The 115343-nt window shown below is 71.6% G+C and carries 100 protein-coding genes and 5 tRNA genes (1 of these 105 cut by a window edge); 69 read left to right on the forward strand and 36 right to left on the reverse strand.

The window, feature by feature from the left end; genetic code table 11:
• Positions 1–716: 716 nt before the first annotated feature.
• From ACIRL2_RS07335 to cimA, 9 genes are all read left to right on the forward strand, one after another.
• Positions 717–1232, forward strand: a complete 516-nt coding sequence (locus tag ACIRL2_RS07335) for a SigE family RNA polymerase sigma factor (protein ID WP_395872565.1) — start codon at positions 717–719, stop codon at positions 1230–1232.
• A 174-nt stretch (positions 1233–1406) separates the two neighbouring features.
• Positions 1407–3059: a PP2C family protein-serine/threonine phosphatase gene (locus tag ACIRL2_RS07340; protein ID WP_402230748.1), complete on the forward strand. Its 1653-nt coding sequence runs from the start codon at positions 1407–1409 to the stop codon at positions 3057–3059.
• Positions 3060–3114: 55 nt separating this feature from the next.
• Positions 3115–3945, forward strand: a complete 831-nt coding sequence (locus ACIRL2_RS07345; RefSeq protein WP_161354475.1) for a hypothetical protein — start codon at positions 3115–3117, stop codon at positions 3943–3945.
• 31 nt (positions 3946–3976) lie between these two features.
• Complete coding sequence (locus tag ACIRL2_RS07350; RefSeq protein ID WP_395872569.1) at positions 3977–4798, forward strand: hypothetical protein; 822 nt, start codon at positions 3977–3979, stop codon at positions 4796–4798.
• A gap of 86 nt (positions 4799–4884) precedes the next feature.
• Entirely contained in the window at positions 4885–5277 is a 393-nt protein-coding gene (locus tag ACIRL2_RS07355; protein ID WP_395872571.1) for a hypothetical protein, read from the forward strand.
• 199 nt (positions 5278–5476) lie between these two features.
• Complete coding sequence (gene serA, locus ACIRL2_RS07360) at positions 5477–7066, forward strand: phosphoglycerate dehydrogenase (protein ID WP_395872573.1); 1590 nt, start codon at positions 5477–5479, stop codon at positions 7064–7066.
• A gap of 493 nt (positions 7067–7559) precedes the next feature.
• The gene (locus tag ACIRL2_RS07365) at positions 7560–8603 is read left to right on the forward strand and encodes a 3-isopropylmalate dehydrogenase (protein WP_395872575.1); all 1044 of its coding nucleotides are present in this window, start codon (positions 7560–7562) and stop codon (positions 8601–8603) included.
• Between the two features lie 245 nt (positions 8604–8848).
• Entirely contained in the window at positions 8849–9976 is a 1128-nt protein-coding gene (locus ACIRL2_RS07370; protein ID WP_395872577.1) for a branched-chain amino acid aminotransferase, read from the forward strand.
• A 608-nt stretch (positions 9977–10584) separates the two neighbouring features.
• A complete protein-coding gene (cimA, locus tag ACIRL2_RS07375; RefSeq protein ID WP_402230753.1) occupies positions 10585–12213 on the forward strand; it encodes a citramalate synthase in 1629 nt (542 codons plus the stop codon).
• Between the two features lie 19 nt (positions 12214–12232).
• Here cimA and ACIRL2_RS07380 read toward each other — a convergent pair whose 3' ends face one another.
• The 5 genes from ACIRL2_RS07380 to ACIRL2_RS07400 all read right to left on the reverse strand — a co-directional run bounded on the left by ACIRL2_RS07380 (position 12233) and on the right by ACIRL2_RS07400 (position 18478).
• A complete protein-coding gene (locus ACIRL2_RS07380; RefSeq protein ID WP_395872581.1) occupies positions 12233–12703 on the reverse strand; it encodes a hypothetical protein in 471 nt (156 codons plus the stop codon).
• Between the two features lie 322 nt (positions 12704–13025).
• Entirely contained in the window at positions 13026–13616 is a 591-nt protein-coding gene (locus tag ACIRL2_RS07385; protein WP_078975288.1) for an ATP/GTP-binding protein, read from the reverse strand.
• Positions 13597–14076, reverse strand: a complete 480-nt coding sequence (locus tag ACIRL2_RS07390) for a DUF742 domain-containing protein (protein WP_395872583.1) — start codon at positions 14074–14076, stop codon at positions 13597–13599. Before ACIRL2_RS07390 ends, ACIRL2_RS07385 begins: the two co-directional genes overlap by 20 nt.
• Positions 13968–14396 carry a roadblock/LC7 domain-containing protein gene (locus tag ACIRL2_RS07395; RefSeq protein WP_020553297.1) on the reverse strand — a complete coding sequence of 143 codons (429 nt, stop codon included), beginning with the start codon at positions 14394–14396 and terminating at the stop codon, positions 13968–13970. The genes ACIRL2_RS07390 and ACIRL2_RS07395 overlap by 109 nt, the downstream gene beginning before the upstream one ends.
• The gene (locus tag ACIRL2_RS07400) at positions 14393–18478 is read right to left on the reverse strand and encodes a nitrate- and nitrite sensing domain-containing protein (protein WP_402230758.1); all 4086 of its coding nucleotides are present in this window, start codon (positions 18476–18478) and stop codon (positions 14393–14395) included. Before ACIRL2_RS07400 ends, ACIRL2_RS07395 begins: the two co-directional genes overlap by 4 nt.
• Positions 18479–18998: 520 nt before the next feature.
• Here ACIRL2_RS07400 and ACIRL2_RS07405 point away from each other — a divergent pair.
• The 5 genes from ACIRL2_RS07405 (at position 18999) to ACIRL2_RS07425 (ending at position 20566) form a co-directional block, all read left to right on the forward strand.
• The gene (locus ACIRL2_RS07405) at positions 18999–19169 is read left to right on the forward strand and encodes a hypothetical protein (RefSeq protein ID WP_395872587.1); all 171 of its coding nucleotides are present in this window, start codon (positions 18999–19001) and stop codon (positions 19167–19169) included.
• 87 nt (positions 19170–19256) lie between these two features.
• Complete coding sequence (locus ACIRL2_RS07410) at positions 19257–20057, forward strand: fumarylacetoacetate hydrolase family protein (RefSeq protein ID WP_395872589.1); 801 nt, start codon at positions 19257–19259, stop codon at positions 20055–20057.
• 184 nt (positions 20058–20241) lie between these two features.
• Positions 20242–20313, forward strand: a tRNA-Gln gene (locus tag ACIRL2_RS07415).
• Positions 20314–20368: 55 nt separating this feature from the next.
• Positions 20369–20444, forward strand: a tRNA-Glu gene (locus ACIRL2_RS07420).
• 49 nt (positions 20445–20493) lie between these two features.
• Positions 20494–20566: transfer RNA gene (locus ACIRL2_RS07425), tRNA-Glu, on the forward strand.
• Positions 20567–20741: 175 nt separating this feature from the next.
• Here the strand turns inward: ACIRL2_RS07425 and ACIRL2_RS07430 are convergent.
• Positions 20742–21467 carry an IclR family transcriptional regulator gene (locus ACIRL2_RS07430; protein WP_026218813.1) on the reverse strand — a complete coding sequence of 242 codons (726 nt, stop codon included), beginning with the start codon at positions 21465–21467 and terminating at the stop codon, positions 20742–20744.
• 219 nt (positions 21468–21686) lie between these two features.
• On the opposite strand from ACIRL2_RS07430, the gene leuC reads away from it, so the two are divergent.
• From leuC to ACIRL2_RS07450, 4 genes are all read left to right on the forward strand, one after another.
• Entirely contained in the window at positions 21687–23099 is a 1413-nt protein-coding gene (leuC, locus tag ACIRL2_RS07435; protein ID WP_395872591.1) for a 3-isopropylmalate dehydratase large subunit, read from the forward strand.
• A gap of 3 nt (positions 23100–23102) precedes the next feature.
• Entirely contained in the window at positions 23103–23699 is a 597-nt protein-coding gene (leuD, locus tag ACIRL2_RS07440) for a 3-isopropylmalate dehydratase small subunit (RefSeq protein WP_402230761.1), read from the forward strand.
• A gap of 142 nt (positions 23700–23841) precedes the next feature.
• Positions 23842–24102, forward strand: a complete 261-nt coding sequence (locus ACIRL2_RS07445; RefSeq protein ID WP_379992908.1) for a hypothetical protein — start codon at positions 23842–23844, stop codon at positions 24100–24102.
• Between the two features lie 116 nt (positions 24103–24218).
• A complete protein-coding gene (locus tag ACIRL2_RS07450) occupies positions 24219–25016 on the forward strand; it encodes an HU family DNA-binding protein (RefSeq protein ID WP_395872595.1) in 798 nt (265 codons plus the stop codon).
• A gap of 105 nt (positions 25017–25121) precedes the next feature.
• Here the strand turns inward: ACIRL2_RS07450 and ACIRL2_RS07455 are convergent, their stop codons facing one another.
• Positions 25122–25334: a hypothetical protein gene (locus ACIRL2_RS07455; protein WP_360310697.1), complete on the reverse strand. Its 213-nt coding sequence runs from the start codon at positions 25332–25334 to the stop codon at positions 25122–25124.
• A gap of 78 nt (positions 25335–25412) precedes the next feature.
• Positions 25413–26132 (reverse strand): 2-phospho-L-lactate guanylyltransferase, encoded by a 720-nt coding sequence (gene cofC, locus ACIRL2_RS07460; RefSeq protein WP_402230765.1) that lies wholly within the window; start codon positions 26130–26132, stop codon positions 25413–25415.
• Between the two features lie 253 nt (positions 26133–26385).
• Here cofC and ACIRL2_RS07465 point away from each other — a divergent pair, with 253 nt between their 5' ends.
• The 3 genes from ACIRL2_RS07465 (at position 26386) to ACIRL2_RS07475 (ending at position 29786) form a co-directional block, all read left to right on the forward strand.
• Positions 26386–27354: a lysophospholipid acyltransferase family protein gene (locus ACIRL2_RS07465; protein ID WP_402230767.1), complete on the forward strand. Its 969-nt coding sequence runs from the start codon at positions 26386–26388 to the stop codon at positions 27352–27354.
• Positions 27351–28355 carry an NAD(P)H-dependent glycerol-3-phosphate dehydrogenase gene (locus ACIRL2_RS07470; RefSeq protein ID WP_395872600.1) on the forward strand — a complete coding sequence of 335 codons (1005 nt, stop codon included), beginning with the start codon at positions 27351–27353 and terminating at the stop codon, positions 28353–28355. The genes ACIRL2_RS07465 and ACIRL2_RS07470 overlap by 4 nt, the downstream gene beginning before the upstream one ends.
• Positions 28356–28643: 288 nt before the next feature.
• Positions 28644–29786: a D-alanine--D-alanine ligase family protein gene (locus ACIRL2_RS07475; RefSeq protein WP_395872602.1), complete on the forward strand. Its 1143-nt coding sequence runs from the start codon at positions 28644–28646 to the stop codon at positions 29784–29786.
• A 43-nt stretch (positions 29787–29829) separates the two neighbouring features.
• On the opposite strand, the gene ACIRL2_RS07480 is transcribed toward ACIRL2_RS07475, so the two are convergent.
• Positions 29830–30339 carry a DUF3515 domain-containing protein gene (locus ACIRL2_RS07480; protein WP_395872604.1) on the reverse strand — a complete coding sequence of 170 codons (510 nt, stop codon included), beginning with the start codon at positions 30337–30339 and terminating at the stop codon, positions 29830–29832.
• A gap of 45 nt (positions 30340–30384) precedes the next feature.
• Complete coding sequence (locus tag ACIRL2_RS07485; protein WP_395872755.1) at positions 30385–30621, reverse strand: Lrp/AsnC family transcriptional regulator; 237 nt, start codon at positions 30619–30621, stop codon at positions 30385–30387.
• Between the two features lie 175 nt (positions 30622–30796).
• On the opposite strand from ACIRL2_RS07485, the gene ACIRL2_RS07490 reads away from it, so the two are divergent.
• On the forward strand, positions 30797–31750 hold the full coding sequence (locus ACIRL2_RS07490; RefSeq protein WP_395872606.1) for a thiamine-phosphate kinase: 954 nt from the start codon (positions 30797–30799) through the stop codon (positions 31748–31750).
• 31 nt (positions 31751–31781) lie between these two features.
• Entirely contained in the window at positions 31782–32582 is an 801-nt protein-coding gene (gene thiD, locus ACIRL2_RS07495) for a bifunctional hydroxymethylpyrimidine kinase/phosphomethylpyrimidine kinase (protein ID WP_395872608.1), read from the forward strand.
• A gap of 139 nt (positions 32583–32721) precedes the next feature.
• Here thiD and rpmB read toward each other — a convergent pair whose 3' ends face one another.
• The gene (rpmB, locus tag ACIRL2_RS07500; protein WP_079026714.1) at positions 32722–32907 is read right to left on the reverse strand and encodes a 50S ribosomal protein L28; all 186 of its coding nucleotides are present in this window, start codon (positions 32905–32907) and stop codon (positions 32722–32724) included.
• 243 nt (positions 32908–33150) lie between these two features.
• On the opposite strand from rpmB, the gene ACIRL2_RS07505 reads away from it, so the two are divergent.
• From ACIRL2_RS07505 to ACIRL2_RS07520, 4 genes are all read left to right on the forward strand, one after another.
• Positions 33151–34815, forward strand: coding sequence for a DAK2 domain-containing protein (locus tag ACIRL2_RS07505; protein ID WP_402230868.1), 1665 nt, complete (start codon positions 33151–33153; stop codon positions 34813–34815).
• A 59-nt stretch (positions 34816–34874) separates the two neighbouring features.
• Positions 34875–37136, forward strand: a complete 2262-nt coding sequence (recG, locus tag ACIRL2_RS07510) for an ATP-dependent DNA helicase RecG (protein WP_402230774.1) — start codon at positions 34875–34877, stop codon at positions 37134–37136.
• An 87-nt stretch (positions 37137–37223) separates the two neighbouring features.
• Complete coding sequence (locus ACIRL2_RS07515; protein ID WP_395872612.1) at positions 37224–37769, forward strand: RNA polymerase sigma factor; 546 nt, start codon at positions 37224–37226, stop codon at positions 37767–37769.
• Positions 37766–38347, forward strand: a complete 582-nt coding sequence (locus ACIRL2_RS07520; protein ID WP_395872614.1) for a hypothetical protein — start codon at positions 37766–37768, stop codon at positions 38345–38347. The genes ACIRL2_RS07515 and ACIRL2_RS07520 overlap by 4 nt, the downstream gene beginning before the upstream one ends.
• A 127-nt stretch (positions 38348–38474) precedes the next feature.
• Here ACIRL2_RS07520 and ACIRL2_RS07525 read toward each other — a convergent pair whose 3' ends face one another.
• The gene (locus tag ACIRL2_RS07525; protein WP_395872616.1) at positions 38475–38846 is read right to left on the reverse strand and encodes a hypothetical protein; all 372 of its coding nucleotides are present in this window, start codon (positions 38844–38846) and stop codon (positions 38475–38477) included.
• Between the two features lie 275 nt (positions 38847–39121).
• Here ACIRL2_RS07525 and rsmD point away from each other — a divergent pair, with 275 nt between their 5' ends.
• The 8 genes from rsmD (at position 39122) to ACIRL2_RS07565 (ending at position 44741) form a co-directional block, all read left to right on the forward strand.
• Positions 39122–39691, forward strand: coding sequence for a 16S rRNA (guanine(966)-N(2))-methyltransferase RsmD (rsmD, locus tag ACIRL2_RS07530; protein ID WP_395872618.1), 570 nt, complete (start codon positions 39122–39124; stop codon positions 39689–39691).
• A 60-nt stretch (positions 39692–39751) separates the two neighbouring features.
• Positions 39752–40234 carry a pantetheine-phosphate adenylyltransferase gene (gene coaD, locus ACIRL2_RS07535; RefSeq protein ID WP_395872620.1) on the forward strand — a complete coding sequence of 161 codons (483 nt, stop codon included), beginning with the start codon at positions 39752–39754 and terminating at the stop codon, positions 40232–40234.
• Positions 40235–40342: 108 nt separating this feature from the next.
• Entirely contained in the window at positions 40343–41272 is a 930-nt protein-coding gene (locus ACIRL2_RS07540) for a cell division initiation protein (protein WP_402230778.1), read from the forward strand.
• Between the two features lie 319 nt (positions 41273–41591).
• The gene (locus ACIRL2_RS07545; protein ID WP_395872624.1) at positions 41592–42107 is read left to right on the forward strand and encodes a YceD family protein; all 516 of its coding nucleotides are present in this window, start codon (positions 41592–41594) and stop codon (positions 42105–42107) included.
• 2 nt (positions 42108–42109) lie between these two features.
• Positions 42110–42283, forward strand: coding sequence for a 50S ribosomal protein L32 (gene rpmF, locus ACIRL2_RS07550; protein ID WP_026218805.1), 174 nt, complete (start codon positions 42110–42112; stop codon positions 42281–42283).
• 8 nt (positions 42284–42291) lie between these two features.
• Positions 42292–43035 (forward strand): ribonuclease III, encoded by a 744-nt coding sequence (gene rnc, locus ACIRL2_RS07555; RefSeq protein ID WP_395872626.1) that lies wholly within the window; start codon positions 42292–42294, stop codon positions 43033–43035.
• Positions 43036–43233: 198 nt separating this feature from the next.
• Positions 43234–44112: a bifunctional DNA-formamidopyrimidine glycosylase/DNA-(apurinic or apyrimidinic site) lyase gene (gene mutM, locus ACIRL2_RS07560; protein ID WP_402230781.1), complete on the forward strand. Its 879-nt coding sequence runs from the start codon at positions 43234–43236 to the stop codon at positions 44110–44112.
• Between the two features lie 26 nt (positions 44113–44138).
• Positions 44139–44741, forward strand: coding sequence for a hypothetical protein (locus tag ACIRL2_RS07565; RefSeq protein ID WP_395872630.1), 603 nt, complete (start codon positions 44139–44141; stop codon positions 44739–44741).
• A gap of 64 nt (positions 44742–44805) precedes the next feature.
• Here the strand turns inward: ACIRL2_RS07565 and ACIRL2_RS07570 are convergent, their stop codons facing one another.
• Complete coding sequence (locus ACIRL2_RS07570) at positions 44806–45636, reverse strand: CAP domain-containing protein (RefSeq protein WP_395872632.1); 831 nt, start codon at positions 45634–45636, stop codon at positions 44806–44808.
• Positions 45637–45988: 352 nt separating this feature from the next.
• Here ACIRL2_RS07570 and ACIRL2_RS07575 point away from each other — a divergent pair, with 352 nt between their 5' ends.
• Positions 45989–46198, forward strand: a complete 210-nt coding sequence (locus tag ACIRL2_RS07575) for a hypothetical protein (protein ID WP_395872634.1) — start codon at positions 45989–45991, stop codon at positions 46196–46198.
• Between the two features lie 346 nt (positions 46199–46544).
• Positions 46545–50201 carry a chromosome segregation protein SMC gene (gene smc, locus ACIRL2_RS07580; protein WP_402230785.1) on the forward strand — a complete coding sequence of 1219 codons (3657 nt, stop codon included), beginning with the start codon at positions 46545–46547 and terminating at the stop codon, positions 50199–50201.
• 66 nt (positions 50202–50267) lie between these two features.
• Here smc and ACIRL2_RS07585 read toward each other — a convergent pair whose 3' ends face one another.
• Entirely contained in the window at positions 50268–51263 is a 996-nt protein-coding gene (locus ACIRL2_RS07585) for an LLM class flavin-dependent oxidoreductase (protein ID WP_395872638.1), read from the reverse strand.
• A gap of 201 nt (positions 51264–51464) precedes the next feature.
• On the opposite strand from ACIRL2_RS07585, the gene ftsY reads away from it, so the two are divergent.
• Complete coding sequence (ftsY, locus tag ACIRL2_RS07590) at positions 51465–52649, forward strand: signal recognition particle-docking protein FtsY (protein WP_395872640.1); 1185 nt, start codon at positions 51465–51467, stop codon at positions 52647–52649.
• 73 nt (positions 52650–52722) lie between these two features.
• Here ftsY and ACIRL2_RS07595 read toward each other — a convergent pair whose 3' ends face one another.
• Positions 52723–53415 carry a bifunctional DNA primase/polymerase gene (locus ACIRL2_RS07595; protein ID WP_395872642.1) on the reverse strand — a complete coding sequence of 231 codons (693 nt, stop codon included), beginning with the start codon at positions 53413–53415 and terminating at the stop codon, positions 52723–52725.
• Positions 53416–53703: 288 nt separating this feature from the next.
• Here ACIRL2_RS07595 and ACIRL2_RS07600 point away from each other — a divergent pair, with 288 nt between their 5' ends.
• Complete coding sequence (locus ACIRL2_RS07600) at positions 53704–55200, forward strand: hypothetical protein (RefSeq protein ID WP_402230789.1); 1497 nt, start codon at positions 53704–53706, stop codon at positions 55198–55200.
• 58 nt (positions 55201–55258) lie between these two features.
• On the opposite strand, the gene ACIRL2_RS07605 is transcribed toward ACIRL2_RS07600, so the two are convergent.
• The 9 genes from ACIRL2_RS07605 to ACIRL2_RS07645 all read right to left on the reverse strand — a co-directional run bounded on the left by ACIRL2_RS07605 (position 55259) and on the right by ACIRL2_RS07645 (position 68846).
• Positions 55259–56848, reverse strand: a complete 1590-nt coding sequence (locus tag ACIRL2_RS07605; RefSeq protein WP_395872646.1) for an ABC transporter substrate-binding protein — start codon at positions 56846–56848, stop codon at positions 55259–55261.
• 301 nt (positions 56849–57149) lie between these two features.
• Positions 57150–58736, reverse strand: coding sequence for an ABC transporter substrate-binding protein (locus tag ACIRL2_RS07610; RefSeq protein ID WP_395872648.1), 1587 nt, complete (start codon positions 58734–58736; stop codon positions 57150–57152).
• A 148-nt stretch (positions 58737–58884) separates the two neighbouring features.
• Positions 58885–60465 (reverse strand): ABC transporter substrate-binding protein, encoded by a 1581-nt coding sequence (locus ACIRL2_RS07615; RefSeq protein WP_395872650.1) that lies wholly within the window; start codon positions 60463–60465, stop codon positions 58885–58887.
• A 242-nt stretch (positions 60466–60707) separates the two neighbouring features.
• Positions 60708–62261, reverse strand: coding sequence for an ABC transporter substrate-binding protein (locus ACIRL2_RS07620; protein WP_395872651.1), 1554 nt, complete (start codon positions 62259–62261; stop codon positions 60708–60710).
• A 396-nt stretch (positions 62262–62657) separates the two neighbouring features.
• Positions 62658–64259, reverse strand: a complete 1602-nt coding sequence (locus tag ACIRL2_RS07625) for an ABC transporter substrate-binding protein (protein WP_395872653.1) — start codon at positions 64257–64259, stop codon at positions 62658–62660.
• 208 nt (positions 64260–64467) lie between these two features.
• Positions 64468–65778 carry an ABC transporter ATP-binding protein gene (locus ACIRL2_RS07630; RefSeq protein ID WP_395872655.1) on the reverse strand — a complete coding sequence of 437 codons (1311 nt, stop codon included), beginning with the start codon at positions 65776–65778 and terminating at the stop codon, positions 64468–64470.
• Positions 65775–66842: an ABC transporter ATP-binding protein gene (locus ACIRL2_RS07635; RefSeq protein WP_395872657.1), complete on the reverse strand. Its 1068-nt coding sequence runs from the start codon at positions 66840–66842 to the stop codon at positions 65775–65777. The genes ACIRL2_RS07630 and ACIRL2_RS07635 overlap by 4 nt, the downstream gene beginning before the upstream one ends.
• A gap of 130 nt (positions 66843–66972) precedes the next feature.
• Positions 66973–67899, reverse strand: a complete 927-nt coding sequence (locus ACIRL2_RS07640; protein WP_395872659.1) for an ABC transporter permease — start codon at positions 67897–67899, stop codon at positions 66973–66975.
• Positions 67896–68846 carry an ABC transporter permease gene (locus ACIRL2_RS07645; RefSeq protein ID WP_395872661.1) on the reverse strand — a complete coding sequence of 317 codons (951 nt, stop codon included), beginning with the start codon at positions 68844–68846 and terminating at the stop codon, positions 67896–67898. The genes ACIRL2_RS07640 and ACIRL2_RS07645 overlap by 4 nt, the downstream gene beginning before the upstream one ends.
• A gap of 600 nt (positions 68847–69446) precedes the next feature.
• On the opposite strand from ACIRL2_RS07645, the gene ACIRL2_RS07650 reads away from it, so the two are divergent.
• The 8 genes from ACIRL2_RS07650 (at position 69447) to ACIRL2_RS07685 (ending at position 80796) form a co-directional block, all read left to right on the forward strand.
• A complete protein-coding gene (locus ACIRL2_RS07650) occupies positions 69447–70760 on the forward strand; it encodes an ammonium transporter (protein ID WP_395872663.1) in 1314 nt (437 codons plus the stop codon).
• On the forward strand, positions 70757–71095 hold the full coding sequence (locus tag ACIRL2_RS07655; RefSeq protein WP_360310627.1) for a P-II family nitrogen regulator: 339 nt from the start codon (positions 70757–70759) through the stop codon (positions 71093–71095). The genes ACIRL2_RS07650 and ACIRL2_RS07655 overlap by 4 nt, the downstream gene beginning before the upstream one ends.
• Positions 71096–71249: 154 nt before the next feature.
• The gene (locus ACIRL2_RS07660) at positions 71250–73580 is read left to right on the forward strand and encodes a [protein-PII] uridylyltransferase (RefSeq protein ID WP_402230795.1); all 2331 of its coding nucleotides are present in this window, start codon (positions 71250–71252) and stop codon (positions 73578–73580) included.
• Positions 73581–73714: 134 nt separating this feature from the next.
• A complete protein-coding gene (gene ffh / locus ACIRL2_RS07665) occupies positions 73715–75280 on the forward strand; it encodes a signal recognition particle protein (RefSeq protein ID WP_395872666.1) in 1566 nt (521 codons plus the stop codon).
• 80 nt (positions 75281–75360) lie between these two features.
• Positions 75361–75924: a GNAT family N-acetyltransferase gene (locus ACIRL2_RS07670; RefSeq protein WP_395872668.1), complete on the forward strand. Its 564-nt coding sequence runs from the start codon at positions 75361–75363 to the stop codon at positions 75922–75924.
• Positions 75925–75950: 26 nt separating this feature from the next.
• Positions 75951–77669: an alkyl sulfatase dimerization domain-containing protein gene (locus tag ACIRL2_RS07675; protein ID WP_395872670.1), complete on the forward strand. Its 1719-nt coding sequence runs from the start codon at positions 75951–75953 to the stop codon at positions 77667–77669.
• A 105-nt stretch (positions 77670–77774) separates the two neighbouring features.
• Positions 77775–80174 (forward strand): substrate-binding domain-containing protein, encoded by a 2400-nt coding sequence (locus ACIRL2_RS07680; RefSeq protein ID WP_402230798.1) that lies wholly within the window; start codon positions 77775–77777, stop codon positions 80172–80174.
• An 85-nt stretch (positions 80175–80259) separates the two neighbouring features.
• Positions 80260–80796 carry a hypothetical protein gene (locus tag ACIRL2_RS07685; RefSeq protein WP_395872674.1) on the forward strand — a complete coding sequence of 179 codons (537 nt, stop codon included), beginning with the start codon at positions 80260–80262 and terminating at the stop codon, positions 80794–80796.
• Positions 80797–80880: 84 nt separating this feature from the next.
• On the opposite strand, the gene ACIRL2_RS07690 is transcribed toward ACIRL2_RS07685, so the two are convergent.
• A complete protein-coding gene (locus ACIRL2_RS07690; protein WP_395872676.1) occupies positions 80881–82587 on the reverse strand; it encodes a proline--tRNA ligase in 1707 nt (568 codons plus the stop codon).
• Between the two features lie 264 nt (positions 82588–82851).
• Between ACIRL2_RS07690 and rpsP the strand changes: the two genes are divergently transcribed.
• From rpsP to ACIRL2_RS07780, 18 genes are all read left to right on the forward strand, one after another.
• Entirely contained in the window at positions 82852–83319 is a 468-nt protein-coding gene (gene rpsP, locus ACIRL2_RS07695) for a 30S ribosomal protein S16 (RefSeq protein WP_360310613.1), read from the forward strand.
• Between the two features lie 2 nt (positions 83320–83321).
• The gene (locus ACIRL2_RS07700; protein WP_020553237.1) at positions 83322–83561 is read left to right on the forward strand and encodes an RNA-binding protein; all 240 of its coding nucleotides are present in this window, start codon (positions 83322–83324) and stop codon (positions 83559–83561) included.
• 150 nt (positions 83562–83711) lie between these two features.
• The gene (gene rimM, locus ACIRL2_RS07705; RefSeq protein ID WP_402230800.1) at positions 83712–84419 is read left to right on the forward strand and encodes a ribosome maturation factor RimM; all 708 of its coding nucleotides are present in this window, start codon (positions 83712–83714) and stop codon (positions 84417–84419) included.
• Complete coding sequence (trmD, locus tag ACIRL2_RS07710) at positions 84416–85234, forward strand: tRNA (guanosine(37)-N1)-methyltransferase TrmD (RefSeq protein WP_395872680.1); 819 nt, start codon at positions 84416–84418, stop codon at positions 85232–85234. The genes rimM and trmD overlap by 4 nt, the downstream gene beginning before the upstream one ends.
• Positions 85235–85387: 153 nt before the next feature.
• Entirely contained in the window at positions 85388–85747 is a 360-nt protein-coding gene (gene rplS / locus ACIRL2_RS07715) for a 50S ribosomal protein L19 (protein WP_395872682.1), read from the forward strand.
• 65 nt (positions 85748–85812) lie between these two features.
• Complete coding sequence (gene lepB / locus ACIRL2_RS07720) at positions 85813–86871, forward strand: signal peptidase I (RefSeq protein ID WP_402230803.1); 1059 nt, start codon at positions 85813–85815, stop codon at positions 86869–86871.
• Positions 86864–88012, forward strand: coding sequence for a signal peptidase I (lepB, locus tag ACIRL2_RS07725; protein WP_402230805.1), 1149 nt, complete (start codon positions 86864–86866; stop codon positions 88010–88012). Before lepB (ACIRL2_RS07720) ends, lepB (ACIRL2_RS07725) begins: the two co-directional genes overlap by 8 nt.
• Before the next feature lie 140 nt (positions 88013–88152).
• Positions 88153–89175, forward strand: a complete 1023-nt coding sequence (gene lepB, locus ACIRL2_RS07730; RefSeq protein ID WP_395872688.1) for a signal peptidase I — start codon at positions 88153–88155, stop codon at positions 89173–89175.
• 85 nt (positions 89176–89260) lie between these two features.
• The gene (locus tag ACIRL2_RS07735) at positions 89261–89830 is read left to right on the forward strand and encodes an NUDIX hydrolase (RefSeq protein WP_395872690.1); all 570 of its coding nucleotides are present in this window, start codon (positions 89261–89263) and stop codon (positions 89828–89830) included.
• A gap of 139 nt (positions 89831–89969) precedes the next feature.
• On the forward strand, positions 89970–90296 hold the full coding sequence (locus ACIRL2_RS07740; protein WP_395872691.1) for a DUF2469 domain-containing protein: 327 nt from the start codon (positions 89970–89972) through the stop codon (positions 90294–90296).
• A gap of 273 nt (positions 90297–90569) precedes the next feature.
• Positions 90570–90917 (forward strand): YraN family protein, encoded by a 348-nt coding sequence (locus ACIRL2_RS07745; RefSeq protein WP_402230808.1) that lies wholly within the window; start codon positions 90570–90572, stop codon positions 90915–90917.
• 2 nt (positions 90918–90919) lie between these two features.
• Positions 90920–92530 carry a YifB family Mg chelatase-like AAA ATPase gene (locus ACIRL2_RS07750; protein WP_402230809.1) on the forward strand — a complete coding sequence of 537 codons (1611 nt, stop codon included), beginning with the start codon at positions 90920–90922 and terminating at the stop codon, positions 92528–92530.
• Positions 92527–93765, forward strand: a complete 1239-nt coding sequence (gene dprA, locus ACIRL2_RS07755; RefSeq protein WP_402230812.1) for a DNA-processing protein DprA — start codon at positions 92527–92529, stop codon at positions 93763–93765. The genes ACIRL2_RS07750 and dprA overlap by 4 nt, the downstream gene beginning before the upstream one ends.
• 733 nt (positions 93766–94498) lie before the next feature.
• Complete coding sequence (gene whiG, locus ACIRL2_RS07760) at positions 94499–95347, forward strand: RNA polymerase sigma factor WhiG (RefSeq protein WP_395872698.1); 849 nt, start codon at positions 94499–94501, stop codon at positions 95345–95347.
• A 114-nt stretch (positions 95348–95461) separates the two neighbouring features.
• Positions 95462–96721: a deoxyguanosinetriphosphate triphosphohydrolase gene (locus tag ACIRL2_RS07765; RefSeq protein ID WP_402230815.1), complete on the forward strand. Its 1260-nt coding sequence runs from the start codon at positions 95462–95464 to the stop codon at positions 96719–96721.
• A gap of 52 nt (positions 96722–96773) precedes the next feature.
• Positions 96774–98708, forward strand: coding sequence for a DNA primase (gene dnaG, locus ACIRL2_RS07770; protein ID WP_395872702.1), 1935 nt, complete (start codon positions 96774–96776; stop codon positions 98706–98708).
• A 137-nt stretch (positions 98709–98845) separates the two neighbouring features.
• Positions 98846–100000, forward strand: coding sequence for an RNA polymerase sigma factor (locus ACIRL2_RS07775; protein ID WP_402230818.1), 1155 nt, complete (start codon positions 98846–98848; stop codon positions 99998–100000).
• A gap of 41 nt (positions 100001–100041) precedes the next feature.
• On the forward strand, positions 100042–101514 hold the full coding sequence (locus ACIRL2_RS07780) for an FGGY-family carbohydrate kinase (protein WP_395872705.1): 1473 nt from the start codon (positions 100042–100044) through the stop codon (positions 101512–101514).
• 146 nt (positions 101515–101660) lie between these two features.
• Here the strand turns inward: ACIRL2_RS07780 and ACIRL2_RS07785 are convergent, their stop codons facing one another.
• Positions 101661–101960 carry a YtxH domain-containing protein gene (locus ACIRL2_RS07785; RefSeq protein ID WP_395872707.1) on the reverse strand — a complete coding sequence of 100 codons (300 nt, stop codon included), beginning with the start codon at positions 101958–101960 and terminating at the stop codon, positions 101661–101663.
• A gap of 162 nt (positions 101961–102122) precedes the next feature.
• Here ACIRL2_RS07785 and ACIRL2_RS07790 point away from each other — a divergent pair.
• Positions 102123–102198, forward strand: a tRNA-Asn gene (locus ACIRL2_RS07790).
• Between the two features lie 54 nt (positions 102199–102252).
• Here the strand turns inward: ACIRL2_RS07790 and ACIRL2_RS07795 are convergent.
• Positions 102253–102789, reverse strand: a complete 537-nt coding sequence (locus ACIRL2_RS07795; protein WP_395872709.1) for a nuclear transport factor 2 family protein — start codon at positions 102787–102789, stop codon at positions 102253–102255.
• A 107-nt stretch (positions 102790–102896) separates the two neighbouring features.
• On the opposite strand from ACIRL2_RS07795, the gene ACIRL2_RS07800 reads away from it, so the two are divergent.
• Positions 102897–103871 (forward strand): LLM class flavin-dependent oxidoreductase, encoded by a 975-nt coding sequence (locus tag ACIRL2_RS07800; protein WP_395872711.1) that lies wholly within the window; start codon positions 102897–102899, stop codon positions 103869–103871.
• Positions 103872–103996: 125 nt separating this feature from the next.
• Here the strand turns inward: ACIRL2_RS07800 and ACIRL2_RS07805 are convergent, their stop codons facing one another.
• Complete coding sequence (locus ACIRL2_RS07805; RefSeq protein ID WP_395872713.1) at positions 103997–104941, reverse strand: NADP-dependent oxidoreductase; 945 nt, start codon at positions 104939–104941, stop codon at positions 103997–103999.
• A 258-nt stretch (positions 104942–105199) separates the two neighbouring features.
• Here ACIRL2_RS07805 and ACIRL2_RS07810 point away from each other — a divergent pair.
• A tRNA-Ile gene (locus ACIRL2_RS07810) sits at positions 105200–105273 on the forward strand.
• A 168-nt stretch (positions 105274–105441) separates the two neighbouring features.
• On the opposite strand, the gene ACIRL2_RS07815 is transcribed toward ACIRL2_RS07810, so the two are convergent.
• Positions 105442–106413, reverse strand: coding sequence for an SGNH/GDSL hydrolase family protein (locus ACIRL2_RS07815; RefSeq protein WP_395872715.1), 972 nt, complete (start codon positions 106411–106413; stop codon positions 105442–105444).
• 328 nt (positions 106414–106741) lie between these two features.
• Here ACIRL2_RS07815 and ACIRL2_RS07820 point away from each other — a divergent pair, with 328 nt between their 5' ends.
• Positions 106742–107236 carry a DUF3145 domain-containing protein gene (locus ACIRL2_RS07820; protein WP_026218798.1) on the forward strand — a complete coding sequence of 165 codons (495 nt, stop codon included), beginning with the start codon at positions 106742–106744 and terminating at the stop codon, positions 107234–107236.
• A gap of 124 nt (positions 107237–107360) precedes the next feature.
• Here ACIRL2_RS07820 and ACIRL2_RS07825 read toward each other — a convergent pair whose 3' ends face one another.
• The 7 genes from ACIRL2_RS07825 to ACIRL2_RS07855 all read right to left on the reverse strand — a co-directional run.
• Complete coding sequence (locus ACIRL2_RS07825) at positions 107361–108806, reverse strand: acyl-CoA carboxylase subunit beta (protein WP_402230871.1); 1446 nt, start codon at positions 108804–108806, stop codon at positions 107361–107363.
• A gap of 103 nt (positions 108807–108909) precedes the next feature.
• Positions 108910–110211: a beta-ketoacyl-ACP synthase II gene (gene fabF / locus ACIRL2_RS07830; RefSeq protein ID WP_395872717.1), complete on the reverse strand. Its 1302-nt coding sequence runs from the start codon at positions 110209–110211 to the stop codon at positions 108910–108912.
• A 133-nt stretch (positions 110212–110344) separates the two neighbouring features.
• A complete protein-coding gene (locus tag ACIRL2_RS07835; protein ID WP_395872719.1) occupies positions 110345–110593 on the reverse strand; it encodes an acyl carrier protein in 249 nt (82 codons plus the stop codon).
• Positions 110594–110672: 79 nt separating this feature from the next.
• Positions 110673–111683 (reverse strand): beta-ketoacyl-ACP synthase III, encoded by a 1011-nt coding sequence (locus ACIRL2_RS07840; RefSeq protein WP_402230825.1) that lies wholly within the window; start codon positions 111681–111683, stop codon positions 110673–110675.
• A gap of 73 nt (positions 111684–111756) precedes the next feature.
• Entirely contained in the window at positions 111757–112938 is a 1182-nt protein-coding gene (locus ACIRL2_RS07845; RefSeq protein ID WP_395872723.1) for an acyltransferase domain-containing protein, read from the reverse strand.
• 98 nt (positions 112939–113036) lie between these two features.
• Entirely contained in the window at positions 113037–114203 is a 1167-nt protein-coding gene (locus ACIRL2_RS07850; protein WP_395872725.1) for a PucR family transcriptional regulator, read from the reverse strand.
• Positions 114204–114937: 734 nt separating this feature from the next.
• On the reverse strand, positions 114938–115343 hold the 3' portion of the coding sequence (locus ACIRL2_RS07855) for an adenosylcobinamide amidohydrolase (RefSeq protein WP_402230829.1). It continues 320 nt past the right edge of the window; the window shows 406 of its 726 coding nt (coding positions 321–726); its start codon lies off the right edge, out of view; its stop codon occupies positions 114938–114940.

Here is a 115343-nt window from a genome sequence, read left to right on the forward strand (position 1 = left end):
TCCGCCGCTCTCCGCGCTTCGCGCGTCGATCACTTGGGTGGGCGGGGGTCGGGGGCGCTGACGCGCCGGGGGTTTGGGCTGCGCTTCGGGGCGCGAAGGCCGGCCTGCGGCTCGGCCGCTGTCCGCGCTTCGCGCGTCGATCGCTGGGGTGGGGGTGGGTCGGGGTGCTGACGCGCTGGGGGTTTGGGCTTTGCTTCGGGGCGCGAAGGCCGGCCTGCGGCTCGGCCGCTTTCCGTGCTTCGCGCGTTGATTACTGGGGTCGGGGGCGCTGATGCGCCGGGGGTTGGGCGCAACCGGTGGGGGGTGGGGTGCGTGTGGACCGTACCGGGGGTGTCGCGTGGGGCGGTGCGGGGAGGGACGGGGGACGTGGCATGGGGGAGGGGGAGGCGCTTTCCGATGCGTTCGGCGCGTTCGAACGGGACGTGCGGCGTGTGCTTGGTGAGCGGCCGGACGGAGGGCGGCCGGCCTTGGGGGTGTTGATCGCGCGGCGTCGGCGTCGGCGGCTCGCCTGCGTCGGGGTCGGGATCGTGGTGGTGGTTTCGGGGCTCCGGTTGGTCGTTGCACGGAACCGATCACCCGGTCGTGTGCGTGGGTGGGGGAGAGACGCTCGAGGCGGGTGTTCCGCGACCTGAACCGACATCGGGTGCGCGCCCCGGGCCGGATAAAGTACCGGGTCACGGCAGGACAGACACGCCGCGACGGGACGCGGGGGAACGATGGGACGGGACACGGGCGGTCGCGCCGACTTCGACGTGTTCTACGCGGAGAGCCACGGCGCCCTCGTCGCACACCTGTACGCGCTGACCGGAGATTTCGGCGAGGCCCAGGAGGCCGCGCAGGAGACCTACATCCGGGCCTGGAAGGACTGGGAGCGGATCAGCGACTACGAGAACCCCGTCGCGTGGATCCGCCTGGTCGGTCAACGTATCGCGGTCAGCAGGTGGCGGCGCACGCGTACCGCGCTCAAGAGCTGGATCCGGCACGGCCCGGACGGGGATCTGCCCGCGCCTGGCCCCGAATCCGTGGCCCTGGTCGCCGCGTTGCGCCAGATTCCCGAGGCCCAGCGCCGTGCGGTGGTGATGCATCACATGGGCGGGCTGTCGGTGGCCGAGATCGCCGCGCACGAGGGCGCGCCCGAGGGCACCATCAAGGCCCGCCTGTCCCGGGGCCGCGCCGCGCTCGCCGGCCTGCTCGCGGACGGTTCGGAGGCGGTCCGGACCGGACGCTCCTAGGCCACGACGCGGTCCATCCGGGTTCATCCGCGCGGCTGTGCCCGGAAAACCCGAAGGAATTGGCCTTCCGGATCACATGCCAGGGCCGTATCCGAGGCAGCATGCTTGAACGAGGCAGTGCTATCGCCGCACCGGACTTGCCGTTCCGGGCCGACATCGTGGAGCGTGAGACACATGAGGGGCAGAGGGGACTCGGGTCGGGAGACGACCGTGCCGGCTCGCGGTGGCTTCCCGGAACGGACGCTGCGGCAGGACGAATTGCGCGCCCAGCGGGCACCGGCGGCGGACGACGACATCTTCGGCGACCTGTACCTCGACTTCGAGGACGCGCCCGCCCGCGAGCCGGCCGAGCGGAACGGGCCGGCGCAGCCGCGGCCGACGCACGACCCGGAGCCCGCGCCGAACGGCTCGGCCGACGAGTTCGCGGCCGAACCCGAGCCGGACGACGGCCGGCCGCGAGCGGACGCCGCCACGTCGTACGAGGGGTACGACGCCGACCCGGCGGACGATCCGGCGCCCGCGCCGGCGGCGGATTCCGGCCTGCCGCAGGCCGATGCCGAGGCGGCACCGGCCGAGGCGCCCGAGGCCGCGTCGCGTTCGTTGTGGGACCAGGCCCCCCGGCCCGCCGAGACGTTCGCGACCGGGCCGGACGCGGCGGAGCGCGGGCCCGACGCGATCCCGCACACCGTGACCCCGCGCGCGGTCCGCCCGGAGGGCGGCATCCCGGCCGCGCCGCCACCGGTGCCCGCGCCGCCGACGATCTCCGGCGGCTCCGCCGACACCACCTTCGCCGCCGGGCACGCGGTGCCGCCGCCGCCCTCGGTGCCGCCGATGCCCACTTCGCCGCCGCCGGTGCCCGAACCGCAGACCCGGCTGCTGCCGGCCGACCCGCCGGTGCCCGAACCGGTCGAGGAGGCGGACGAGTTGGACGTACCCACCACCTCGCGCAGCGACAGCCTGCGTCGGGCCGACGCGGCCGAGGGCGACGTCCCGGAGGACACCGGGCCGCCGCTGGGCGTCCAGGCGTCCGCGTGGTCCACGTCCTCGCACCCCGGTCGGCGACGCGCCGCGCGGCGCGAACGGCGCGGATTGGGCCCGGAGCTGACCGCTCGCGACAACGACGACCGGTATGCCGCGACGGGCGACGTGTTCATCGTCGCCGACGGCCTCGGCGGCCACCCCGCCGGTTGGTACGCGGCCGACGTCGCGGTGCGCACGCTGGTGGCCGAACTCGCCGCCGCCGACCTGGCCGCGGGCTGGAGCGACCGGCTCAGCGCCGCGATCGCGGTCGCCGACCTGGCGGTGCGCCGGCACGGTGTCGCGCAGTACGAGGGCATGCGCACGACCGTGGTGGCGGCCGTCCTGCAACACGGCAGGCTGCACCTGGCCGGCTGCGGCGACAGCGTGTGCTGGCTGGTGCGCGGCGGCCGGGCGTTCCGGCTGACCGAACAGGGCAACGCGGCCGAATTCGGCCGTCCCTGGCTGCTGACCTCCACCCCGTTGGGCGGCTCCCAGGCCCCCGATCCCGAACTGCAACGCATCGAACTGCACCCGGGCGACCGTGTGGTCCTCGCCACGGACGGCGTCGGCCACCTGCCCGACGAGACGGTGGCCGACCTCGTGCACGGCGACCCCTTCCACGCGGCAACGACCTTGACCAGGACGGCCGTCGAGAGTGGTGACGACGACGCGACGGCGGTCGTGGTCGAATGCGACGCACTGCCGGTTCCGGCGGGTCATCGCTCCGGCGCCGACCCCAGGGAACAACCGGAGGATGCGTCGAGTGCCCCCGGGGCCCTACGGTCGGACGGCGGGACTGCCTGGTGACGGTTCACCGGGCGAAGATGGGCGATGCCCCAGGGCGGGGCACGAGACCGGACGGATGGCGATGCTCGAACTGATCCTCACCGTGGCGACGTCGGACGACGCCGACCAGCAGGAGTCGGACCTGGCCCGGCCGCGCACGGTGAAGGTGCAAAGCGAGCCCGGCAAGAAGATCGCGATCGGCCGGGACCCGTCGCGGTGTGGCCTGGTCACGCCCAAGGACTGGCGCTTCGTGTCGCGTGTGCACCTGGAGTTCGTCTACTCCCTGGAGCGCGGCTGGAGCGTGGAGTGGCTCCAGGGCTCGCACCCGCGCCCGGTCGCGCTGGTGCAGATCGATCGTGAGGGCGTGTCGGAACCGGTGCCCTACGGCGCGACGCTGCCGTTGGGTTCGCTGCGCCCGGGCCGGGTGGTGGTCACCGACCTGGCCCGACGGCGACGGGTCCTGGTGGAGTGGCGGGTCTCCCTGCCGCAACGCCCGGGCGAGGAGCCCACCGAACCGGACGTGGGCGTCCCCGAGACCCAGGACGTCGCGCCGTTCGTGTTGCAGAACCGCCTCTCCGAGACGGAGATGGAGGTGCTGGCCGCGCTGTCCTGTGACTGGGTGCACGGTCGTCCGGTCAAGCGGGCCAAGTCGACCAAGGAACTGTGCGAGCTGCTGCACCTGTCCGCGGCCACGGTCGAGCGGTACAAGACCAAGCTGCGCCGCGAGTTCTACAGTTCGGGCCTGTGCCCGGAGCTGAACTCCCTGCTCGGTCCGAACTACCTCGACACCGTGCGGCACGTGCACGGGGGCTGGGACCTGATAGCGCAGACCGCGGTCACCCACGGCATAACGGGACGCGGTCCGTGCCCGTGTGGTGCGGACGCGCCGCACGCGGGTACCAGGTGAGCGGTAGGACCGGGGAGGGGGCGAGGGGATCATGCTCGAACTGAACATGTCGTTCGTCGCGATCGAGGACGGCCGCGAGGCGGAGCGCGATCCGCTGCCGAGCCCCAAGAGCGTGCGAAAGCCCGGGGTGGCGGGCACGCGGGTGTTCGTGGGGCGCGACCCCAGCGTGTGCCGGCCGCTGCTGACGCCGCACGACTGGCTGTTCGTCTCGCGCAAGCACCTGGTCTTCGAGTACAGCGAGGACCGGGGCTGGACCGTGGAGTGGCCGCGCGGACAGCGGGACACGCCGGTGGCGATCGTTCGGATCAAGCGCGGCGAGACCTCGCAGGACATGCCGTACGGCGCGATCCTGCCGCTGCCCGCGCGCACCAGCGGCAACATCCTGGTCAGCGACCTGGCCCGGCGGCGCAGCGTGGTGCTCGCGTGGCGGGCGATGCAGCCGGTCCGGCCCAGTACGTCCGCGTCGCTGGTCGGGACCGCTCCGGACACGGTGGACATCGGTCCGGAGGAACTGCGCACCAAGCTGAGCGGGGTGCGGCTGGAGGTGCTCGCGGCGATGTCCTGCGACTGGATCCACGGCCGCGCCACCAAGCGGCCCAAGACCACCGACGAGCTGTGCGAGATGCTCTACATGGCCAAGGCCACGGTCGAGCGCTGCAAGACGGAACTGCGCCGGGACTTCTACAGCTCGGAACTTTGCCCGGAATTGAACCACTTGCTGGGGCCCGACTATCTGGACACCACCCCGCATGTGCACGGAGGTTGGGACCTGATCGCCCAGACGGCGGTCACCTGCGGCATTGTGGGACGCGAACCGTGCCCGTGCGCACGTCGCGGTGGATCGATCGACTGAACCACGGGGGGTCGGCCGCACGGCGGGCCGGCACGCGGGATCGACTGTGGATGGACTGACGGCCAGGAGCGTGGGGGAGGAAACCGGTGCTCGATCTCAACATGGCGTCGACTTCGGGGGCGGACGACGCGGCGACGGTCGCCATGCTGATGGCAAGCGCGCCGAGTCGGCCGGGGGCGACGTTGGCGGTCGGTCGCGACGCGACCCGCTGCCATCTCGTGACGCCGGCCGACTGGCTGTTCGTCTCCCGGGTGCACCTGGAATTCCAGTGCGACGACGACACGACGTGGTGGGTCACCTGGCGGCGCGGCTCGCAGAACGCGCCGGTGGCCGAGGTCCAGGTGGACGACGGCGAGACCCGCACGCTGCCCTACGGCGGCACCGCGCCGCTGCCCAACCGCGGCTCCGGCGAGGTGGTCATCCTGGACCTGAACGGGCAGCGCCGGGTCACCATCGGGTGGTTCCTGGCCGGCGACTGAGCGTCGAATCGATCCCGAGCCGATCCATCCGCTGATCTGACGACAGGTCAGGAGTGTTGCCCCCACCCGTCCGGAGTCCACACATCGGACATCTGTGAAGTCCTTCACAAGGGCGGCGGTAGGATCGGCCACGCGTCAGGCCACCCCGTCGTGCGTCTTCCACGCGGCCACCCGTCATCGCAGCACGCGAAGGAAAACCGTGAGCAAGCCCGTCGTTCTCATCGCCGAAGAGCTGTCCCCGGCCACCGTCGATGCCCTCGGACCCGATTTCGAGATCCGCCACTGCGATGGTGCGAACCGCGGTGAGCTGCTGTCCGCGATCGCCGACGTCGACGCCATCCTGATCCGCAGCGCCACCAAGGTGGACGCCGAGGCGATCGCCGCCGCGAACCGCCTCAAGGTGGTCGCGCGCGCCGGTGTGGGGCTCGACAACGTGGACGTCCCGGCCGCCACCAAGGCCGGCGTCATGGTCGTCAACGCGCCGACCTCGAACATCGTCACCGCCGCCGAGCTCGCCTGCGGTCTGCTCATCTCGGTCGCGCGCAACATCCCGCAGGGCAGCGCCGCGCTCAAGAACGGCGAGTGGAAGCGCAGCAAGTACACCGGTGTCGAGCTCTCCGAGAAGACCCTCGGTGTGGTCGGCCTGGGCCGGATCGGCGTCCTGGTCGCCCAGCGCATGTCCGCGTTCGGGATGAACATCGTGGCCTACGACCCCTACGTGCAGCCGGCCCGCGCCGCGCAGATGGGTGTGCGACTGCTCAGCCTGGACGAGGTGCTGGAGCAGTCCGACTTCATCACCGTGCACCTGCCCAAGACGCCGGAGACGCTCGGCCTGATCGGCGACGAGGCGCTGCGCAAGGTCAAGCCGACGGTGCGCATCGTCAACGCCGCGCGCGGCGGGATCGTCGACGAGGTCGCGCTGGCGTCCGCGCTCAAGGAGGGCCGGGTGGCCGGGGCCGGCCTGGACGTGTTCTCGAAGGAGCCGTGCACGGACAGCCCGCTGTTCGAGTTCGACAGCGTGGTGGCCACGCCGCACCTGGGCGCGAGCACCGACGAGGCGCAGGAGAAGGCCGGCGTCGCGGTGGCCAGGTCGGTACGGCTCGCGCTGGCCGGCGAACTGGTGCCGGACGCGGTCAACGTGCAGGGCGGCGTGATCGCCGAGGACGTGCGCCCGGGCCTGCCGCTGGCCGAGAAGCTCGGTCGCATCTTCACCGCCCTCGCGGGCGGTGTCGCGGTCCGACTCGATGTCGAGGTGCGCGGCGAGATCACCCAGCACGACGTCAAGGTGCTGGAGCTCGCGGCGCTCAAGGGTGTCTTCGCGGACGTCGTGGAGGAGTCGGTCTCCTACGTCAACGCCCCGCTGCTGGCCCAGGAGCGCGGTGTGGAGATCCGGCTGACCACGAGCTCGGAGAGCCCGGACCACCGCAACCTGGTCACCGTGCGCGGCACGCTCGCCGACGGCGGCGAGATCTCGGTCTCCGGCACGCTCGCGGGCCCCAAGAACATCGAGAAGATCGTCGAGGTGGACGGGTACGACGTGGACCTGGTGCTCACCGCGCACATGGTCTTCCTGCGCTACGCGGACAAGCCCGGCGTGGTCGGCGTGATCGGCCGGCACCTCGGCGAGGCGGGCGTCAACATCGCCGGCATGCAGGTGGCCCGCGCCGCCAAGGGCGGCGAGGCGCTGGTGGCACTCACCGTCGACACCACCGTCGAGCCGCAGATCCTCACCGACATCGCGGAGGAGATCGGCGCGGTCTTCATGCGTTCGGTGAACCTGGACGACTGACGCCGGCCGCGGCCGGCGACGGGCGCGAGACACGCCGTACGAGGCCCGGGGACCCATGTGGTTCCCGGGCCTTCGGCATGTCCGGGAGCGGGTGGTCGCGGCCCCTCGCCACGCCGCGTGGCGGACGGTCGATCTCAGATAGTAGGAACTCCGAGTAAATTGCAGACATCGACGCGACCCGTCGCCTACCGTGAAAGCAGACGGCCCTTCCGTACCCGGAAATCCCCGTACGGCAGGAAATTTCAGCACGCCCACAAGGCCCCTGCACGTGTCCGTCACACACCGTGTAGACACCCGAGCCTTGTGAAGGAAGTGCAGTCATGGACGAAACCACGCGCCGCAACGCAGCCCGTGCCCTCCAGCGCGCCCTCGACCGTCGCGACAACGGCGGCAGGCCCGCCGACGAGGACCGCTGACCCTCGATCCACCCGTTGCGTCCCATCATCCGGACTGCACATGATCAGTCCCTGGGACGGAAGGTAAGGTCCACCGCATGTCTCGCAGCATTCGTCTCGCAGTGGTTCCCGGTGACGGCATCGGCCAGGAAGTGGTCGCGGAGGGTCTGAAGGTCCTCGGCGCCGTACTTCCCGCCGATATCAAGATCGAGACCACCGAGTACGACCTCGGTGCCCGCCTGTACCACCGCACCGGAGAGACGCTGCCCGACAGCGTGCTCGACGAGTTGCGCGGCCAGGACGCGATCCTGCTCGGCGCCATCGGCGACCCGAGCGTGCCCTCGGGGGTCCTGGAGCGCGGCCTGCTGCTCAAGCTCCGCTTCGCCTTCGACCACCACGTCAACCTGCGCCCGGCCCGGCTCGCGCCGGGCGTGGTCTCGCCGCTGGGCGCGGACGCGGCGATCGACTTCGTGGTGGTCCGCGAGGGCACCGAAGGCCCGTACACCGGCAACGGCGGCACGCTGCGCACCGGCACCGAGCACGAGGTCGCCACCGAGGTCAGCGTCAACACCGCGTTCGGCATCGAGCGGGTCGTGCGCGACGCGTTCGCCCGGGCCCAGGCCCGCCCGCGCAAGAAGCTGACCCTGGTGCACAAGAACAACGTGCTCGTGTTCGCCGGCCGGCTGTGGACCCGGATCTTCGAGGCGGTCGCCGCCGAGTTCCCCGACGTCACTACCGACTACCTGCACGTGGACGCGGCGACCATCTTCATGGTCACCCAGCCCGAGCGGTTCGACGTGATCGTCACCGACAACCTGTTCGGCGACATCATCACCGACCTCGCCGCCGCCATCGCCGGCGGCATCGGCCTCGCGGCCAGCGGCAACATCAACCCCTCCCGCGAGTTCCCGTCCATGTTCGAGCCGGTGCACGGCTCCGCGCCGGACATCGCCGGCCAGGGCAAGGCCGACCCCACCGCCACCGTGCTCTCGGTCGCGATGCTCCTGGAGCACCTGGGCCTGACCGACCAGGCCCGCCGGGTCGAGGAGGCGGTCCACGCCGACCTCGCCGAGCGCGCCGGCCTGGGCACCCGCAGCACGTCGCAGATCGGCGACGCGCTCGCCGCCCGAGTAGCCGGCTGATTCGCCGGCACCATCACGTTCGTCGACCGGGACCGTCGACGCGTGCCCCCTGCCGGACCGGCGAATCGGTCGTTCGGCGGGTCAGGGGCCGCGCCTGTCGGGATCCCGGTCGACTGCGTTAACGTCTCACCGGGTGGAACGTGGGTGCGGTTCCCGGGAACACTTCCAGTACGTCCGGTACGGGAAGCCGGGTCCCAGCAGCACCCGGCCCCGCCATACTCCACGGTGAAGGACGAGAACCAGCCATGACGACTGCCGCCCCGCAGGAGCCCGCCCTCCAGGCTTCCCTGACGATCGACCTCAAGCCCACCGCACACCCGCTGAGCGACGCCGAGCGCGCCACGCGCCTGGAGAACCCGGGCTTCGGCCGCGTGTTCACCGAGCACATGGTCGGCATCAAGTGGAGTGCGGGACGCGGCTGGTACGACGCGCAGCTCACGCCCTACGCGTCACTCGACATCGACCCCGCGAACATGACGCTGCACTACGCGCAGTCGATCTTCGAGGGCCTCAAGGCCTACCGCCGCCCCGACGGCAGCGTGGCCACCTTCCGGCCGCACGCGAACGCCGCCCGCTTCCGCAACTCCGCCCGCCGGCTCGCCATGCCCGAGCTGCCGGAGGAACTGTTCGTGGCCGCGGTGGACGCGCTGATCCGCCAGGACATCGCGTGGGTGCCCAGCGCGCCCGAGGAGAGCCTGTACATCCGGCCCTTCATGTTCGCCACCGAGGTCGGCCTCGGCGTGCGCCCCGCGAACGAGTTCCTCTTCCTGGTCATCGCGTCGCCGGCCGGCCCCTACTTCGCGGGCGGCGTGCGGCCGGTCTCGGTGTGGCTTTCGCAGGAGTACGTGCGCGCCGTGCCCGGCGGCACCGGCGAGGCCAAGTGCGCCGGCAACTACGCCGCGTCGCTGGTGGCCCAGGCCCAGGCCATCGAGCAGGGCTGCGACCAGGTGGTCTGGCTGGACGCGGTGGAGCGTCGCTGGATCGAGGAGATGGGCGGCATGAACCTGTACTTCGTGTACGGGGAGGGCAAGGACGCGCGGATCGTGACGCCGCGACTGACCGGCTCGCTGCTGCCCGGCATCACCCGGGACTCGCTGCTGCAACTCGCCGCCGACCGCGGCTACGCCACCGAGGAAGCGCTGATCTCGGTCGACGACTGGCGCGAGGGCAACGCGAACGGCACGCTCACCGAGGTCTTCGCGTGCGGCACCGCCGCGGTGATCACCCCGGTCGGCTCGGTCAAGTCCAGCACCGGGAACTGGACCGTCGGCACCGGCGAGGCGGGCCCGATCACGATGGAACTGCGCAAGGCGCTGGTCGACATCCAGACCGGCCGCGCGGAGGACGCCCACGGCTGGACGCACGCGGTGTAAGCCGCGCTGTACGCCGCGCTTCGCGCGGTGGCGGCTGCGCCGCCGGCGGCCTCCGGCCGCTCTCCTCGCAGGCTCGTCGATCACCGGTCGACGATCGAGTCGTGGGCACGGATGAAACGCGCTACGCGCGAACAGGCGGCCCCGCCGCTCTCCTCGCAGGCTCGTCGATCACCGGTCGACGATCAAGTCGTGGGCGCTGACGCGCCGGGAGAGCGGCCGGGGTCCGCAGCGGCCCTCATCCTGCCTGTCGTCGCGGAGCCCGCCGCCGCGCGGCATTCCGCCCGAAACCGCAACCCGCCCGCTCGACGCAACGGGTGGAGCGGGTGGGCGAACACAAAACTCCGCGCCCCGACCATGGCCCACATAGTGAGACCCTCGCACCACGCGTAATCTCATGTGCGAGACTCGCGAGTATGCAGCAGTGGCTCATTATTAGCCGCAGCGTGCCGGCAACGGGTTGACCCCCTACAAGGGGTGCCATACCGCCCACCGCCCGCACGCAGACCTCTCGCGACCGCGAGGGGTCTTTTTGTTTGGCCGCACCACCCACGCGGCGAGCGAGCGCGCACGGGCCCGCCATTTCTTGATCGACGGGAGAACCGAGGCCGATGCACCCCACGACGACCGACCCGAGCGCCTTCCACGTCTTCGACACCACCCTCCGGGACGGTTCGCAGCGCGAGGGCATCAACCTGACGGTGTCCGACAAGCTCACCGTGGCTCGCCACCTGGACGACTTCGGCGTGGGCTTCATCGAGGGCGGGTGGCCAGGCGCGGTACCGCGCGACACCGAGTTCTTCCGCCGGGCCCGGGAGGAGCTCGATCTCGCGCACGCGGTCCTGGTCGCGTTCGGCTCGACCCGCAAGGCCGGTACCACCGCCGCCGCCGACCCGCAGGTCCAGGCCCTGCTCGACGCGCAGGCGCAGGTGGTGTGCCTGGTGGCCAAGTCGCACGACAAGCACGTCTCGCTCGCGCTGCGCACCACGCTGGACGAGAACCTGGAGATGGTCCGGGACACCGTCGCCCACCTGCGCGCCCAGGGCCGCCGGGTGTTCGTCGACTGCGAGCACTTCTTCGACGGCTACCGGGCCAATCCCGAGTACGCGCTGAGCGTGGTCGCCGCCGCGCACGACGCGGGCGCCGAGGTGGTCGTGCTGTGCGACACCAACGGCGGGATGTTGCCCAGCGGGGTCCGCGAGATCGTCGGTGCCGTGCACGCGGGCACCGGGGCACGCCTGGGCATCCACGCACAGGACGACACCGGTTGTGCCGTGGCCAACACGATCGCGGCCGTCGAGGGCGGCGCCACGCACGTCCAGTGCACCGCCAACGGCTACGGCGAACGCGTCGGCAACGCCAACCTGTTCCAGGTGGTCGGCAACCTCGAGCTCAAGCAGGACATGCGCGTGCTGCCCGAGGGCAAGCTGCGCGAGATGACCCGGATCTCGCACGCGATCGCCGAGGTGGTCAACCTGGCCCCCTCCACGCACCTGCCCTACGTGGGCGTGTCCGCGTTCGCGCACAAGGCCGGCCTGCACGCCTCGGCGATCAAGGTCGACCCCGACCTGTACCAGCACATCGACCCGGCGCTGGTCGGCAACGACATGCGGATGCTGATCTCGGACATGGCCGGACGCGCCTCGATCGAGCTCAAGGGCAAGGAACTGGGCTACGACCTCTCGAACGACAAGGATCTGGTCGGCCGGGTGGTCAACCAGGTCAAGGAGCGCGAGGCGGCCGGCTACACGTACGAGGCCGCGGACGCGTCCTTCGAACTGCTGCTGCGCGACGAGAGCCTGGGCCGTGCGCGCTTCTTCGCGCTGGAGTCGTGGCGCGCGATCAGCGAGCAGCGCGGCGACGGCGTGCCGGTGAACGAGGCCACGGTCAAGCTGCGGGCCAAGGGCGAGCGGATCGTGGCGACCGGCGAGGGCAACGGCCCGGTCAACGCGCTCGACCGCGCGCTGCGGCTGGCCCTGGAGCGGATCTACCCGCAGCTCGCGGCGTTCGAGCTGGTGGACTACAAGGTGCGTCTGTTGGAGGGCCGGCACGGCACCGACGCGATCACCCGCGTCCTGGTGGAGACCACCGACGGCAAGCAGGAGTGGAGCACCGTCGGGGTCGCGGAGAACGTGATCGCGGCGTCCTGGCAGGCCCTGGAGGACGCGTACACCTACGGTCTGCTCAAGGCGGGCCTGACCCCCGGTGCCCACGACACCGAGGGTTGCGACCGTACCTAGAACCAGAGGTGATGAACCGTCAGGGGCGGCCGGGGCGGAACGATCGCCATCCGTCGCCCCACGGTTCGTCCCAGCCCGCCGGCAGCGGCGACAGCGACCCCGGCGGTGGCGACGGCATCGCGGGCGGGACCGGCGGGACCGGTGGGGCGGGCTTCGCGGCCCGCGGTTGGAGCGGGGCCGGCGCGGGGGCGGGCGGGCGGACGGGCGACGAGGCCAGCGGACTCGCCGCGGTCATCGGATTGGGCGGCAGCAGCGGTTCGCTCTCTTCGAGACGTGCCAACTCGCGTCCGACGGCGAATCGTTCCAGCCGCCCTCGGACCTCTTCCGGTTCCCGCGACACGGACAGCTCGCGATCGAGGCCGAACTCCTCGGCCGCCGCACCCGGCAGCAGGTTCGCCTGCGGGGGCCTTCGCGGCAGCCCCGACTCGGTCGTTCCGTCGACCATCGGAAGGCGGGCCGCTTGCGCCGCGCGCCTGCTGTTGTCGTCCACCGAACCCACCTCGGTTCGTTGTTGGGCCTGCGCCTCAAAACGTTCTGATATCAATTGGGCAACAGATGACTATGGGAGGACCTTAGCAATGTGCGGGTCGAGGCGGGGACTCGGCCGGGCATGTCGCGGAGTCCTGTCACACGTTTGTCGAATTTCTCGAACGCCCGGGCCCGAACACCCTTGGGAATCCCGCCACATGGGGTTCGCGACCACAACACCTCAGGCGAACCCCGCAATGGGATTCGCCTGAGGTGAGGTGGTGCGCAATACGAAAAAACAGGTTCGAGCAGTTACCGAAGACCGGCGTGGATGGACCCGAAGGTCAGCGCAGGCGAGCCATCAGTGCGTGCTCCACCAGCGTGATCAGGGTCGACTTGGCCGATTCGCGGCGCCGTGCGTCACAGCTCACGATCGGTGTGTCGGGCCCTATCTGCAATGCCTCGCGGACATCCTCCGCGTGGTGGGTCTGCAATCCGTCGAAGCAGTTCAACGCCACGATGAACGGCAGTCCGCTGTTCTCGAAGTAGTCGATCGCGGGGAAGCAATCGGCGAGTCGGCGGGTGTCCACGAGAACCACGGCGCCGATGGCACCGCGGACCAAGTCGTCCCACATGAACCAGAATCGGTGCTGACCCGGCGTACCGAAGAGGTACAGGATCAGATCCTCGTCCAGCGTGATACGACCGAAGTCCATCGCGACCGTCGTCGTCTGCTTGTCCGGCGTCGCCGACAGGTCGTCGACACCGGCGCTCGCGGACGTCATGACCGCTTCGGTACGCAGCGGAGCGATCTCCGAGACGGCACCGACGAGCGTGGTCTTGCCCACGCCGAATCCGCCGGCGACGACGATCTTCGCCGACGTGGTGGAGGACCTGGCGGGGACCGGGCCCGGGCTAGAGCTTGCGAAGTCCACTGAGCACCCTTTCGAGCAGCGTGACGTCCGGCTGCCCCTGGTCGTTCCCGGGCTGGTGGATGACCACCAGCCCGGCTTCGGCGAGGTCCGCGACGAGTACGCGGGCGACGCCGAGCGGGATGGTGAGCAGAGCCGAGATCTCGGCTACCGACTTGACCTCCCGACACAGCGCACAGATGCGCTGGTGCTCGGGCAACAGGCCGGGTGGGTTGGCCACCTGAGGTGTCGTGGTGACCAGGGCCTCCAGCGCGAGCTGATAGCGAGGCCGGGTGCGACCACCGGTCATGGCGTACGGGCGGACCAGGGTCTCGTGAAACTCCTGGTCCCCGTGATCGGACATATCCGGAGGTGTCATCGCGGCAGTGCACCTTGGAGTTCGGCGCGCAAGGCCGGCGTGAGCACGGCACCCGCGCGGTCGACGAGCAGGGCCATCTCGTAGCCGATCAGGCCGATGTCGCACTCCGGCGACGCCAGCACGGCCAACGACGAGCCGTCCGAAATCGACATGATAAAGAGGAAACCCCGTTCCATTTCCACGACCGTCTGGGTCACGTGCCCGCCCTCGAAGATACGGGACGCACCCTGGGTCAGGCTGGTCAAACCCGATGCGACGGCGGCGAGCTGGTCGGCCCGGTCGCGAGGGAAGCCCTCGGACAGGGCGAGCAGCAGGCCGTCCGCGGAGACCACGACCGTGTGCGACACCCCAGGGGTGTTGTCCACGAAGTTCGTGATCAGCCAGTTCAGGTTCTGCGCGGCCTGGCTCAACGACTTCTCAGTCATGCCTGCTCCTGGTTGTTCTCGTCACGAGGCCGAGGGGCGGATCCCCCGGACCCGGCGGTGCGACCCTGCTGGATGCCCCGGCGGAAGTTGGTCAGACGCCCGCGAACCTCGTCGGGCGACCGGGACAGGCCCGGAGCGCCCGGCGCGGCCTGCCGGCCCGGCTGCTCCTGACGGGTGCCGGGAGCGGCAGGACCCGCACCCGGGTGACCCGACGCCTGGGCGCCGCCGGACTGCTCGACGCCGCCCGGCACCAGGTTGGCGCGGGGCACGCGGCGGGGCAGACCCGCTCCGGTGGTGCCACCCGAGGACGGCTCGCGAGCGGCCTCCGCCGCGCGCCAACCGTCGTCACCGGCGGAGTACCAGCCGGACTGCTGACCCTGGGGGCCGACGGCGGGTGCGACCGCGGGGGACTGCTCGACGATCTCGTCCGGTTCCGTCGGTGTCCCGAACATGTCGGTGACGGGCTGCGGACGCCCGGCACCGAAGGTCGGGACCTGCTCGACCGGTGCCGGTGTCTGCGGCGGGTTGGTCGCCATCGGCACCCGGCGGTCGAGACCGCCGAGCGGACCGGCCTCCGGCTCCGCCTGCTCGCGCGCCGGCGTGGCCTGCTCCCCGCCTCGCGGCGTGGAACGGACCTGTGCGGCACGCATCCGACCGCCGCGGTTGCCCTGCCGGTGGAACCAGTCGGACTCGAGCGTGTCGAAGATCGGCAGCCTACCGTCATCGCCGGTGCTCGGCGGCGCGCTCATGTCCAACTCGGAAGGAGCGGGCAGTTCGGCGCTCTCCGAGCCACCGACCGGCGCGAAGGGCGAGCCCTGCGAACGACCCGGTCCGGCGGGCGCGAACGGCGAGACCGCCGGTCGCACGTCACCCTGCGGGCCGCGGGCCTGCTCGGCCCGGGTGTGCTCGTCCTGCTCCTGCCGGGCGGGCTCGGGACGAGCCTGCGGCAGACCGCGCAGTACCGGCAACGCGTCGCCGGCCGAGGTCCGGCCGTCCGCGGGGCCCTGGCCGTGCTGCGGCAGGTCCTCGCGACGGGTCAGTTCCTCGCGGCGCGGCGCGTCGTAGGCCGACGGCACGTCGGCCGGCGGTGCGACGGGCTCGACCGGCAGCGGGGCCACCGGGGCGAGTTCGTCGTACTCGGTGCCCCACGGAGCCGGCGCCCGCTCCTGCGACCGCGGCGCGAGCTCCGCACCCGGGCCGCCGAACGGCTGTGCGGGCTGCTCGTAACCGCCCCGGTCGAACTCCGCCGCGGGCTGCGACTCGTCCGCGTAGGGCGTACCGAACGCGAACTGCGAGGTGTCACCGGCGCGTCCGGAGTCGGCCGGCGACTGCGGAGCGGCCGGGAAGGACCCGGTGTCCTGCCCGTATCGCGCCTGCTGCGACTCGACCTCGCGGCCGTCCTCGCCGGTGCCGAACATCGGCGCCGAGGGCGCGGCCGGGAAGGCCCCGGTGCGCGGGTCGTCCGGTCGCGGCTGGTGCTGCGGCGGCTGCGGCAGCACCGGTGCGAACGGGTTGTCCCGACCGGGCGTGGCGGGCGGCGGCGAACTCGGCGCGCGGTGCGCGCCGGTGCTGGTGACGCCCGGCTCGCTCGCGAACGGGTTCACGGTGCCCGGGTACGGCGTGTCCGTCCCGGCCGAACCGTCCTGGAAGGACGGGGCCGCGAAGGACTGCGTGCTGCCGTACGAGGGCTCCTGCTGGACCGGCGGCTGCGCGGGCCGGTTGCTCGGGATCTGCGTCGGCTGCGGGGCCTGGTTGACCGGCTGGGCCGGTGCGTCGGCACCGCGCTGCGGCAGTTCGCGCCGCCGGTTGCGCTCCTCGGCGCGGCTGCCCACCCGGGGCCCCGGAAGGGCCTGGGCGACCGGCGCGGCCGAGGGCAGTTCCTCGGACCAACCGGACACGGCCGCGGCGGTCTTGTCGCCGCCCTTGCTCCACCCGTCGCCGCCACCGGGGCGATCGCCCTGGATGAGCTCGATCGGGAGCATGACCAGCGCGGTGGTACCGCCACCCTCGCCCGGCCGGAGCTGGACGCGGATGCCGTGCCGGGTGGCCAGTCGGCCGACCACGAACAGACCCATGCGGCGCGAGATGGACACGTCCACCACCGGCGGGCGGGCCAGTCGCTGGTTGGCGTCGGCGAGGTCGTCGCCGGTCAGGCCGATGCCGTTGTCGTGGATCTCGATGAGCGCGCGGCCGTCCGGGAGGATGTGGCCGGTCACGCGCACCTTGGTGTGCGGGCTGGAGAACGTGGTCGAGTTCTCCAGCAACTCGGCGAGCAGGTGCACGAGGTCGTTGACCGCGCGGCCGGCGATGTCGGTGGTGGGCAGTGCGCCCAACTCGACCCGCTCGTACTGCTCCACCTCGGAGGCCGCCGCGCGCAGCACGTCGACCAGCGGAACCGGTCGGGTCCAGCGACGGCCGGGCTCCTCACCCGCGAGCACCAGGAGGTTCTCACCGTTGCGGCGCATACGCGTCGCGAGGTGGTCGAGCTTGAACAGGTTGGCGAGCTGGTCCGGGTCCGCCTCGCGGTTCTCCAGGTCGGAGATGAGCGCGAGCTGACGCTGGATCAGGCTCTGGCTGCGACGCGAGAGGTTGACGAACATCGCGTTGACGTTGCCACGCAGCAGGGCCTGTTCGGCGGCCAGTCGCACGGCCTCGGCGTGCACCGCGTCGAACGCGCGGGCCACCTGGCCGATCTCGTCCCTGGACAACACGCCGATCGGCTCGATCGCCAGATCCACGTCGCCGGGATCGGACTCGGAGAGCCGACGCACCGTCTCGGGCAGTCGCTCCTCGGCGACCTCGAGCGCGGAGCGCCGCAGCGTGTTGAGCGAACGCACCAGCGACCGCGCCACGATCACACCGAGCAGGATGGTGATCAACAGCGCGCCGACGACCAGGATCGTGTTGAGCAGGGCGTCGGTGCGGGCCTCGTCGCGCAGGTCCTTCGCGGTGGCGGTCAGCTTGAGCCCGAGTTGGGCCTCGACCTGGCCGAGCGCGCTGATCTTGTCGGTGGACAGCGTCCACCACTCCTGCGTGGTGAAGTCGTTCGCGTTCTCGAGCCGGGCCAAACCGTTGGGCTTGTTGGAGGACGACAGCGCGGCGTTGACCATGCTCTTGAAGAGCTGGAAGCGCTCCTCGACGGCGGTGATCTTGTCCCGACTGACGTTGGCCTTGTAGACGGCGTTCCAGTCGGAGGGCGCGACGCTGGTGAATCCGCGGATCGCGTTCTGCTCGGCCTCGTTCAGGCGCGCGAGCGTCTCGCTCGCCTCCAGCGGGATCTCGTTCGGCTTGAGGCCGTACGCGATCACCGCGGCACGCTGCGAGGACGCGTACGCCTTCGATTCACCGAACGATCCGAGCGCGCGGGCGCCCTGGATCAGATCGGCGTCACGGGTGACTTCGGGCGCCTCCTGGTTGATCTGCAACAACTGCAGGATCATCTTGTTGTAGGCGTCGACCGTGCTGCGGGTGCTCGTGCGGAAGGCGTCCTGACGGGTTCGGTTCAACTCCGTCAGCGAGTGGCCGATGTCCTTGAGTGTGGCGCCGAGCACCGGCATCGAATCGGTGTTCATCTTCGCGACGGTCGCGTTGTAGACGGTGACTTGGTCGTCGGTGGTCTTCTTGGCCTTGTTCACCTCGGCCGTCAGATCCGCCGACGGAGCCACGCTCGCCTGCGCGAGCAGGTCGCGTTCCTGCTCCAGCCACGCGGCCAGCGTCGACGCCTGGTCGATGATGGCCGCGGCCTTCTGCACCGTGTCCATCTCGCGCGTCTTGTCGATCGACGACTGGATACGCAGGCCGCCGAGCAACGCGGCGACCACGACCGGGAGCAGGAGCAGCGCGGTGATCCGGGTACGGATGCGCCAGTTCCTGATCGAGAACAGCAACTTGAGCCGGGACGGTGCCGTCCCGGCGGGCCGGGCTGCCCCGGCGCCGGCTATGGAGTCCCCGACGGAGTCGGCGGGCTCGTTGGCATCCTGGGGTCCGCTGGCTTGCTGCGGGGCTCGCACCTCCGGCGTGGAGGGACCGGCCGTGGCCGGGGCCCCTGCGGAGTCGTGCTGCTTCTTCCGACGTCCCTGCACTAGCGTCGCAACCTCTTGTGACCAGTCGTTAGACCCGCCGGTAAGGCGAGGCTCGTGTGCGTTAATCCCTGGATTCGCGTCTTCCCAGGGCACCTCGGCCGCGTTCGCGCGGTGAGGTGAAGGAACTCCGCTTGATGGGAACCACCCCCGTGGTCGCAGGCATTTCAGCACAGCCACGGGGCCGCAACAAGATAGCGGGGTCCGGACAAATGTCCATTGCACCCGGTGTCGGCGGTTAAGCCGTTTCGCCAGAAAAACAACCGGTATTAAGGGGTAATCAGGGGCAAAACGCCACACGTTTGCTGATGTTCCGGGGAGGTGAAAATCACATATTGACGTCCGGGTTCGAACACCTGGTGTAAACCGTGATGCGCAGTCGGTGATCGAGGCCGTCGGGTCACCCGTGACCACCCCTGACGTAACCACGGGTAATCTCGAAGAACAAGGCTGCACCCTGCACGCATTTGCGGACACGCACGTGTAACCGCGTACGGACGAGGAAGAGCGAGAACCGGGAACCGTGGACAACATCAGCACGCACCGCCCCAGCACGGCCAACCCCCGGCGCACCCAGTTGGACGTGGTGCTGCCCCACCAGCGGGTGGCCGAGGCAGGCGTCGAGCAGTCGGTCATCGCCGAGGTGCGGACCGCGAACCCCAGGCGCACCAACCTGATGGACACCCCGGCCTGACCCCGTCGGACCGCACGCCGAGGCGGCCCGGGCCCGCGTAGCCTTGGGCACGTCTCGTTCGTGACTCTCCGGCAAGGGTGACCCATCTTGCGCATCGCCAGGTTCTCCACCGACGACTCCGTCTCCTTCGGGGTGGTGACCGGCGACGCCGACCAACCCGAGTCGCTGGTGGTGCACGCCCTCGCCGGCCACCCGTTCGGCGAACTGCGACCCACCGGTGCGCAACACGCGCTGTCCTCGGTCCGCCTGCTCGCGCCCGTACTGCCGAGCAAGGTCGTCGCGATCGGCCGGAACTACGCCGCGCACGCCGCCGAGATGGGCTCCGCCGTGCCCGAGGCGCCGATCACCTTCCTCAAGCCGTCCACGTCGGTGATCGGGCACGGCGACGGGATCGCCTACCCGCAGATCTCCGACGATGTGCACCACGAGGCCGAACTGGCCGTGGTGATCGGTCGGATGTGCCGGGACGTGCCGGCCGAGCGGGTGGCCGAGGTGATCTTCGGCTTCACCTGCGCCAACGACGTGACCGCGCGCGACCTGCAACGGGCCGAGGGCCAGTGGGGTCGGGCCAAGGGCATGGACACCTTCTGCCCGCTGGGCCCGTGGGTGGAGACCGACATCACCCTCGACCAGGTCTCCGAAGGCGAGGGCCTGACCGTGGCGTGCACCGTCAACGGCGAGGTGCGTCAGGCCGGCGGCACCGGGCAGATGATCCGTACCGTCACCGAGTTGATCGTGCACGTGACCCAGGCGATGACGCTGCTGCCCGGCGACGTGTTGCTCACCGGCACGCCGGCGGGGGTCGGTCCGCTGCACGTGGGCGACCGGGTCTCGGTCACCGTGGGTGGCGTCGGCACCCTCACGAACACGGTGATCAAACGCGGATGACTCGTCGCGCGCGGCCGATCACGGGCGGGACACCCGGACTTGTGGTGGTTCGAACGAGGGTCCGGTAACCCGTTTTGGTCACGCGCGCCTCATCGGGTAAAGTTCTTCTCGTGCCGCCCCGCAAGGGAGCGGCACGGAGCGAAGTCCTCGCAAAAGCCCCCGGGTAACGCGAAGGACGGAGCATTGGGGTATGGGGTAATTGGCAGCCCGACGGTTTCTGGTTCCGTTAGTCTAGGTTCGAGTCCTGGTACCCCAGCTGCATCGTCCGTCTTCGGGCGATGTCGCTGGAAGAAGTTCATGATTGATGATCTGGCCCCGTTGTGTAGTGGCCTAGCACGTCGCCCTCTCAAGGCGGTAGCGCGGGTTCGAATCCCGTCGGGGCTACCAGATCAGCCGTTCGCGGCTTCCACGGCACCGAGCAACACCAGTGGTACGAGGCCCCGTTGTGTAGTGGCCTAGCACGCCGCCCTCTCAAGGCGGTAGCGCGGGTTCGAATCCCGTCGGGGCTACCTCGAAGAAGAAGACCTCTCGCAATCGCGGGAGGTCTTCTTCGTTGTGCGGCTTCGTCGTTGGTGCGGCTTCGCGCTTCGGGGCGCCGTTCGCCGGGGGCGGCCGGCTCCGCTTCGAGGCGCGACATGGGGCGTGATTCCCCGGACGCCCGTCGGCGCCCGGGGAGCGGGGCGGTCAGACCTCCACCTGTGCCCGACGCAGCGCGTCGGACAACTTGGCGGCGGCCTCCATGACGGCCTGCGCGTGCAGGCGGCCCGGATGCCGGGTCAGCCGCTCGATCGGGCCGGAGACGGACACGGCGGCCACCACGCGGTTGCTCGGGCCGCGCACGGCGGCGGAGACGGACGCGACGCCGGGTTCACGTTCGCCGATGCTCTGCGCCCAACCGCGGCGCCGCACGCCGGAGAGTGTGGTCGCGGTGAACCGCGCACCCTGCAGGCCGCGGTGCAGCCGCTCGGGCTCCTCCCACGCGAGCAGGCACTGCGCGGCCGACCCGGCCTTCATCGGCAGCGTGCTGCCCACCGGGACGGTGTCGCGCAGGCCGGAGAGCCGCTCGGCCGCGGCCACGCACACGCGCATGTCGCCCTGGCGTCGGTAGAGCTGCGCGCTCTCGCCGGTGATGTCGCGCATGTGCGCGAGCACCGGGTGCGCGGCGGCCAGCAGGCGGTCCTCGCCGGCCGCGGCGGCCAGCTCGGCCAGCCGCGGGCCGAGCACGAAGCGCCCCTGCATGTCGCGCGCGACCAGACGGTGGTGTTCCAGGGCCACCGCGAGTCGATGTGCGGTGGGCCGGGCAAGACCGGTTATGGCGACGAGTCCCGCGAGCGTGGCAGGACCGGCTTCGAGCGCGGCCAGCACGACAGCGGCCTTGTCGAGAACGCCGACTCCGCTAGAATTGTCCATGCCTTGATATTGCCGTCTCGGATTACGAGACGCAAGTCCGCGACCGAGGCCGGTGCCGGCACAGTGGCGCAACGCGCCGAACCCGAGCACCGGGGCAACAGCCGGGAGCCGTCGGGACGCGGGCACGCGTCAGGGCGTCGACCGCGGATACGGAATCAGCCGCACCCGCGCGACAGAAGACACACAGCGCCGGCAATGGCGCCGGCCGGAGGGACAGCGATGGGACGGACACTCGCGGAGAAGGTCTGGGACGCACACGTGGTGCGCCGCGCGGAGGGCGAGCCGGACCTGCTCTACATCGACCTGCACCTGCTGCACGAGGTGACCAGTCCGCAGGCGTTCGACGGTCTGCGCCAGGCCGGTCGGCCGGTCCGGCGCACCGATCTGACGATCGCGACCGAGGACCACAACACGCCGACGCTCGACGTCGACAAACCCATCGCGGACCCGGTCTCGCGCGCCCAGATCGAGACGCTGCGCAAGAACGCCGCCGAGTTCGGGGTGCGGATCCACTCGCTGGGCGACGTCGAACAGGGCATCGTGCACGTGGTCGGCCCGCAGCTCGGTCTGACCCAGCCGGGCATGACCGTGGTCTGCGGCGACAGCCACACCGCCACCCACGGCGCCTTCGGCGCACTGGCGTTCGGCATCGGCACCAGCCAGGTCGAGCACGTGCTGGCGACCCAGACGCTGCCGATGGCGCCGTTCAAGACGATGGCGGTCACCGTCGAGGGCGACCTGCCCGAGGGGGTCGGCGCCAAGGACCTGATCCTCGCGGTGATCGCGCGGATCGGCACCGGCGGCGGTCAGGGCTACGTCATCGAGTACCGCGGTCAGGCGATCCGGAACCTCTCGATGGAGGGCCGGATGACCGTGTGCAACATGTCGATCGAGGCCGGCGCCCGGGCCGGGATGATCGCCCCGGACGAGACCACGTTCGAGTATCTGAACGGTCGCCCGCACGCGCCGCAGGGTGCCGACTGGGACACCGCGCTGGCGTATTGGAAGAGCCTGGCGACCGAGGCGGACGCGGTGTTCGACAAGGAGGTCGTCATCGACGCGGCCGAACTGTCGCCGTTCGTCACGTGGGGGACCAACCCCGGTCAGGGTGCGCCGCTGGCCGACTCGGTGCCGGACCCGGTTGCGATCGAGGACCCGGTCGAGCGCGCGGCGGCCGAAAAGGCCATCGCGTACATGGGCCTGACGGCGGGCCAGAAACTGCGTGAGATCGCGGTGGACACGGTCTTCGTCGGCTCGTGCACCAACGGTCGGATCGAGGACCTGCGCGAGGTGGCCGGCATCATCAAGGGCCGCAAGGTCGCCGACGGCGTGCGGATGCTGGTCGTTCCCGGTTCGGTGCGGGTCTCGCTCCAGGCCGTGTCCGAGGGCCTGGACAAGGTGTTCACCGAGTTCGGCGCCGAGTGGCGCTACGCGGGCTGCTCGATGTGCCTGGGCATGAACCCCGACCAACTCGCCCCCGGCGAGCGCAGCGCGTCCACGTCCAACCGCAACTTCGAGGGGCGGCAGGGCAAGGGCGGCCGCACCCACCTGGTCTCGCCGCAGGTCGCGGCCGCGACCGCGGTGCTGGGCCACCTGGCCGCACCCGCCGACCTGAACACCGCAGGAGTCTGAGCGATGGAAGCCTTCACCACCCACACCGGAACGGCCGTCCCGCTGCGCGAGAGCAACGTGGACACCGACCAGATCATCCCCGCGCACTGGCTCAAGAAGGTCACCCGCGACGGCTTCGAGGACGGACTGTTCGAAGCCTGGCGCAAGAACCCGGAGTTCGTGCTGAACCGGCCGGAGCGGGCCGGCGCCACGGTCCTGGTGGCCGGTCCCGACTTCGGCACCGGGTCCTCGCGTGAGCACGCGGTGTGGGCCCTGCAGAACTACGGGTTCCGCGCCGTCATCTCGGCCCGCTTCGCGGACATCTTCCGCGGCAACTCGCAAAAGGGCGGTTTGTTGACCGTCGTGCTGCCGCAGGAGACGGTCGAACGCCTGTGGGCGTTGACCGAGGCCGATCCCACCGCCGAGATCACCGTTGATCTGGTGGGCCGTCAGGTCCGCGCGGGCGAGCTCGTCGCGGACTTCGAGATCGACGACTACACGCGCTGGCGGCTGCTGGAAGGGCTGGACGACATCGGTCTGACCCTGCGTCACGAGGAGGACATCACCTCGTTCGAGGAGGACCGGCCGAGTTGGCTGCCGCGCACCCAACCGGTGGGCTGATTACGAACTACCTTGCAGTGCAAGGGAATTCGCGAGGATTGAACGGCGGGACGCGATCGCGTCCCGCCGTTCGCATGTTCGGCGTTCGCCCCAATGGGCGCCCCGTTGTGCCCATAGCCGGATGAGCTGTCACAATTGCGGTGTGGAGCACCAAGGCCGACACGTGAACGAGTTCGAAGAAGTGGAACTCTTCGCCGAACTGGCCACCCGGTTGAAGGTCGCCCACGCCCGGGTGCGTAGGCTCCGACTACCGAACGAGGCTAAAGTGGCGCTAATACGCCGCTTGTTGGTCATCACCGACGCGGCAAAGCATGATTTGGCGGACGCCTCGCGGCGACTGACCAAGCTCATGGACGAGTTGGACGCGGGGCCCGCGAGTTCGCGGGACACCGCCGAAGCCTGAATCCGTTGCGACACAAGGGTGATTCGCCCGTTCGGTAATTGCTTCGGCACTTTTGGATGCTTAGCGTGCCCAATGCCGGCTGAACTGTCCCGGCATCGGTTTCCGAAGGGGAAGACGTGAACAAGGCGCAGCTCGTCGAGGCGGTCGCTGACCGACTGGGTGGCCGCAAGGCCGCCGCAGAGGCAGTCGATGCCGTCCTCGACACCATCGTTCGTGCGGTCACGGGAGGAGACCGGGTGTCCATCACGGGCTTCGGCTCGTTCGAGAAGGTGGACCGTCCGGCTCGATACGCCCGCAACCCGCAGACCGGTGAGCGGGTGCGCGTCAAGAAGACCTCGGTGCCGCGCTTCCGCGCGGGCCAGGGCTTCAAGGACTACACCAGCGGGACGAAGAAGCTCCCCAAGCCCAACGTGAAGAGCGCGGCCGCCAAGAGCAGCCCGACTCCGCGCGTGATCGCGACGGACGCCACGGCGCCCGCCGCGAAGGCGACGACCCGCAAGGCCACCACGGCGAAGAAGGCGCCGGCGAAGCCGGCCACCACGCGCGCCGCGGCGGTCAAGACCCCGGCCGCGACCACCCGCAAGACCGCGGCCACCGCCAAGACGACGGCGGTCGCCAAGCCCGCCGCCAAGAAGGCGACCAAGGCGCCCGCGACCAAGGCCGCGACTAAGCCGGCCGCGGCGAAGAAGGTCACGGCCAAGGCCGCGACCGGCACCGCCAAGGCCACCACCACCAAGGCCGTCAAGAGCACTCCGGCCGCAGCCGCGGCCAAGGCTCCGGCGACCAAGGCGAAGGCGACCAAGGCCGCGCCGAAGGCCGCGACCGCCAAGCCGGCCGCGGCCAAGCCCGCCGCCGCCGCGAAGGCGCCCGCGACCAAGAAGCCCGCTACCAAGCGCGCGGCCAAGAAGGCCTGACGCGGCGGACATCGGCGGCCGGCCGACGGCCGACGAGGACGACGGGCCGGAATCCCACTCGGGGTTCCGGCCCGTCGCCGTGCGTGCCGGCGTCCGGCGCGAGGGTCAGCGCAGCGGATCCGGCAACGTGTACAGCGTCACCAGCACAACCCGATCCCCCGTGGCGTCCATGGTCATCCGCACCCGCTGACCGGGGCGCAGGAACCGCATTCCGCCGGCATCGAACGCCGCCGCGTCGAAGGGCACGGGAGAGCCGTCGTCGAGCAGCACGACGCCCTCTCGCGAGTCGGTCTCGAAGGTGTACACGGTCCCCTGCATGACCCCATTCTCGCCTGTCCGTCACCCGTCACCCACCGCCGCCGCGAACGCACGCACCGCCGTCGATCCGACGCGGCGTCAGGAGGCGGCCGCACGCGGCAGAAACGGCACGGACGGGAGCAGCGCGGCGGTGGCCTCGCCGACGCCCAGCGTGATCGCGGTCCGCAGATCCTCGCCGGTGTCCACGTCCCGACGCACCGAATCCACGTCGTAGGGCGTGAGTTCGACCGCGCCCGAGGCCAGGTGCCGGGCCCGGGAGGGGCCGCCGAAGCCGGGCGCGAGCGGGACGCCGGCCGCGGCCGTGAGCAACGTGGTGCCCACACCCGCCGCGTCCGCCAGGAACGCCCGCGGCGCGCGCGTCGCGGCGGCCAGCACCCGATCCAACTCCCGGGTTCGCAACGCCGGAAGATCGGCGGACAGCGCGGCCACCCCGGTCCGTGGCCGGCGCTCGCCGGCCACCCGCGCCCCGTGCGCGAGCGCGGCGTTCAGGCCGCCGCCGACGTCGGCGACCACGTCCGCGCCCAGCGCGCGGATCGCCGCCGCGACCCGCGCGTCGTCGGTGACCACGAGCACGCCGTGCACGCGAGCGCAGGCCAGGGCCGCCCGAACGGTGTCCAGGGCGAAGGCGAGGGCGAGTTCGGGGCGATGGCCGGGACCGATCGTGCCGGCGAGGCGGCTCTTGGCGATCGACAGCGGTTTCACCGGCACCACGAGCCGCCACGAGCGTGTGCCGGAGGAGGCGGGACGCCCGTCGGCGGCGGGCAGGCGCCGGGCGGTGGAATCCGTCGCGGGGGACATCGGCAAGATCCTCGCATCCGTACCGTAAGCCCATATCCTCGTCGGTCGACGAGGACGTTTCTCGACAATGCGGAAGGCCCGGGGGAAACTGTGGGGTCCGCCGTACTGAATCGATGTTCCGCCAGAATCGATGTTCCGTGCTTCTCGCGGGGAACGTCGATGGTGTGAGGAGCGACACGGCGGCGGAAACATCGGGGCGGGACTTTCGCGTCGACACGCACGGATCTGAAACACATGAACGGGAGGAACGCCGGTGGCCCGCCGAAGGATCGGTTTCTGGTACCGCCTGGCGGTCGTGGTGATCAAGCCCCTGCTGTTGTTGTTCACGAAACGTGACTGGCGGGGCACCGAGAACATCCCGACGTCGGGCGGGTTCGTCACGGCGGTGAACCACATCTCCTATGTCGACCCGCTGACCTACGCGCACTATCAGTACGACAGCGGCCGAGTGCCGCGTTTCCTGGCCAAATCCGGCCTGTTCAAGATCCCGTTCGTCGGTCGGGTGCTGGCCGGCGCCGGCCAGATCCCGGTGTACCGGGACTCCGCCGACGCCGCGCTCGCGTTCCGCGCGGCCGTGGAGGCGGTCGAGAAGGGCGAGTGCGTCGCGGTCTACCCGGAGGGCACGATCACCCGGGACAAGGAACTGTGGCCGATGCCGGGCAAGACCGGCGCGGCGCGGATCGCGCTGACCACCGGCGCCCCGGTGATCCCGGTGGCCCAGTGGGGCGCGCACGAGTTGTTGCCGCCGTACGGCAAGCGACCGCGTCTGCTGCCGCGCAAGACGATGCACGTGCTGGCCGGACCGCCGGTGGACCTGGACGAGTTCCGTGGGCGTGAGCTGACCGCGGACGTGTTGCGTGGAGCGACCGACCGGATCATGGAGGCGGTGACCGAACTGCTCGCCAAGCTCCGCGAGGAGCCCGCTCCGCCGAACGCCGGCGTCCGCAAGGCGTCCGGCCGCAAGGGCGAGGACGAGGGCGAGGCACAGGCCGGGATCGAGCCGATTCGAGAGGTTCCGGGCGGCACCGACCCGATCAGGTCCACCGCGCCGGAGCCGGCGCCCGCCGAGCCGCCGCGCACCGCGGCCGCCAGGGTCGAGGTCGGCAAAGTCGAGGTGCCCAGGGTCGAGGTCCCGACCGGGGCCGAGGCGGCGAAGACCGAGACCGACCGGCCCGCGGGCGAGCGCACCGGCACCGAGCACACCGAGGATGGCCGCGCATGACGCGCTGCGCGGTATTCGGCATGGGTTCCTGGGGGACCGCCTTCTCGATCGTGCTCGCCGAGGCGGGCTGCGACGTGGTGATGTGGGGTCGGCGCCCGGAAATGGCCGACGCGATCAACGCGCGGCACGAGAACGACGAGTATCTGCCCGGGATCGCGCTGCCGACCGGGATCCAGGCCACCACCGACCCGGCGAAGGCGGCCGAGGGCGCGGAGTTCGTGGTCTTCTCGGTGCCCTCCCAGACGCTGCGCGGCAACCTCACCGCGTGGGCGCCGCTGCTGCCCGACGACGCGATCCTGGTCAGCTTGATGAAGGGCGTCGAGTTGGGCACCGCGAACCGGATGAGCGAGGTGATCCGCGAGGTCACCGGCGTGTCCGAGGGCCGGATCGCGGTGGTCAGCGGGCCCAACCTGGCGATGGAGATCGCCCAGCGCCAGCCCGCCGCGAGCGTGGTGGCGTGTACCGACGAAGAGGTCGCCAGGCGGCTCCAGGAGGCCAGCCACACGCCCTACTTCCGCCCGTACACGAACACCGACGTGGTCGGCTGCGAACTCGGCGGCGCGGTCAAGAACGTGATCGCGCTCGCCGTGGGGATGGCGGACGGCATGGGCATGGGCGACAACACCAAGGCGACGCTGATCACCCGGGGACTGGCCGAGACTGCCCGGCTGGGTGCCGCGATGGGCGCCGACGCGCACACCTTCGCGGGCCTGGCGGGCCTCGGCGACCTGGTGGCCACCTGCACGTCACCGCTGTCGCGCAACCGCACCTTCGGCGAGAAGATCGGCCGGGGCACGCCGATCGAGGAGGCGGTGCGGGACAGCCGGCAGATCGCCGAGGGCTTCAAGTCCTGCGAGTCGGTGCAGACGCTCGCACGCCGGTACGGCGTCGAGATGCCGATCACCGACGTGGTGGTCTCGATCATGCACGGCGGCAAGCCCCCGTCGGTCGGCATGGCCCTGCTCTCGCGCTCCGCCAAGCCCGAACGCTACGAGTCGTAGCCCACCATCGCCTGTCGTGACGAACGTCGCCGGCCGGACCCGCGCTCTCCGGCCGGCCGGCGACGAGACGCGGCGGCGACGCGACACCGGCGACGCCACACGGGCAACACGACACGGGCAACACGACACGGGCAACACGACCCGGGCGACGTGACCCGGGCCGGTGATCCGCGGGCGACGCGACCAGGGCGGGGACGATGCGCGGCGGGGGCACGCCGGCGGCGCAACGCCGGGCGCCCGGCGGGCAATACCCCGTCCGAACGGCAAGCGGGATAGGGTCGTCCGACCATGAACGACGTTTCCGCCACCCCGCACCCCTCCTCGCGCCCCCGCGTCGCGGTCGTCTTCGGCGGCCGCAGCTCCGAACACGCGATCTCCTGCGTCACCGCCGGCAGCGTGCTGGCCGCGATCGACCGCTCCAAGTACGACGTGCTGCCGATCGGCATCGGCACCGACGGGCGCTGGCTGCTCGTCGACGACGACCCGGAACGGCTGGCGATCCGCGGCGACAGGTTGCCCTCGGTGGCCGACGTCGCGGAGTCCACCGCCGCCGTCGTACTCGCGGCCGACCCCACGGCACGCGAGATCACCGTGCTCGAACCCGGCGCGCTGCCCAAGCTGCTCGGCGAGGTCGACGTTATCTTCCCGCTCCTGCACGGCCCCTACGGCGAGGACGGCACGTTCCAGGGCTTTCTGGAACTGGCCCAGGTCCCCTACGTCGGGTCCGGCGTGTTCGCCAGCGCGGCGAGCATGGACAAGGAGTACATGAAGGCCCTGTTCGCCGGCTTCGGCCTGCCCTCCGGCCCGTACGCCACGGTCCGCCCCCGGGAATGGGAGCGCGATCCGGCCGCGGTGCGCGAGGCGGTGTCCTCGCTGGGCTTCCCGGTGTTCGTCAAGCCGGCCCGCGCGGGCTCCAGCATGGGCATCACCAAGGTGCACCGGATCCAGGACCTGGACGCGGCGATCGAGGAAGCCCGTCGGCACGATCCCAAGGTGATTGTCGAGGGCATGCTGACGGGCCGTGAGATCGAGTGCGGCGTCCTGGAGTTCGAGGACGGGCCGCGGGCGAGCCTGCCCGCGGAGGTCCGGGTCGGCGGCGACCACGAGTTCTACGACTTCGCCGCGAAGTACCTGCCGGACAACGGCACCGAACTGGACGTGCCCGCGGTGCTGACCAAGGAGCAGACCGCCGAGGTGCAGCGACTCGCGGTGGCCGCCTTCGAGGCGCTGTCCTGCGAGGGCCTGGCCCGGGTGGACTTCTTCCTGCTGGAGAACGGCCACTTCGTGATCAACGAGGTCAACACCATGCCGGGCTTCACACCGGTGTCGATGTACCCGAGCATGTGGCAGGCGACCGGCGTGGGCTACGCGGAGCTGGTCGACCGGCTGATCCAGGCCGCGCTGCGGCGGCCCAACGCGCTGCTGCGCTAGAACCCGTACGCACACCAGGGGCGGTCGACCTCCCGGCCGCCCCTCACGCGTTGCTCAGGTCCAGGGTGGCCGGCACCGTGCGGGCGACCGCGTCGGCGACGTCGACGAGCGGTGCGGCCGGCTCGGCGAACTTCTTCGGGACGGTCATCTCGACGTTGGCCCGCCGATAGACCGTGGTGAACCGCACCCCGTCGGCGTACCTCGCGAAGGCCCAGGTCACGCCGTTGACCTCGACCGAGTCGACCGGCTCGGAACCGGCCTTGGCCGGATCGACCACGCGCAGCGACGCGGGCAGGCCCACGCCGCAGCGCAACACGATGGCCGGATCGCCCCACGCGGCGGTCAGGGTGGACTCGGGAGAGATCTTCCGCGCCCCGGCGTCCATCACCTTCGCCGGAAGCGCGTCGTGCAGCGCTCGGCACGCGTCGGCCGCGGCCCCCGGCGGCGGGGTCGGCACGGCGACCTGCACCGGACCCGATCCGTCGCCGCCGCACCCCGCGGCCGTCAGCATGATGACCGGGAGCAGGCAGGCGATGAGTCGAGTAGGGCGCACGGCCTCGATCCTAGGTCGCGCCCGCGCCGGGTCGTTCGCGGGTGCTCACCCCAGGTTGACCACCGGACACGTCAGGGTGCGGGTGATGCCGTCGATGCGCTGCACCTCGGCGACCACCATGCGGCCCAACTGGTCGACGTCGGCGGCCTCGGCCCGCACGATCACGTCGTAGGGGCCCGTGACGTCGTCCGCCCGGGTCACCCCCGACAGCTCGGCGATGCGTCGGGCCACCGAAGCCGAACGGCCGACCTCGGTCTGGATCAGGATGTATGCCTGTACCACCACGGCCTCCCGGCGCGCAGGATGATGGGATCTTGACGTGATCCCCGCTGCTGCGACCATTGTCGGCCCGGCGGGGCATCGGCGACCACAGCGGGAGCCGACGGATCACGGCCGAACACGGTGGACACGGTGAACGAGGCGGATCAGGGCTGATGGGCATGGCAGGAGAGCGGCGATGAGCGGGACGCTTGGCGATCTCGGCGAGTTCGGCCTGATCGGGGCACTGGTCGCCCGCGTGCCCACGGGGCCGCACGTGTCCCTGGGACCGGGCGACGACGCCGCCGTGGTCGCCGCCGCCGACGGGCGCGTGGTGGCCACCATGGACCTGCTCGTCGAGGGTCGGCACTTTCGGCGGGACTGGTCCACCGCGTACGACGTGGGCCGCAAGGCCGCCGCGCAGAACCTGGCCGACGTCGCGGCGATGGGCGCGGTGCCCACGGCGCTGCTGATCGGCCTGTGCGGACCGCCGGACCTGCCCACCGGGTGGGCGCTGGAGCTGTACGACGGCCTGCGCGACGAGTGCGCGGTGGTCGGCGCGGGCGTGGCGGGCGGCGACGTGGTCGGCGGCGAGACCGTCACCGTCGCGGTGACCGCGCTGGGCGACCTCCAGGGCCGTGCTCCCGTGGTCCGCTCCGGCGCCCGGCCCGGCGACGTGCTCGCGGTCGCGGGCTGGCTGGGCTGGTCGGCCGCCGGGCTGGCGATACTGGGCCACGGGCACCGAGCGCCGCGCGCGTTCGTGGAGGCGCACCGCCGACCCGAGCCGCCCTACGACGCCGGCCCCGGCGCGGCGATACTCGGCGCGACCTCGATGATCGACGTCAGCGACGGCCTGCTCGCCGACATGGGCCACCTCTCGCGCGCCTCCGACGTGCGGATCGACATCCTCTCCGGCCGGCTGGACGTGCCCGCGCAGATGCGCGACGTGGCCCGCGCGCTGGGCGCCGACCCGCTGCACTGGGTGCTCACCGGCGGCGAGGACCACGCCCTGGTCGCCACCTTCCCGGCGGGCACCGCGCTGCCCGCGCGCTGGCGGGTGATCGGGCGGGTGCACGCCGGCCGCGGCGTCACCGTCGACGGCCGGGACCCGGGCCTGGCGGGCGGATGGGACCACTTCGGGCGTGGCCGATAGGCGCGCCCGCGGCGTGGATAGGCTGCCCGACATGGTGCAGACTCCTCCACGCGTGCTGACGGTGGCCGGCTCCGACTCCGGCGGTGGTGCCGGGATCCAGGCCGACCTCAAGACGATGCTGGCCCACGGCGTGCACGGGATGAGTGTGATCGCGGCGGTGACCGCGCAGAACTCGCTCGGCGTGCAGGGCTACTGGGAACTGCCGGAGGAGGCCGTCCGGGCGCAGTTCCGCAGCGTCGTGGACGACATCGGGGTCCAGGCGATCAAGACCGGCATGCTCGCGTCGCCGAACCTGGTGGCGGTGGTCGCGGCCCTGCTCGCCGAGGTGTCCGTGCCGGTGGTGGTCGACCCGGTGGCCTCTTCCAAGCACGGCGACACCCTGCTCGCGAACGAGGCGCTGGAGACGCTGCGCACCCGCCTGCTGCCGGTCGCCACGGTGGTCACGCCCAACCTGTACGAGGTCGAGCTGCTGACCGGCCACAAGGTGCGCGAACGGGCCGACATGCGCGGCGCGGCCGAGGCGGTGCTGGCGTTCGGTCCGCGCTGGGCCCTGGTCAAGGGCGGACACCTGGAGGGCGAGGCCGCCGACCTGCTCTTCGACGGCACCCACGAGCACTGGTTCACCAGCCCGCGCTACGACAACCGGCACACCCACGGCACCGGGTGCACGCTGGCGAGCGCGATCGCCTCGCGCCTGGCCGTCGGCGACACCGTGCCGGACGCGGTCGCCGCCGCCAAGGACTACGTCACCGGCGCGATCCGGGCGGGCTTCCCGCTGGGCGAGGGGATCGGGCCGGTCGACCACGCGTGGCGCCGGCGCGAGGAATTCTGAGCGGCGCACGAACACCGACACGAACGGGTCCGCGTCGACGGCGCGGACCCGTTCGTGTTCCGCCAAGCCGTCCCGGACAAGCCGAAGGGCCGATCCACCCTGGGGTGAACCGGCCCTTCGATGTCGAGCGATCGAGCAACTAGCGGGAAACCTTGCCCGCCTTGATGCAAGAGGTGCAGACATTGAGGCGCTTCGGCGTGGCACCAACCATCGCGCGCACCGTCTGGATGTTGGGGTTCCAGCGACGGGGCGTCCGGCGGTGAGAGTGCGAAATGCTGTTGCCGAAGCCCGGCCCCTTGCCGCAGACGTCGCAGTTGGCAGCCACGGGAACACTCCAAAGACGAATGGGAATTGCGTACGAACACGTGCCGGCGAATGCCGGACAACCGCAGAAGAGTAACCGACGAACCAGGCGATGCGCGAACCCGGGATGATCCGGGCATAGGCGATCAGCCGATCTCGTCATGCTTCCCGCCAAGCCTAACCCATCCGGGTGGGCCGCTTTACCGCTCCCCGTCTCGATAACGTGGCCGGCGGACGGGACGCGCACAACGGATTCGTACAGGAGGTGGGCGTGCAGGGCCTGCTGGGAGAGCTGGACGGTCCGGCGGTACGCCGCTGGGGCCGCGTCGCCCTGGAGCTGATGGGGCGAGCGCGCGAGGAGATCGACGCCCTCAACGTGTATCCCGTGCCCGACGGCGACACCGGCACGAACCTGTTCCTGACCCTGGAATCGGGGATCGCCGAGGTCGACGCGCTGTTCGGCCGCGACCTGCCCGAGCCCGACCTGCCGACCGCGTTCCGGGCACTGGCGCACGGCGCGTTGATGGGCGCGCGCGGCAATTCCGGGGTGATCCTCAGCCAACTCCTGCGCGGCATGGCCGAGCGACTGGAGGCCGAACAGGCCGGCGCGGTCGAGACCGGCCGCGAGGTGCCCGCCGGGCTGGCCATCGCGCACGCGCTGCGCACCGCCGCCGACGCCGCGTACGCCGCGGTGGCCCGGCCGGTCGAGGGGACCATGCTCACCGTGGCCCGGGCCGCCGCCGAAGCCGCGGCGGGCGCGGGCGGTGAGATCCGACCGGTGGTGCGCGCCGCCGCCACCGCCGCGCACGGCGCGCTCGCCCGTACGCCCGAGCAACTGGAGGTGCTGCGCCGGGCGGGTGTGGTGGACGCGGGCGGGCGCGGCCTGACCGTGCTCCTGGACGCGCTGCTCGCGGTGGTCACCGGCGAGCGCTCGGCGTACCGGATCCACCCGCACCAGGCGCAGATCCCGGTCCCGGTCCCGTTCGCCACGCCGGTCGGGTCGAACGAGGCGACCCAGGGGCCCGGGTTCGAGGTGATCTACCTGCTCGACGCGCCCGACGCCGCGCTGCCGGAGCTGCGCGAACGGCTCGCCGCGCTCGGCGACTCGCTCGTGGTGGTCGGCGGCGAGGGCCTGTGGAACGTGCACGTGCACGTGGACGACGCGGGCGCGGCGGTCGAGGCGGGCATCGCCGCCGGCCGGCCGCACCGGATCCGGATCACCCACCTCGAGCGCGGCCTGGCCGGCCTCTCGGCGCCCGAGCCCAGCCCCACGCGCGGGATCGTCGCCGTCGCCCAGGGCGACGGCCTGGCCACCCTGTTCGCGGACAACGGCGCGCACGTCGTGCAGGCCGGTCCGGGCCGGCGGCCGTCCACCGGCGTGCTCGTCGACGCGATCCTGCGGACCGAGGCGCGCGAGGTGGTGCTGCTGCCCAATGACGCGGACTGCCACGCGGTGGCCGGGGTGGCCGCCCAACAGGCACAGGCGCACGGCGTCCGGGTGCAGGTGATCCCGACCAAGGCCGCCGTCCAGGGCCTGGCCGCGCTGGCCGTGCACGAGCCCGGCCGGCGCTTCGACCAGGACATCGTCGGGATGACCTCGGCGGCGGGCGCCACCCGCTACGGCGCGCTCACGGTCGCCGTCCGCGAGTCGTGGACGATGGCCGGCGTGTGCCAGGCGGGGGACGTGCTCGGCGTGATCGAGGGCGACATCGCGGTGATCGGCCACGACCAGCGCGAGACCGGCACCGTGGTGGTGGACCGCATGCTCGCGGGCGGCGGTGAGCTGGTCACCCTGGTCACCGGCAGCGCCTGCCCGCCGGGCCTGGCCGCCTCGATCGAGCGACACCTGCGGGCCACCCGACTCGGGGTGGACGTGATGGTCTACGAGGGCGGCCAGGAGGTGTACCCGCTGCTCATCGGGGTCGAGTAGCGATCGGTCCGGCGGTTGGAACGGCCCGATGACACCCTCGACCAGTACCGTTGGGCGGCATGTCGCGCCTTGACGAACCGCTGAAGAAACTCGTCGGCGACCGCACGGCGACGGTGCTGGCCAAGTCCCTCAAGCTGGACACCGTCGGAGATCTGCTGCGCCACTACCCCCGGCGTTACGCGGAGCGCGGGCGCCTGACCGACCTCTCCCGCCTGGAGCCCGAGGAACACGTCACCGTGATGGCGGAGATCGCCAAGGTGAACAAGCGCCAGTTCCGCAATCGGCGCGGCAACCTCCTGGAGGTCGAGGTCACCGACGGGCGCGGCAAGCTCACCCTGATCTTCTTCAACCAGGCATGGCGCGAGGAGGAGCTGCGCCCGGGTCGGCGCGGCCTGTTCGCGGGCAAGGTCGGGCGGTTCAACAACGTGATCCAGCTCAGCCAGCCCGACTACCAGCTGATCGGCGAGGACGATCAGGACGGTGTGGCGAACCTGTTCGCGGGCGCGCTGATCCCGGTCTATCCGGCCGCCGCCAACATGCCGTCCTGGAAGATCGCGCAGTGCGTCGGCATGGCGCTGGACACACTCGGCGAGGTCGGCGACCCGCTGCCCGCCGAGATGCGCGAGCGGCGCGGCATGCCGGGACTGGCCGAGGCGCTCGGGCACGTGCACCGGCCGAACTCCTGGGACGAGGTGAACTCGGCCAAGGACCGCCTCAAGTGGGATGAGGCGTTCGTCCTCCAGATCGCCCTGGCCCGCCGCCGCCGGGACGCCAGGGCCCAGTCCGCGGTGGCCCGCCCGCGCCGCGCGAACGGCATCCTGGACGCCTTCGACGCCCGCCTCCCCTTCGAACTCACCGACGGCCAGAAGGAGGTCTGCGCCGAGATCGAGACCGACCTGGCCACCGAACACCCGATGCACCGCCTCCTCCAGGGCGAGGTCGGCGCCGGCAAGACCCTGGTCGCGCTGCGGGGCATGTTGACCGTGGTGGACGCGGGCGGGCAGACCGCGTTGTTGGCGCCCACCGAGGTGCTCGCGCAGCAGCACTATCGCTCGATCGTGGAGATGCTCGGGCCGCTGGCCGAGGGTGCCGGGATGCTCGGCGGGTCGGAGATCGGCACCAAGGTCACCCTGCTCACCGGTTCGATGGGGGTGCCCGCGCGCCGCGCCGCGCTCCTGGACCTGGTCACCGGCGAGGCCGGGATCGCGATCGGCACGCACGCGCTGATCGAGGACAAGGTGGAGTTCCACGACCTGGGCCTGGTCGTGGTCGACGAGCAGCACCGCTTCGGTGTCGAACAGCGCGACGCGCTGCGCGGCAAGGGCAAGCGCCCGCCGCACCTGCTGGTGATGACCGCGACGCCGATTCCGCGCACGGTGGCGATGACCGTCTTCGGCGACCTGGAGACCTCGATCCTGGCCCAGCTCCCGTCCGGCCGATCGCCGATCGCCACGCACGTGGTCCCGGCCAAGGAGAAGCCGCACTTCCTGGACCGCGCCTGGCAGCGGGTGCGCGAGGAGGTGGAGAACGGCCACCAGGCGTATGTGGTGTGCCCGCGCATCGGCGACGAGGAGGACGACCCGAAGGCCAAGAAGAAGGCGAAGTCGAAGGCGAAGGCCGCCGCGCGGGACGAGGACCTGCCCGCCGAGGCCTACCTGGACGACCCCGAGGACATCGGCGCGGACGCCGCGGGCGGCGAGGAGCGGCGCCCGCCGCTGGCCGTGCTGGACGTCGCCGAGTCGCTGCGCGCCGGTCCGCTGGCCGGCCTGCGGATCGAGGTGCTGCACGGCCGGATGGCGCCGGACGACAAGGACGCCGTGATGCGCCGCTTCACCGCCGGCGAACTGGACGTGCTGGTGGCGACCACGGTGATCGAGGTCGGCGTCAACGTGCCCAACGCGACCGCGATGGTGATCATGGACGCCGACCGGTTCGGCGTCTCGCAACTGCACCAGCTGCGCGGCCGGGTCGGCCGGGGCAGCGCCCCCGGACTGACCCTGCTGGTCAGCGAGATGCCCGGCGGCACCTCCGCGCGCGAACGCCTGGACGCGGTGGCGGCCACCCTGGACGGCTTCGAACTCTCCCGGATCGACCTCGAGCAACGCCGCGAGGGCGATGTGCTCGGCGACGCGCAGTCCGGCTCGCGCTCCTCGTTGCGGATGCTGGAGGTGGTGCGGGACGAGGAACTGATCGTGGCCGCCCGCGAGGAGGCGAGCTCGATCGTGGCGAACGACCCGGATCTGATCGAGCACCACGACCTGCGCAGCGCGCTCGCCAGCATCCTGGACGACGAGCGCGCGGAATACCTCGACAAGGGCTGACCGCCCTCCCTCCGCTCCGACGCGCCCCCACCGGTCACCCGTTCGGAGCACGCGGAACACCCCGTCGGTTGGCTACCAATGGGGGCCATGGACGCACGCACGGGGGACGAGGGTTTCGACGCGCTCTTCTGCGGGTTGCTCCCTCGGTTGTATCGGCGGGCCGTGCTGCTCGCCGGCGAGGGCAGCGCCGAGGACGCGGTGCACGAGACGTACCTCAAACTGGCCCGCAGACCCGACCGCCTGCTCGGCCATCCCGAGCCCTACGCCTATGCCTTCCGGGCACTGGTGAGTGTCACCCGCGACATATGGCGCGTGCGCAGCCGCCAGGTCCTGCTGCCCGAACCGCCCGAGCCGGGGGAGCGGGCCCGGTCCGCCGCCGACCCGATCGCCCGGCGCGAGGCCGAGTGGGAGGCCGTGCGGATGCTCGGCTCGCTGCCCGCCAAGCAGGCCGCGGCGGTGCTCCTGGTCGACCTGGACGGATACACGATCGATCAGGCCGCCGAGATCCTCGGCGTGCACCGGGGGACGGTGTCCCGCTCGCGCGAGCGTGCCCTGACCCGGCTGCGCGCCGGCCTCGGCGGCCCCTCCGGCCGGTTCCGCCGCCGGGATCGACACGAAGGAGTCACCCGGTGAACCCCTCGCCTCCCGACCTCGACGACCCGGACGACGCGGTCCACGAACTGCGCACCCGACTGCGCGACGCGGAGGCCGCCTGTGTCGAACCGCCCGGCCTCGCGGTCCGAGTGCTGCGCCGGCCGGCCCCGCGGTCGAGATGGCGCGGCACCTTCGCGATCGCGCTCGCCGCCGTGCTCGTCCCGGCCGTGGTCGGGCTCGGTGCCTTCCTGGTCGGTCGGCACGACGCGAGCGACGCGCCCGCCCCCAGGCCGCCCGCGGCGCGCGCGGCGAGTGTGCAGAGCGAGGTCCACAACTCCGAGGTGCCGTGCCGGGCGCTGCGCACGCTCGAGTGTTCGATGGGCGTGTTCAAGGAGCCGAAGTTGTCCTCGCGCACGGCCGACCTCGCGGATCGGGTGTGGCACGGCGACCGACTGCTCCTGGTCTGCCTGCTCACGGACGGCCCGCGGGTCACCGACGAGACCGGCGTCGCCTCCCGGCACTGGTACCGGGTGGTGGTGCTGGGCACCAACGCCGAGGGCTGGCTGCCCGGCGTGCGCACCCGCAACGAGACCGAGGTACCGGACTGCGCGCGCTGACCGGAGAGCGCGACCGGGACTCCGGGGGACGGGGCAGTGCGATCGGCGCCGCCGCGTCGGCGCGGACACGTGGTCGGGGGACGGGACGATCTCCGTCCCCCGACCACGTGGGCTCATCGCATACCGGTCAGCAGTGGTACATGCCCGGCATCGGGTCCTGCGGCGTGAAGACGCGCTGCGCGGGCAGGAAGCCGTGCCCGCCGTCGTCGCCGTCGGTGTAGTACCAGATGTCGTTGCCGCCCGAGTGCGGGTCACCGGAGGTCCAGCAACTGAAGTAGCTGTAGGTGGTGTTCAGCCGGCTGACCACGGGTGCCCGGAAGTACGGCTCCGAGCGCAGGTCGCTCGCGCCGTTGGCGCAGTGCAGGGTGCCGTTGCTGTCGACGTAGCAGTTCGCGGCGGGGGTGTGCGGCGCGGCGGTCTCGGCGACCGCCGGGGCCATGCCGGTCGCGGCCAGCGCGGCGCCGGCGACGACCGTGGCGAGGAAGGTACGGAGCTTCATCGGATCTCCCGGGTCGGGTGGGAATCGGGTGGGAATCGGGTGGGGTCGGTGCCTGGACGGCGATCGGTGTCGCCGGTGCACGACGGTGGCGCCCCCGCCGTGCACACCCCTCATACGATCCAGTGGCTCCGTGTGTATGACACGTCGCACAAAGTGCACGGGCCCGGATTTCGTCCACCGCGACCAGTCGATAGCGTGGGCGCCATGCAGGACACGTACGCGCAGGCCGACCCGCCGGGCACCGGCGAGCCCCACCAGTACCCGCGAGGGCACGCATGACCCGGGTGATCGCCGGGGCGGCGGGCGGTCGACGACTGAGCACACCGCCGGGCGAGGGCACCCGGCCGACCTCGGACCGGGCCCGTGAGGGACTGTTCTCCACCCTCCAGTCGCTGCGCGGCAACCTGCACGGCGCGCGGGTGCTCGACCTGTTCGCGGGCTCCGGCGCGGTCGGCCTGGAGGCGCTGTCCCGGGGCGCGGCGCGGGTGCTCCTGGTCGAGTCCGACCCCCGCGCGGCGGGCACGATCCGGGCGAACATCCGGCTCGTCGCGCTGCCCGGCGCGGAACTGCGCCCGGCCCGCGCGGAGAAGACCGCCGCCGTGCCCTGCCCGGACGAGCCGTACGACGTGGTCTTCCTCGATCCGCCGTACGCGGTCACCGACGAGGACGTGCGCGCGCTGCTCGGCGCGCTGGCCGAGCACGGCTGGCTGGCCGAGGAGGCGCTGATCGTGGTCGAACGTGCCACGCGCGGGGGGCCATTCGCGTGGCCCGCCGAATTCGCCGAGATCAGATCCCGTCGCTACGGCGAGGGAACGCTCTGGTACGGTCGCGCCGCGCAAGCCTGACCAGGCGGGCGGGCCATCGGGTCCGGACCCGTCGGCACCCGATTTCGAGGGGAACCTCCGTTGCGTCGAGTCGTCTGCCCCGGTTCGTTCGACCCGGTCACCAACGGTCATCTGGACATCATCGGACGGGCCTCGAGCCTGTACGACGAGGTCTACGTGGCGATCGGCTTCAATCGCGCCAAGCGCTCCGGCCTGTTCACCATCGAGGAGCGCATCGAGATGCTCCACGAGGTGGTCGATCAGTACAAGAACGTCAAGGTCGAGGCGTTCGAGGGGTTGCTGGTCAACTTCTGTCAGGAGCGCGGAATCCCGGCGATCATCAAGGGTCTGCGCGCGGTCACCGACTTCGACTACGAGTTGCAGATGGCGCAGATGAACTACGGTCTTACCGAGGTGGAGACGTTGTTCGTGGCGACGAACCCCCTCTACAGCTTTCTGTCGTCGAGTCTCATCAAAGAGGTCGCGACGTACGGAGGCGACGTGTCCGGCCTGGTGCCGGAGACGGTGCTACGTCGGCTCACCGAGCGGCTCGCGCAGGGCTGACGCGGCACGTGCCTCGTCGCCGGGCCGACCGCCCGCGGCGAGTCGGTCCGTCACGCGATGCCGGCGAACACGACGGCTACCGTCGGTTTGAGGAGAGAGAGCAAGCCCGTGGACGTGCAGCCCAAGCTCGATGAACTGATCGCACTGGTGGAGAACGCCCGCTCGATGCCGATGTCGGCGTCGTGCGTGGTCAACCGTGCGGACGTGGTGGCCCGGCTCGAGGAACTCAAGAACCTGCTGCCCGAGGAGTTCGACCACGCGCGCCGGGTGCTCGGCGACCGCGAGTCGGTGATCGAGGAGGGCCGCCGCGAGGCCGAGCGGGTGTTGGCCACCGCCCGGGAGGAGCGCGGCTCGCTGATCGCGGACACCGAGGTGGCCCGCGAGGCGTACGGCGAGGCCGACCGGATCCTGTCCGAGGCCCGGCGCGAGGCCCAGCGCATCCGCGAGGAGGCCGACGACTACGTCGACCAGAAGCTGGCCAACTTCGAGGTCGTGCTGACCAAGACGCTCGGCGCGATCGGTCGCGGCCGGGACAAGATGCGCGGTCGCCGCCCGTCCGACGAACTCGGCGAGTACATGCAGGCGCAGGAGTTGGCCGACGCGCAGGCCAAGGGCCGGCCGGGCAGCCTCCAGGCGCAGCTCGACGGGCACGAGGAGACGTTCGCCGCTCAGCCCGCTCAGCCCGCTCAGCCCGACTACCCGCCCGCGCCGCCCGCCGCGCCGACCGTGCCCGCGCAGGCCGGCCCCTACGGTGGTCAGCACGGCTACGGCCAGGACGCCTACGGGCAGCCCGCCTACGCGCAGGGCACCGGACCGGACACCGGATACGCCGGCGGTTACGAGGGCCAGTACGACATGCCGCAGTACGACCAGCACGGGCAACAGCAGCCGTACGCCGCGCAGCACGACCCGGCGAGCACGGGGCAGCAGCAGGCCTACGACCCGCAGGCCCAGTACGCGCAGTCGCTGGACGAGACCAGCTTCTTCGACACGAGTCTGATCGACGTCCGCCAGTTCCAGCAGGACGGCGGGCGCTAGGCCCAGTCCGGCGACGGGCACCGCCGTTCGCGGCGCCCGCTCGCGGCGTCCGGTCGGTCCGGGCGTCGCGGGAATCGCCGCTTGATCGTCCCGCTCGAATGGCCCCGTTTGGGGCCTGGCGCGCGGGCTGCGATACTCTTACGGACCGACCCTGCCCGAGGCGTGTTTTTCGCGTGCCCCGAGGGTCGGCACCCTGACCATTCGAGCCCCCCGTCATCCCGGGGGGTGGCACTGCATGAGGTAGGACGTCCTGGACCGCTTGGATCACCGCAAACCACTCGTCGTCGACACACGCGAGCTGGGGCGTCGGCCTGGATCCATGCTGAAGGTGTCCCGCTCCGTGCCGGCCCCGAAGGACATGGGTGTGGCAGATGTGATCGGCGCGCCCGAAGGTGCCCCCATCCAGCTGGGTGTCCGGCTGGAAGCGGTCATGGAGGGTGTGCTGGTCACCGGCGTCGCGCAGGTGCCGCTGACCGGTGAGTGCGTCCGGTGCCTGGAACCGCTCGAGCGTGAGCTCACGGTGCGTTTCCAGGAGCTGTACGTCTACCCGGACGCGGAAGCCGACGAGGACGCCTTCCGGCTCACGGACGACTTGTTCGACCTGGAGCCGGTGCTGCGGGACGCGACGGTGCTCGCACTGCCGCTCTCGCCGCTGTGCCGGGAGGACTGCCCGGGCCTGTGCTCCGAATGCGGAGCGCTGCTCGCGGAGGACCCCGACCACAGTCACGAGCTCGCCGACCCCCGGTGGGCGAAGTTGACCAACATCTTCGACGGACCTTCCGCCGAAGCCGACGTTGACGGCGCGTCCAGCGCCGACGAGAACCAGGAGAAGTAGCCGTGGCTGTTCCGAAGCGGAAGATGTCGCGCAGCAACACCCGGCACCGCCGGAGCCAGTGGAAGGCCACTGCCGCCAACCTGGTGACCTGCGAGCGCTGCCGTGAGCCGAAGCTGTCGCACATCGCGTGCCCGAGCTGCGGCACCTACAACCGCCGCCAGGTCCTCGACGTCTGATCAGGCCGGTGGTCGTTCCGGTGACGGAATCACTCGCGCAATACGCGGATCTGGAAGGGCGGCTGGGCTGGTCGCTCGACGCCGCCCTTCTGGAACGCGCCCTCACCCATCGCTCGTACGCGTACGAGCACGGCGGGCTCCCGACCAACGAGCGCCTGGAATTCCTGGGCGACTCGGTACTCGGCCTCGTCGTCACCGACACGCTGTACCGCAGGCACCCCGACCTGCCCGAGGGCCAGCTCGCGAAGTTGCGGGCCGCGGTCGTCAACTCGCGCGCCCTCGCGGGCGTCAGTCGACGACTGGACCTGGGCGCCTTCATCCGGCTCGGCCGAGGTGAAGTGGGCACGGGTGGGCGAGACAAGTCCTCGATCCTCGCGGACACGCTCGAAGCCATCCTCGGTGCGGTGTACCTGGACCAGGGTCTCGACGCGGCGACCGAGCTGATCCACCGGTTGTTCGATCCACTGATCGAGCAGTCGGCGAATCTCGGCGCGGGCCTGGACTGGAAGACCAGCCTCCAGGAGCAGACCGCCGCGGCGGGTATCGGAGTCCCCGAGTACGTGGTCTCCGAGACCGGTCCCGACCACGAGAAGACCTTCACCGCACTGGCCCGGGTCGCGGGTGTCGACTACGGCACCGGTGTCGGGCGGAGCAAGAAGGAGGCGGAGCAGCAGGCCGCCGAAAGCGCTTGGCACTCGATCCGCGCCAAGTACGGAGACGGTTCCGGCACGCCGCCGGCCGCCACCGCGTAGTCTCCGAGCCAATGCCTGCCGATAGGTAAGTTCGAACCGGTCGCCGACCTCACGGTCGCCCGGCACGATCTCACCTACCGGCAGGCATTTTCGCATTCTCGGATCCGGCCCGGGCCGGCGTCCGTGTCGTGTCCCGTGCGTTCGTGTTCTCTCCAGTCGTGTCGTCTCCGGTTGTGCCGTCCCCAGGGGGAGTGCAAGGTGCCCGAACTGCCCGAGGTCGAGGTCGTCCGTCGCGGACTGGAGAAGTGGGTGGTGGGTCGCACCATCGCACACGTCGAGGTCACCCACGAGCGCGCCGTCCGGCGCCACCCGGCGGGCCTGGTGGACTTCGCCGACGCGCTCGCCGGTGCCCGGGTGCACGCCGCCCGCCGACGCGGGAAGTACCTGTGGCTGCCGCTGGTGGCGCCCGGTGCCGAGGCGCCCGAGGACGCGCTGCTCGCACACCTGGGGATGAGCGGCCAACTCCTGGTCCAGCCGCCCGAGGCACCCCGGGAGAAGCACCTGCACGTGCGGTTCGCCTTCACCGACGGCGGGCTCGAGTTGCGCTTCGTCGACCAGCGCACCTTCGGCGGGCTCGCGGTCGAGCGCGGCGGCGCCGAACTGCCGCCCTCGATGGCGCACATCGCCCGCGACCCGCTGGATCCGCTGTTCGACGACGCGCTCTTCCACGCGGCGCTGCGCCGGCGCAACACCGAGGTCAAACGCGCACTCCTGGACCAGACCCTGGTCAGCGGGATCGGCAACATCTACGCCGACGAGGCGCTGTGGCGCTCCCGGCTGCACGGTGCCCGGCAGACCGGGAAACTCACCCTCGCGCAGACCACGCTGCTGCTCACGTCCGCGCGGGACGTGATGACCGACGCGTTGGCGGCGGGTGGTACCTCGTTCGACAGCCTGTACGTCAACGTGAACGGCGAGAGCGGCTACTTCTCGCGCGGCCTGGACGCCTACGGCCGCGAGGGCGAGCCGTGCAACCGGTGCGCGACGCCGATCGGGCGGATCTCGTTCATGAATCGCAGCAGTTACTTCTGTCCGACCTGTCAGCGGACGCCACGCAAGGCGACGGTCGGGGCGTAGGCACCGGAACCCAGGGAGCGCGTGTCATGGGATTCAACGGGGACATCGTCGTCGTGCGTGGGGCGCGGCCGTTGTCCGAGTTCGCGCCGCACGTGGACACGGCGGCGCACCCGGCCCGGACGATGTGGGAGTCGTCGGACGGCTGGACCGCGACCCACGTGCGGCACGAGGACGACCCGTACGCCTTCGAGCGGCCGTGGTTGGAGGCGTTGGCGGCCAAGGCGGACTCGCCGGTGTTGGTGTGCTGGGTCTTCGAGACGCACGTCGCGCACGTCCAGGGGATGAGCGAGGCGGGCGCGTGGGAGGCGTGGCTGAATCCGGGGGAGGCGGCGGCGCATCTGGCGATGGGCCGACTCGAGGTGGAGGCGGCCCGGGCCGGCGCGGAGGTCTTCGACGACGACGGCGAGTTGCGTCGGCCCGAGCGCTATGCCCGACTGCGCGACGAGGTGGGCGAGGTGCTGGACCGGGCCCGCCCGAAGGTGGTCGCGGCGGCGGTGCGCTGGGCGCGGGCGGCGGGTCGGGCGGCCGGCGAACAGGCGGTCGACCTCGTGCTCGCCCGCAACCAGGGCGAATCCGGGTTGTACGTGTTCGGCCTGCTCGCGGACCGGCTCGGGGTGGGTCCGCGCTGAGGCGCTCGGCCGGCTCGGCTCGCGCCGAGGCCCGGCCCGGGTCCGCCCGGGCCGGGCCGTCGGGTCAGCGGCCGAACTCCTGGGTCCACCAGGGGCCGTTGGCGCCTTCCTTGATGCCGACCCCGAGCTTGGTCAGGCCGCAGTCGAGGATGTTGCGGCGGTGGCCGGGACTGTTCATCCAGGCGCGCATCACGGCGTCGGCGGTCTTTTGGCCGCGCGCTATGTTCTCCGCGCCCAGGTAGCTCACGCCGGCCTTCTCGGCGCGGTCCCACGGGGTGAGCCCCTCGGGTGTGTTGTGGTCGAAGTAGTCGCGGGCGGCCATGTCGGCGCTGTGCGCACGGGCCAGCGCGACCAGCTTGGCGTCGTTCTTGACCGGACCGCAGCCCGCGCTCGCCCGCTCCTCGTTGACCGCCGCGAGCACCTTGTCCTCGGGGCCGCTGGATGGGGTCGGGGTGCTCGTGCTCGGGGTGGGGGCGGGCTTGCTCGGCGAGGCGGTCGCGCTCGGGGTGCCGGCCGCGCTCGTGGTCGGTGCGCTCGGCACCGCGCTCGCGGAGGGCGTGGGGTCGGCGCTCGCGCCGGGCAGCGCGGTGCGGCCGGTGGTCGCCGCGCCCGGGAGCAGGCTTCGGGACGCTCCGTCGCCGGTGCGGTCGGCTCCGGCGGCGCCCGACGGGCCGGACCCGTCGGCGCCGTGCCCGGGCAACGGCTTGTCGGCACCGGCGACCCGGTTGCCGGAGGACTCGCCGGCCCGATCCGAGACGACCAGGCCGGCCACCGTCCCGCCGAGCGCGAGAAGGGCCAACAGGGCGAGCAGGGGGGCGACGCGTCGACGTCGGGCCCTCGCGCGTCGTCGACGCGGGCGGGCCGGGGTCGAGGAGGTGCGGCTGTGCCGGGCCATGGAGGGTTGAGTCACCTTCCGGCAGGGGATATCAGTTCACCCGAACGGGTGTCGTGCCGGAGTGACTCTAGGGCACGGCCGTCCGGAGTTGGCGGACAACCGGAATCTTCTTGACGGTGGAGGTCGAAAGATGATCTCGTACACCCAGCACGACAGCCGTCACCCCAGTCCGCGGTCGAACCGCGTTTGATCGGGTGAAGGTCTCGTTATCGTGCCGTTATGATATTGACCTCCTGCGTTTTTGGTGCGACGCTGGAAGCCCGCGCACCCTATCAGGAGCCTTGCGGCCGGGTGCCACATTTAGACCCGCGAATCTGCGTGGTCATTCATTTTCAGCGTGGAGGACCCTCTCATGGCGAAGGCGCTTCTCGGTTACGTCGGTGGCCCCGATCCCCGACTGCTCGCCGAGAATCGACGGCTCCAGCAGCGTGTTCGTGACCTGGAAACGGAACTCGTCCGTGCCCAGGAGCGTAACGACGCGCTCAACGCCGCCGCTTCGGACGAGCTGCTTGCCGGCTTCGACGTATCCGCGGCGGCGGAACCCGCGCTTTCGCGAGCGTAGGTCCGCGCAAGCGATAACCAGGGACGCCTTCCGGCGTCCCTTTGTCGTTTCCGGAGGTGTTCTCGAACCGCAGTGCGCCCCGAACCCGGTCCGAGAAGCCGGTTGTGTCTGCGAACCCGATGTCTGAGCGACTCGCTCTCCCGGGGTCCCGCGCGACCCCTGTGGCACGCGCCACCATCCGCGCGCCCGGTACCTCGGTCTTCCCCCTGTGCCCGTCCCCGCCATGCCCCCTTGCGCCCACCCACTCGCTTCCAGCGGTTGATACCCCCATCCGGGGCACCCGACACGCCGTGGAAGGGACCGACCGGACGAATCGCCCGAGTGCCCCCGACTACTCTTTCGTCGCGTGCACCTGAAGAGTCTGACACTGCGTGGCTTCAAGTCCTTCGCGTCTGCGACGACGCTGCGCTTCGAGCCGGGGATCACGTGCGTCGTCGGGCCCAACGGCTCCGGCAAGTCGAACGTGGTCGACGCGTTGTCGTGGGTGATGGGCGAGCAGGGCGCCAAGACGTTGCGCGGCGGCAAGATGGAGGACGTCATCTTCGCCGGCACCGCCGGTCGACCGCCGCTCGGGCGCGCCGAGGTGAGCCTGACCATCGACAACGCGGACGGCGCGCTGCCCATCGACTACTCCGAAGTCACCATCACCCGACGGATGTTCCGCAACGGCGGATCCGAGTACGAGATCAACGGCAGCACCTGTCGCCTCCTGGACATCCAGGAACTGCTCTCCGACTCCGGTATCGGCCGGGAGATGCACGTGATCGTCGGCCAGGGGCGGCTCGACTCGGTGCTCCAGGCCGACCCGACCGGCCGACGGGCGTTCATCGAGGAGGCCGCGGGCGTACTCAAGCACCGTAAGCGCAAGGAGAAGGCGCTGCGGAAGCTGGACGCGATGCAGGCCAACCTGAACCGGGTGCAGGACCTGACCAACGAACTGCGCAGGCAGCTCAAGCCGCTCGGACGGCAGGCCCAGGTGGCCCGGCGGGCGGCGGCGATCCAGGCCGATCTGCGGGACGCGCGGCTGCGGCTGCTCGCCGACGACCTCGTGGGGCTCAAGCGAGCGCTGGCCGAGGAGGTCGCGGACGAGGCCGCGTTGCGCGAGCGGCGGACCGCGGTGGAGCGCGAACTCGGGGCGGTCCAGGTACGCGAGGCGCACCTGGAGACCGAGATGCGGTCGATGGCGCCGCGGCTGGCCCGGGCCCAGGAGACCTGGTACGCGCTGTCCGCACAGGCCGAACGCGTGCGCGGGACGGCCGGGCTGGCGCGGCAGCGGGTCAAGCACGCGACCTCGGCGCCCGCCGACGAGCGGCGCGGGCGCGACCCGGAGGAGATGGAGCGCGAGGCGGAGCGGATCCGCGGGCAGGAGGCGGAACTCGCCGCCGCGCTCGAGTCCGCGCAGGTCGAGCTGGCCGAGACGGTGGAGCGGCGCGGCGAGTTGGAGCGCGCCCTGGTCGAGGAGGAGCGCCGGCTCAAGGAGGTCGCCCGGGCGCTGGCGGACCGCCGCGAGGGGTTGGCCCGGCTGGTCGGCCGGGTCGGCGCCGCGCGCAGCCGGGTGGCCGCGGCGGAGGCCGAGATCGGTCGGCTGGTCGGCTCCCGGGACGAGGCACACGAGCGCGCGGCGGCCGCGCAGGAGGAGTACGAGCTGCTCCGGCTCGGGGTCGAGGGCGCTCCGCAGGACGGCGGCGGGTCCGCACTCGCCGTGATCGAGGCCCGGTTGGGCACGGCCGAGGAGGCGCTGGCCGAGGCCGAGGAGACGTTGACGGCCACCCGCGACGCGGAGAAGGAGGCCGAGCGGGAGCGCTCGGCGGTCACCGCGCGCAAGGAGGCGCTGGAGTTGGGGCTTCGGCGCAAGGACGGTACGGGCGCGCTGCTCGCGGCGGGGGACCGGTTGTCCGGCGTGCTGGGCACGGTGGCCGCGCTGGTCACCGTCGAGTACGGCGCCGAGCAGGCGGTCGCGGCGGCGCTGGGCGCGGCCTCGGACGCGATCGCGGTGACCGGTGTGCAGCCGGCCGTGGAGGCGTTGCGGCTGCTGCGCAAGGACGACGCGGGCCGGGCCGCTCTGCTGCTCGGCGGGGTCGCGGAGGCGGGGTCGGCGGCCGGGGGTCCGGCGCGGTGGCCGGCACTGCCGGCGGGCGCGGTGTACGCGGCGCGTCTGGTGTCCGTACCGGAGCAGTTGCGCGGAGCGGTGGCCGGGCTACTCGATCGGGTCGCGGTCGTCGAGGACCTCGCCGCCGCCGCGGACCTGGTGCGGGCGCTGCCCGGGGTGCGGGCGGTCACCCGGACGGGTGATCTGGTCGGCGAGGGCTTCGCGCACGGCGGGTCGGCGAGCGCGCCGAGCCTGCTGGAGGTGCAGGCGGCGGTGGACGAGGCGGCCGAGCGGCTGGCCGAGCTGACCGGGCGGTGCGCGCGGCTGGGCGACGCGCTGGCGGATGCGGTGGCGACCCGGCGCGAGGCGGCTGCCGCGGTCGAGCGGATCACGGCACAACGACGCGAGGCGGAGCACAAGGCCGCCGCGGCGGCGCAGCAGTTGGGCCGGCTCGGCGGCCAGGCCCGGGCGGCGGCCGGCGAGGCGGAGCGGCTGGCGGGCGCAGTGGCCGAGGCCGAGGCGGCGCGGGCCCAGGAGGAGTTCAAGGTCGAGGAACTGTCGGCGCGGCTGGAGGCGGCCGAGGAGTACAACGCGGCCGAGGGCGACGAGGAGCCGGACACCGCCGAGCGGGACCGGCTCGCGGGCGGTGCGAGTGCCGCGCGGCAGGCCGAGATGGAGGCCCGGCTCGCGGTGCGCACGCACGAGGAGCGGGTGCGTTCGCTGGCCGGGCGGGCCGACGCGCTGGATCGGGGCGCGCGGGCCGAGCGCGAGGCGCGGGCGAGCGCCGCCCGGCGGCGGGAGCGGATGGCGGTGGAGGCGCGGGTCGCGGGCGCGGTGCTCGCGGGCACGGACGTACTGCTGCGCCACGTCGACGCCTCGTTGGCGCGCGCGGGGGCGGAGCGCGACGCGGCGGAGGGCGCCCGGGCCGCGCACGAGGCGGAGCTGGCCCGCGAGCGCGGCAGGTCCCGCGCCTTCGCCGCCGAGTTGGAGAAGCTGACCGACTCGGTGCACCGGGACGAGATGCTGCGCGCGGAGAAGCGGCTGCGGGTCGAGCAGTTGGAGGCCAGGTCGCTGGAGGAGCACGGGATCGAGGCCGAGGGCCTGTTGGCCGAGTACGGCCCGGACCAACTTGTGCCGCCGTCGCCGCCGGCCGAGGGCGAGGAGCGCGACCCGGACTCGCCCGAGGCGCTGCCGCGGCCCTACGTCCGGGCCGAGCAGGAGAAGCGGCTGCGCGCGGCGGAGAAGGCGCATGTGCAACTGGGCAAGGTGAACCCGCTCGCGTTGGAGGAGTTCGCCGCCCTGGAGGAGCGACACAACTTCCTGACCGAGCAGTTGGAGGATCTGAAGAACACCCGCCGCGACCTGATGACGGTGGTCAAGGAGGTGGACGAGCGGGTCGAACAGGTCTTCACGGCGGCGTACCACGACACGGCGCGCGAGTTCGTGGGCGTGTTCGCCCGGCTGTTCCCCGGCGGCGAGGGCCGGCTGATCCTGACCGATCCGGACGACATGCTGAGCACCGGCATCGAGGTGGAGGCCCGGCCGCCGGGCAAGAAGGTCAAGCGGCTGTCGCTGCTCTCCGGCGGTGAGCGCTCGCTGACCGCGGTGGCCCTGCTGGTGGCGATCTTCAAGGCCCGGCCCAGTCCGTTCTACGTGATGGACGAGGTCGAGGCGGCGCTGGACGACATGAACCTCCAGCGGCTGATCGGGATCTTCGCGGAGCTGCGGGAGAGTTCGCAGCTCATCGTGATCACCCACCAGAAGCGCACGATGGAGGTCGCGGACGCGCTGTACGGCGTCTCGATGCGTGGCGACGGGGTGACCACGGTGATCAGCCAGCGGCTGCGGCAGGAGGACCGGCGGGTCGCGTCCGAGCACGCGGAGCCGATGAGCGGGGTCGCCGCGAGCGGGTGAACACGAACGGCGGCCACACCCCGGTCGAGTCGAGGGTGTGACCGCCGCCGTGTGCGGGGCGCCGGGCTACTCGGCCGGCACGTTGCGCGGCATCACCTTGTCGTTGAACAGTTGCAGGCTGGCCCAGCCCGCGTCGATCGGCAGGCCGCCGACCAGCGGGTGCAGGATCAGCGCGTCGGTCAGGCCGCCGGCCTGGCCGATCTCGACGCACTCGTCGGGGGTGAGGCAGCAGTAGATGCCCTCCTCGCGCAGTGCGGCGACCGTGGTGGCCGAGGACTCGACCACCGACGCTATGTCGGGGGTCTGCCAGCCTGCGTACGTGGTGGCCTCGTGCAGGAAGTACTCGCCGTACTCCGCCCATGCCTTGTCCGGATCCTCGGTGCAGAAGATCATCCGGGTCTTGACCGGGGGCAGGATCGCGAAGCCGCCCTCGAAGCCCTCCTCGGCGGCGAGCTCGTAGTAGTACTGCTCGAGCTCCGGGATCGGCGCCGCGGCGTAGAACGGCAGGCGCAGTCGCACCGCGCGGCGTACGGACGCCTTGGCGGTGCCGCCGACCATGACCATCGGGTGCGGGTCGGTGAACGGCTTCGGGGTGACCCGGACGGTGGTGCCGCGGTACTCGAACGGCTCTCCGGTCCACGCCTTGAGCAGCGTCTCCAGCACCTCGTCCTGGATCTTCCCGCGCCGCTTCCAGTCCTTGCCCAGCGCCGCGTACTCCTCGGGCCGATAGCCCAGGCCGGCGACCAGGGAGAGTCGGCCGCCGCTGATGTTGTCCAGGACCGCGATGTCCTCGGCCAGCCGGATCGGGTCGTACAGCGGGGCGAGCAGTGCGCAGACGATCACGCCGATCCGCTCGGTGGCGCCGAAGATCGCGCCCGCGGTGCTCAGCGGGGAGGGGCTCCACGCGTTGTCCGCGCCGTGGTGCTCCTCGAGGCTGATCATGTCGAACCCGTTCTTGTCCGCGAAGGCCGCCATCTCGACGGTGGCCCGATAACGCGCGGACATCTCCTGCCGGTCGAGACCGGGGAGGACCTGGTTGAACCGCAGATTCGTGACAGCCATGGAGCGTGAACACCTTCCGGGTCGAGCCGAAGCCGTCTCGGACACGTGTCATCTGCCGGACGGTGCTTGGCTCTGGCAAGCTATCTGACGCAGTGTCAGGATTCAACGGTCTTCCGGTCACGGCCGGGCGGCCGGACGCGGACCCGCCGGGAGCGGCCGGTCGCGGTTCGGCGCCGGGTGGTCTGGGAGACTGGAGGTCCTATGGAGACTGTGATCCTGATCGTCGTCATTGCCCTCGTCGTCCTCGGCGCCGCCGGCTGGTTCGTGGTCGGCTCGCGCCGCAAGGGCGCGCCGCCTGCGCCGCCGCGCACACCGGTCGAGCCGGGTGTCGGCGACGAGGCCGCCCCGCCCGTCGAAGCGCCCCGGCGCACCGTCGACACGGTCGATCTGCCGGAGACGTCGGTCGTCGTGCCGGCCGAGCCGGAACTCGTTCCGCTGGAGGTGCCCGAGCCGACGGCCGGGCGGCTGGTCCGGCTGCGCGCCCGGTTGGCCCGCTCGCAGAGCACGCTCGGCAAGGGCCTGTTGGCGCTGCTCGCGCGCGAGCACCTGGACGAGGACACCTGGGAGGAGATCGAGGACACCCTGCTGACCGCCGACGTCGGCGTGGCGCCCACGCAGGAACTGGTCGAGCGCCTGCGTACCCGGGTCAAGGTGCTGGGCACCCGTACGCCCGCGGAGCTGCGCGCGCTGCTGCACGAGGAACTGCTCACGCTGCTCGGCCCAGACCTGGACCGCACCCTCAAGACGGCCCGGCACACCGGCGGCGAGGGGGGCGACCGTCCGGCCGTGGTGCTCGTGGTCGGCGTCAACGGCACCGGCAAGACCACCACGACCGGCAAGCTCGCACGGGTCCTGGTCGCGGACGGCCGCAGCGTGGTGCTCGGCGCCGCGGACACCTTCCGTGCGGCCGCCGCCGACCAGTTGCAGACGTGGGGCGAGCGGGTGGGCGCCCACACGGTGCGCGGGCCGGAGGCGGGCGACCCGGCCAGTGTCGCGTTCGACGCGGTCAAGGAGGGCATCGCCGAGGGCGTGGACACGGTGCTCGTGGACACCGCCGGCCGCCTGCACACCAAGACCGGCCTGATGGACGAGCTGGGCAAGGTCAAGCGGGTGGTGGAGAAGCACGGTCCGGTCGACGAGGTGCTTCTCGTCCTGGACGCCACCACCGGTCAGAACGGTCTGGTCCAGGCCCGGGTGTTCGCCGAGGTGGTGGACATCACCGGCATCGTGCTGACCAAGCTGGACGGCACCGCCAAGGGCGGAATCGTGGTCTCGGTGCAGCGCGAGTTGGGTGTGCCGGTCAAGCTGATCGGCCTGGGCGAGGGGCCCGACGACCTGGCGCCGTTCGAGCCGTCCGCGTTCGTGGACGCGTTGATCGGCGACTGAGCGGGTTCGAGCTGCGACGCCGGGCGGGCCGACACGGCCCGTCCGGCGTTTTCGGGTCCGGACCCGGGTGGCGTCAGGACGCCAGCCACAGTCCTCGGCCGGTCGACGACGCGTCCTTGCGGTGGCACGCGTAGGCCAGCGTACCGAGCAGCAGACGGGCCTCCGGGAGCGCCGGGTCGCCGCTCTCGGGCGGGCGGATCCACTCCACCGGGCCGAGCATGCCCATCGGCGACGGCGGCGCGAACACGTAGTCGCCCTCACCGTGGCAGCGCAGGTCCAGGACGGCGTCGTCCCAACCCATCTGGTAGAGCAGGTGGGGCAGTTCGGCCGCCGCGCCGGGGGCGACCAGGAACGCGACCCGCCCGGTCGGCGTGGCCAGCACCGGGCCCAGCGGCGTGCCCATGCGCTCCAGCCGGACCAGCGCCCGGGTGCCCGCCTGGCGGGGCACGCTGATCGCGTCGAAGACCCGGCCGGTGGGGACCACGACCGTGCTGTCCGGCCACTGCGACCACAGGTAGCGCACCGCGGCCGGCGACGCGGTGGCCCGCTCCGACCAGCGCGGGTCCGCCGGGTGCATGCCGGGCGCGGCACACGTGACGCGGCCGCACGAACAGTGGGTGCCGCGTCCGTCGCGTACCAGGTGCGCACCCTGGGCCACCGGCCAGCCGCGTTCCTCCGCGAACTCGGCCACCGCCTGCCACAGTGCGGCCCGCGTACGCCGGCGCGATCCGAGCATGATGTCCATGTCCTCCCCAACGGCACTCATTACGTTTGGTTACGCTGTGACCGCAGAACGTCATCTCGACGGCTGTCGGCTCCGCGCGATATGAACAGGACCGGCAGTCGTCGTCGACGCTGTGTCGATGATCAGTCAAACGCCGGTTCCCCCCTGGCGCGTCCCGGGCGCGTGGGGTGGCGAAGCCTGGCGTTTGGCGCATCGACCGACGCCTGCGCGCGAGTTGCGAATACGTTCGGCGAACGGGCCTGCGCGTACGGTTCCCATCGGGGCCCGACGCCTGACCGGCCGGACCGCTGAGGGCATGGGGGCGATGCGGTGGCGACGACGCGAACGCGGGACGGCGGGTCCGCGGACGAACACGAGCCGGACGGCGGGCGGCAACCCAACGACCGGCTCGCCGCGTGGTTCGCCCGCAGCGGGTGGTCGAAGGGCGAGCTGGCCCGCCAGGTGAACCGGCACGCGCGGGCGATGTCGGCCCCCCACGTGAGCACCGACACCTCGCGGGTGCGCCGCTGGCTGGACGGGGAACAACCGCGCGAGCCGATACCGCAGATCCTGGCCGAGTTGTTCACCCGACGCTTCGGTCGGGTGGTCAGCATCGACGAGTTGGGCCTGCGCGAGCCGGACGAGCCGCACGGCGACTTCGGCGTGGACCTGCCCTGGACGTTCGAGACCGTGGTGGAGATCCTCGGCGAGTACACCCGCGGCGATCTGCTGCTGGGCCGACAGGAGTTCGTCGGCCCGGCGCTGCGCCTGGCGGCGGGCCGCGATCTGGTCGAACCGCTCCAGCGCTGGTCGGCGCCGCTGCCCGCGACACCGACCGCGCCGTCGATCGGTGTCGGCGACCGTTCGGGGCCGGCTCGCCCGATGCGGCTGCCGGCCGCCGCGACCGAACATCTGCGCGACTCGGTGCGGTTGTTCCGGCGCTGGGACATGCAGGGCGGCGGCGGGCTGCGGCGCAAGGCGGTGATCGGACAACTCAACGCGCTCACCGACCTGTTGCGCACCGAGCGGTCGGCCGCCGTCCGGACCCGGCTGCTCGGTCTGACCGCCGAACTCGCTTTGCTCGCCGGGTGGATGTCCTACGACACCGGCCTGCAACCGGGCGCGCAGAAGTACATGGTGCTCGCGCTGCACGCCGCGAAGGAGTGCGACGACGCGCCGTTCGGGGCCAACGTGCTCGGGGTGATGTCCCGGCAGATGATCCACTACGAGCTGCCCGAGGACGCGCTGGAATTGATCCACCTGGCCCAGTACGGCAGCCGGGACACCGGCGGAGCGGGGCTCCAGGCGATGTTGTGCGCGCTGGAGGGGCGTGCGTACGCCGCGCTGGGCGACGCGGATCGATGTAGGCGCGCGCTGGGCCTGGCCGAACAGGCGCTGGCCGACAGCCGGCCCGGGACCGAGCCGGACTGGATCCGCTACTTCGACCGGGCCGAACTGCTCGCCGAGAGCGGGCACGCGTATCGCGATCTCGCCTACACCCGACCGGCGTTCGTGACCCCGGCCGGGGAGCGGCTGGGCGAGGCCGTACGGCTGCTGCGGGGCACCGACGAGTTCGTCCGCAGCCTCGCGCTCGCCCGGGTGGGGCTGGCCACGGTGTTCCTGATCGAGAACGACCCGCCGGCCGCGGTCGAGCAGGCCGGCGCGGCGCTGGAGATCGCCTCCCGGGTGCGCTCCGAGCGGCTGATCGTGCGGTTGCGGCGCACCGTCGAGGCACTGGCCGGGCGCTTCCCGAGCGATCCCGCGGTGCGCGACCTGGCCGCCCGGGTGGCCCGCGAGCTGCCCGAGGCGCCGTTCCCCACCGCGTGACGCGCGTCGGCCCCCGCCCGCGCGAGGCGGACGGGGGCCGAACGGCGGGGAGGCGGGACTACTTCAGCCCGACCCGGTCCATGAAGAAGACGCCGGTGTTGTACTGCGCGACACCGGTGACCTTCTTGTTGAACAGGACCCCGATCGAGGACTCGGCGTACGTCCACACCGGCAGGTCGGCGGACATCGCCTTCTGCAGTTCCGAGTAGGCCTTCTTGCGGATGGTCGGGTCGGTCGAGTTGCGGCCGGTCACCAGGGCCGCGTCCACCGCCGGGTTGTTCCAGCCGATGAAGTTGGTCGGGCTCTTGGAGAACCAGTTGTTGAAGGCCAGCGGCTCGGGGTCGACCAGCCACTGCTGGAAGAGCATCGCCTGGAAGTCGCGGCGGAACGCGTACTTCTCGATGTAGGCGCCGATCTCCAGCGGTTCCAGCTTCATCGAGACGTTCTTGTACTCGGCGAGCTGGGTCTGCATCCACTCGGCGACCTTGACCGAGGACGGGTTCTGCGGCAGCAGGTAGTTGAACTCGACCTTCTTGCCGTCGCGTTCGAGCTCGTCGAAGAGCTGCTTGGCCTTGGCCTTGTCGGGCGCGGCCTGCGCGCTCGCCGCGTCGTAGAACGGCGACTTCTGGGCGAAGTAGCCCTTCGCGGGCACGTAGCCGTTGGCGAGGGTCTTGGGGATGCCGGCCGGGTCCAGGGCGAGGGTGATCGCCTGCCGTGCCCGCGGGTCGTCGAACGGCGGCTTGGTCATGTTGAACTGGATCATCTGGCCGCCGTCGACCGAGCGCTGGACGACGCCGATCGCCTTCTCCGCCTGCGCGATGGTGGCGTTGTCGGAGCTCACGAAGATGTCCGCGCCGCCGCTGTTGACGGTGTTGTACTGCTGCTTGACGTCCGGCACGTTCTTGATGGTCAGCTTGTCCAGCTTGGGCAGACCCTTGTCCTTCTGCCAGTAGTTCTCGTTCTTGACGTAGACCTGCTGGCTGCCGCGGGTCCAGCTCTCCAGCTTGAACGGGCCGGCGCCGACCGGCTTGTTGCGGTACTCGTCCGGACCCTTGGCCAGCGACGCGGGCGACGCGATGTAGGTCAGGTCGATCGCGATCGCGCGGTCCAGGTTGGCGTTCGGCATGCCCAGCGGGGTGATCTCCAGCGTGGTCTCGTCGACCACCTTGCTGGTCAGCCCGGCGGCTATCTGGCGGTGCTGGGACTGGGTCTCCGCCTTCGCGTGCATGTCCCAGTTGAACTTGACCGCCTCGGCGTTCAACGGCGTGTTGTCGGAGAACACGACCCCCGGCCGGAGCTTGAGCTGCCAGGTCTTGCCGTTGTCCGAGGTGGCCAGGCTCGCACCGAGGTGCGGCTTGACCGAGTTGTCCGCCGCGTCGATGTAGAACAGCGGGTCGTACAGTGCCGCCAGGCGCGGCTCGTCCGCCACCGCGACGGACGCGGCCTTGAACGGGTCGAGCGAGGCGGAGTCCTGGACGGCCAGCATGGTCATGCTGCCGCCGGACTTGGCCTCGCCCTGGACGGTCGACTGTTTGCCGCCCGAGGAGCCGGAGTCGTCCGATCCGCCACACGCGGTGGCCGTGATACCGAGGACCACCATCATCGAGACGAGAGCCGTGCGACGTGCGGTCGTGCGTCGTGCAGACAACGTTCTTGCCACCTCCGCCGGGAACAACACAAGTGGTGCCGGGAGCCATGAGCTGTGGAGCGGGCACTGCCGAATCGGTACTGCGTGCGGCACACCGTAGGTCCACTCGGCGCAACTTGCACGACCTGTAAGCCGATCTGTTACATCGTTACAGACAGTTGTCGAATCGTGTCGGGAGACCGGACTTTTCCGGCCCGGGAGGTGGCCGGGAAGCCCGCTCGCGGATTGCGAACGGGCCTCCCGGACACCCGAGGTGACGGTGTGTCGGATCAGCCGGAGGCGATCCGGGACCGGCGTTCGGCTACTTCAGGCCGACCCGGTCCATCAGCATGCCACCGTCCTGCACACCCACCACACCCACGGCCCTGGGGCCGGAGATGATGTTGGTGACCGCCTCCTGGTAGGCGAGCATCGGCAGGTCCTTGACGAGCACCTTCTGCAGGTCGGAGTAGGCGGCCTTGCGCGCCGCCTCGTCGGTGGTGGAGCGGCCCTTGATCAGCGCCGCGTCCGCCTCGGGGCTCTTGTACCCGGTGAAGTTCAACGGGGTCTGCGAGAACAGGCTGTTGAACAGCACCGGTTCCGGGTCGCTGGACCAGATCTGGTAGAGCGCCGCGGTGTAGTTCTTCTGCACCGTCAGGCGCAGGTAGTAGCTGGCCACCTCGGCCTTGTCGAGCTTGACCTCGACGTTCTTGAAGGCGTTGAGCGCGGTCATGGTGTACTCGGAGGTCGCGTTGGAGGTCGGGTTCTCCGGGACCAGGTAGTTGAACTTGACCGGCTTGCCCTCGGCCGCGAGTTCGTCGAAGAGCTTCTGCGCCTCGACCTTGTTCGGACTCGGCTGCGCGGCGGTGGCGTCGGTGAAGGTCTTGCCGCTGTGGAAGATGCTCTTGGCCGGGGTCGCCGTGCCCGCGTACATCTTCTGGTTCAGGTCGACCGGGTCGAGCGCGAGCGCGACCGCACGGCGCGCGCGAGCGTCGTCGAACGGCGCCGTCGAGGTGTTGAAGACGATCATCTGGCCGCCGTCGAGGGTGAACGGCGTGACGCCCAGGCCGCCTTCCTGCGCTGCCTTGGTCTTCTGCGGGTCGATGGTGAAGGTGATGTCCGCGCCACCGGCCTTGATCGTGTCGACCTGCTGCTTGACGTCGTTGACCACCTTGATGGTCAGCGTGTCCAAGTAGGGTTTGTCCGGCCCCTGCCAGTAGTTCGGGTTCTTCTCGAACACCATCTGGCTGTCCCGGGTCCAGGATTTGAGGACGAACGGACCGGCTCCGACCGGCTTTTCGCCCTTGGGGTCGGCCGCGTACTGCTTGGGCGACTCGATGTAGGACAGCTCCGAGGCCACCGTGCGGTCGAAGTTCGCGTTCAGCATCGGCAGCGTGATCCTGAGCGTCAGCGGGTCGGCCACCTCCAGCCCCAGGCCGCTCGCGGCCGGGCGGTGCTGGCTGAGCACCTCCGGCTTGGCGTGCATCTCCCAGTTGAACTTGACGGCGGCGGCGTCCAGCGGGGTGCCGTCGCTGAACTTGACGTTCGGCTTGACCTTGAGCGTCCAGACCTTGCCGCCGTCGTCGCTCTTGAGGCTCTCGCCGATCTGCGGGACCACCTTGTTCTGCGTGTTGTCCACGTAGAACAGCGCGTCGTAGACGGCGAGCATGCGGTTGAGGTCGGTGACCGCCGCGTACGACGCGTTGAACGGCGTCATGCTGCGCGCGTCGGACACGGTGAGCAGGGTCAGGTTGCCGCCCTTCTTGGCACCCGCGGACGCGTTCGGGTCGGCCTTGCCGCCGGCGGCGTCGTCCCCGCCGCCACACGCGGCGAGGGTCAGGGCGAGTGCGGAAACGCCGGCGATGGCCGCCGAGCGCTTTCGTGCGTTGTTGCCGAGGTTGCTGCTCATGTGACTCCTCCGTTGTCACAAGGCACATCCGATCCCCGTTCGGATCGGGTGCTGTGGTGCTGTGGTGCACGGCCGGGTGGTGTGCGCGACACCGAGAACACCGGGTCGCGCCGGCCACCCGGCCGGGTCTGTGGGGGTCAGCCGCTCATCAGCGCCGCCCGATGGCGTCGAAGTGGATCAGGCCGTCGTTGAACAACTGGATCCCGACCAGGTCGGCCCGGTGTACCGCGCCGATGACCGCCGACGAGTAGACCCAGAACGGGAGATCGCGATTGACCTGGTTCTGCAACCGGGTGTAGGCGTCCCGCCGCGAGGACGCGTCGGTGGATCGCCGACCGTCCTCCAGAGCGGCGTCCACGACGTCGTTCGCGTAGCCGGTGATGTTGCTCAAACCGGCCTTGCTGTACAGGAATTGATAGATCGTCGGCTCGACGTCGTCGGCCCAGAGCTGACATACGGTGGCGTCGAAGTCGCTGCCCGCCAACCGGGTCACCAGCGAGGCCATGTCGGTGATCTCGACGATCACGGTGACGCCCGGATAGCCCTCCAGGGTCTGCCGGATGTACTCGGCGGTGCCGCGCATCTTGACGTTGTCGGGCACCAGGTAGCGGAAGACGAACGGTTTCTTCCCGTTGTTGGTGAGCTGCGCGAACAGCGCGCGGGCCTCGTCGGGCCGATTCTCCGGCGCGGCCAGGTTGACGTTCGCCAGCGGCGACGTGGCGTCGAAGATGCCACGCGCCGATTCGCCCCGGCCGCCGTAGAAACGCCGGTTGATCTCGGCGCTGCTGAGCGCCAGCGCCACCGCTCGGCGGGCGGCCGGATCCTGGAAGACTCCCTTGCGCACGTTGAAGGCGACCATCAGTCCGCCGTTGAGACGGGCGTCCTCGGCGACCAGTCCGTCCGCGCGGGCCTGCGCCACACTCTGCGGATCGATGGTCAGGGTGAGGTCGGCCCGCTTTGCCCGGATCGACTTGTTCGCGCCCTCGACATCCTTGTCCACCCGGAAGACCACCTCGTCGAGGTAGGGCCGATTCCGTTGCCAGTACTGGGGATTGCGCTCCAGCCGCAACTCCTTGCCCGGCTCCCAGCTCTTCACCTTGAACGGGCCGGCGCCCACCGGCGCGTGCTTGAGCTCGTAGCGGCCGTCGGCGGTGGCGACCAGGCGTCGGGGCGCGACGAAGGAGAGGTTGCGCGCGATGGTGTGGTCGAAGTTGGCGTTCGAGGAGGGCAGTTCGATCCGCAACTGGAGCGTGGAGACCTCGGTCAGCAGCACCCCGCGCAGCGGACCGCCGACCAGCGAGCGCACCGTGGGGTCGCGGTGCGCCTCCCAGTTCGCCTTGACCGTGCCGGCGTCGAGCGAACTGCCGTCGCTGAACCGCACGTCCGGACGCAGGGTCAGGGTCCAGATCCGCGCGCTCTGGTCGGAGACCAGCGATTCGGCCAGCTTGGGGCGCACCCCGCCCGTGCTCGGATCGGTCCACACCAGGACGTCGTACAGCGCGGCCAACCGGTTCGAGTCGGCGACGCTGGAGTAGGAGGCGGTGAACGGGTCGAGTCCGCGCTCCTCGCCGGGCATCAGGATCGTGACCGAACCGCCGTGCTCGGGCTCACCGGAGGAACTCCCGGAGTCGGAGGAGTCCAGACCGCAGCCCGCCGTCGCCAGCACCGTCGCCGCCGCGAGAGCGAGGGCCAGTCGGCGGCGCAGGCCGCGGCACGGTGGTCGTCGCAAGGGTGTTTTCGGGTGGGTTACCACTGCCGGCCTACCTACCTATCACTGTGGGGTTCGAACGTGCCTCGTGCGTCGGTGCAGTCGTGCAGTCGTTCCGGAAGTGCGGTAGCGCTGTGGTGCGGCGGTTCGCGCCCGAGTCGCGGCGGAACCGGGTGCGTCCGCATGGCGGGCGTGATTCGGCCCGGGGGTACGGAGGGACGTCCCGCCCGGGCACACGGGCCCGGGCGGGACGGGTGGATCCACTAGCCGGTGGTGCCGATCCGGTCCCACAGGATGGCGCCGTCGTTGGCCAACTGGATGCCGGTGATCCTGGGGCTGTAGACCGCGGCGGTGACCGCTTCCTGGTAGACCCAGAACGGCATGTCCTTGTTCACCTGCAGCTGTACACGCGTGTACGCGTCGCGTCGCTGGGCGGGGTCGGTCGTCCTGCGCGCGTCCTCGAGCGCGGTGTCGACCGCCTGGTTCTCGTAATTGCTGTTGTTCGGCATGCTCTTGCTGTGCAGCAGATCGTAGATGCCCGGCTCCGGGTCGTCGATCCATTGCTGACCGAGAGCGGCGGCCCACTCCGTGTTGCCGCTGCGGACGGTCTTGACGTAGGTCGCGATGTCGACGACCTTGACCTCCATCTCGACGCCGGGGTAGGTGTTCAGGACCTGCTTCATGTACTCGGCGACCCGGATCGACGCGGGAGCCTGCGGCACCCAGTAGGTGAACTTGAGCGGCTTGGTGCCGCCCGCCGTCACGTCGTCGAAGAGCTCCTTGGCCCGCTTCGGGTCGTTCTCCGAGGCCGCGAGTTGGATGTTGGCCACGGGGGAGGACGCGGCGAAGATGCCCTTGGCGGGCGTACCCTTGCCGCCGAAGAACTTCTGGTTGATCTCGATCCCGTTGAACGCGTAGACGAACGCGCGGCGGGCCCGCAGATCCTTGAACGGCGCGACGCTGAGGTTGAACACGACCATCTGGCCGCCGTTCAGCCCGATCCGCGTCACGCCCAGCTTCTTCTCCTCGGCCTGTGCGGTGGCGAGCGGGTCCACCGCGACGGTCAGGTCGGTCTTGCCCTCGTCGACCGCGGTCACCGAGTGGTTGACGTCGGTGTCCACCGTGATGGTCAGGTTGTCCAGGTGTGGCAGACCCTTGTCGAGTTGCCAGTAGTCGGGGTTTCGGGTGAAGGTCTGCTTGACCCCGCGATCCCACTTCACCAGCTTGTACGGACCCGCGCCGACCGGCTTGTCACCGATTCCGGTGGGACTGGCCCGAAGCGCGGTGGGCGAGGCGATGTAGGAGAGGTTGCGGGTCACCAGGTGGTCGAAGTTCGCGTTCTCGGTGACCAGCTTGATGTCGAGGGTGAGCGGGTCGCTGACGGCGAGCGAGAGGATCGCACTCGCCGCGCCGCGCTGGAAGGAACCGACCTTGGGGTCCTTGTGGCGGTCCCAGTTGAACCGGACGGCCTCGGCGTCGAACACCGTGCCGTCGCTGAACTTCACGTTGGGCTTGAGCTTGAGTCGCCACGTGTCGGCCTTGGGGCCGTTGATCGCCAGCGACTCGGCGATCTGCGGGCGCACACTGCCGGTGGTGGGGTCCGCCCACACCAGCGAGTCGTAGAGCGCCTGCATGCGACTGCCGTCGGCGACGTTGACGTACGACGTGGAGAAGGGGTCCAGGCTGGTGGAGTCGCCCGGGAGGCTCATCGTGAGCGAGCCGCCCTGCTTGGGCGTGCCCGCGGCCGACGGCTTGGTCTCGTCGTCGCCCCCGCAACCGGCGAGGACGGTGGCCAGTGCGGTCGCGACGACCAGCACGGTTATTCGGCGCCGGGGACGGGAACGGCGCGTGGATCGAAGGGACAACGGGGAAGTACGAGTCACTGCAGGGCCAACCTTCACCTGACGGACCGCCCGGGCTTCCGTGGCCGGGCGGCGGACGTGCTTGGTGCCGGGTACGTCGGCCGACTCGGGGGGAGAGGGCGACGGCGCCCCGGGTGGAGCATGGTGGTGCGTCCGTGCGGCTGTGCTGTCGTGCGGTGGTGCGTGCTACTCGGATGTCTGCGGCCCGGAGTCGAGACACGTGAAGGCCGGGAATCACGAAGGTGATTCCCGGCCTCCACGAACCGACTGGTAAGGGTGCCGTCCCTTTCTACTGCCTTCCGGCGATCTGGTCCATCAAGATCGGGTCACTGTTGTACTTCTGATGACCAGTCAGTCCTTTTTGCCGATGCGATCGAAGAGGAAGATGCCGTCGTTGGACAGTTGCACGCCGGTCACCCCGGAACGGAACACCCCCGCCACCACCGCCTCCTGATAGACCCACAGCGGCATGTCCCGGTCCAACTGGAGCTGGAGCTGCGTGTAGGCGGCGCGACGCCGGGACGGGTCGGTGGTGTTGCGGGCGTCGTCGAGGGCCCGGTCCACCACGTCGTCGCCATAGAAGCAGCAGTTGCTCGGGCTGCCCCGGTGCAGGTACTGGTAGACCACCGGCTCGGGGTCGTCGGCGAGCAACTGGCTGACCTTGACGTCGAACGCCTCGGCCAGGTTGGAGCGCTTGACGAACTCGGAGAGGTCGGCGGTCTCCACGTCGAGCGCGACGCCGGGGTACCGCTCCAGCGTCTCCTTCATGTAGCGGCCCAGTTCGTCGATCGCGCCGCTCTTGGGCGCGAAGAACTTGATCCGCATCGGCTTGGCGCCGTGCTCGGTCACCCTGTCGAACAACTCGGCGGCCTGCTGCGGCTTGTTCTCCGGCGCGGACAACTGCGGGTTGGCCAGCGCGGTGGCCTGGTTGAAGATGCCACGCGCGGGGGTGCCCGCGCCGCCGTACACGCGCTTGTTGATTTCCTCGCTGCTCAGCGCCAGCACGATCGCGCGGCGCACCTCGGGGTTGGCGGTGGGGCCGCCGGAGGTGTCGAAGCTCAGCAGTTGGCCACCGGAGAGCGCGAGCGACTCGACGCCGATGCCCGCGTCGCGCGCGGCCTTGAGGGTGAACGCGTCGCTGACGTTGGCGACGTCGGCCTTGCCCTTCTTCACCTTGTCCACCGCCGCGCTGCCGGAGCCCTCGAAGCGGAAGGTGAGGCTGTCCAGGAACGGCTTCGCCGGGCCCTGCCAGTAGGTCGGGTTCTTCACCAGGGTCAGGTGGTCACCCTTGACCCAGCCGCCCGGGGGGAGCATGAACGGGCCCGCGCCGACCGGGTGTTCGGCCAGCTTGTCGACGCCCTCGGCGATCGCCTTGGGCGAGGCGATGAAGGACAGGCTGCGTGCGACCAGGCGGTCGAAGTTGCCGTTCGGCTTGTCCAGGATGATCCGCAGTTCGAGCGCGTCGGCGCCGATCTGGCTCTTCATGCCCACGGTGGCGTCCCGCTGCCGGGATTTGGTGGTGGGCACCGCGTGCGTGTCCCAGTTGATCTTGACGGACGCGGCGTCGAAGACCGTGCCGTCGGTGAACCTGAGGTTGGGCCGGATCCGCAGGCTCCAGATCTTGTTGCCGCCGCCCTCCACCGGGGCCAGGCTCTCGGCGAGCTGCGGCTGCACCGAGCCGGTGACCGGGTTCGTCCAGACCAGGCTGTCGTACAGCGCCGCCATCCGGTTTCCGTCCGCCTGCGCGGCGTACGAGGGCAGGAAGGGGTCGAGGCTGCGGGCGTCGGCGGTGGCCAGGACGTCCAGCGAGCCGCCGGCCTTGGGCGTGCCCGCCGCGCTGGGGATCTCACCGGACTCGGCACCACAGCCGGCCGCGGCCAGGAGGCCGATCGCCGCGATCACGGCGGCGGTGCGACGGCGTGCCCGAAGGGCGAAGGTTCGTGCGTGTGCCACTGGAAACGTCCTCAAGCATGGAGCAGGCCGGCCGAAGGCCGGCTGCCGCGCGGTCAGCGCGGTCAGCGCCGTGAGGCTATAGGTCGACACGTGTCGCATCGTCGACGGGATGCCCGATTCGGCCCCCGATCGTTCGGCCCGGACACGCCCGTGTACGGACAGCGACGCGGTACGGCCGGGTCGGCCGTACCGCGTCGGGTGTCGGTGCTCAGTCCCGCTCGGTCGCCTCGGCCTTGGTCGTGGGCTTGGCCCCGGCGTCGGCCGCCGGCTCCGCCGCTGCCTCCGCCTCCGGGTCGGATTCGACCGCGGCCTCGGTGACCGGCTCGGACTTCGACGCGGCCTCGGTCCCGGTCTTCGTCTCGGGCGCCGGCTCGACCTCGCTCCCGGACTTCGACGTGACCTCGGCCTTCGACGCGGCCTCTGCCGGTGCCTCGGAACGTGCCTCGGCCTCGGGGTCGGGCTCCGCGGCCGAGACGGCGCGGTCGAACACGGCCGCCTCGCCCACCAGCGGGAAGTGACACGCGACCCGGTGCCCCGGCGCGATCTCGCGCAGCATCGGTACGTGCGCCGCGCACTCGTCGCGCGCGATCGGGCAGCGGGTCCGGAACCGGCAGCCGCTGGGCGGGTTCATCGGCGAGGGGATCTCGCCCTTGAGCGCGGGACCGGCCGGCGCCGCCGCGGGGTCGGGCGCGGGCACCGCGTCGAGCAGGGCGCGCGTGTAGGGGTGCGCGGGCGAGTCGTAGATCGCCGCGGTGTCGCCGGTCTCGGCGATGGTGCCCAGGTACATCACCGCGACGTCGTCGCTGATGTTGCGCACCACCGCGAGGTCGTGCGCGACGAAGATCATCGACACGCCGGTGCGGGTCTTCATCTCGTCGAGCAGGTCCAGCACCTGCGCCTGCACCGACACGTCCAGGGACGCCACCGGCTCGTCGCAGATCAACAGGTCGGGGTCGACCACCATGGCCCGGGCGATGGCGATCCGCTGGCACTGTCCGCCGGAGAACTGATGCGGACGCCGATCGGCGACCAGTTCCGGGTCCAGGCCCACCTGGCGCAGCACCGCCTCCACCCGCGGGCGGATCTCCTCGGCGGACAGGCCGGAGATGACCAGCCCCTCGGCGACGATGTCGAAGATCTTGCGACGCGGGTTCAGCGCCGAGATGGGGTCCTGGAACACCATCTGGATCCGCCGGCGCATGGTGCGCAGGCCGGCCTTGGGCAGCGTGGTCAGTTCCTGCCCGTCGAACCGGACCGAGCCCTCGGACGGCTTGGTCAACTGCAGGATGGCCCGGGCCAGCGTGGACTTGCCGCAGCCGGACTCACCGACCAGACCGAGCGTACGGCCGCGCCCGAGTTCGAAGCTCACGCCCGCGACGGCGTTCATCATCCCGCCGGGCACCCGGAAGCGCTGGACCAGGTCGGTGACCGTGAGCAGCGGGTCGGTGCCGGTCGCGGGCTCGGCGGCGGGCTTGGTGTCCAGGGCGAGCGCGCCCGGCGCGGTGCCGTCGGCGGTCATGCGGAGGTCTCCTTGATCAGGGACGGCGGCCCGGTCGCGTCGTCCGCGGCGACGGCGACGTCCTCGCCGACGGGGTGGTGGCAGGCGAACCGGTGCGTGCCCAGTTCGTCGCCCAACTCCGGCCGCTCGGTCCGACACAGGTCGTCCGCCGCCGTGCACCGGGCCGCGAACGCGCAGCCGGACTTGAGCGTGACCAGGTCGGGCGGCGCGCCCGGGATCGCCCGCGGGCGCTGCTCGCGGGGCACGTCCAGGCGCGGCACGGCGCCCAGCAGGGCCTCGGTGTAGCGGTGCCGGCGGTGGGCGAACAGGTCGGCGGTGGGCGAGTGTTCGACCATGCGGCCGGCGTACATCACGGCGATCTGGTCGGTCCGCCCGGCCACCACGCCCAGGTCGTGGCTGACCAGGATCATGCCCATGCCGCGTTCGGCCTGGATCTCCTGGAGCAGGTCGAGGATCTGCCGCTGCACGGTCACGTCCAGCGCGGTGGTCGCCTCGTCCGCGATTAGCACGTCGGGGTCGCACGCGAGCGCCATCGCGATGGTCACCCGCTGGCGCATACCGCCGGAGAGCTGGTGCGGATACTGCCGGGCGCGCTTGACCGGCTCGGGGATGCCGACCAGCGTGAGCAGTTCGATCGCGCGCTCGCCGGCCTCCTTCTTGCCCATGCCCAGGTGCAGCCGCATCGATTCGGTGAGCTGGCGGTCGATCCGCAGCACCGGGTTGAGCGAGGTCATCGGGTCCTGGAAGACCATCGCGATCCGGTTGCCCCAGATCGTGCGGGCCTCCTTGCGCGGTACGCCGACCAGTTCGCGGCCGTCCAGGCGCACGCTGCCGTGGATGTCGGCGATCGAGGGGCAGATGCCCATCAGCGAGCGCACCAGCATCGACTTGCCCGAGCCGGACTCGCCGACCAGGCCGAGCGTCTCGCCGCGTTCGATGCTGAAGGAGACCCCGTCCACCGCCTTGAGCAACCCGCGCGGGGTGTCCAGGTGGACCCGCAGGTCGGTGGCCCGCAGCAGTGGTGCGTCCGGCGTGGGCGAGCCGGTCGTCTTCGGCTCCGCCATGGTCACCACGCCACCTTCGCGCCGCGCGGCTGTTGGATCCCGTCCATGAGAGCGGTCCCGTCTGTGTGAGGGGGTCGAAGAACGGGATCGACGGCGGCCCTCGGGGCGAGGGCCGGCGCCGATCCCTCGGCTACAGCTTGGTGTCGCGGACGTCGAACTTCGCGCGCAGCCGGTCGCCGATGACGTTGAGCGAGAAGACGGTCAGGAAGAGCACGCCGCACGGCACGAACACCTGGGACGGATACAGCGAGAGGTCGTCCTTGGCGGCGTTGATCATGCCGCCCCAACTGGGCATCGGCGGCGGGATGCTCAGGCCGAGGAAGGACAGCGAGCCCTCCGCGACGATCAGCACCGCCATCACGATCACCGAGTACGACATCACCGCCGGGAACGTGTTGGGCAACAGTTCCTTGAAGATGATCCGACCCGGACCCGCTCCCATCGCCTTGGCCACCGTGACGTACTCGCGGTTGGACTGGGCGATCGCGCTCGCCTTGGTCAGCCGGGTGAAGCCGGGGATGGTCAACACGGCGAGACCGGCGGTGATGCTGGTCTGCGACGGCTCGTACACCGAGGACAGCGCGAGCAGCAGGATCAGCGGCGGAAAGGCGAGCAGCGCGTCGGAGCACAGGTCGATGATCATCTCGGTGACGCCGCGGAAGTAGGCCGCGACCAGACCGAGCAGGCCGCCGATCACCACGCCGACCACGACCGATACCAGCGCGACGATCATCGACACGCGTGCGCCGAAGGCGAGCCGGGTCAGGTGGCTGCGGCCGAGGCCGTCGGTGCCGAGGAACTCCGGCCAGGCCGCGAAGGGCTTCTGCTTCGCCTCGCCGAACGCCTTGCCGTACTCGTGCGGGAAGACGCCGGGGGCGATCAGGCTCAGCAGCGCGCCGAGCAGCACGATGCTCATCCACGCGATGGCGAACCAGAGCAGGATGCTGGGGCGCTTGCGGGCCTTGCCGCTCTTGGCCCGCTTGACCTGCGAGGGGCGCAGTCCGGTGGGTTCGGCGGCGCCCAGGGCGGGCTCGGGCGCGGTTTCGAGTGTGCTCATCGGGCCCTCACTCTCGGGTCGATGAGGGAGTAGCCGATGTCCACGAGCGTGTTGAGCAGCACGTAGATGATCGCGATCACCACGACCGTGCCCTGCACGACGGGGATGTCCTTGCCGTTGATCGCCTGGTACATGCCCTGTCCCAAGCCGGGGATGGCGAAGTAGGACTCGACGATGACCGTACCGCCGATCAATCGACCCAGGGTCAGGCCGGAGACGGTCAGCAGCGAGAAGGACGAGGGTCGCAGCGCGTGCCGGAAGAGCACGTACGGCGTGGACAGACCCTTGGACCGCGCGGTCAGGATGAAGTCCTCCTGGAGCGTGGCGAGCATGTCGCTGCGCAACAGGCGTTGGAACTGCGGGATCTCCGCGAGTGCCAGGGCAAGGGCGGGCAGGAACGCGAACTCGATGTTCTTGGCGAAGTCGACCGAGATGTACTCCCAGCCCGTCGGCTTGAACGCGAGCATCATGTTCGGGTTCGCGAAGAAGTAGACGAGGATGAACACGCTGACGAAGGTGGGGATCGACAGCAGGCCCGAGGAGAGCCCGCCGATCACGCGGTCGACGCGACCGCCCGCCTTCGCGGCCGTCCACACGCCCAGCGGCACGGCCACGATCAGGGCCATGAGCAGGGCGAAGACGGCGAGTTCCAGGGTCACCGGGAACCGCTCGCTGATGCCGTCCATGACGGAGGTCCGGGTCTTCAGGGACTCCCCGAGGTCGCCGGTGAGCGCGTTGCCCACCCAGGTCACGTATCGGACGGGCAGCGACTTGTCGTACCCGAACTCGTGCTCCAGGTCCTTGAGGTCCTGCGGTGTGGAGCCGGGGCCGAGCATCTGGGCGACCGGTGAGCCGTCCACCAGGTCGGGCAGGGCCGTGGTCGCGAACGTGACCAGGAACAGCACCGGAATCAGGGCCAGCAACTTGCGACCGAGCAGGCGCAACACGACGGTGTCACCCCCTCTCGCTGGTCTGGTCGGTTGACGAGGTCTGTTGAACATTCCGTGCGGTGGTGCGTTCGCGCGAAACCGCCGAATCCCGGACAGGGCCGTTCACCTGTGGTGACACGTGCCTTGACGGGTCGTCAGTTAAGCGCGGTGATTAATTACGGCAGTGGGCGCGATCAATGTCAATGGATTCACGGCAACCGTTAGCGGGTCGAAAACGTCGGTCCCGAACCGGAGGGTTGCCCTCCGTCCGCACGTGTCGACCTGCGCGAATAAGGTGCGGAGGCCAACTAACTGACGGTGCGTCAGATGTCGTCGACGGGCTGTGTGTGGGTCGCCCGCCGCTCATCCGCCGGACACCCACACACGCGTCGCGCGCGCGACCCCGAGCCGCCCGGGCCGTGCCACCCGTAGCTCCGCGCGAGCGGCGCGATCCGGCCGGCTCGGCGCGTGAGCGGACGTTCATCCGCCGGAAACACATGTGCGCCAAGCGTCACGTCGGCGAAACACGTCGCGCCACGGCGTGAAACCTCACACCCCGAAGCTCCTTCCCATGAGCTCCCGGAGGTCGGCCGGGGCCACGGAGAAGAGAGGCAGAGTATGGACACGGGTAACACCGCATTCGTACTCCTGAGCGCCGCACTGGTCATGCTCATGACGCCCGGGCTGGCGTTCTTCTACGGCGGCATGGTCCGCGTGAAGAGCGTCCTGAACATGCTGATGATGAGCTTCATCTGCCTGGCTGTCGTGACGGTGCTGTGGGTGCTCTACGGGTTTTCGATGACGTTCAGTACGGACGCCTTCGGCGGGTTGGTCGGCAACCTCGACTGGTACGGCATGCGCGACATCGGGGTCGCGGAGTTGTGGGACGGCTACACGATCCCGGTGACGGTGTTCGCGGCCTTCCAGTTGATGTTTGCGATCATCACCCCGGCGCTGATCAGCGGCGCAGTCGCGGACCGCACCAAGTTCACCGCCTGGGCCGTGTTCGTGGCGTTCTGGGTCACCCTGGTCTACTTCCCCATCGCGCACTGGGTCTGGGCCGCGGACGGCTGGCTGTTCGAGAAGGGCGTGATCGACTTCGCCGGCGGTACGGCGGTGCACATCAACGCCGGTATCGCCGCACTGGCCCTGGTCCTGGTGATCGGCAAGCGGGTCGGCTTCAAGCGTGACCCGATGCGCCCGCACAACCTGCCGCTGGTGATGATCGGCGCCGGCCTCCTGTGGTTCGGCTGGTTCGGCTTCAACGCCGGCTCCTGGCTCGCCGCGGACGGCGTCACCGGCCGGGCGCTGATCAACACCCAGATCGCCACCGCCGCGGCCATGCTCGGCTGGCTGTTCCTGGAGAAGATCCGCGACGGACACCTGACCACCCTGGGCGCCGCGTCCGGCGCGGTGGCCGGCCTGGTCGCGATCACCCCCGCGTGCGGTGCGCTCAGCCCGCTCGGTTCGATCGCGCTGGGTCTGGTCGCGGGCGCGGTCTGCGCCTGGGCGGTGGGCCTGAAGTACAAGCTCGGCTACGACGATTCGCTCGACGTGGTCGGCGTGCACCTGGTCGGCGGCATCATCGGCTCGCTCGCCCCCGGCTTCCTGGCCACCGGCCACATCCAAAACGATGTCGAGGGCCTGTTCTACGGTGGGGGCTTCGACCAGCTGGGCAAGCAGCTGATCGGCGTCGGTGCCGTCCTCGCCTACTCCTTCGTCGTCACCTTCATCCTGGGCACGGTCATTCACAAGACCATCGGCTTCCGGGTGTCCGAGGACGACGAGGTGGCCGGCATCGACCGGGTCGAGCACGCCGAGACCGGGTACGACTTCGCCGCACTCGGCGGTTCCACCCGACCGTCGGCGGGCATCGGCACCTCTACGGGCGCGGGCGCCGCGGCGCCCGCCGACACGAAGGTGGATGCGTGAAGCTCATCACGGCGGTGATCAAGCCGCACCGGCTCGACGACGTCAAGAACGCCCTCCAGGCGTTCGGCGTGCACGGCCTCACCGTGACCGAGGCGAGCGGCTACGGCCGGCAGCGCGGCCACACCGAGGTCTACCGAGGCGCCGAGTACCAGGTCGACCTCGTGCCCAAGGTCCGGATCGAGGTCGTCGCGGACGACGAGGACGCCGAGGAACTGCTGGACGTGCTGGTCAAGGCCGCGCGCACCGGCAAGATCGGGGACGGCAAGGCCTGGATCGTCCCGGTGGACAGTGTGGTCAGGGTGCGTACCGGCGAACGCGGCCCGGAAGCCCTGTAGGACCCCCGATGGCCGGTCCCGCCCCGAAGCGAGTCTTCGGGGACGGGTCCGGCCATCGGCCTTCGCGTCGACCGCTCGCGGTGCTCGGCCACCTTGCCCCGACCCACGTCGCGGCACACTTCGGCCGGCGCGTGTGAACGAGGGAGCAGGCCCCATGCAACCGACCCCCACTTCGCGCTACACCCGGGCCAGGGACGACCTCCTGGCCGATCCCGCCGGCCCCACCGGGGCGGCCCGCCGACAGGCGCTGGGCGCGCTGTCGGATCGCTGGCTGACCGAGCTGTTCACCGGCGCGGGCGCGCCCGCACAGGGCGTCTCGCTGGTCGCGGTCGGCGGCTACGGCCGGCGCGAGTTGTCCCCCGGCAGCGACCTGGACGTGGTGCTGCTGCACGAGGGCCGGCGCGGGGTCGGCGAACTCGCCGACGCGATCTGGTACCCGGTGTGGGACGCCGGCATCGCGCTGGACCACTCGGTGCGCACCCCCGACGAGGCCCGCCGGGCCGCCGCCGAGGACCTGCGGGTGCAGACCGGCCTGCTCGACATCCGGCACATCGCGGGCGACGCCGACCTGACCGCCGCGCTGCGCACCTCGATGTTCACCGCGTGGCGCGCGGCCGCGGTCAAGCGGCTGCCCGAACTGCTCGCGGCCTGCCGAGAACGCGCGGAGCGGCACGGCGAGGTCGCCTTCCTGCTCGAACCCGACCTCAAGGAGGCCCGGGGCGGCCTGCGCGACGCCACCGCGCTGCGGGCGATCTCGGCCTCGTGGATCGCGGACGCGCCGCACGAGGAGGTGGACACCGCGCGGGCCACGCTCCTGGACGTGCGGGACGCGCTGCACCTGGTCACCGGACGCGGCTCGGACCGGCTGCTGCTCCAGGAGCAGGACGCGGTCGCCCGGCGGCTGGGGCTGCTGGACGCGGACACCCTGCTGCGCCGGGTCTCCGAGGCGGCGCGGGCGCTGACCTACGCGGGCGACGTGACCTGGCGCGAGGTCTCCCGGGTGCTTGCGGCGCGCGAGGCCGGCTCGGGGGTGCGTCGGTTGCGCCGGGCCCGGGCCGGGGTGTCCGCGCGTACGCCACTGGCCGAGGGCGTGGTCGAGTACGCCGGCGAGGCGGTGCTGGCCCAGGCCGCGCAGCCGGCCCGGGACCCGGTGCTGCTGCTGCGCGCCGCCGCGGCCGCCGCGCAGGCCGGCCTGCCGCTGTCCCGGCACACCGTGGACCGGCTGGAGCTGGAGTGCCCGCCGCTGGCCGATCCGTGGCCGCCCGCCGCGCGTGAGGCGTTCGTGGCGCTGCTCGGCGCCGGGCGCGACGTGTTGCCGGTCTGGGAGGCGCTGGAGTCCAAGCGGCTGATCACCCGATTGCTGCCGGACTGGGAACGGGTGCGCTGTCGCCCGCAGCGCAACGCGGTGCACCGCTTCACCGTCGACCGGCACCTGATCGAGACCGCGGTCGAGGCCGCCGCGCACACCCGGCGGGTGGCCCGGCCCGACCTGCTGCTGGTGGCCGCGCTGCTGCACGACATCGGCAAGGGCTGGCCGGGCGACCACAGCGTGAGCGGCGAGGTGATCGCGCGGGAGGCGGCCGCGCGGATGGGCTTCGCCAAGGACGACGTGGACGTACTGGGCACCCTGGTGCGCCACCACCTGCTGCTGGTGGACACCGCGACCCGGCGCGACCTGGACGATCCGACCACGGTGGCGGCGTTCGCCGAGGCGGTGGGCGGCGTGGAAACCCTCGAACTGCTCCACGCGCTCACCGAGGCCGACGCCGCCGCCACCGGACCCGCCGCGTGGAGCGAGTGGCGGGACGCCCTGGTCCGGGACCTCGTCGCCCGGACCAGGGCGGTGTTCGCCGGCCGACCGGCCCCGGCGGTGCCCGAGCGGAGCGTCACCGCCGATGTACCGGGCGAACTCCCGGTGGTTCGCCTGGAACCGCTGCCCTTCGGCGCGGAGGTGACCATCGCGGCGGCCGACCGGGTCGGCCTGATGGCGCTCGCCGCCGGCGTGCTGGCCCTGCACCGGCTCACCGTGCGCTCGGCCGCGATCGACGTGGTCGACGAGCTGGGCATCACGGTGTGGACGGTGGAGACCGAGTTCGGCCGGCTGCCCGACCCGGCCGCGCTGCGCGAGGACGTGCGCAAGGCCCTGGCCGGCGGCTTGGACGTGGCCGCCCGGCTGGCCAAGCGCGAGGCGGCGTACCCGCCTCGGCGCGGCACCACCCGGGCGCCCGCCCGGGTGGAGGTGATCGCGGACGCGTCCGAGAGCGCGACCGTCCTGGAGGTGCGCGCGCACGACAGCCCCGGACTGCTGCACCGGATCGGCAAGGCGCTCGCCGACGCCCGGGTGAGTGTGCGTCAGGCCCGGGTGGGCACCCACGGCGCGGAAGCCGTGGACGCCTTCTACGTGGTCGCCCCGAACGGCCGGCCGCTGGCCGCCGGCGAGGCCCGAAGCCTGGCCAGGACGTTGGAGAAGGCGTTGGCCGGGTGAGCGGCGAGGCGGCGCGGGGCGCCGCATCCGGGGCCGGCGGGCCAAGCCGGGGCGCGTGCCCCCGCCACGACCGCTCGGCGGGCGGTTAGGCTGGGCCCGACACCACCCGTATCTGACGAAGGACCTCTGCCGACGTGTTCGACACTCTCTCCGACCGCCTCGCAGCGACCTTCAAGAACCTTCGCGGCAAGGGGCGGCTCTCCGAAGCCGACATCGACGCCACCGCGCGCGAGATCCGCGTCGCCCTCCTCGAGGCCGACGTGGCCCTCCCGGTGGTCCGCGAGTTCATCGGACGCGTCAAGGAGCGCGCCCGGGGCGCCGAGGTGTCGGGTGCGCTCAACCCGGCCCAGCAGATCGTCAAGATCGTCAACGAGGAGCTCGTCGGGATCCTCGGCGGCGAGACCCGGCGACTGCGCTTCGCCAAGACCGGCCCCACGGTGATCATGCTCGCCGGCCTCCAGGGCGCAGGCAAGACCACCCTGGCGGGCAAGCTCGGCAAGTGGCTCAAGGAGCAGAAGCACCAGCCGCTCCTGGTGGCCTGCGACCTGCAGCGCCCGAACGCGGTCAACCAGCTCTCCGTGGTCGCCCAGCGGGCCGGTGTCGCGGTCTACGCGCCCGAGCCCGGCAACGGCGTCGGCGACCCGGTCGAGGTCGCCCGCGACTCGATCGAGTTCGCCAAGACCAAGCAGTACGACGTGGTCGTGGTCGACACCGCCGGTCGCCTGGGTATCGACGCCGAGATGATGCGGCAGGCCGCGGACATCCGGGACGCGGTCAAGCCGGACGAGATCCTGTTCGTCGTCGACGCGATGATCGGCCAGGACGCGGTGGTCACCGCGCAGGCCTTCCTCGACGGCGTCGGCTTCGACGGCGTGGTGCTCTCCAAGCTCGACGGCGACGCGCGCGGTGGCGCGGCCCTGTCGGTCGCGTCGGTGACCGGCCGGCAGATCATGTTCGCCTCCAGCGGCGAGAAGCTCGACGAGTTCGACGCCTTCCACCCGGACCGGATGGCCTCGCGCATCCTGGGCATGGGCGACATGCTCAGCCTGATCGAGATGGCCGAGGCCAAGTACGACCAGGACCTCGCGCTCAAGGCCGCCGAGAAGCTGCACGGCGGCGGCAACAACTTCACGCTGGAGGACTTCCTCCAGCAGATGGAGCAGGTCAAGAAGCTCGGCTCGATCTCCAAGCTGCTCGGCATGCTGCCCGGCATGGGCGCGATGAAGGACCAGATCGACAACATCGACGACCGCGACCTGGACCGGGTCGCGGCGATCATCAAGTCGATGACGCCGGCCGAGCGGGCCGACGTGAAGATCCTCAACGGCTCGCGCCGGGCCCGGATCGCCAAGGGTGCCGGTACCGAGGTCAACGCGGTCAACAACCTGATCGAGCGGTTCGTCGAGGCCCGCAAGATGATGGGCCAGATGGCCAAGGGCGGCGGCATGCCGGGCATGCCCGGGATGCCGGGCATGGGCGGGGGCGCCGGCAAGAAGAAGGGCAAGGCGCCCAAGCAGGCCAAGGGCAAGCGCCAGTCGGGCAACCCGATGAAGCGCAAGCAGGAGGCGGCGGCCGAGGCGGCCCGGCGCGAGGAGCGCGCGGCGAACCCGTTCGGTCTGCCGGCCGGCGGCGCGGGCGGCGCGGCCGACTTCGAACTGCCCGAGGAGTTCAAGAACTTCCTTCCTCCGGGCCAGAAGTAGGCTCGGAGGCGACGCGGGCCGACCGTGCCCCGGGGGTGCCCTCCGGGGAAACGGTCGGCGAGGACGAGAAGGGGATGTGGATGGTCGGGACGCCGGAGTTGTACACCGTGCCCGGCTGCCGGGTGGGCATCCGGGCGCCGCGGGTGTCGGACGCGGCGGCGTCCGCCGAGGCGATCCGCCGCTCCGAGCACATCGCACGCTGGAACCCGTCCGACCCGGACGACCTGCCGGACCTGATCCGCCGGCAGAGCGACACCTTCCGCACCTTCCTCGCGGTGGACATCGCCGACCGGGCGCTCGCCGGCCGGATCAACGTGTCGAATATCGTGCGCTCGCGGTTTTGCAACGCCTCGCTCGGCTACGACGCCTACACGCCGTACGCGGGCACCGGGCGGATGACCGAGGCGCTCGCCCTGGTGATCGATCGGGTGTTCGCCGCGGACGGCTTCGGGCTGCACCGGTTGGAGATCAACGTGCAGCCGGGGAACGAGAATTCGATCGCGCTGGCGCGGCGGATGGGCTTTCGCTACGAGGGCTTCACGCCGCGCATGCTCTTTCTCAACGACGCGTGGCGCGACCACGAACGGTTCGCGCTGACCGCGGAGGAATGGCCCGGGGCGGAGAAGACCATTCTTCCCTCGTAGGGCCGGACGTGGCAGGCTGCCCGGCCATGACGTACGAGGTCGAGCCTGCCGTTCATCCCGAACTCGCCGCCCACACCGCGCACTTCGCCAAGCGCGTGTACACCGTGGCCGAGCATGTGCACGTCGCCGTGGGCTGGTCCTCGGCCAACGCGACGGTGATCGAGGGCCCCGACGGCCTGGTGGTGGTCGACACCGGCAGCGGCGCGGACCTGGCCGCGGTGATCGAGGCGGAGGTACGCCCGCACCTGGACGATCCGCGGGCTCCGGTCAGGGCCGTGGTGGTCACCCACCACCACCCCGATCACGTCAACGGGCTGAGCCACTGGGCCGCGACGCCGGACGTGGACGTGTACGCGCACCGGACCTTCCTGGCCGCGCTGACCGACCAGTCCGGACCCGCGCTGCACATCATGGGCCTGCGCTCGGTGTACTCGCTGGGCAATCTGCTCGGCCCCTCGGACACCGAGGGCGTCAACGACGCCGTCGGCCCGCACGCGGGGGTCGGCACACCGTCGTTCGTGATGCCCACGGTGCTGGTGGGAGACGAGTTGGAGACCGAGGTCGCGGGCGTGCGGCTGCGGTTGTTCCACAACCCCGGCGAGACCGACGACGCGATCAGCGTGTACCTCCCGGACAGCGACGTCCTGCTGTGCGGAGACACCATCCAGGGGCCGACCCTGCCGAACATCCACACCCTGCGCGGTTGCCGCTACCGCGACCCGATGCAGTGGGTGCGCAGCATCGACGCGCTGCGCGCCCACCGGGCCGCGCACCTGATCCCCAGCCACGGGCAGCCGGTGTCCGGCGCGGCGAAGGTCGCCGAGGTGCTGGGCGTGGAGCGGGACTGCATCCAGTACATCCACGACCAGACCGTGCGCCGGATGAACGAGGGGCTGACCCCGGACGAGTTGGCCGAGACCGTCGAACTGCCCGAGCACCTGGCCTCGTACGCGCCGTACGCGCGGGAGTACTACGGCACGGTCAAGCACACCGTGCGGCAGATCTTCTTCGGCTATCTGGGCTGGTTCGGCGGCGACCCGGTGGACCTGGATCCGCTGCCCCGGGCGGAATACGCGCGCCGGACGGTCGAGTTGATGGGCGGCCGGGAGCGGGTGCTGGCGGCGGCGGGGCAGGCGTACACGGCGGGCGAGTACCAGTGGGCGGCCGAGTTGGCCACGCACCTGACCCGGATCGACCGCGAGGACGCGGACGCGCGCTCGGTCAAGGCCGCCGCGTTTCGCCGGCTGGGCTACGCGCAGCTCAACGTCAACTGGCGGAACTGGTACCTGACCAGCGCGGACGAACTGGAGGACCGGATCCAGCCGATCCTGCCGCTGATCAACTTCGCGGCGATCTTCGCGCCCCGGGACCTGGTCGCCCGGATCCCGGCGGCGTGGCTGATCGAGTTGTACACGACCCGGCTGCGGGCCGAGGAGGCGCTGGAGGTGGACGCCGTGCTGGGCTGGCGGGTCCGCGGCGGCGTGCACGGCGAGGAGGCGGTCGCGCTGCACATCCACCGGGGCGTCGCCCGCTTCCTGCGCGAGATCCCGGCGGACGCCGACGTGGTCCTCGAACTCCCGCGCGAGACCGTGGAGTCCCTGCACCTGGGTCGCACCGACCTGCGCGGCGCGCTGGCCGGCGGGGACGCCACGACCACCACCGGCACGCCCGAGCGGGCGGCCGCCCTGCTCGACCTCTTCGACCCGGCCCAACCGAAGAAGCCCACCGAGCTCACGCTGCGCTGAACCCGGCCGATTCTCGGCGCGCGGGTGTACGCGCGATGCGCGTCGAGTACGCGGGCGCCCTCATCCGTGCGGTGTGCCTGCGTGGCGGGGTCGGGTTCGGCAACGATGGGGTGCAGCCGTGCACGCGGGGTGTGGCGTGCGTGGGATCGTGCCCGCGGCCGTCGGGTGGGATCGGCGGCCGGAGTCGATGACGGGGGAACCCCAGTGGACGCATTACGCACCGACGATCCGCGTCGGGTGGGACCGTTTCGACTGCTCGGCCGGCTCGGGAGCGGCGGCATGGGACAGGTGTACCTCGGCCGGGGGCCCGCCGGGCGGACCGTGGCGGTCAAGCGGGTGCGGGTCGAACTCCTGGACGACGAGGACGCGTTCCGGCAGCGATTCGCCCGCGAGGTGGAGGCCGCGGGCCGGGTGCGGGGCGCGTTCACCGCACCGGTCGTGGCCGCCGACGCGTACGCCGAGGTGCCGTGGCTGGCCACCGCGTACATCCCCGGGATGGCGCTCGGCGAGGCGGTCGGCACGTTCGGCCCGCTGCCCGCGCACACGCTCGCCGCGGTGGCCCGCGGTCTGGCCGACGCGCTGGTCGCGATGCACGCGGTGGGCCTGGTGCACCGGGACCTGAAGCCGGCCAACGTGCTGCTCGCGGTCGACGGCCCGATCGTGATCGACTTCGGCATCGCGCTGCTGGACGGGGCGACCGCGCTGACCCGCACCGGGCACACACTCGGCACGCTCGGGTTCATGTCGCCGGAGCAGTTCGAGCGGGCCGATGTCGGGCCGGCCAGCGACGTCTTCTCCTACGGGGCGGTGCTCGCCTACGCGGCCACCGGACGACTGCCGTTCGGATCCGGGCCCTGGCCGGTCCTGTTGGCCAACCTGACCGGCCGCGATCCGGATCTGGAGGACGCCCCGGAGGCGTTCCTGCCGCTGTTGCAAGCCTGCCTGGACAAGGATCCGAACCGCCGACCGACGCCGGCCCGGGCCCGCGCGCTGGTGCCGACCGAGACCGACGAGGACCTGCCGGGCGGCTGGTTGCCGGCGCCGCTCGCGCACGCGCTGCTGCGGATCGCGGGGCGCGCGCTGGACGCCGAGGGCACACCGGATCCGCCGCCCGCCGAGGACTTCGCCGACTCGGTGGGCCGGGAGACGGCCGGCCCGGCGGCCGAGGCGACCGCGGACCCGGCGGGCGCGGGGCTCGTCGGCCCGGCGGTCGAGGACACCGGCGACTCGGTCGGCTTCGGGCCGAGCCGACTCGGCGCCGAGCCGGCTCGGGACGCGGTGCCGCGGGACGCGACGAACGAGGCGCTCGGCGAGGCGGTGGGCGAGGTGCCGGGCGTGGCCGGGCCGGCCGCCCCGCGCGCTCCGCGTGCGCTCGGTGCGGCACGGGGCGGAAGCCATCGACTGCCACCGACCCGCCCGCGCTACGCGGTGGCGGTCGCGGTGGCCGTCGCGGTCGCGTTGACGGCCGGGCTGCTGGTGTGGCGCGGGTTCGGCGGCGGCGCGCAGAGCACCGCGAACCCGCCCACCGCCTTCCGGATCGGCCTGCTGCTGCCCGACGATCGGGCCGAGGCGAGCGTGCGACCGGCGTTCGAGGCGCGAATCCGGCAACTGTGCCCCCGCTGCTCGGTGCGGTTCGAGCACGCCCGCCGGCGGCCGGACGTGCAGCGCGCGCAGATCGACGCGATGATCTCGGCCGGTGTCCGGGTGCTGGTGCTGGGCCCGGTGGACCCCAAGGACACGGCGTCGGCGGTGACCAGGGCCCGGGAACACGACATTCCGGTGGTCGCCTTCGACAAGCTGGCCGCGGGTCCCGTGGCCGGGCACGTCTCGTTCGACTTCCGGGAGGTGGGCAGACTCCAGGCGCAGGCGCTGCTCGACGCGGTGCGCGCGGCGGGCGGACCGCGACGCGGCTCGATCGTGATGCTCAACGGTCGCGCGGGGGACCGGGCCGGGAGCGAGATCAAGCGTGGCGCACACGCCGTACTCGACGGCGAGGTGACGATCGGGCGCGAGTACGACCTCGAGGACCCCGGCGGGAACCGGGCCCAGCAGGTGATCGCGGACGCGCTGACCGCGCTCGGCGGGCCGACCCAGGTGATCGGGGTCTACGCGGTGGACGACACGATGGCCGCGGGCGTGCTCCGCGGCCTGACCGCCGCCGGCGTCGCCGCACCCGTGCCGCTGACCGGACAGGATCCGGACCCGGCCACGCTGCGCCGGATCATCGCGGGCACCCAGACCGTCTCGGTGCTCAAGCCCGGCGGGCCGGAGGCCGAGGCCGCCGCCGAGATGGCGATCACGCTGGGCCGGGGCGAAGCGTTGTCGCGCGTGGACGCCACCCGCGACAACGGCACGACCCAGGTGCCGACGGTGGCCCTCGCGCCGGTCGCGCTGACCCGGGCCAACCTCAAGGAGATGTTGCCCCTACTGGCCGGCACGGTGGATCCGCGCGAGGTGTGCACGGCCGAACTCGCGGCGGAGTGCGCCCGCCTCGGGATCGGCTGAGGCGCGCGGCGCGGTCGGCGGAACGACGAGCACGGCCGCCCGCGCCGGACGATAACGACGGCCGGGGTCGGTCGTTGATCGGTGCATGACTACTTCTCGACGGTTGCTCGGTGCCCTGATGGCGGGTTTCTGCGCGATCGCGTTGCCGAGCGGCGCGTGGCCGGCCGGGGCGACGCTGCTCGGCGAGTCGGCGGTCGGGCCGGACCCGGCCCGACCGTGGGTGTTGCGCGAGGGGCCGATGGCCGTGTCGCCGAAGGACTTCGACTTCCTGTGTCGGGTGACCGCCCCGGCACCTCGACAGATCACCCTGCGGCTGTTCCCCGACGTGATCGTCGAGGTCGTGGAGGACGCCGTGGAGATCGACGACGAGGGCACCGCGATGTGGTCCGGGCACGTCCTGGACGCCCCCGCGAGCCCGACCAGCTTCGCGGTCACCGGCACCTGCCCGGGCGGTCCGGTGTCGGTGGCCGGCGCGGTGGACATCGGCGAACTCACCTACGCGCTCACCCCGGGCACGTTCGGCACCAACACGGTGCACGTCGAGGAGATCGCCCGCTGGGCCATCCCGATCGACGAGAGGCCGACCCACGCGGTCGGCAGGGGCATCCCGGCACCGCGATGAGATCCGCGCGCGAGGCGGCACCCGCATGCGCGAGCGCCCCCGCCGGTCGACCCGGCGGGGGCGCTCGCACGATCGGGAACGGGGTCAGCTCGCGTCGAGGACCAGCTTGCGGACGTACTCGACCGCCTCGGCGACCGGGACCAGCGCCTTCTCACCGCTCGCGCGCGAGACGATCTCCACGTTGCCCTCGGCCAGGCTGCGCGCGCCGACGGTGACCCGGAACGGGATACCGACCAGCTCGATGTCCTTGAACTTCACCCCGGGACGCTCGGCGCGGTCGTCCAGGATCGTGTCCACCCGCTGCCGGACCAACTCGGTGTAGATCTCCTCGGCGGTGACGCGCGACTTCTCGTCGTCCACGTCGAGGAGCGCGACCGCGACCTCGAACGGTGCCACCGCGACCGGCCAGACGATGCCGTTCTTGTCGTGGTGCGTCTCCACGACCGCGGCCATCGCCCGCTCGACGCCGATGCCGTAGCTGCCCATGATCGGGGTGACCCGCTCGCCGTCCGCGCCCAGCACGTTCACGCCCAGCGCCTCGGTGTACTTGTAGCCGAGCTTGAAGATGTGGCCGATCTCGACGGTCTGCTCGACCTCCAGGCCGGTGCCGCACGCGGGGCACGGCTCGCCGGCCACCACCTCGCGCAGGTCGGCCCAGGTGCCCACGGCGATGTCCCGCTCGACGTCCACGCCGCGCACGTGCACCTTGTCGACGTTGGCGCCGGTCACCATGTCCCGACGACCGCGCAGCGCCTCGTCGGCCAGGATCGGCAGGTCGCTCACGCCGACCCCGCCCAGGCTGCCCGGGTACGCGCCGAGCGCGGCCTTGATCTCGTCCGCGGTGGCCGGGCGCACGTCGGTGGAGCCGGTGGTGTCGATCAGCTTCTGCTCGACCAGCGCGTGGTCGCCGCGCAACAGGGCCAGGGTCAGCCGCCCGCCGACCATGTAGACCAGCGTCTTGATCTGCCGGTCGGCCGGCACGCCGTGCGCCTTGGTCAGGTTCTCGATGGTCTTGATGCCGGGGGTGTCGAACCGCTCCGGCACGTCGAGCCCGGCACCGTCCTCGATCTCCGCGAGCCGCGAGGTCGCCTTCTCGACGTTGGCCGCGTAGTCGCAGTTCGGACAGTGCACGACGAGGTCCTCGCCGGCCGTCGACGGGCACATGAACTCGGTCGAGCCGCTGCCGCCCATGGTGCCGCTGGACGCCTGCACCGCGATCGCCGGGATGCCCAGCCGCTGGAAGATCCGCACGTACGCCTGCCGGTGCGCCTCGAACGAGCGGTCCAGCCCCTCGGCGTCCAGGTCGAAGCTGTACGAGTCCTTCATGGTGAACTCGCGCACCCGGATCAGCCCGCTCTTGGGTCGCGGCTCGTCGCGGAACTTGGTCTGGAACTGGTACCAGGTCTGCGGCAGGTCGCGGTAGGAGCTGAGCTCGTGCGCGAGGGTGGTGAAGATCTCCTCGTGCGTCATGCCCAGCGCCAGGTCCGAGCCCTTGCGGTCCTTGAGCCGGAACATCTCGTCGCCCATGACCTCCCAGCGCCCGCTCTTCTGCCAGATCTCGGCCGGGTGCATGGTCGGCAGGACCATCTCCTGCGAGCCGATCCGGCTCATCTCCTCGCGGATGATCGTGATCACCTTCGCCCGCACCCGCACCGCGAGCGGCAGCAGCGAGTAGTGGCCGGCCATGAGCTGGCGGATGTACCCCGCGCGCACGAGCAGACGGTGGCTGACCGCGTCGGCGTCGGCGGGGTCCTGGCGGAGGGTGGGTACGTACAGTTCGGACCAACGCATGAGACCGTGGCGACCTAACGACTAGAAGAAGAGGGAGAAGGGCGATGCGGCTTGCATTCTAAAAGCCGCGCGGCCCTCGGCCGGTTGAATCGGTGCCCGGCTTTGGTCGGGGCCGGGATGTCTGGCAGAATGGCGAGCTGAGTACCCGGGGCATTGCCGGACCCTCTCTCCGCATGCTTACCGTGTCCACGATCAGCCGAGCCTCATGTCCCCACGTGAATGCCGGCTGTTCACCCACGTCAAGATGCAGGAGACACCACTCTCGTGGCAGTCAAGATCAAGCTGAAGCGCCTGGGCAAGATCCGTTCGCCCCACTACCGCATCGTCGTCGCCGACGCCCGCACCAAGCGTGACGGTCGGGCGATCGAGGAGATCGGTATCTACCACCCGATGGAGAACCCCTCGCGCATCGAGGTCGACTCCGAGCGGGCGCTCTACTGGCTGGGTGTCGGCGCGCAGCCGACCGAGCCGGTCGCGCACATCCTCAAGCTCACCGGCGACTGGCAGAAGCACAAGGGTCTGCCGGCCCCGGCCCCGCTGCTCGTCGCCGCGGAGAAGGCCGACAAGAAGTCGCTCTTCGAGGCCGCCGCCCGTGAGGCGATGGACGAGCCCAAGGACGGCGCCACCACGCCGAAGGCCAAGAAGGAGAAGAAGGTCGAGGCTGCCGCCGAGACCGAGACTCCGGCCGCCGAGGGCGAAGCCGCCGCCGAGACCGCCGCTGACGAGGGCTGACCATGCTCGAGGAAGCCCTCGAACATTTGGTCAAGGGCATCGTCGAGCATCCGGACGAGGTCAAGGTACGGGCGCGTAATCTTCGCCGCGGCCGCATTCTCGAGGTTCGGGTACATCCCGAAGACCTCGGGAAGGTCATCGGTCGAGGTGGTCGCACCGCGCGTGCGCTGCGCACCGTCGTGACCGCGCTCGGCGGCCGAGGAGTCCGCGTCGACCTCGTCGACGTCGACCAGGTTCGCTGACGTACCCGGACATCACGTCCAACCGGGAGCTGCCCGGCGGAATCCTCCGCCGGGCGGCTTCTTGGCATTTCCGCCTTCCCGGCGTTTTCCCCTCCTGCCCCGGGCATGAGGTCCCATCGGTCCCATCGGGCAGAGATTGAGGAGTCGCAGGTGCAGCTTGTGGTCGGCCGTATCGGCAAGGCACACGGCATCAAGGGCCAGGTGACCGTCGAGGTCCGTACCGACGAGCCGGAACTGCGGCTCGCGCCGGGTGCGGTGCTGATGACGGACCCTCCCTCGGTCGGCCCGCTGACCATCGCCGACGGCCGGGTGCACAGCGGCCGGCTGCTGCTCACCATCGAGGGCGTGACCACCCGCAGCGACGCCGAGGCGCTGCGCAACACCCTGCTGATCGCCGAGGTCGACCCCGAGGAACTCCCCGAGGATCCCGAGGAGTACTACGACCACCAGCTCGTCGGACTCGACGTGTTCACCGCCGACGGCGAGGCGGTGGGCGAGCTGACCGAGGTCGTGCACCTGCCGTCGCAGGACCTGCTCATGGTCCGCCGCTCGGACGGGCGCGAGGTGATGATCCCGTTCGTGCACCAGATCGTCCCGGAGATCGACCTGGAGAACCAGCGCGCGGTGATCACCCCGCCGCCGGGTCTGCTGGACGCGGAGAACGCGGTGCTCGCGGTGCCGGACCCGGAGGCGGGCGAGGCCGAGCCGGGCGAGCGCAAGCCGAGGAAGAGCAAGCCGAGGAAACTCACGGCCGCCGAGCGGGCCGAGGCGAAGGCGGCCCGGGCCGCGGCGAAGCCGGCGCCCGGCCCGAAGCCGGAGCCGGGGGCCGCGTCGGAGTCGGGGCAGGACCCCTCGTGAGGATCGACGTCGTCACGATCTTCCCCGAGTACCTCGCGCCGCTGGACGTCTCCCTGGTCGGCAAGGCGTGCGCCAAGGGGCTCATCGACGTACACCTGCACCAGTTGCGGGACTGGACGTTCGACGTGCACAAGACCGTCGACGACAGCCCGTACGGCGGCGGCCCCGGCATGGTTATGAAGCCCGAGCCGTGGGGGCTCGCGCTGGACGCGGTGCTGGAGCAGGGCCGCGGCGAGGCCGCCGCCGTGCCGCGGATGATCGTGCCGACCCCGTCCGGGCGCCCGTTCACCCAGGACCTCGCGGTCGAATTGGCCGACGAGCCCTGGCTGTTGTTCGCGCCCGCCCGGTACGAGGGCATCGACCGGCGGGTGTTGGACGAGGCGGCCACCCGGATGCGGGTGGACGAGGTGTCCATCGGCGACTACGTGCTCGCCGGCGGCGAGGTCGCCGTGCTGGTCATGGTCGAGGCGGTGGCCCGACTGCTGCCCGGCGTGCTCGGCAACGCCGAGTCGCACCGGGACGACTCGTTCGCGCCCGGCGCGATGGCCAACCTGCTCGAGGGGCCGGTGTACACCAAGCCCGCGCAGTGGCGCGGTCGCGAGGTGCCGCCGATCACGGTGTCCGGGAACCACGGCGCGATCGCCCGGTGGCGGCGGGACGAGGCGCTGCGCCGGACCGCCGCACACCGGCCCGACCTGATCGCCAGGATCGATCCGGGAGCGGTGGACAAGAAGGACCGGGCCACCCTCGCCGAGCTCGGCTGGGTCGAGCGGGACGGCCGGTTTCAGCCGGCCGAGGCACCTGTGGCAGACTGAGACGCTGTTGCCATGTCCCGATCCGGACCGGGTTCCCCGGGAGCCGGACGGCACCCCTGCCACAGGGGGAGCGCCACTCGGGAGCGGCGACCCCACACCTGTGACCACGAAACCCGTGGGTGACCTGTGGCACCCACGAGAAAGCGACGCGAGATGAACAAGCTCGACCACATCGATGCCGCATCCCTGCGGGACGACGTCCCGGACTTCCGTCCCGGTGACACCCTCAAGGTGCACGTGCGAGTCATCGAAGGCAACAAGTCCCGCGTCCAGGTCTTCCAGGGCTTCGTGCTGCGTCGCCAGGGTGACGGCATCCGCGAGACCTTCACGGTCCGCAAGGTCAGCTACGGCGTCGGCGTGGAGCGCACCTTCCCGGTGCACACCCCGGTGATCGAGAAGATCGAGCTGGTCACCCGCGGCGCGGTCCGTCGCGCGAAGCTGTACTACATGCGCGACCTGCGCGGCAAGGCCGCGAAGATCAAGGAGAAGCGCACGGACCGTCCGAGCCGCTGACCCGTACGTTCCACCCGGGGTGCCTCGACCGTGTCGAGACGACCCGGACGCTAGGCTCGTTCGTGATGGACGACGCAGAGCAGAGCAAAGGCCGTGCCTCCACGGCGGAGGAATCCGCCGGTACCTCGTCCACCGAGGTCGTGGAGGCGCGGCCTTCGCGTGTCTCGGATCGGGCACGGAGCGCGGACGGCGACGGGAGCGGGCCCGAAGGGGCGGTCGCCACGGTCGCGGAGGCGGTCAACTCCCCGCACCCGGCGAAGGATTCGCCCGCGGAGCCGACTCGGGTGCCGGCCGCGGACCCGGAGCCCGCGGCGGCCGCCGACCTCGGCGCGGATCCGGTCGCGGAAGCCGACTCCGACGCCGATCCGGCGGTGCAGCGGGACGAGTCCGCGGATGCCGATGCCGATGCCGACTCGGAGGACGAGGACGAGGAGGCGCCGCCCGCGCCGGGCCGGCGACGGATGCCCGCGTGGGTCGAACTGCCGCTGCTGGTCGCGGTCGCGATGGTGGTGGTGCTCGCGGTGAACTCGTGGGTGGCCCAGCCGTTCGTGATCCCCAGCGGTTCGATGGAGAACACCCTTCAGGTCGGCGACCGGGTCCTGGTCAACAAGCTGGCCTACGAGTTCGGCGACATCCGGCGCGGCGACATGATCGTCTTCGACGGGCGCGGCTCGTTCACTCCCGAGGACACCGACAAGCCCAACCCGGTGACCGGCGCGCTGCGCAAGCTCGGCGGGGTGTTCGGCTTCACGAACCCGGACGACAACGACTTCGTGAAGCGGGTGATCGGGATCGGCGGCGACGTGGTCAAGTGTTGCGACGCGCAGGGTCGGATCACCGTCAACGGGGTGCCGCTGGACGAGGGCGACTACCTGCATCCGGGCGACAAGCCCTCGGACTTCCCCTTCGAAGCCGAGGTGCCCAAGGGCAAGCTGTGGGTCATGGGCGACCACCGCAGCAACTCGGCCGACTCGCGCGATCACCTCGGCGAGCCCGGCGGCGGCATGGTGCCCGAGAGCCGGGTGATCGGGCGCGCGCAGTGGATCATCTGGCCGTTCGGCCGGATCCAGGGCACGGACCGGCCGAAGACGTTCGAGCGGTCGGACTTCGACCGTCGTGGGTAAGCGCGGCAAACCCAAGGGCGGCGCCCGCGCCGCCGGCCCCTCCGGGCCGAGCGCGGGCCGGGACGTCACCGGCGCCGCCGTCCCGCCCCCGGGGTCGGCCGGCGCGGTGGTGCTCGGCGAGGCCGAACCGGCACCCGTGGCACCCGCGAGGCCCCCGGCACCCGCGGCACCGTCGGTGGAGACGGGCAGGCCCAAGCGCCGCCGCCGCGGCAGGCGTTCGCGGCGCAAGGACAAGGTGGTGCCGCTGTGGCGCGAGTTGCCGATGCTGGCGGTGATCGCGCTCGCGCTCGCGCTGCTCATCAAGACGTTCCTCGTGCAGGCGTTCTACATCCCGTCCGGTTCGATGGAGCACACCATCAACGTCGGCGACCGGGTGCTGGTGGACAAGTTCTCGCCGTGGTTCGGGTGGACTCCCGAACGCGGCGAGGTGGTGGTCTTCCGGGACCCGGGCGGGTGGTTGGGCAAGAAGAACTCGGACGATCCGCCGCCGGGACTCAAGCAGGTCAAGCAGGGCCTGGTGTTCGTGGGGATGCTCCCCTCGGACGACGAACAGGACCTGATCAAGCGGGTGATCGGGGTCGGCGGCGACACGGTTGCCTGCTGTGACCCCTCCGGTCGGATCACCGTCAACGGCGTCCCGCTGGACGAGCCCTACCTGTACAAGGGCAACGCACCCTCCGAGAAGAGGTTCAGCGTGACCGTGCCCAAGGGTCGGTTGTGGGTGATGGGCGACCATCGCGGTGATTCCGCCGACTCGCGGGCACATATGGACCGGCCCTATCAGGGCACGATCCCGGAGGGTGATGTGGTCGGTCGGGCATTCGTGGTGGCCTGGCCGTTCGGTCGGGCGCATCGACTGCCCGTTCCGGAGACGTTCGGGAACAAAGCCCTGTCGGTTGCGATTCTCCCGCCCACCCCGGTCGTTATGGGAATGGTGGGTGCGGTTCCGCTGGTCCTGCTACGCCGACGTGTACGCTCGCGCCGGCGCATGCCGGACCCTTGGGGTCGACATCGACCCGGCGACGTGCGCGGCACGGGTCGGAAATCATCAAGACAGAGCTGTGGGCAGCCGGTGGACAGCCCCGACCGGGTGCCGTCCGGCCTGCACGGGTACGAGGAGGCGCCGTGGGGGAAGTCGTGATCGGAGCGCGATCCGCTGGTGGAGACGACGATCGTGGGCGGGAGCCGCACGAGCGGCATCCGACCGACGCGCCGCACGATCCCGGAGCGCCACCGACCCAACCAACGAGCGGGGACGGGCCCACGCAGTCGCCCGATCTGGTGAAACGACCAGCAAACGGCGCCGCCCCCGACGCGGCGCCGATCTTCCCGCCGGCGGGCCCGACCCCCACCCCCGGCGGCGGCCCGGGCGACGGTTCGCCGCCCGACACGGACGGTCCCGGCGGGCCCGGCGGCTCCGGTGGATCGGACGAGCCGCAGGATTCCGGCGACGGCGAGGGTGCCTCGGACTCGGGCGAGCGGCGGAAGAAGAAGGGGTCGTTCTGGCGGGAACTGCCGCTGCTGCTGCTGATCGCCATCGTGTTGGCGCTGCTCATCAAGACCTTCCTGGTCCAGGCGTTCTCGATTCCCTCGGAGTCGATGGAGAACACCATCAAGGTCGGCGACCGGGTGCTGGTGAACAAGTTCTCGCCGTGGTTCGGCGCGGAGCCCGAGCGCGGTCAGGTCGTGGTCTTCCACGACCCGGGCAATTGGCTCCAGGAGGCCCCGAAGCAGTCCGACAACGCGGTGGTGCGCGGACTGCAGAAGGGCATGTCCTGGGTCGGCCTGATGCCGTCCGCGGACGAGAAGGACCTGATCAAGCGGGTGATCGGAGTCGGCGGCGACCGCGTGCAGTGTTGTGACGCGCAGGGCCGCCTGATGGTCAACGGCAAACCCTTGGACGAGAGCTCGTACCTCAAGAAGGGCGTGGCCCCGTCGACGAAGGTGTTCGACGTGACCGTGCCCAAGGGCCGGATCTGGCTGATGGGCGACAACCGCGACAACTCCTCCGACTCGCGCTATCACATGGACCAGCCGGGCAACGGGACGGTCGACAAGGACCAGGTGATCGGGCGCGCGTTCACCGTGGTGTGGCCGCTGAACCGGATCCACGGACTCGGGGTGCCGGGCACGTTCGATCAGCCCGGTCTCGGGCTCGACGTGATCGGCGGTACGCCGATGGCGGCCGGGCTGATCGGGGCCGTGCCGCTGGTGTTGTGGCGGCGGCACCGTCGGGCCGGGGCGGACGACGCGTCGGACGCGCGGGTGAGCACGCGCGATCCCTCGGGAGCGCCGCCCACCTGAGCGTGGGCCCTCGCGCACGGCCGGGTCGCTCGGGAATCCTTCTCCCGGGCGACCCGGCCGTACGCGTTCGGGGCACAATCCGTGGATGACGACTCAACCCGTGTCATGGCCCGGAGATGTGCCCGAGCCGGTTCCGGACTACCCCGCCGACCTGGCTCCCGACCTGGAACGCCGCGCCGTGCGTGTGGTGCTGCTCGACCCCGACGATCGGGTGCTGCTCTTTCGCACCCACGTCCCCGAATCCGATCCGCAGCACTGGTACGACCTGCCGGGCGGCGGCCTGGACCCCGGCGAGAGCTACGTGGACGCGGCCGTCCGGGAGATCCTGGAGGAGACCGGCCTGCGGATCGCGCCCGCGGATGTGGGCCCGCCCACCTGGCGGCGGAGTGTGACCTGGGTGCGACCGGGGCATCGGCGGGTGCAGCACGAGTTCGTGGTGCTGGTGCGGATCGCCGAGCGTACGCCGAAGGTCTGCGAGGATCGGTCGCTCTGGACGGCCGACGAATTGGCCGAGTACCAGGAGGCGGTGTGGTGGACGCCGGCCGAGATCGCGGCGGCTCCGGCACGGTTTTATCCGGGACGCCTGCCCGAGTTGTTGCCCGCCTTCCTGGCCGGCGAATTGATCGACGAGCCGTTCGAGCGCTGGAACGGCTGAGCCGCGCCGGGCGGCCGGGATCTGCGGATCCGGGCCGAACGGCTGCTCCCGGACGGTTGTGCCATGGTGCGCCGGTGGCCACGTGGGTCGCCGGTACACAATGGGAGACGTCAGCGAAGCGCAGGAGCGAGGGGCGCGCATGAGTGCGGAAGATCTCGAAAAGTACGAGACCGAGATGGAGCTGCAGCTCTACCGCGAGTACCGCGACGTCGTGGGTCTCTTCAAGTACGTCATCGAGACGGAAAGGCGCTTCTACCTCACCAACCAGTACGAACTGCACGTGAGGTCGGCCGACGGGGAGGTCTTCTTCGAGTTGTCCATGGCGGACGCGTGGGTGTGGGACATGTATCGACCTGCGCGATTCGTGAAGAATGTCCGCGTCCTTACCTTCAAGGACGTCAACGTCGAGGAACTGACCAAGAGCGAGTTCGAGATGCCCGCGGGCAACGAAGGGTTCGGCAACTGAGCGAACCCGCACACCCGCGAGGGCGGCGTCCACAGCGGCCGAGTTGTGCACAGGCGGACGCGGAACGACTCTCGACCACCTCCGGTTCCGGCACCGTCGGGGCCGGAGGTGGTCGTTGTGCGGACCGATGCGGCCGGCGGCGAGGACCGGGGCGAACAGCCCCGGGGTGCGGGACACCCGGACGCCGGGACCCCGAGTACGGGAGATCCGGGCGCGGATGGCCGGGGCGCGCGGAGCCGGGGTGCGCCGGGCCGGCAGTCGCGGAACACCGCCGTGGGGCGGTACGGCGAACGGGTCGCCGCCCGGTTTCTGGCCGAGGCCGGGATGGCCGTCCTGGACCGGAACTGGCGCTGTCGTGACGGCGAGATCGACATCGTCGCGCGGGACGGGCCCACGCTCGTGGTGTGCGAGGTCAAGACCCGGCGCGCGGGCGGCTTCGAGCATCCCTTGGAGGCGGTCGGCGCGGTCAAGGCGCGGCGACTGCGGGTGCTCGCGGAGCGCTGGCTGCTCGCCCATCCGCTCGGCTGCCCGCCGGGGCGCGAGGTGCGCATCGACCTGGTCGCGGTGGTCCCGGCCGAGCGCGGGGCGGCCCTGGTCGAGCACATCCGAGGGGTGGGCTGAGCATGGGCTTCGCACGCACACGCTCGGTCACCCTGCTCGGTGTGGACGGCGTGGTGGTGGAGGTTCAGGCCGACCTGGAGCCGGGGGTGACCACCTTCACGCTGGTGGGCCTGCCCGACAAGACCCTGGTGGAGTCGAAGGAGCGGGTCCGCGCCGCGCTCGTCAACAGCGGTGAGGAGTGGCCGCAGCGGCGGCTCACGGTGGGCCTGTCGCCCGCGACCGTGCCCAAGACCGGCTCCGGGTTCGACCTGCCGATCGCGGCCGCCGTGCTGGCCGCGGCGGGCGTGCTCGACCCCCGCGCGATCGAGGACCTGGTGATGGTCGGCGAACTGGGCCTGGACGGGCGCCTGCGGCCGGTGCGCGGGGTGCTGCCGGCGGTGATGGCCGCCGCCGCGGCCGGCTGCGGGCGGGTCGTGGTGCCCGCCGTGGTGGCCTGCGAGGCCGAATTGGTGCCCGGGATCACCGTGTGCGGGGTGACCTCGCTGCGGCACCTGCTCGCGCTGCTGCGGGGCGAGCCGGTGCCGGTCGAGGAGCGGGCGGTGGCCGACATCGGCCTTGGCCCGGACCCGTTGGCCGTGGTCGGCACCCTGGCCGCCGGTCCCGCGCCGGCCGGTGCGCAGCCGGCCGACCTGGCCGACGTCGCCGGACAGGGCCGGGCCCGCCGGGCCCTGGAGGTGTGCGCGGCGGGCGGACACCACCTGTTCCTGCTCGGCAGCCCGGGAGCGGGCAAGACGATGCTGGCCGAACGGCTGCCCGGGATCCTGCCCGCGCTGGATGGTCCGGCCTCGCTCGAGGTCAGCGCGGTGCACTCGATCGCCGGCACCCTGCGCCCGGACCTGCCGCTGGTGACCGTGCCGCCGTTCTGCGCGCCGCACCACAGCGCCACGATGCCCGCCATCGTGGGCGGCGGCAACGGCCTGCCGCGCCCGGGCGCGGTGTCCCTGGCCCATCGCGGCGTGCTCTTTCTGGACGAGAGCCCGGAGTTCAGCGGGCGGGTGTTGGACGCGCTGCGCCAGCCGCTGGAGTCCGGCACGGTCACCGTGGCGCGCAGCGGCGGGATGTTGTGCTTCCCGGCGCGGTTCCTGCTGGTGATGGCCGCCAACCCGTGCCCGTGCGGGCGGTTCTCCGGGCGCGGCCTGGACTGCACGTGCTCGGTGCTGATGCGGCACAAGTATCTGTCCCGGCTGTCCGGGCCGCTGATGGACCGGATCGACGTACGGGTGACCGTGGACGCGGTCTCCCGGGCCGAGCTGTTCGCGCCGGAGGGGACGGGGGAGCGGTCCGAGGTGGTGGCCGCGCGGGTGCTCGCGGCCCGGGAGCGGGCCGCGTGGCGGCTGGCCGGGACCGGGTGGGCGGTCAACGCCGAGGTGCCCGGACGCGAGCTGCGCACCCGCTGGAGCATCGAGCCGGACGCGCTGGACCGGGCCGCCCGGGACATGGAGCGCGGCCTGCTCACCGCCCGGGGCCTGGATCGGGTCCTGCGGGTCGCCTGGACCGTCGCCGACCTGCGCGGGCACGAGCGGCCGGGCCGGGACGACGTGGACGCGGCGCTGGAGCTGCGGACCGGGATCGTCCGGGGCGACTCGGCCGGCGACGACGGGCCCGCCCGGTGACCGGGCCGGACCCGCTGCCGTGGGGCGACGCGGACCCGGCGGTCCGGGCGGCCCGAGCCGAGGCAGCCCGGGCAGCCCAGGCGGTCTCGGCGGTCCCGGTCGGCGCGGACGCGGCGGACGGCGAGGACGAGCGGGTGGCCCGGGCCGCGCTGACCCGCCTGGTGGAGCCGGGTGACGCGGCGTTCGGCCGCGCGGTGCGCGTGCACGGCGCCGCACGGCTGCTGCGCGACCTGTGCGGGCCCGGACCGCTGCCGGTGGAGCTGGCCCGGCGGGATCCGGCGGGCTACCGGGTCCGGCTGGGCGGCCACGACCCGCGGGCGGACCTGGCCCGGATCGCCGGGCTCGGCGGCGCCTTCGTGGCTCCGGGCGATCCGGGCTGGCCCAGCCAGCTCGACGACCTCGGGGACGCCCGGCCGCTGGGCCTGTGGGTCCGCGGCGCGGCACCGCTGCGGCTCGCCGCGCTGCGCTCGGTGGCGGTCGTGGGCGCGCGGGCGTGCACCGACTACGGCGCGCACGTGGCCGCGACCCTGGCCGCCGACCTGGCCGAGGCGGGCTGGACGGTGGTCTCCGGCGGCGCCTACGGCGTGGACGCCGCCGCGCACCGGGGCGCGCTGGTGGTGGCCGGGCGTACCGTCGCGGTGCTCGCGTGCGGGATCGACGTGAACTATCCGCGCGGCCACGAGCGGCTGCTCGCGCGGATCGCCGAGGAGGGCACGCTGGTCACCGAGCTGCCGCCGGGCGCGCATCCGACCCGGTACCGCTTCGTCGAGCGCAACCGGGTGATCGCCGCGCTGACCAGGGGCACCGTGGTGGTCGAGGCGGCGCTGCGCAGCGGTGCGCTGATCAGCGCGCGTCGGGCGGCGCGGCTGGGGCGCCGGGTGATGGGCGTGCCGGGGCCGATCGGCTCGCCGAGTTCGGCCGGGGTGCACGCGCTGCTGCGCGAGCCGGGATCGGTGCTGGTGACCCGGGCGGCCGAGGTGATCGAGGAGGTGGGGCTGATCGGCGACGACCTCGCACCGGTGTTGGCCGGTCCGACCCGGCCGGGGGACGACCTGGCGCCCGAGACGCGTCGGATCCTGGAGAGCGTGCCGATCCACGACACGCTGTCCACGGCGCTGATCGCCCGCGAGGCCGGCGTCGCGCCCGCCGCCACCCGCCGCCACCTCGACGTCCTGGCGGGCCGGGAACTGGTCGATCGCACCTCGAAGGGGTGGCGTCGCCGTGGCGGTGCTTGACCTGGGGCGGCAGTGATCATCACCGTGAGGGGAGGCCCAATCGAGGAGGTGCCATACCCCGTGACCGACGAGAGCGCGGCCGAGGAGAGCGGCCCCGACCGGATCGCCCCGCCGCCGGTCGGACCCGCCCGAAGGACGGAGCGTGATCCGGCCCACCGGCTCGCCCGCCGGCCGCGCGCCCGGCACGCCGCCACAACCGGCCGGCTCGAACGCGCGTACCCGACCGGTACCGGCCCGGCGTGCGACGACACGCCCGTACCGGCCCACGACCTCGCGGATTCGCCGGCCCCCGGACAGCGCCGCGGCGCGGCGGGTGCGCCCGTCCGGGCCGGCGCGTTCGGCGCCGGCCCCGGGTGCGCCATGGCGCACCCGCCCGGCACACGCGGGCGGGCACGCGCGCTGCCCCGGGACCGGCGCCTCGCGCGCGCCCTCGGGCGGTGGATCACCGCCGGTGGGCGGCGGCACGCGGGCTCGATCGCGGGGCCCGCCGCCCGGCGGATCGCCCCCGGGCCGCGTGCGCCCCGCCCGAAGCCGCGAAGGCGCCGGGCAGCCGCTCCCGCGACCCCGCCCGAGACCGCGCACCACGATCCGCGCGACCTCGGCCGCACCGCCGTGAGCCGGCCGATCGGGGCAGGACCCGATCTTCGTAGCGCTCGGCACTCGCCAGGTCACGCTACGCTCGCGAATACCCAGATTTGCACGCACGTCTCCGTGGAACGACACAAGGCCACGCATGCCCAAGCAAACCCCAGGGCGTAAGAGCGCCACCGCGGCCGGCTCCCAGGACGGACCGGCCGTCACCGTCGAGGACGGTGGCGCTTCCAACCGCGCGCTCGAGAACCTCTGGAGCGACTTCAAGCGCTCGGGGGATCCCACCCTGCGGGAACGCCTCATCCTGAATTACTCGCCGCTCGTGAAGTACGTCGCCGGGCGGGTCGGCGTCGGACTTCCGGCCAACGTGGACCAGGCCGACTTCGTCTCGTACGGGATGTTCGGCCTGATCGACGCGATCGAGAAGTTCGACCTCGACCGCGCGATCAAGTTCGAGACCTACGCGATCAGCCGCATCCGAGGCGCGATCATCGACGAACTGCGCGCGCTGGACTGGATTCCCCGGTCCGTGCGGCAGAAGGCCCGCGCGGTCGAACTGGCCTACGCGGGCCTGGAGGCCAAGCTCAACCGCACGCCCTCGGAGGTCGAGGTCGCCCGCGAGATGGGCATCGCGCTGGAGGACCTGCACGCGATCTTCAGCCAGCTCTCGCTGATCAACGTGATGGCCCTGGACGAACTCCTGCACACCGGCCAGGACGGCGGCGACCGGCTCAGCCTGGTGGACACGCTGGAGGACACCACCGCCGACGACCCGGTCGAGGTGGCCGAGAGCCGCGAGATGCGGCACCTGCTCGCCCGGGCGGTCAACGCGCTGCCGGAACGGGAGAAGACCGTGGTGACGCTCTACTACTTCGAGGGCCTGACCCTGTCCCAGATCGGCCAGGTGCTCGGGGTCACCGAGAGCCGCACCTGCCAGATCCACACCAAGGCGGTGCTGCAACTGCGCGGCAAGTTGTCCGACGCGCGATGAAGGTTTCGCGCGTTGTTCGCGGTCCGGCCGTCGTCGGATGTCGGTGCGATTCCTTAATGTGGACAAGTGGACAGCAAATCGGCACGCACGGCGGCATCTCGAGCGGGACGACCGGTGACCGCGGATCGATCGATCCGCGGTCACTACGAACCCGAGGACCTGGCCCGATGGGTCCCCGAGCCCAACAAGCGGCCCGGGCGCACCGCGTTCGAACGCGATCGGGCCCGGGTGCTGCACTCGGCCGCGCTGCGCCGGCTCGCGGGCAAGACCCAGGTGGTGGTCCCCGGCGAGACCGCCGCCGCGGGCCAGGACAGCCCGCGGACCCGGCTGACGCACTCGCTCGAATGCGCCCAGATCGGCCGTGAGCTGGGCCAGGCGCTGGGCTGCGATCCCGACCTGGTGGAGACCGCGTGCCTGGCGCACGACCTGGGCCACCCGCCGTTCGGGCACAACGGCGAGCGCGCCCTGGACGAGGCGGCCAAGAGTTGCGGCGGCTTCGAGGGCAACGCGCAGAGCCTGCGCCTGCTCACCCGGCTCGAACCCAAGACGTTCGGCCCCGACGGCCGCAGCGTGGGCCTGAACCTGACCCGCGCCGGACTGGACGCGGTGCTCAAGTACCCGTGGCCGCGCCGCTCGGACACCCACTCCTACGGCGCCTACGACGACGACCGCGCCGTGTTTGACTGGGTACGCGGGGACGCCGACCCGAGCCGCCGCTGCCTGGAGGCCCAGGTGATGGACTGGTCGGACGACGTCGCCTACTCGGTGCACGACCTCGAGGACGCGGTCCAGTCGCATCGACTGGACCTGGTCCGGCTGCGCGACCCGGGCGAGCGGCGCGAGTTGCTCGACCTCACCGTGCGCCGCTACCGCCCCGACTGCGAGGCCGACGAACTCGGCGAGGCGCTGGACCGGCTGCTCGCGCTCGACTTCTGGCCGGCGGGCTACGACGGCTCGCGCCGAGCCCAGGCCCGGCTCAAGAACGCCACCAGCGGCCTGATCGGCCGCTTCTGCCTGGCCGCCGAGCACGCCACGCGCGAGTTGTACGGCACCGAGCCGGTCACCCGCTACGCCGCCGACCTGATCGTCCCGCGCGCGATCCGGCTCGAATGCGCGGTGCTCAAGGCGGTCACCGCGCGCTACGTGATGGCCCGCGAGGGTGCCGAGCGGCTGCGCGAACGACAGCGCGCGGTGCTCACCGAACTGGTCGAACTGCTGTCCGCCGACGCGCCGGAGAGCCTGGACGCGTCGCTGCGCGAGGACTGGGTCGAGGCCGCAGACGACGCGGCCCGGCTGCGCGTGGTGATCGACCAGGTGGCCTCGCTCACCGACCGCGCCGCGATCACCCTGCACGCGGCGCTGAGCGCGCGGTGACCGCGCCGGTCGCCGCCCACGCCCGTCCGGTCGACCCGTAGACTCGACGATCGTGGCCGGCCGTATCCGTGAGGAAGACGTCAGGCGGGTCCGCGAGACGGCACGCATCGCGGAGATCGCCGAACAACACCTGCAACTCCGCAACGCGGGCGGAGGAAACTTCAAGGGGCTGTGCCCCTTCCACGACGAGAAGTCCCCGTCCTTCCAGGTCAGCCCGGCGAAGAACCTCTGGTACTGCTTCGGCTGCGGCGAGGGCGGCGACGTGCTCGACTTCGTCATGCGCCTGGACCACACCACGTTCTCGGAGACCGTGGAGCGACTCGCGCAGCAGTACGGCATCGAGCTTCGCTACGAGGAGGGGGGCTACACCCCCGGCCGTCAGCAGGGTCGGCGCACCCGCCTGGTCGAGGCACACAAGATCGCCGCGCGCTGGTTCGCCGACCAACTCGCCGGCCCCGAGGCGGAGACCGCCCGCCGCTTCCTCGCCGACCGCGGCTTCGAACAGGACGCCGCCGAACACTTCTCGCTCGGGTACGCGCCCAAGGGCTGGGAGAACCTGGTGCGATTCCTGCGCGGCAAGGGCTTCACCCCGCAGGAGATGCTGGAGGGTGGCCTGGCCAGCGAGGGTCGCAACGGTCCGATGGACCGCTTCCGGGGCCGGCTGATCTGGCCGATCCGCGACATCACCGGCGACGTGATCGGCTTCGGAGCGCGCAAGCTCTACGACGACGACAACGGTCCCAAATACCTGAACACCCCCGAGACGCCGATCTACAAGAAGTCCCAGGTGCTCTACGGACTCGACCTGGCCAAGAAGGAGATCGCCAAGTCCGGCCGGGCGGTCATCGTCGAGGGCTACACCGACGTGATGGCCTGCCACCTCGCCGGCGCCGGAACCGCGATCGCCACATGCGGCACGTCCTTCGGCGACGAGCACATCAAGGTGCTGCGCCGGCTGCTGATGGACTCCGGCGAGTTCCGCGGCGAGGTGATCTTCACCTTCGACGGCGACGCGGCGGGCCAAAAGGCCGCGCTGCGCGCGTTCGAGGAGGACCAGAAGTTCGTCACCCGCACCTTCGTCGCGGTCGAGCCGGGCGGTCTGGATCCGTGCGACCTGCGCCTGGAGAAGGGCGACGAGGCCGTGCTCGGCCTGATCGACGCGCGCGTCCCACTCTTCGAGTTCGCCATCAAGAGCCGGATCGAGGGCCACGACCTGTCCACCGCCGAGGGCCGGGTGGCCGCGCTGGACGCCGCCGCGCCGGTCATCGCGGGCATCAAGGACCAGGCCCTGCGGCACACCTACGCGGTCCGGCTCGACTCGATGCTCGGCTTCCTGGACGAGCGGTTCGTGGTCGGCCGGGTCGCCCAGATCAACCGGTGGCAGCGCGAGCGCGCCGCGCGCGGCGAACGCGGCACGGGCCCGGGCCAGGCGCCCCCGCAGTCCGGCCGACCGGCCCAGACCCCGCAACGACCCGCCGGCTTCCGGCCGGACCCGCGAGACATGTGTCAGGCCGTGCAGCGCGAGGTGCTCAAGCTCGCGCTACAGGCTCCCGAGCTGGTGGCCCCGGCGTTCGACCACTACGAGGCCGACGAGTTCACCGCCCCGTCGTACGCGGCCGTCCGGGCCGCGATCGCGGCCGCCGGCGGCGTCTCCTGCGACCTCGCGCCGACCCCGAACTGGGTCGCCGAGGTGCGCGCCGCCGCACCCGACGACACCATCCGGCACATGGTCACCGAGTTGGCGGTGGAGAGCCTGCACCGCACCGCCGAACCGGACCGCGCCTACGCCGACGGCAACCTGGTCCGACTGCGGGTGTTCTCCGCCGAACGCCGGATCGCGGACGCCAAGTCCCGCCTGCTGCGCATCGATCCGGTCCGCGACGCCGACGCGTACGCGCTGGTCTGGCAGGAACTGACCACGCTGGAGACGTACAAGCGCGCGCTGGTCGACCGAGGCGCCGAGGCGCTGTACGCCCCCGGCGGCTGATTCGCCCGCCCGCCGGCCCGAAACCGCCCCGGCGGGGCCGGCACGCCACGTCGATCGCCGCGATCGCCCGTGCGCCGGGCGAGATTTCCGCGCCTGGCTCTCGGCTACAGGCCCCCTCGTACAGCAGACTGGGGAAGGTGCATCGGCACACCAGACGGGGGAAAACGCCCGGCGGCGACCCCGCCCACACGGATCGGACGGATGAGCCTGAACCGGGCCCGGCCACCGTCCTCACCCAGCACGCCACCCCAGGAACCGCGCCACCCGTGCCGGACGCGGCACCCGCACCGACCGCGGCCGCCGTGTCGCACACGGCCGAGCAGACCACGGGAGCGGACACCGACGCCGAGTCGGACGACACTCCGCGGCCGGCCGAGTCCGGCGGCTCGTCCGCCGACCTGCTGCGCCAGTACCTGCGCGAGATCGGCCGAGTGCCGTTGCTGAGCGCCGCGGACGAGGTCGATCTGGCACGCCGGGTCGAGGCCGGCCTGTTCGCCGAGGAACGCCTGCTCGACGACCCGCCCGCCGACCCCGCCGCCCGCGACGCGCTGGCCACCCTGGTCCGCGACGGCGAGCGGGCCAAACGCCGCCTGATCGAGGCCAACCTGCGCCTGGTGGTCTCCATCGCCAAACGCTATGTCGGCCGCGGCCTGGGCCTGCTCGACCTGGTCCAGGAGGGCAACCTGGGCCTGATCCGGGCGGTGGAGAAGTTCGACTACACCCGCGGCTACAAGTTCTCCACCTACGCGACCTGGTGGATTCGCCAGGCGATGAGCCGGGCGCTGGCCGACCAGGCCCGGACCATCCGGGTCCCGGTGCACGTGGTCGAGTTGATCAACCGGGTCATCCGGGTGCAGCGCCGGCTGTTGCAGGAGCGCGGCGAGGAGCCCACCGCGGAGGACGTCGGCGAGGTCCTCGACCTGACCGCCGAGCGGGTCACCGAGATCCTGCGGCTGGCCCAGGAGCCGGTGTCGTTGCACACACCCGTCGGCGAGGACGAGGTGCTCCTGGGCGACATCGTCGAGGACACCGACGCGACCTCCCCGGCCGAGGCCGCGGCATACCTGATGCTGCGCGAGCACCTGGAGGCGCTGCTGTCCACCCTGGGCGACCGGGAACGCCAGGTGGTGCAACTGCGCTACGGGCTCGCCGACGGCGAACCGCACACCCTGGAGGAGATCGGCCGGGTCTTCGGGGTGACCCGTGAGCGAATACGCCAGATCGAGTCGCGCACACTGTCCCGACTTCGCGAACGGTCGTACTCGGAGCAACTGCGAGGCTATCTCGACTGATCCCTACTGTTCCGAGGTTCGTCTGCTGTCAGAATTCGCCCATGCCGACAAGCCCGACACCCACCCTCGTCGCCGGGGTGCACTGCTCAGCGCGCCAGTTGCGCATCCTCGTCTGCGACGCCGCGAGCGGTACGCCCCTGCGCCAGGGGCGCGCCGCGTACGCCGAGGGCGCCGCGACCACGCCCGGCGCGTGGCTGCGGGCCTTCGGCGAGGCCGCGGCGGGCGGCCTCCTCGACGGCGTGGCGGCGATCGGGGTGGCCGCCCAGAACCACGGCGCCGTCCCGCTGGACGCGCAGGGCGTGGTACTCGGGCATCCGCTGCCCGGGGACGACCTCGGGGCCTCCGGGGCCGCCGCGGACCTCGTGGACGCGCTGGGCGGGCCGGGGGCGTGGACGGTCGCGACCGGATCGGTGCCCGGTTCGTCGTCGGCAATCGCCCAACTGCGGCGATTCGCCCGGTTCGAACCCGACGCGGTCACCCGGATCGCCTCCGTCCTGCTCCCGCACGACTGGGTCACCTGGCAACTGCTCGGCTGCCCGCCGGAGCCGGTCACCGACCGCGCGGACGCCTCGACGACCGGCTACTACGCCACCACCGGCGAGTGGCGTGAGGACCTGTTGCACCTGGCCATCGGCCGGGTCCCGCGCACGCCGCTCGTGCTGCCGCCGGGCGGCGCCGCCGGGCGCACCCCCGAAGGCGTGCTGGTCTCCGCCGGCACCGGCGCCGAGGCGGCCCTGGCGCTGGGCGCGGGGCTGTCCGACGGCGACGTGGTGGTGGCGATCGGCACCACCGGCACCGCCTTCGCACCGCACCCGGTGTCGGTGGCCGACCCGACCGGGGTGGTCGCTTCCTACGCGGACGCCACCGGGCGATACCTGCCACTGGTGCGCACCCTCAACGCGGCCCGGGTGCTGCGCGGCACCGCGTCGATGCTGGGACTGGACGCCGAGGAGTTCGACCGGGTCGCGCTGGAGTCCACCCCGGGCGCCGCCGGACTGGTGCTGCTGCCCTACCTCGAAGGCGAGCAGATCCCCGACCTGCCGCACGCGGCGGGCACGCTGACCGGGCTGCGCCGGGAGAGCATGACGCCGGCGTCGCTCGCCCGGGCGTCGGTGGAGGGCATGTTGTGCGGCATCTCGGACGCGCTGGACGTGCTGCGTGATCGGGACGTGGCGGTGGATCGGGTGATTCTGGTCGGCCCGGGCGCGCGCTCGGCCGCGGTGGCCACGATCGCGCCGGCGCTGCTCGGGTTGCCGACGGCGGTGCCCGCGGCGGCGCTCGCCGGGCGCTACGTGGCCCAGGGCGCGGCCCGGCAGGCCGCGTGGGCGCTGTTCGGCGTGCTCCCGGCGTGGCCCTCGGGGGTGGGTGTGTTCCCGGAACCGGGCGAGGAGGAACTGGCGCTCGGCGACGCGGTCCGGGCGCAGTATCGCGAGGTGCGTGATCGGCTGCACCCGGGCGCGGTGGCGCCGCCGCGCGAGGGTGCGGACGCGGGTGGGCGCCACCGCAGGGGGTGATCGGCCGGGGCGCCGACCGACGGATGGTCGGCCGGCGCCGGACAGGCCCGATCCGCGGCCCCGCCCGACCGATGCCACCGGCCGTCGCGGGTGCCGCGGGTACTGCGGCGACGCGGGTGCTTGCCCGCATCGGGCGCCTACGGGTACTACAGCCCCTGTCCGTAGCGCGGCGGCGTCACCGACGTGCCGTTCGTGCCGTGCCGGCCGAACCGGTCCGGCAGGTGCCGACCCACCCGCTCGGGCAGGTGCTCGCCGATCGCCCGACCGGCCTTGACGCCGGCCCCGCGGCCGAGTTCGGCCGCCGCGTGCCCGGCCTTCTGGGCGGGCGGGCTGCCCGCCACCGTGCCGGACAATTTCCGGATCTGCTCGTACCGCTCACGCCCGGCCTTCGCCCCCAGCACGTAGCCGATGGCGAGGCCGGTGACGAAGGTGAGCTTGTTGATCATGGTGTCCTCCGCGGTCGTGTGTCCCGCCCGTGCACGTCAGCGCCTACCCGGGCGCGGTGCGTAGGCAACCTGTGAGGTCCTACCGGAAAAACCCTGGTGCGGGCCACCCCTCGGAATGCGCTAATGTATTCCACGCAGCGACCGCCGAACGGTCCGACGCAATCCCGCATAGCTCAATTGGCAGAGCAGCCGGCTGTTAACCGGCAGGTTATTGGTTCGAGTCCAATTGCGGGAGCCACCGGAAGCGCCCACCAGGTTCACCTGGTGGGCGCTTCCGCGTTGCCCGGCCGGGCTACTCGCTCCCGGTGCGGGCCCAGAACTCGCGCCACGACGCCCACGCCTGGGGCAGCTCCGCCTCGGTGATCATCGGGTTGTTCGGGAAGTGGAAGCGGTCGGGCACGGCCAACGGGTGCTCCAGCACGTCGGCCGCGTAGAAGACGCTCGGCTTGCGGCTGCGGAAGTACCACCGCCCGTCCCGCCGTTCGTAGCGGTCCCGGTAGATCATCGGCATCACCACCCACAGGTCGCCCACCTCGTGCTCCGGGCGGCAGTACACGACGCCCGTGGCGTGGTCCTGGTCCACCAGGTCGATCACGTGGTTCCCGATCAGGTGAAAGGTGATCCCGTACGGGCGCAGCACCGGGTCGAACCACCGGGCCAGGGCGTCCCGGCCGACCCCGCCGTCACCCGTGCGCACGTCGTCCACGAACAGCGCGGCCAGCGCCGGCACGTCCCGACCGTCCAGGGCGAGCGCGTAGCGGGCGGCGAGTTGGCGGATCTGCTCGTGCGCCTCCAGGCGATCGAGCCGGGTGGTGATCGGGTCCGACATGCTGCCTCCGTAAGCTGACGGTCAGTCAGATATCACCGTGTCAGATGCCCGGCCGGGACGATGCCCCGGGTCCGCGCGTTCGGCACCCACCCGTGGGGAGCGGTCGCATGGTCGACGTCGGCATCTACCTGGACCTGCGCAACCCGGTCGAGTGGCGGCAGGACTGGTCCCGGTTGTACGCGTTCACGCTGGAGTTGTGCGAGGAGGCGGACCGGCTCGGAGTGCACTCGATCTGGACCACCGAGCATCACGGCTTCGACGACGGCTACCTCAGCCAGCCGCTCACCCTGGCCGCCGCGATCGCCGCCCGCACGAAGCGGGCCCGGATCGGCACCGGCGTCACGATCGCGCCGCTGCGGCACCCGGCGCACCTGGCCGAGGAGGCGGCGATCGTGGACCTGGTCAGCGGCGGTCGGCTGGAACTGGGCATCGGCACCGGTTACCGGAAGCCCGAATACGACCTGTTCGACCGGTCCGACCTGATCGGGACCCGGTTCTCGGCCACCGACGCGAGCGCGCGCGAGATCCGCAGACTGTGGGAGAGCGGGACGATCACGCCGGGGCCGGTCCAGCGCCGGCCGCGGATCTGGCTCGGCTACCAGGGGCCGCAGGGTGCGCGGCGGGCCGGGCTGCTGGGCGAATCGCTGCTGACCGCGAATCCGGCGATGGCAGCCCCGTACCTGGATGGACTGCGCGAGGCGGGTCACGACCCGGCCGGCGCCCGGATGGCCGGGCTGCTGAACGGATGGATCACCGAGGACCCCGAGCGGGACTGGCCGGTGGTCTCCCGACACCTGGCGCACCAGTGGGACGGCTACCACCGGTACGCGGTCGAGGGCACCGACGCCGCACCGCCGCGTCCGATCGACCCGTACCGGTGGCGGGCGCGCGGACTGTCCGCCGCGCCGGGCCACTTCCTGCACGCGACGCCCGAGGACGCGGCCCGGGAGATCCGGGCGTACGTGGCCGATACGCCGATCGAGACGGTGTGGTTCTTCGCGTCGTTGAGCGGCATGGACGAGGAGATGGCGCGCGCACACGTGACGACGCTGTGTTCGCGACTGGCGCCACTGGTGGCGTGACCCGGGCACCGACCCTCGGGGCCGGCCGGGACGGCGCGGCGCCGGCGCTCCCGACCGCCGCCCGGGCGCGCGGGCGCGGGTCGGGCGGCGGTCGGGCGAGGTCGGCGGGAGGCGCCCCGCCGGGACTACGGGATGATCACCGTCTTGCCCCGGGCGCCGCCGAGGCGGCTGCGGGCGATGGCGGTGGGAGCGTCGCTCAGCGGCAGGCGGGCCTCGATCGGCACGGTGATCCGGTGTCCGCGAAGTTCGTCGGCGAGCCGGTCGTACAACTCCGCGGTGGACTTCTGGTCGTGGTTGATCGCCTCGATCCCGCGCTCGGCCAACTCCCGCGCGTCGGCCACGAACTGGGTGGTCAGCGCCACTCCACCGTCCCGGATCAGCCGGGCGTAGGCGGCGAAGTCGGTCGCGTCGGAGACCAGGTCGACCAGCGCGTCCACGCCGTCGGGATAGTCCGAGCGCACCTTGTCCGCGACGATCCCGCCGGTCGCGTCGTAGGTCTGGGCGGCGCCGAGCGCGCCCATCTTCGACGCGCCGACGCCCCGGGTCACCGCGAGCACCCGGACGTCGCGCGCCGCCGCGAGCTGGGTCAGGAAGGTTCCGACGCCGCCTGCCGCGCCGACCAACAGGAGGGTCTGATCGGCGCGCACGCCACCGGCCTCCAGCAGGCCCAGCGCGGTGCCCGCGGCGGTGGGCAGCGTGGCGGCCTGGGCCGGGTCCAGATCGGCGGCGGAGGCGATCAGACCGGTCGAGGGCACGGTCAGGAACTCGGCGTACGCGCCGACCGCGCCGACCGGCGCGCGCAGCGCCGAGCCGAACACCTTGTCGCCGACCGAGAACCGGACCGCGTCCGAACCCGCGTCCACGACCGTGCCCGCGAAGTCCACCCCGAGCACGAGCGGGAACGCGTGCTTCATCGACTCGGCGAGCATGCCGTCCGCGACCTTCCAGTCGAACGGGTTGACGGCCGCCGCCGCGACCTCGACCAACAGCTCACCCCTGGCGGGGGTGGGTTTCGAGACGTCGACGACCTTCGGGTCGCCTCCGAACTCGTTCACGGCGACAGCGCGCATGGTGGTTCTCTCCTCGCACGAACTCCAACGATGGCCGGGATCACCCGAGTGACCGCGCGCGGCGCGTCGTAAACGACCGGCGGGCAAGGGCGGCCCGGACCCGACGGTGCGATGCGGCGCACGCGGCCTCGACCCGATCGAGCGATGGGATGCGAACACTTTCGGGCAGGATGAGACAACGCTCGTGAGGATCCCCCCAAGCGTTGGTCGCGCCTGACCGGTTATGCTGCGTCAGGCTGTCCGGCAGCGGACGGCACGGGGGCGGTAGCTCAGCTGGTTAGAGCAGGGGACTCATAATCCCTTGGCCGTGGGTTCGAGTCCCACCCGCCCCACCCGTTCAGGTCGGCGTCTCGCTGTGCGTGTCCCACGTCGTATGTCTCGATCGTAAGCTTTCGTCGCTTGGCTTCGTCGCTGTGTGTCGTCGAGCGACTCTTTTCCGTAGTCGAGTGAGAGCTTAGCGGGCCCACCGGGGATTCCGGGAGGGAAATCACTCGTACGGGCTATCCCCATGTATATCCCTGGCGTGACGTGACCTCGGCCAGCGTGCGCTGACCCGCCACGCTCGGGTGGAACCAGTCCCAGTGGCTGACGTCGTTCTTCCCGAACCGCTGGGTGTTCACCACACCGCCGTCGTAGCGGCAGTTGGACCAGGTCGAACACACCTCGCGCAGCTTGGCGTTGAAGGCGGTCACCCGGTCGCGCACCCGCTGCCGGCGGTCCAGTGCGGCGGGCTTGGCCGATTGCGGATCCTCCAGCATCGACTGGCACACGTTCGCCATCGACCACACCGCGCGGGCCATCATCTCGTCGTGACCGGTCTCCCACATGCGACCCAGGTCCGGCACGCTGACCACCAGGACGCGCGTGCGCGGCAGCCCCTCGCGCAGTACGTCCAGCGCGTCGCGGAACTGGCTCTCGAACGTGCCCGGCGAGGTCATCTCGGCCTCGGAGCGCCGGCACGCGTCGTTGGCGCCCATCAGGATCGTGACGTACTCGGCCCGCTCCTGGACCGCCTTGCGGGCCTGGCCGGCCAGATCCGACATCCGGGCACCGGTCTCGGCGTTGTTGAAGACGGCGTCCGCGGGCAGTCCCAGCCGCTTGGCGTGACTGTTCACGTCGGCCGAGGTGCCGGTGGCCCACGACTTCTCCGGGCAGTCCTGGAGCGGTGAGCACGTGTCGAAGCCGCGCGTGATCGAGTCGCCCAGGGCCGCCATCGAGCGCGGTCGGGGTGGTGCGGTCGCGGTCGCCGGCGCGTCCGGTGTCGGGGTGATCGCCTTCCCGTTGGGCTGTTCGGCCGAGGTCGGGTTGCCCGGTTTCCCGGTTTGCCTTCCGCTCGGCTCGGCCGCCGGCTTACCGCCGACCGCGGCCGGGGCGGCGGCGTCGCCGCCACCCGAGTCGTTGCACGAGGACACTGCCAACAGCGTCGCGACCATCGTCGCGGTGACCACCCCTACTCGTCGTTTCCCGCCCACGCCGCCCCTCCCGACCCCTAGCATCGACACGACGATGTCCATCGACGGTACGTCACTCCTTCGTGTGAAGGCCGACAAAGCCGGGAGTGGCGTTGTCGACGGCCGGGCACGTTGAGTGCAGTGGCTCACCATTCCGAGACGGTGAGTAACGAATTGTTCCTTCACATCGGACAATTGCCCACATGTGATTACGGACAGCAACTGGTGCCTGTGGTACATCCGTGGTCTGTGGGGCACAATGGAAGACCGGGATTCGAACAGGCAGTCCGAGACAAGGGTTGAGGCCGCTGGGGAAGGCGAACCTCGTCCTTGAAGCCTGGAGGTCCCGGTGACGACACGTGGAGTTCTGTACGTGCACTCCGCGCCGCGTGCGCTGTGCCCGCACGTCGAGTGGGCCGCAGCGGGCGTTCTTGGCGTGCGCGTGAGTCTTGACTGGGTCCGCCAGCCGGTGGCGCCCGGTATGTTGCGGGCCGAGCTGTCCTGGCAGGGCGCGCCCGGTACCGCGTCGCGCCTTGCCTCGGCGCTGCGCGGGTGGCACCTGCTGCGCTTCGAGGCCACCGAGGAACCCTCGGCCAACGCCGAGGGGGAGCGCTACAGCAACACCCCCGATCTCGGCATCTTCCACGCCGTCACGGGGGCGCACGGCGACATCCTGATCCCCGAGGATCGGCTGCGCGCGGTTCTGGGTCGGGCCGCCCGCGGCGAGGTCGATCTGCGCTCCGAGGTGGAGAAGCTGCTCGGCAAGCCGTGGGACGACGAACTGGAGCCCTTCCGCTACGCGGGGGAGGGCACGCCGGTGCGCTGGCTGCACCAGGTGGTCTGAGCCCGGGCGGTGGACCCGGGGCGGCGGCCGGAGCAGCCGGGGAGAAGACATACGTATAGACATACCGACGCGTGGGGCCCTTCCGAATCATCCGGAAGGGCCCCACGCGTCTCCGCCTTCGGACCTACAGCGGGATGTTGCCGTGCGCGCCGCGGGTGCGCGGCGCGGCGGCGATCGCCTTCGCGATCGCGATCCGGCTCTCGTCCGGGTCGATCACCTCGTCCACGACGCCGAGTTCGATCGCCCGCTCCAGACCTCCGGCGACCTTCTCGTGCTCGGCCGCCAGCTCCAGCTCCACCTGCGGCTTCAGTTCGTCCGGGACTTCGGCGAGCCGGCGTCGGTGCAGGATGCGCACGGCGGCGACCGCGCCCATCACCGCGACCTCGGCGGTCGGCCAGGCCAGTACCCGGGTCGCCCCCAGCGAGCGCGAGTTCATCGCGATGTACGCGCCGCCGTACGCCTTGCGCGTGACCATCGTCACGCGCGGCACGACGCACTCGCCGAACGCGTGCAGCAGCTTCGCGCCGCGGCGCACCACGCCGTCCCACTCCTGGCCCACGCCGGGCAGGTAGCCGGGCACGTCCACGACCACCACGAGCGGCACCCCGAACGCATCGCACATACGTACGAAGCGGGACGCCTTCTCGGCCGACGCCGAGTCCAGGCAACCACCCAGGCGCAGCGGGTTGTTCGCGACCAGGCCCACGGTGCGCCCGCCGAGCCGGCCGAGCGTGGTGACGATGTTCGGCGCCCACTTGGGGTGCAGTTCCTGGCCGGGCTCGTCCAGCAGGCCCTCGACCACCGGGTGCACGTCGTAAGCCCGCTTGGCGGACTCGGGCAGCAGCGCGCCCAGTTCGCGGCGGTCCAGGCCGGTCGGGTCGATCTCGCCCTGGTTGGCCAGCAGATCGGCCAGGCCGCGGGCCCGGTCGATCGCGTCCTGCTCGGAATCGGCGACCACGTGCACCACACCGCTGCGTCGGCCGTGCGGCTCGGGGCCGCCCAGGCGCAGCGCGTCGACGTCCTCGCCGGTGACCGAGCGGACCACGTCCGGGCCGGTGACGAAGATTCGGCCCTCGGGCGCCAGGATCACGATGTCGGTCAGCGCGGGTCCGTAGGCCGCGCCGCCGGCGGCCGCGCCGAGCACGACCGAGATCTGCGGGATCCGGCCCGAGGCCATGGTCATCGCGTGGAAGATCCGGCCCACCGCGTGCAGGCTGGCCACGCCCTCCTGGAGTCGGGCGCCGCCGGAGTGGAACAGCGCGATGATCGGCGCCTGCTCGGCCATCGCCCGCTCGTACGCCTCGACCACGATGGCGCAGCCCTCTTCGCCCATCGCGCCACCCTGGACGGTGGGGTCCGAGGCGTAGGCGACCACCCGGGCGCCGTTGATCGTGCCGACGCACGCGAGGGTGCCGGAGGTGGTCTCGTAGGCGGAGATCTCCTCGTACGAGCCCGGATCCACCAGGTTGCGCAGCCGCAGCCTCGGGTTGCGCGGGTCGTCGTCGCGGTGCGGACGGGTGGGCCTGGCGGCGGGCGCGGATGCGGCCTTGCCACCGGGTCGGTTGTCCATCACGGTCACGTGTATACGGTCCGTCCTGCCCGCCGCGTCGCGCGCGTCGGGCATGGTGCCGCCCGGCGGCGCGCGTCGCGGACGAGCGCGAGAAGCCCGGGGGTCACCCGAACCGGCGGAAGGCGACGACGACGTTGTGCCCGCCGAAGCCGAACGAGTTGTTGAGCGCGGCGATGTCGCCGTCGGGCAGCGTGCGCGGCTCGCCCCGGATGATGTCCAGGTCCACCTCGTCGTCGAGGTCGTCCACGTTGATCGTGGGCGGCGCCGTGCGGTGGTAGAGGGCGAGCACGGTGGCGACCGACTCGACCGCGCCGGTGCCGCCGAGCAGGTGCCCGGTCATCGACTTGGTGCTGGTGACGGTGACCTTGTCGGCCGCCGCGTCGCCCAACGTGGCGCGGATCGCCCTGAGTTCGGTGACGTCGCCCGCCGGGGTCGAGGTGCCGTGCGCGTTGACGTGCACGATCTCCTCCGGCGCGAGGCCGCCGTCCTCCAGGGCCAGTGCCATCGCGCGGGCGATGTCGCGGCCGGTCGGCTCGGGCTGGGCGATGTGGTGGCCGTCGGAGCTGAGTCCGGCGCCCGCGACCTCGGCGTACACGCGGGCCCCGCGGGCCGCCGCGTGCTCGGCGCTCTCCAGGACCAGGACGCCCGCGCCCTCGCCCATCACGAAGCCGTCGCGACCCTTGTCGTACGGACGCGACGCGCGCTGCGGCTCGTCGTTGCGCTTGGACATCGCCATCATGTTCGCGAAGGCGGCCATCGGCAGCGGGTGGATCGCGGCCTCGGTACCGCCGCAGACCACCACGTCGGCGCGGCCCGAGCGGATCATCTCCAGGCCGTAGGCGACCGCCTCGGCGCCCGAGGCGCACGCGCTGACGGGAGTGTGCACACCCGCTCGCGCGCCCAACTCGATGCCGACGTTGGCGGCCGGGCTGTTGGGCATGAGCATCGGGACGGTGAGCGGGCCCACGCGACGCGGACCCTTGTCGTTGAAGATGTCCCACGCGTCGAGCAGGGTGGTGACGCCGCCGATGCCGGAGGCGATGACCACACCGAGGCGGATCGGGTCCACGACGAGCGCGTCCGGGGCGTCCTCGGGCGCGGTGTTCTTCGCCGCGTAGCCGGCGTCCAGCCAGGCCTCGCGCGCGGCGATCATCGCGAACTGGCCGGAGCGGTCCAGGCGACGCGCCTCGACCTTCGGCATGACCTCCAGCGGCTCGACCGCGATGCGCGCGGCGAAGGTGACCGACAACTGCGCGGCCCATTCCTCGGTCAGCGCCCGCGCGCCGGACGTGCCCGCGAGCAGCGCGGACCACGTGCTCGCGACATCCCCGCCGACCGGCGTGGTCGCGCCCAGACCGGTGACGACCACGGTTCGCGCGGCGTCGTTGCGCTCGGTCGACTTCACTGTCTTCTCACTCCCACGCTGTTGTTTCGGGCGATCCGGCGGCTGGGGTGCCGGTGCCGGTGGTGCTGCGACCGCCCGGGCCGGACTCGCGGGTGCGGGTCCGGCCCGGGGTACGGCCGGCGCTGCTTTCGACCTAGGCGGCGGCCTTGACGATGTAGTCCACCGCGTCGCGGACGGTCTTGAGGCCCTTGACGTCGTCGTCCGGGATCTTGACCTCGAACTTCTCCTCGGCCGCCACGACGACCTCGACCATCGACAGCGAGTCCACGTCCAGGTCGTCGATGAAGGACTTGTCCAGCTCGACCTCGTCCTGCGGGACGCCGGCGATCTCGTTGACGATGTCGGCGAGGCCCTCGAGGACCTGCTCCTGGCTGGCAGCCATGTTGCTCCTTGATTCGAATCTTCTGCGGTGACGGGTACTGCTGATGTTGCTCGTCCGGTCGGCGGCGACCGACGGGGGACTACGGAAGCGTAATGACCTGCCCCGCGTAGACGAGGCCGGCCCCGAATCCCATGATCAGGGCGGTGCCTCCGCTGACCGCTTCGCCGCTTTCGAGCATGCGCTCCATCGCGAGCGGGATGGACGCGGCGGAGGTGTTGCCGTTCTCGGCGATGTCGCGGGCGACCGGCACTTCGGCGGGCAGCTTCAGTGCCTTGATCATGGCATCGGTGATCCGCATGTTGGCCTGGTGCGGGATGAACGCGTCCAGGTCCTCGGCCTTGATCCCGGCGGCGTCCAAGGCCTGCTCGCAGACCTTGGCCATCTCCCACACGGCCCAGCGGAAGACCTTCTGGCCCTCCATCTTGAGCGTGGGGAATTCCTGTTCGCGATCCTCGCGCAGGTCGTTCCAGTCGACGGTCTGGGTGATCGCCTCGGACTGCGCACCGTCCGAACCCCACACGACCGGGCCGATGCCCGGCGTGGCCGAGGGACCGATCACGACGGCGCCCGCGCCGTCGCCGAAGATGAACGCGGTGCCGCGGTCCGACAGGTTGGTCAGGTCGCTGAGTCGCTCGACCCCGATCACCAGGACGTACTCGGCGCTGCCGCCGCGGACCATGTCGCTGCCCAGCGAGACGCCGTAGCAGAAGCCCGCGCAGGCCGCGGAGACGTCGAACGCCGCCGCCCGCCCGCCGCCCGCGCCCAGGCGGTGCGCGATCTCGGTCGCGATGGCCGGGGTCTGCTTGAGGTGGGTGACCGTCGAGACGATCACGCAGCCCACCTGCGAGGCGTCCAGGCCGGCGTGCGCGAGGGCCTTGCCGGCCGCCGCGATGGACATCTCGGCGACGGTCTCCTCGGGGGAGGCCCAGCGCCGGGTCTTGATCCCGGACCGGCTCTGGATCCACTCGTCGGACGAGTCGATCCGGTCCACCAGCTCGGAGTTGGGCACGATCCGAGCCGGGCGGTAACCGCCGACGCCGAGGATGCGCGCGTGCGCGGCACCGGCGCGGGGGGTGATGATAGCGGTCACGCGTGGTCCTCCCGTACGGGTTCGAGGCCGGGTGGGTTCGCGGCCGGGTGCGGAGCGACTGTCACGACGTACGTCACAGCGAGCTCTGCGGGTGGATGCGCAGCAGCGGCATGCCGGGCGCGACCGGGTCGCCGTCCTCGACGAGCCACTCGACCACGGTGCCGCCGTGCGGGACGGTGATGGTCTGCTCGTCACGGTGCGAGCGCACCGTGGCGACGCGGGAGCCGGGCATCAGCGAGTCGCCCGCCTTGACGTCGGTGAGTTCGACGATGCCCTTGAACGGCGCGACCACCAGGCGCCACGTGGGCGAGGCGTCGATCGTGCTGGGGCTGCCGTGCCGCTCGACCAGCTTGCGGGCCGCCTCCAGGTCGTCCGGGGTCTTGAGCGCGACCCTCTCCACGTCCGGCAGGGCGCGCTTGGCCAGACCGGTCAGGGTGCCGGCCGGGGCCACCTCGATCAGCCCGGTGACGCCCAGGTCCTTCATGGTCTCCATGCACAGGTCCCAGCGCACCGGGTTGGAGACCTGGGTGACCAGCCGCTTGACCACGTCGCGGCCGTCGTGCAGCACGGCGCCGTCGGAGTTGGAGATGAACGGCGTGCGCGGGTCGCGCACGGTCACACCCGGGACCAACTCGGCGAGCCGGCTCACCGCGGACGCCATGTGCTCGGTGTGGAAGGCGCCGGCCACCGCGAGCGGTCGCACCTTCGCCCGCTCCGGCGGGTCGGCGGCGAACGCGGCGAGCTGCTCCAGGGTGCCGGCCGCGACGATCTGGCCCGCGCCGTTCATGTTCGCCGGGGTCAGGCCGTGCTCGGCGATCTTGGCGAGCACCGCCTCCGGGGTGCCGCCGAGCACCGCGCTCATGCCGGTCTGCGTCACGGCGGCCGCGGCGGCCATGGCCTTGCCGCGCTCGCGGACGAGGGTCATCGCCGACTCGGCGGTGATCACCCCGGTGCCGGCGGCGGCGGTCAGCTCGCCGACGCTGTGACCGGCGGCGGCGCCGACCACGCGATAGGCGTCGGAGGGGTGCGGGAAGAGCGCGAGGGCGGCCACCAGACCCGAGGCGACGAGCAGCGGCTGGGCCACCGCCGTGTCCCGGATCTCGTCCGCGTCGGCCTTGGTGCCGTAATGGATCAGGTCGAGGCCCGTGACGGCGGACCACCAGCGCAGCCGATCGGCCACACCGTCGAGGTCGAGCCAAGGGGCGAGGAATCCGGGCGTCTGGGCACCCTGTCCGGGAGCGACGAGTACGAGCACGAGGTCAAGCCTCTCTCCTGCCAGGGGTGTGAGCCCCTTATCGGCAGGGACGAAGATCCGATGGCGACTTTGTGGGTTTCCTACAAATGGTGTTCGGGCTAGCTCTCGATTGCGGCGAGCCGGCCGAGGATCAGCGAGACCTGGAGGGTGAACGCGGAACGCGTCTCGGTCGGTACGAGCCCGGTAACGTCAACGACACGTCGCAGCCGGTAGCGCACGGTATTCGGGTGTACGAAGAGCATCCGGGCGGCCCCCTCGAGACTCGCCGCCTGCTCCAGGTACACGGAGAGTGTCTCCAGCAGCGCGGAGCCGGCCGCGTGCAGAGGTATGTAGATCTCCTCCACCAACTGGTCCCTGGCCTCCTCGTCGCCCGCGAGCGCGCGCTCGGGCAGGAGATCGTCGGCGGACACCGGGCGCGGGGCGTCCGGCCACGCGACGCACGCGCGGTGTCCGGACATCGCGGCCTGCGCGGAGCGGACGGCGGCCAGCAGATCCGGTACCTCGGGGCCGACCACCACCGGGCCCGGGCCGAACTGGCCGATCAGCGAACGGGTGGCCCGGATCGGGTCGTCGGTGCCGCCCAGGATCACCACGAGCCGCTCGCCCTGGACGCCGGTGAGCACGTTCAGTCGGGCGTGTCGGCCGGCCCGATGGATGCCGTCCACGACCGCCTGGGTGTCCGCGTCCGGGGCGTTGCCCACCACGACCATGACCGAGTCCGGCGAGCCCCAGCCCAGGGCCGAGGCGCGGGAGAGGATGCCCTCGTCGGCCTCGCCGCGCAGCAGCGAGTGCACGACCAACGCCTCCAGTCGGGCATCCCACGCGCCGCGCGTCTCGGCGGCGTGCGCGTACACCTGCGCGGTCGCGAAGGCGATCTCCCGGGAGTACAACAGCAGCGCCTCGCGCAGCGCCTGCTCGTAGCCGGGCGCGGCCAGGGTGGCGATCTCGGCCTCGACCACCTCGATCGTGGTGCGGATCAACTCCACGGTGTGCGGCAGGGTGATGGTGCGGGTCAGTTCGCGCGGCGCGGTGCCGAACACGTCGGCGCTCACCTTCTGCGGGGTCTCCGGATGCCGGAACCACTCGGTGAACGCGGAGATGCCGGCCTGCGCGACCAGGCCGATCCAAGAGCGGTTGTCGGCGGGCATGTTCCGGTACCAGGGGAGCGCCTCGTCCATCCTCGCCAGGGCGGCGCCGGCCAGTGCGCCGGCGGACTTCTCGAGCCGGCGGACGGTCGCGGCGCGCAAATCGGGCTTGGAACTCACCTGCCTATCATCCTCTGCTTGTCGGGCGACTTCGTCGCCGGCTCGCGGGTGGGGGTGGGGGTGGGGGCGGGGGCGGGGCGCGGGGTGGCGGGGCGGGTGTCGTGGGTGGGGGTGGGGGCGCGGGGCGTGGGGGGTGGGCCTGGGTCGTGGGGGCGCGGGGTGGTGGGCCGGAGTCGTGTTCCGCGGCGTTGCTGTTTGTTGGGCGACTTCGTCGCCGGCTCGCGAGGGACCACTTTTTCGCTCCCCCGCTTCGCTCCTCCGCGAAAAAGCGGCCCCTCGCTCGTGACTTCGTGTCCCTGCGCTTCGCTCCGGGGCACGAAGTCAAAGTTCTGCGGCTCCGCCGCTCTCCGCGCTTCGCGCGTCGATCACTGGGGTGGGGGTGGGGTCGGGGGCGCTGACGCGCCGGGGGTTTGGGCTTTGGTCCGGGGCAGGGAGTCGAAGTTCTGCGGCTCCGCCGCTCTCCGCGCTTCGCGCGTCGATCGCTGGGGTGGGGCGCTGACGCGCCGGGGGTTTGGGCTTTGGTCCGGGGCAGGGAGTCGAAGTTCTGCGGCTCCGCCGCTCTCCGCGCTTCGCGCGTCGATCGCTGGGGTGGGGCGCTGACGTGCCGGGGGTTTGGGCTTTGCTCTGGGGCAGGGGGTCGAAGCTTGCGGCTTCGCCGGTCTCCGCGCTTCGCGCGTCGATCGCTGGGGTGGGGGTGGGTCGGGGGTGCTGACGCGCCGGGGGGTGGGCGGCGGTTATGTGGGGGTGGGCGTGGCGTGGGGATTTTGGTGTCTGCGGTGGCGGTCGGTGTGGGCGCCGTGGAGTACGGCGGTGTAGACCGCTCGGGCGAGGCGGGCGCCCCATAGGGAGCGGGGGCCGCCGAAGGGTTCGGTGGGGGTGTTGGGGGTGGGGGTGCGGGACGCGACGCATACCGCGTCCGAGGGGGTTCCGGTGCAGGCGTAGCCGGCGTCCAGCAGGGCCTGCACCTTCGCTTCCGTGGCGGTGGCCACCGCGTTGATCAGGGCCGCGTCGGAGAGGGGGGCGGGGATGGCGGCGAGGATGTTGATCGTGCCGGGTGGGGGTGCGCCGGGGCGGCCCGGGGCCGGGTCGGCGGCCCAGGTCGGGATGCCGATGCCGGTGGTCACCGCCGCCTCGACGCCC

This window comes from Embleya sp. NPDC127516 (genome assembly GCF_044765325.1).
Lineage (GTDB): Bacteria > Actinomycetota > Actinomycetes > Streptomycetales > Streptomycetaceae > Embleya.

What these genes read in the sequence shown, in the direction of transcription:
- ACIRL2_RS07835 (WP_395872719.1), bottom strand. Translation starts at nt 110,593, where the DNA reads ATGGCTGCCAGCCAGGAGCAGGTCCTCGAGGGCCTCGCCGACATCGTC.
- ACIRL2_RS07515 (WP_395872612.1), top strand. Translation starts at nt 37,224, where the DNA reads ATGGACGCACGCACGGGGGACGAGGGTTTCGACGCGCTCTTCTGCGGG.
- ACIRL2_RS07365 (WP_395872575.1), top strand. Translation starts at nt 7,560, where the DNA reads ATGTCTCGCAGCATTCGTCTCGCAGTGGTTCCCGGTGACGGCATCGGC.
- ACIRL2_RS07455 (WP_360310697.1), bottom strand. Translation starts at nt 25,334, where the DNA reads ATGCAGGGGACCGTGTACACCTTCGAGACCGACTCGCGAGAGGGCGTC.
- recG (WP_402230774.1), top strand. Translation starts at nt 34,875, where the DNA reads ATGTCGCGCCTTGACGAACCGCTGAAGAAACTCGTCGGCGACCGCACG.
- ACIRL2_RS07690 (WP_395872676.1), bottom strand. Translation starts at nt 82,587, where the DNA reads ATGCGTTGGTCCGAACTGTACGTACCCACCCTCCGCCAGGACCCCGCC.
- ftsY (WP_395872640.1), top strand. Translation starts at nt 51,465, where the DNA reads ATGGAGACTGTGATCCTGATCGTCGTCATTGCCCTCGTCGTCCTCGGC.
- ACIRL2_RS07370 (WP_395872577.1), top strand. Translation starts at nt 8,849, where the DNA reads ATGACGACTGCCGCCCCGCAGGAGCCCGCCCTCCAGGCTTCCCTGACG.
- ACIRL2_RS07570 (WP_395872632.1), bottom strand. Translation starts at nt 45,636, where the DNA reads ATGGCCCGGCACAGCCGCACCTCCTCGACCCCGGCCCGCCCGCGTCGA.
- rsmD (WP_395872618.1), top strand. Translation starts at nt 39,122, where the DNA reads ATGACCCGGGTGATCGCCGGGGCGGCGGGCGGTCGACGACTGAGCACA.
- ACIRL2_RS07675 (WP_395872670.1), top strand. Translation starts at nt 75,951, where the DNA reads ATGACGTACGAGGTCGAGCCTGCCGTTCATCCCGAACTCGCCGCCCAC.
- ACIRL2_RS07805 (WP_395872713.1), bottom strand. Translation starts at nt 104,941, where the DNA reads ATGCGCGCTGTCGCCGTGAACGAGTTCGGAGGCGACCCGAAGGTCGTC.
- ACIRL2_RS07340 (WP_402230748.1), top strand. Translation starts at nt 1,407, where the DNA reads ATGAGGGGCAGAGGGGACTCGGGTCGGGAGACGACCGTGCCGGCTCGC.
- ACIRL2_RS07785 (WP_395872707.1), bottom strand. Translation starts at nt 101,960, where the DNA reads ATGATCAACAAGCTCACCTTCGTCACCGGCCTCGCCATCGGCTACGTG.
- ACIRL2_RS07650 (WP_395872663.1), top strand. Translation starts at nt 69,447, where the DNA reads ATGGACACGGGTAACACCGCATTCGTACTCCTGAGCGCCGCACTGGTC.
- ACIRL2_RS07670 (WP_395872668.1), top strand. Translation starts at nt 75,361, where the DNA reads ATGGTCGGGACGCCGGAGTTGTACACCGTGCCCGGCTGCCGGGTGGGC.
- ACIRL2_RS07750 (WP_402230809.1), top strand. Translation starts at nt 90,920, where the DNA reads ATGGGCTTCGCACGCACACGCTCGGTCACCCTGCTCGGTGTGGACGGC.
- leuC (WP_395872591.1), top strand. Translation starts at nt 21,687, where the DNA reads ATGGGACGGACACTCGCGGAGAAGGTCTGGGACGCACACGTGGTGCGC.
- ACIRL2_RS07350 (WP_395872569.1), top strand. Translation starts at nt 3,977, where the DNA reads ATGCTCGAACTGAACATGTCGTTCGTCGCGATCGAGGACGGCCGCGAG.
- ACIRL2_RS07565 (WP_395872630.1), top strand. Translation starts at nt 44,139, where the DNA reads ATGGGATTCAACGGGGACATCGTCGTCGTGCGTGGGGCGCGGCCGTTG.
- ACIRL2_RS07800 (WP_395872711.1), top strand. Translation starts at nt 102,897, where the DNA reads ATGGTCGACGTCGGCATCTACCTGGACCTGCGCAACCCGGTCGAGTGG.
- rplS (WP_395872682.1), top strand. Translation starts at nt 85,388, where the DNA reads ATGAACAAGCTCGACCACATCGATGCCGCATCCCTGCGGGACGACGTC.
- ACIRL2_RS07345 (WP_161354475.1), top strand. Translation starts at nt 3,115, where the DNA reads ATGGCGATGCTCGAACTGATCCTCACCGTGGCGACGTCGGACGACGCC.
- ACIRL2_RS07475 (WP_395872602.1), top strand. Translation starts at nt 28,644, where the DNA reads ATGAACGACGTTTCCGCCACCCCGCACCCCTCCTCGCGCCCCCGCGTC.
- leuD (WP_402230761.1), top strand. Translation starts at nt 23,103, where the DNA reads ATGGAAGCCTTCACCACCCACACCGGAACGGCCGTCCCGCTGCGCGAG.
- ACIRL2_RS07525 (WP_395872616.1), bottom strand. Translation starts at nt 38,846, where the DNA reads ATGAAGCTCCGTACCTTCCTCGCCACGGTCGTCGCCGGCGCCGCGCTG.
- ACIRL2_RS07680 (WP_402230798.1), top strand. Translation starts at nt 77,775, where the DNA reads ATGGGGTGCAGCCGTGCACGCGGGGTGTGGCGTGCGTGGGATCGTGCC.
- ACIRL2_RS07700 (WP_020553237.1), top strand. Translation starts at nt 83,322, where the DNA reads ATGCTCGAGGAAGCCCTCGAACATTTGGTCAAGGGCATCGTCGAGCAT.
- ACIRL2_RS07640 (WP_395872659.1), bottom strand. Translation starts at nt 67,899, where the DNA reads ATGAGCACACTCGAAACCGCGCCCGAGCCCGCCCTGGGCGCCGCCGAA.
- ACIRL2_RS07635 (WP_395872657.1), bottom strand. Translation starts at nt 66,842, where the DNA reads ATGGCGGAGCCGAAGACGACCGGCTCGCCCACGCCGGACGCACCACTG.
- ACIRL2_RS07395 (WP_020553297.1), bottom strand. Translation starts at nt 14,396, where the DNA reads ATGACTGAGAAGTCGTTGAGCCAGGCCGCGCAGAACCTGAACTGGCTG.
- ACIRL2_RS07610 (WP_395872648.1), bottom strand. Translation starts at nt 58,736, where the DNA reads ATGAGCAGCAACCTCGGCAACAACGCACGAAAGCGCTCGGCGGCCATC.
- ACIRL2_RS07685 (WP_395872674.1), top strand. Translation starts at nt 80,260, where the DNA reads ATGACTACTTCTCGACGGTTGCTCGGTGCCCTGATGGCGGGTTTCTGC.
- ACIRL2_RS07660 (WP_402230795.1), top strand. Translation starts at nt 71,250, where the DNA reads ATGCAACCGACCCCCACTTCGCGCTACACCCGGGCCAGGGACGACCTC.
- ACIRL2_RS07545 (WP_395872624.1), top strand. Translation starts at nt 41,592, where the DNA reads ATGCTGAAGGTGTCCCGCTCCGTGCCGGCCCCGAAGGACATGGGTGTG.
- ACIRL2_RS07470 (WP_395872600.1), top strand. Translation starts at nt 27,351, where the DNA reads ATGACGCGCTGCGCGGTATTCGGCATGGGTTCCTGGGGGACCGCCTTC.
- ACIRL2_RS07595 (WP_395872642.1), bottom strand. Translation starts at nt 53,415, where the DNA reads ATGAGTGCCGTTGGGGAGGACATGGACATCATGCTCGGATCGCGCCGG.
- ACIRL2_RS07825 (WP_402230871.1), bottom strand. Translation starts at nt 108,806, where the DNA reads ATGGACAACCGACCCGGTGGCAAGGCCGCATCCGCGCCCGCCGCCAGG.
- whiG (WP_395872698.1), top strand. Translation starts at nt 94,499, where the DNA reads ATGCCCAAGCAAACCCCAGGGCGTAAGAGCGCCACCGCGGCCGGCTCC.
- ACIRL2_RS07575 (WP_395872634.1), top strand. Translation starts at nt 45,989, where the DNA reads ATGGCGAAGGCGCTTCTCGGTTACGTCGGTGGCCCCGATCCCCGACTG.
- ACIRL2_RS07735 (WP_395872690.1), top strand. Translation starts at nt 89,261, where the DNA reads ATGACGACTCAACCCGTGTCATGGCCCGGAGATGTGCCCGAGCCGGTT.
- ACIRL2_RS07630 (WP_395872655.1), bottom strand. Translation starts at nt 65,778, where the DNA reads ATGACCGCCGACGGCACCGCGCCGGGCGCGCTCGCCCTGGACACCAAG.
- ACIRL2_RS07780 (WP_395872705.1), top strand. Translation starts at nt 100,042, where the DNA reads ATGCCGACAAGCCCGACACCCACCCTCGTCGCCGGGGTGCACTGCTCA.
- thiD (WP_395872608.1), top strand. Translation starts at nt 31,782, where the DNA reads ATGGTGCAGACTCCTCCACGCGTGCTGACGGTGGCCGGCTCCGACTCC.
- cofC (WP_402230765.1), bottom strand. Translation starts at nt 26,132, where the DNA reads ATGTCCCCCGCGACGGATTCCACCGCCCGGCGCCTGCCCGCCGCCGAC.
- ACIRL2_RS07430 (WP_026218813.1), bottom strand. Translation starts at nt 21,467, where the DNA reads ATGGACAATTCTAGCGGAGTCGGCGTTCTCGACAAGGCCGCTGTCGTG.
- ACIRL2_RS07740 (WP_395872691.1), top strand. Translation starts at nt 89,970, where the DNA reads ATGAGTGCGGAAGATCTCGAAAAGTACGAGACCGAGATGGAGCTGCAG.
- ACIRL2_RS07795 (WP_395872709.1), bottom strand. Translation starts at nt 102,789, where the DNA reads ATGTCGGACCCGATCACCACCCGGCTCGATCGCCTGGAGGCGCACGAG.
- ACIRL2_RS07490 (WP_395872606.1), top strand. Translation starts at nt 30,797, where the DNA reads ATGAGCGGGACGCTTGGCGATCTCGGCGAGTTCGGCCTGATCGGGGCA.
- ACIRL2_RS07335 (WP_395872565.1), top strand. Translation starts at nt 717, where the DNA reads ATGGGACGGGACACGGGCGGTCGCGCCGACTTCGACGTGTTCTACGCG.
- cimA (WP_402230753.1), top strand. Translation starts at nt 10,585, where the DNA reads ATGCACCCCACGACGACCGACCCGAGCGCCTTCCACGTCTTCGACACC.
- lepB (WP_402230803.1), top strand. Translation starts at nt 85,813, where the DNA reads ATGGACGACGCAGAGCAGAGCAAAGGCCGTGCCTCCACGGCGGAGGAA.
- ACIRL2_RS07585 (WP_395872638.1), bottom strand. Translation starts at nt 51,263, where the DNA reads ATGGCTGTCACGAATCTGCGGTTCAACCAGGTCCTCCCCGGTCTCGAC.